Source organism: Luteimonas salinilitoris, from assembly GCF_041300785.1.
GTDB classification, from domain to species: Bacteria; Pseudomonadota; Gammaproteobacteria; order Xanthomonadales; family Xanthomonadaceae; genus Luteimonas; species Luteimonas salinilitoris.
Window position 1 is genome coordinate 288358 of record NZ_JBFWIB010000001.1, and the last position, 115343, is coordinate 403700.

General features: G+C 69.4%; 90 protein-coding genes, 1 tRNA gene and 1 pseudogene (2 of these 92 only partly in view). 48 read left to right on the top strand and 44 right to left on the bottom strand.

Annotated features, from left to right (window positions below; translation table 11 throughout):
* Window positions 1–192, bottom strand: the 5' portion of a protein-coding gene (locus AB5T46_RS01120; protein ID WP_370561969.1) for a DciA family protein. The gene continues 258 nt to the left of window position 1, outside the view; the window shows 192 of its 450 coding nt (coding positions 1–192); its start codon is at window positions 190–192; the stop codon falls past the left edge of the window.
* A gap of 7 nt (window positions 193–199) precedes the next feature.
* On the opposite strand from AB5T46_RS01120, the gene AB5T46_RS01125 reads away from it, so the two are divergent.
* From AB5T46_RS01125 to AB5T46_RS01140, 4 genes are all read left to right on the top strand, one after another.
* A complete protein-coding gene (locus AB5T46_RS01125) occupies window positions 200–1111 on the top strand; it encodes a M23 family metallopeptidase (protein WP_370561970.1) in 912 nt (303 codons plus the stop codon).
* A gap of 458 nt (window positions 1112–1569) precedes the next feature.
* Window positions 1570–4308 carry a preprotein translocase subunit SecA gene (gene secA / locus AB5T46_RS01130; protein ID WP_370561971.1) on the top strand — a complete coding sequence of 913 codons (2739 nt, stop codon included), beginning with the start codon at window positions 1570–1572 and terminating at the stop codon, window positions 4306–4308.
* 428 nt (window positions 4309–4736) lie between these two features.
* On the top strand, window positions 4737–5684 hold the full coding sequence (locus AB5T46_RS01135) for a Nudix family hydrolase (protein WP_370561972.1): 948 nt from the start codon (window positions 4737–4739) through the stop codon (window positions 5682–5684).
* Window positions 5685–5925: 241 nt separating this feature from the next.
* The gene (locus tag AB5T46_RS01140) at window positions 5926–6429 is read left to right on the top strand and encodes an REP-associated tyrosine transposase (RefSeq protein WP_370561973.1); all 504 of its coding nucleotides are present in this window, start codon (window positions 5926–5928) and stop codon (window positions 6427–6429) included.
* A gap of 301 nt (window positions 6430–6730) precedes the next feature.
* On the opposite strand, the gene coaE is transcribed toward AB5T46_RS01140, so the two are convergent.
* From coaE to AB5T46_RS01170, 6 genes are all read right to left on the bottom strand, one after another.
* Entirely contained in the window at window positions 6731–7348 is a 618-nt protein-coding gene (gene coaE, locus AB5T46_RS01145) for a dephospho-CoA kinase (protein WP_370561974.1), read from the bottom strand.
* A gap of 303 nt (window positions 7349–7651) precedes the next feature.
* Entirely contained in the window at window positions 7652–8521 is an 870-nt protein-coding gene (locus AB5T46_RS01150) for a prepilin peptidase (RefSeq protein ID WP_370561975.1), read from the bottom strand.
* Window positions 8522–8532: 11 nt separating this feature from the next.
* On the bottom strand, window positions 8533–9810 hold the full coding sequence (locus AB5T46_RS01155) for a type II secretion system F family protein (protein WP_370561976.1): 1278 nt from the start codon (window positions 9808–9810) through the stop codon (window positions 8533–8535).
* Between the two features lie 256 nt (window positions 9811–10066).
* Window positions 10067–11788 (bottom strand): type IV-A pilus assembly ATPase PilB, encoded by a 1722-nt coding sequence (gene pilB, locus AB5T46_RS01160; protein ID WP_370561977.1) that lies wholly within the window; start codon window positions 11786–11788, stop codon window positions 10067–10069.
* A 94-nt stretch (window positions 11789–11882) separates the two neighbouring features.
* Window positions 11883–13823, bottom strand: coding sequence for a hypothetical protein (locus AB5T46_RS01165; RefSeq protein WP_370561978.1), 1941 nt, complete (start codon window positions 13821–13823; stop codon window positions 11883–11885).
* Window positions 13824–13898: 75 nt separating this feature from the next.
* The gene (locus AB5T46_RS01170) at window positions 13899–14336 is read right to left on the bottom strand and encodes a pilin (protein ID WP_370561979.1); all 438 of its coding nucleotides are present in this window, start codon (window positions 14334–14336) and stop codon (window positions 13899–13901) included.
* 426 nt (window positions 14337–14762) lie between these two features.
* Between AB5T46_RS01170 and AB5T46_RS01175 the strand changes: the two genes are divergently transcribed.
* From AB5T46_RS01175 to AB5T46_RS01190, 4 genes are read left to right on the top strand one after another with little or no spacing between them, the layout of a single operon-like run.
* Complete coding sequence (locus tag AB5T46_RS01175) at window positions 14763–15125, top strand: DMT family transporter (RefSeq protein WP_370561980.1); 363 nt, start codon at window positions 14763–14765, stop codon at window positions 15123–15125.
* Window positions 15126–15159: 34 nt separating this feature from the next.
* Window positions 15160–15954, top strand: a complete 795-nt coding sequence (locus AB5T46_RS01180; protein ID WP_370561981.1) for a glycosyltransferase family 2 protein — start codon at window positions 15160–15162, stop codon at window positions 15952–15954.
* Complete coding sequence (locus AB5T46_RS01185; protein WP_370561982.1) at window positions 15951–17003, top strand: glycosyltransferase family 2 protein; 1053 nt, start codon at window positions 15951–15953, stop codon at window positions 17001–17003. The genes AB5T46_RS01180 and AB5T46_RS01185 overlap by 4 nt, the downstream gene beginning before the upstream one ends.
* Window positions 17000–17608 (top strand): methionine biosynthesis protein MetW, encoded by a 609-nt coding sequence (locus AB5T46_RS01190; RefSeq protein ID WP_370561983.1) that lies wholly within the window; start codon window positions 17000–17002, stop codon window positions 17606–17608. The genes AB5T46_RS01185 and AB5T46_RS01190 overlap by 4 nt, the downstream gene beginning before the upstream one ends.
* Here the strand turns inward: AB5T46_RS01190 and AB5T46_RS01195 are convergent.
* The 6 genes from AB5T46_RS01195 to AB5T46_RS01220 all read right to left on the bottom strand — a co-directional run bounded on the left by AB5T46_RS01195 (window position 17605) and on the right by AB5T46_RS01220 (window position 23337).
* Window positions 17605–18330 carry a hypothetical protein gene (locus tag AB5T46_RS01195; protein ID WP_370561984.1) on the bottom strand — a complete coding sequence of 242 codons (726 nt, stop codon included), beginning with the start codon at window positions 18328–18330 and terminating at the stop codon, window positions 17605–17607. The two genes, AB5T46_RS01190 and AB5T46_RS01195, sit on opposite strands and share 4 nt — an antisense overlap.
* Before the next feature lie 242 nt (window positions 18331–18572).
* The gene (gene nadS / locus AB5T46_RS01200) at window positions 18573–18860 is read right to left on the bottom strand and encodes a NadS family protein (protein ID WP_370561985.1); all 288 of its coding nucleotides are present in this window, start codon (window positions 18858–18860) and stop codon (window positions 18573–18575) included.
* A 100-nt stretch (window positions 18861–18960) separates the two neighbouring features.
* Window positions 18961–19368 carry a nucleotidyl transferase AbiEii/AbiGii toxin family protein gene (locus AB5T46_RS01205; RefSeq protein ID WP_370562427.1) on the bottom strand — a complete coding sequence of 136 codons (408 nt, stop codon included), beginning with the start codon at window positions 19366–19368 and terminating at the stop codon, window positions 18961–18963.
* Window positions 19369–19428: 60 nt separating this feature from the next.
* A complete protein-coding gene (locus tag AB5T46_RS01210; RefSeq protein ID WP_370561986.1) occupies window positions 19429–19869 on the bottom strand; it encodes a helix-turn-helix transcriptional regulator in 441 nt (146 codons plus the stop codon).
* A gap of 162 nt (window positions 19870–20031) precedes the next feature.
* Window positions 20032–21405 carry a sigma-54-dependent transcriptional regulator gene (locus tag AB5T46_RS01215; RefSeq protein WP_370561987.1) on the bottom strand — a complete coding sequence of 458 codons (1374 nt, stop codon included), beginning with the start codon at window positions 21403–21405 and terminating at the stop codon, window positions 20032–20034.
* 324 nt (window positions 21406–21729) lie between these two features.
* Window positions 21730–23337 (bottom strand): sensor histidine kinase, encoded by a 1608-nt coding sequence (locus AB5T46_RS01220; protein ID WP_412753979.1) that lies wholly within the window; start codon window positions 23335–23337, stop codon window positions 21730–21732.
* A gap of 385 nt (window positions 23338–23722) precedes the next feature.
* Between AB5T46_RS01220 and sucC the strand changes: the two genes are divergently transcribed.
* Both sucC and sucD read left to right on the top strand, forming a co-directional pair.
* Window positions 23723–24889 carry an ADP-forming succinate--CoA ligase subunit beta gene (gene sucC, locus AB5T46_RS01225; protein WP_370561989.1) on the top strand — a complete coding sequence of 389 codons (1167 nt, stop codon included), beginning with the start codon at window positions 23723–23725 and terminating at the stop codon, window positions 24887–24889.
* Window positions 24890–24978: 89 nt separating this feature from the next.
* Window positions 24979–25854, top strand: coding sequence for a succinate--CoA ligase subunit alpha (gene sucD / locus AB5T46_RS01230; RefSeq protein ID WP_370561991.1), 876 nt, complete (start codon window positions 24979–24981; stop codon window positions 25852–25854).
* Between the two features lie 64 nt (window positions 25855–25918).
* On the opposite strand, the gene AB5T46_RS01235 is transcribed toward sucD, so the two are convergent.
* Entirely contained in the window at window positions 25919–26779 is an 861-nt protein-coding gene (locus AB5T46_RS01235; protein ID WP_370561992.1) for a right-handed parallel beta-helix repeat-containing protein, read from the bottom strand.
* A gap of 125 nt (window positions 26780–26904) precedes the next feature.
* Between AB5T46_RS01235 and AB5T46_RS01240 the strand changes: the two genes are divergently transcribed.
* Together AB5T46_RS01240 and AB5T46_RS01245 are read left to right on the top strand one after the other, a co-directional pair.
* Window positions 26905–28542, top strand: coding sequence for an NAD+ synthase (locus AB5T46_RS01240; protein ID WP_370561993.1), 1638 nt, complete (start codon window positions 26905–26907; stop codon window positions 28540–28542).
* A gap of 69 nt (window positions 28543–28611) precedes the next feature.
* Complete coding sequence (locus tag AB5T46_RS01245; RefSeq protein ID WP_370561994.1) at window positions 28612–29508, top strand: vitamin K epoxide reductase family protein; 897 nt, start codon at window positions 28612–28614, stop codon at window positions 29506–29508.
* A gap of 286 nt (window positions 29509–29794) precedes the next feature.
* On the opposite strand, the gene AB5T46_RS01250 is transcribed toward AB5T46_RS01245, so the two are convergent.
* Entirely contained in the window at window positions 29795–30649 is an 855-nt protein-coding gene (locus AB5T46_RS01250) for an outer membrane protein assembly factor BamD (RefSeq protein WP_370561995.1), read from the bottom strand.
* Between the two features lie 86 nt (window positions 30650–30735).
* On the opposite strand from AB5T46_RS01250, the gene rluD reads away from it, so the two are divergent.
* The gene (rluD, locus tag AB5T46_RS01255) at window positions 30736–31728 is read left to right on the top strand and encodes a 23S rRNA pseudouridine(1911/1915/1917) synthase RluD (RefSeq protein ID WP_370561996.1); all 993 of its coding nucleotides are present in this window, start codon (window positions 30736–30738) and stop codon (window positions 31726–31728) included.
* A gap of 100 nt (window positions 31729–31828) precedes the next feature.
* The gene (gene pgeF / locus AB5T46_RS01260) at window positions 31829–32617 is read left to right on the top strand and encodes a peptidoglycan editing factor PgeF (RefSeq protein WP_370561997.1); all 789 of its coding nucleotides are present in this window, start codon (window positions 31829–31831) and stop codon (window positions 32615–32617) included.
* Between the two features lie 11 nt (window positions 32618–32628).
* Here pgeF and otsA read toward each other — a convergent pair whose 3' ends face one another.
* Genes otsA through otsB form a run of 3 tightly spaced genes read right to left on the bottom strand, consistent with a single transcriptional unit; the run spans window position 32629 to window position 36529 of the window.
* Window positions 32629–33996, bottom strand: a complete 1368-nt coding sequence (gene otsA / locus AB5T46_RS01265; protein WP_370561998.1) for an alpha,alpha-trehalose-phosphate synthase (UDP-forming) — start codon at window positions 33994–33996, stop codon at window positions 32629–32631.
* A complete protein-coding gene (locus AB5T46_RS01270; RefSeq protein ID WP_370561999.1) occupies window positions 33993–35774 on the bottom strand; it encodes a glycoside hydrolase family 15 protein in 1782 nt (593 codons plus the stop codon). The genes otsA and AB5T46_RS01270 overlap by 4 nt, the downstream gene beginning before the upstream one ends.
* Entirely contained in the window at window positions 35771–36529 is a 759-nt protein-coding gene (gene otsB, locus AB5T46_RS01275) for a trehalose-phosphatase (RefSeq protein WP_370562000.1), read from the bottom strand. The genes AB5T46_RS01270 and otsB overlap by 4 nt, the downstream gene beginning before the upstream one ends.
* A gap of 573 nt (window positions 36530–37102) precedes the next feature.
* On the opposite strand from otsB, the gene AB5T46_RS01280 reads away from it, so the two are divergent.
* From AB5T46_RS01280 to AB5T46_RS01295, 4 genes are all read left to right on the top strand, one after another.
* Entirely contained in the window at window positions 37103–39376 is a 2274-nt protein-coding gene (locus AB5T46_RS01280; RefSeq protein WP_370562001.1) for a TonB-dependent receptor, read from the top strand.
* Between the two features lie 145 nt (window positions 39377–39521).
* Window positions 39522–41132 carry a SulP family inorganic anion transporter gene (locus AB5T46_RS01285; protein ID WP_370562002.1) on the top strand — a complete coding sequence of 537 codons (1611 nt, stop codon included), beginning with the start codon at window positions 39522–39524 and terminating at the stop codon, window positions 41130–41132.
* A 286-nt stretch (window positions 41133–41418) separates the two neighbouring features.
* Window positions 41419–41949, top strand: coding sequence for a DUF4166 domain-containing protein (locus AB5T46_RS01290; protein WP_370562003.1), 531 nt, complete (start codon window positions 41419–41421; stop codon window positions 41947–41949).
* A gap of 4 nt (window positions 41950–41953) precedes the next feature.
* Window positions 41954–42355: a thiol-disulfide oxidoreductase DCC family protein gene (locus tag AB5T46_RS01295; protein WP_370562004.1), complete on the top strand. Its 402-nt coding sequence runs from the start codon at window positions 41954–41956 to the stop codon at window positions 42353–42355.
* Here AB5T46_RS01295 and AB5T46_RS01300 read toward each other — a convergent pair.
* On the bottom strand, window positions 42340–42507 hold the full coding sequence (locus tag AB5T46_RS01300) for a hypothetical protein (protein ID WP_370562005.1): 168 nt from the start codon (window positions 42505–42507) through the stop codon (window positions 42340–42342). The two genes, AB5T46_RS01295 and AB5T46_RS01300, sit on opposite strands and share 16 nt — an antisense overlap.
* A gap of 92 nt (window positions 42508–42599) precedes the next feature.
* Here AB5T46_RS01300 and clpB point away from each other — a divergent pair, with 92 nt between their 5' ends.
* On the top strand, window positions 42600–45185 hold the full coding sequence (clpB, locus tag AB5T46_RS01305; RefSeq protein ID WP_370562006.1) for an ATP-dependent chaperone ClpB: 2586 nt from the start codon (window positions 42600–42602) through the stop codon (window positions 45183–45185).
* 178 nt (window positions 45186–45363) lie between these two features.
* Here the strand turns inward: clpB and AB5T46_RS01310 are convergent, their stop codons facing one another.
* The gene (locus AB5T46_RS01310) at window positions 45364–45819 is read right to left on the bottom strand and encodes a DUF2127 domain-containing protein (protein ID WP_370562007.1); all 456 of its coding nucleotides are present in this window, start codon (window positions 45817–45819) and stop codon (window positions 45364–45366) included.
* A 175-nt stretch (window positions 45820–45994) separates the two neighbouring features.
* Window positions 45995–47266, bottom strand: coding sequence for an MFS transporter (locus AB5T46_RS01315; protein ID WP_370562008.1), 1272 nt, complete (start codon window positions 47264–47266; stop codon window positions 45995–45997).
* A gap of 152 nt (window positions 47267–47418) precedes the next feature.
* Here AB5T46_RS01315 and AB5T46_RS01320 point away from each other — a divergent pair, with 152 nt between their 5' ends.
* The gene (locus AB5T46_RS01320) at window positions 47419–48348 is read left to right on the top strand and encodes a TIGR01777 family oxidoreductase (RefSeq protein ID WP_370562009.1); all 930 of its coding nucleotides are present in this window, start codon (window positions 47419–47421) and stop codon (window positions 48346–48348) included.
* A gap of 97 nt (window positions 48349–48445) precedes the next feature.
* On the opposite strand, the gene AB5T46_RS01325 is transcribed toward AB5T46_RS01320, so the two are convergent.
* From AB5T46_RS01325 to AB5T46_RS01335, 3 genes are all read right to left on the bottom strand, one after another.
* Window positions 48446–49222: an SIR2 family NAD-dependent protein deacylase gene (locus AB5T46_RS01325; RefSeq protein ID WP_370562010.1), complete on the bottom strand. Its 777-nt coding sequence runs from the start codon at window positions 49220–49222 to the stop codon at window positions 48446–48448.
* 13 nt (window positions 49223–49235) lie between these two features.
* Window positions 49236–50936: a YbaL family putative K(+) efflux transporter gene (gene ybaL, locus AB5T46_RS01330; RefSeq protein ID WP_370562011.1), complete on the bottom strand. Its 1701-nt coding sequence runs from the start codon at window positions 50934–50936 to the stop codon at window positions 49236–49238.
* 143 nt (window positions 50937–51079) lie between these two features.
* Entirely contained in the window at window positions 51080–53488 is a 2409-nt protein-coding gene (locus tag AB5T46_RS01335) for a TonB-dependent receptor plug domain-containing protein (RefSeq protein ID WP_370562012.1), read from the bottom strand.
* A gap of 368 nt (window positions 53489–53856) precedes the next feature.
* Here AB5T46_RS01335 and AB5T46_RS01340 point away from each other — a divergent pair, with 368 nt between their 5' ends.
* Window positions 53857–55839 (top strand): ABC-F family ATP-binding cassette domain-containing protein, encoded by a 1983-nt coding sequence (locus AB5T46_RS01340; protein WP_370562013.1) that lies wholly within the window; start codon window positions 53857–53859, stop codon window positions 55837–55839.
* A gap of 260 nt (window positions 55840–56099) precedes the next feature.
* The gene (locus tag AB5T46_RS01345) at window positions 56100–57401 is read left to right on the top strand and encodes a S41 family peptidase (protein ID WP_370562014.1); all 1302 of its coding nucleotides are present in this window, start codon (window positions 56100–56102) and stop codon (window positions 57399–57401) included.
* A gap of 287 nt (window positions 57402–57688) precedes the next feature.
* Here the strand turns inward: AB5T46_RS01345 and AB5T46_RS01350 are convergent, their stop codons facing one another.
* From AB5T46_RS01350 to AB5T46_RS01405, 12 genes are all read right to left on the bottom strand, one after another.
* Window positions 57689–58615: a PhzF family phenazine biosynthesis isomerase gene (locus AB5T46_RS01350; RefSeq protein WP_370562015.1), complete on the bottom strand. Its 927-nt coding sequence runs from the start codon at window positions 58613–58615 to the stop codon at window positions 57689–57691.
* Window positions 58616–58701: 86 nt separating this feature from the next.
* Complete coding sequence (locus AB5T46_RS01355; protein WP_370562016.1) at window positions 58702–60009, bottom strand: gluzincin family metallopeptidase; 1308 nt, start codon at window positions 60007–60009, stop codon at window positions 58702–58704.
* Window positions 60010–60017: 8 nt separating this feature from the next.
* A complete protein-coding gene (locus AB5T46_RS01360) occupies window positions 60018–61337 on the bottom strand; it encodes a metal-dependent hydrolase family protein (RefSeq protein ID WP_370562017.1) in 1320 nt (439 codons plus the stop codon).
* Window positions 61334–62773: a M28 family peptidase gene (locus tag AB5T46_RS01365; RefSeq protein ID WP_370562018.1), complete on the bottom strand. Its 1440-nt coding sequence runs from the start codon at window positions 62771–62773 to the stop codon at window positions 61334–61336. The genes AB5T46_RS01360 and AB5T46_RS01365 overlap by 4 nt, the downstream gene beginning before the upstream one ends.
* Entirely contained in the window at window positions 62770–64602 is a 1833-nt protein-coding gene (locus AB5T46_RS01370; protein ID WP_370562019.1) for a DUF885 domain-containing protein, read from the bottom strand. The genes AB5T46_RS01365 and AB5T46_RS01370 overlap by 4 nt, the downstream gene beginning before the upstream one ends.
* A complete protein-coding gene (locus AB5T46_RS01375; protein WP_370562020.1) occupies window positions 64599–66425 on the bottom strand; it encodes a DUF885 domain-containing protein in 1827 nt (608 codons plus the stop codon). Before AB5T46_RS01375 ends, AB5T46_RS01370 begins: the two co-directional genes overlap by 4 nt.
* Window positions 66422–68395: a S9 family peptidase gene (locus AB5T46_RS01380; protein ID WP_370562021.1), complete on the bottom strand. Its 1974-nt coding sequence runs from the start codon at window positions 68393–68395 to the stop codon at window positions 66422–66424. Before AB5T46_RS01380 ends, AB5T46_RS01375 begins: the two co-directional genes overlap by 4 nt.
* 98 nt (window positions 68396–68493) lie before the next feature.
* Window positions 68494–71826, bottom strand: coding sequence for a TonB-dependent receptor domain-containing protein (locus AB5T46_RS01385; RefSeq protein WP_370562022.1), 3333 nt, complete (start codon window positions 71824–71826; stop codon window positions 68494–68496).
* A gap of 75 nt (window positions 71827–71901) precedes the next feature.
* Window positions 71902–72879, bottom strand: coding sequence for a FecR family protein (locus tag AB5T46_RS01390; protein WP_370562023.1), 978 nt, complete (start codon window positions 72877–72879; stop codon window positions 71902–71904).
* A complete protein-coding gene (locus tag AB5T46_RS01395) occupies window positions 72854–73423 on the bottom strand; it encodes an RNA polymerase sigma factor (protein ID WP_370562024.1) in 570 nt (189 codons plus the stop codon). The genes AB5T46_RS01390 and AB5T46_RS01395 overlap by 26 nt, the downstream gene beginning before the upstream one ends.
* A gap of 94 nt (window positions 73424–73517) precedes the next feature.
* Complete coding sequence (locus AB5T46_RS01400; protein WP_370562025.1) at window positions 73518–74267, bottom strand: hypothetical protein; 750 nt, start codon at window positions 74265–74267, stop codon at window positions 73518–73520.
* A gap of 24 nt (window positions 74268–74291) precedes the next feature.
* Window positions 74292–75920: an alpha/beta hydrolase-fold protein gene (locus tag AB5T46_RS01405; protein ID WP_370562026.1), complete on the bottom strand. Its 1629-nt coding sequence runs from the start codon at window positions 75918–75920 to the stop codon at window positions 74292–74294.
* A gap of 202 nt (window positions 75921–76122) precedes the next feature.
* Here AB5T46_RS01405 and AB5T46_RS01410 point away from each other — a divergent pair, with 202 nt between their 5' ends.
* Together AB5T46_RS01410 and AB5T46_RS01415 are read left to right on the top strand one after the other, a co-directional pair.
* Window positions 76123–76812, top strand: coding sequence for a hypothetical protein (locus tag AB5T46_RS01410; RefSeq protein ID WP_370562027.1), 690 nt, complete (start codon window positions 76123–76125; stop codon window positions 76810–76812).
* A 227-nt stretch (window positions 76813–77039) separates the two neighbouring features.
* Entirely contained in the window at window positions 77040–77393 is a 354-nt protein-coding gene (locus tag AB5T46_RS01415) for an FmdB family zinc ribbon protein (RefSeq protein ID WP_370562028.1), read from the top strand.
* Between the two features lie 22 nt (window positions 77394–77415).
* On the opposite strand, the gene AB5T46_RS01420 is transcribed toward AB5T46_RS01415, so the two are convergent.
* Window positions 77416–78333, bottom strand: coding sequence for a DUF3011 domain-containing protein (locus AB5T46_RS01420; RefSeq protein ID WP_370562029.1), 918 nt, complete (start codon window positions 78331–78333; stop codon window positions 77416–77418).
* A 120-nt stretch (window positions 78334–78453) separates the two neighbouring features.
* Here AB5T46_RS01420 and aspS point away from each other — a divergent pair, with 120 nt between their 5' ends.
* On the top strand, window positions 78454–80214 hold the full coding sequence (aspS, locus tag AB5T46_RS01425; RefSeq protein ID WP_370562030.1) for an aspartate--tRNA ligase: 1761 nt from the start codon (window positions 78454–78456) through the stop codon (window positions 80212–80214).
* A gap of 56 nt (window positions 80215–80270) precedes the next feature.
* Here the strand turns inward: aspS and AB5T46_RS01430 are convergent, their stop codons facing one another.
* Window positions 80271–80903, bottom strand: coding sequence for a glutathione S-transferase family protein (locus tag AB5T46_RS01430; RefSeq protein ID WP_370562031.1), 633 nt, complete (start codon window positions 80901–80903; stop codon window positions 80271–80273).
* A gap of 186 nt (window positions 80904–81089) precedes the next feature.
* Between AB5T46_RS01430 and AB5T46_RS01435 the strand changes: the two genes are divergently transcribed.
* The 6 genes from AB5T46_RS01435 (at window position 81090) to AB5T46_RS01460 (ending at window position 86219) form a co-directional block, all read left to right on the top strand.
* Window positions 81090–81326, top strand: a complete 237-nt coding sequence (locus AB5T46_RS01435) for a DUF6289 family protein (RefSeq protein ID WP_370562032.1) — start codon at window positions 81090–81092, stop codon at window positions 81324–81326.
* Window positions 81327–81400: 74 nt separating this feature from the next.
* Entirely contained in the window at window positions 81401–82066 is a 666-nt protein-coding gene (locus AB5T46_RS01440) for a lipase family alpha/beta hydrolase (protein ID WP_370562033.1), read from the top strand.
* 57 nt (window positions 82067–82123) lie between these two features.
* A complete protein-coding gene (locus AB5T46_RS01445; RefSeq protein WP_370562034.1) occupies window positions 82124–82879 on the top strand; it encodes a YebC/PmpR family DNA-binding transcriptional regulator in 756 nt (251 codons plus the stop codon).
* 87 nt (window positions 82880–82966) lie between these two features.
* On the top strand, window positions 82967–83527 hold the full coding sequence (gene ruvC, locus AB5T46_RS01450) for a crossover junction endodeoxyribonuclease RuvC (RefSeq protein WP_370562035.1): 561 nt from the start codon (window positions 82967–82969) through the stop codon (window positions 83525–83527).
* A gap of 160 nt (window positions 83528–83687) precedes the next feature.
* Window positions 83688–84278, top strand: coding sequence for a Holliday junction branch migration protein RuvA (ruvA, locus tag AB5T46_RS01455; protein ID WP_370562036.1), 591 nt, complete (start codon window positions 83688–83690; stop codon window positions 84276–84278).
* 27 nt (window positions 84279–84305) lie between these two features.
* The gene (locus tag AB5T46_RS01460; RefSeq protein WP_370562037.1) at window positions 84306–86219 is read left to right on the top strand and encodes a potassium transporter Kup; all 1914 of its coding nucleotides are present in this window, start codon (window positions 84306–84308) and stop codon (window positions 86217–86219) included.
* Window positions 86220–86308: 89 nt separating this feature from the next.
* Here AB5T46_RS01460 and AB5T46_RS01465 read toward each other — a convergent pair whose 3' ends face one another.
* Complete coding sequence (locus AB5T46_RS01465) at window positions 86309–86980, bottom strand: potassium channel family protein (protein WP_370562038.1); 672 nt, start codon at window positions 86978–86980, stop codon at window positions 86309–86311.
* Window positions 86973–88271: a TrkH family potassium uptake protein gene (locus AB5T46_RS01470; protein WP_370562039.1), complete on the bottom strand. Its 1299-nt coding sequence runs from the start codon at window positions 88269–88271 to the stop codon at window positions 86973–86975. The genes AB5T46_RS01465 and AB5T46_RS01470 overlap by 8 nt, the downstream gene beginning before the upstream one ends.
* Window positions 88272–88461: 190 nt before the next feature.
* Between AB5T46_RS01470 and AB5T46_RS01475 the strand changes: the two genes are divergently transcribed.
* The 12 genes and pseudogenes from AB5T46_RS01475 to AB5T46_RS01530 all read left to right on the top strand — a co-directional run bounded on the left by AB5T46_RS01475 (window position 88462) and on the right by AB5T46_RS01530 (window position 98371).
* Window positions 88462–89475, top strand: coding sequence for an LLM class flavin-dependent oxidoreductase (locus AB5T46_RS01475; protein WP_370562040.1), 1014 nt, complete (start codon window positions 88462–88464; stop codon window positions 89473–89475).
* 136 nt (window positions 89476–89611) lie between these two features.
* Window positions 89612–90655, top strand: coding sequence for a Holliday junction branch migration DNA helicase RuvB (gene ruvB, locus AB5T46_RS01480; RefSeq protein ID WP_370562041.1), 1044 nt, complete (start codon window positions 89612–89614; stop codon window positions 90653–90655).
* A 61-nt stretch (window positions 90656–90716) separates the two neighbouring features.
* Window positions 90717–91163: a tol-pal system-associated acyl-CoA thioesterase gene (ybgC, locus tag AB5T46_RS01485; protein WP_370562042.1), complete on the top strand. Its 447-nt coding sequence runs from the start codon at window positions 90717–90719 to the stop codon at window positions 91161–91163.
* Between the two features lie 254 nt (window positions 91164–91417).
* A complete protein-coding gene (gene tolQ / locus AB5T46_RS01490; protein WP_370562428.1) occupies window positions 91418–92080 on the top strand; it encodes a protein TolQ in 663 nt (220 codons plus the stop codon).
* A 50-nt stretch (window positions 92081–92130) separates the two neighbouring features.
* Window positions 92131–92568, top strand: coding sequence for a protein TolR (gene tolR, locus AB5T46_RS01495; protein WP_370562043.1), 438 nt, complete (start codon window positions 92131–92133; stop codon window positions 92566–92568).
* Window positions 92568–93524, top strand: coding sequence for a cell envelope integrity protein TolA (gene tolA / locus AB5T46_RS01500; protein ID WP_370562044.1), 957 nt, complete (start codon window positions 92568–92570; stop codon window positions 93522–93524). The genes tolR and tolA overlap by 1 nt, the downstream gene beginning before the upstream one ends.
* Window positions 93525–93709: 185 nt before the next feature.
* Window positions 93710–95029: a Tol-Pal system beta propeller repeat protein TolB gene (gene tolB / locus AB5T46_RS01505; protein WP_370562045.1), complete on the top strand. Its 1320-nt coding sequence runs from the start codon at window positions 93710–93712 to the stop codon at window positions 95027–95029.
* A 62-nt stretch (window positions 95030–95091) separates the two neighbouring features.
* Window positions 95092–95604, top strand: coding sequence for a peptidoglycan-associated lipoprotein Pal (pal, locus tag AB5T46_RS01510; protein ID WP_370562046.1), 513 nt, complete (start codon window positions 95092–95094; stop codon window positions 95602–95604).
* A gap of 9 nt (window positions 95605–95613) precedes the next feature.
* Window positions 95614–96402 carry a tol-pal system protein YbgF gene (ybgF, locus tag AB5T46_RS01515; RefSeq protein ID WP_370562048.1) on the top strand — a complete coding sequence of 263 codons (789 nt, stop codon included), beginning with the start codon at window positions 95614–95616 and terminating at the stop codon, window positions 96400–96402.
* A 187-nt stretch (window positions 96403–96589) separates the two neighbouring features.
* A complete protein-coding gene (queE, locus tag AB5T46_RS01520) occupies window positions 96590–97270 on the top strand; it encodes a 7-carboxy-7-deazaguanine synthase QueE (protein ID WP_370562049.1) in 681 nt (226 codons plus the stop codon).
* A gap of 177 nt (window positions 97271–97447) precedes the next feature.
* Window positions 97448–98131: pseudogene (gene queC, locus AB5T46_RS01525) on the top strand (7-cyano-7-deazaguanine synthase QueC); the annotation flags it as partial.
* A 167-nt stretch (window positions 98132–98298) separates the two neighbouring features.
* Window positions 98299–98371, top strand: a tRNA-Lys gene (locus AB5T46_RS01530).
* 22 nt (window positions 98372–98393) lie between these two features.
* On the opposite strand, the gene AB5T46_RS01535 is transcribed toward AB5T46_RS01530, so the two are convergent.
* The gene (locus tag AB5T46_RS01535) at window positions 98394–98969 is read right to left on the bottom strand and encodes a CGNR zinc finger domain-containing protein (RefSeq protein WP_370562050.1); all 576 of its coding nucleotides are present in this window, start codon (window positions 98967–98969) and stop codon (window positions 98394–98396) included.
* 65 nt (window positions 98970–99034) lie between these two features.
* On the opposite strand from AB5T46_RS01535, the gene AB5T46_RS01540 reads away from it, so the two are divergent.
* From AB5T46_RS01540 to AB5T46_RS01550, 3 genes are all read left to right on the top strand, one after another.
* On the top strand, window positions 99035–99919 hold the full coding sequence (locus AB5T46_RS01540; RefSeq protein WP_370562051.1) for an EamA family transporter: 885 nt from the start codon (window positions 99035–99037) through the stop codon (window positions 99917–99919).
* 45 nt (window positions 99920–99964) lie between these two features.
* Window positions 99965–100942 carry an aldo/keto reductase gene (locus AB5T46_RS01545; protein WP_370562052.1) on the top strand — a complete coding sequence of 326 codons (978 nt, stop codon included), beginning with the start codon at window positions 99965–99967 and terminating at the stop codon, window positions 100940–100942.
* A 198-nt stretch (window positions 100943–101140) separates the two neighbouring features.
* The gene (locus AB5T46_RS01550) at window positions 101141–106021 is read left to right on the top strand and encodes a DEAD/DEAH box helicase (RefSeq protein WP_370562053.1); all 4881 of its coding nucleotides are present in this window, start codon (window positions 101141–101143) and stop codon (window positions 106019–106021) included.
* Between the two features lie 316 nt (window positions 106022–106337).
* On the opposite strand, the gene recQ is transcribed toward AB5T46_RS01550, so the two are convergent.
* Both recQ and AB5T46_RS01560 read right to left on the bottom strand, forming a co-directional pair.
* Window positions 106338–108182 carry a DNA helicase RecQ gene (gene recQ, locus AB5T46_RS01555; RefSeq protein WP_370562054.1) on the bottom strand — a complete coding sequence of 615 codons (1845 nt, stop codon included), beginning with the start codon at window positions 108180–108182 and terminating at the stop codon, window positions 106338–106340.
* Window positions 108183–108497: 315 nt separating this feature from the next.
* Entirely contained in the window at window positions 108498–109076 is a 579-nt protein-coding gene (locus tag AB5T46_RS01560; RefSeq protein WP_370562055.1) for a Dps family protein, read from the bottom strand.
* 86 nt (window positions 109077–109162) lie between these two features.
* Here AB5T46_RS01560 and AB5T46_RS01565 point away from each other — a divergent pair, with 86 nt between their 5' ends.
* Complete coding sequence (locus AB5T46_RS01565) at window positions 109163–113371, top strand: DUF3418 domain-containing protein (protein WP_370562056.1); 4209 nt, start codon at window positions 109163–109165, stop codon at window positions 113369–113371.
* A gap of 198 nt (window positions 113372–113569) precedes the next feature.
* Here AB5T46_RS01565 and AB5T46_RS01570 read toward each other — a convergent pair whose 3' ends face one another.
* Window positions 113570–114076, bottom strand: a complete 507-nt coding sequence (locus AB5T46_RS01570; RefSeq protein WP_370562058.1) for a hypothetical protein — start codon at window positions 114074–114076, stop codon at window positions 113570–113572.
* A 63-nt stretch (window positions 114077–114139) separates the two neighbouring features.
* Between AB5T46_RS01570 and AB5T46_RS01575 the strand changes: the two genes are divergently transcribed.
* Window positions 114140–115343, top strand: the 5' portion of a protein-coding gene (locus AB5T46_RS01575; RefSeq protein WP_370562059.1) for a bifunctional (p)ppGpp synthetase/guanosine-3',5'-bis(diphosphate) 3'-pyrophosphohydrolase. Its footprint extends 938 nt past the window's final position; only the first 1204 of its 2142 coding nucleotides appear in the window; its start codon is at window positions 114140–114142; its stop codon lies beyond the right edge, outside the window.

Sequence of the window (115343 nt, forward strand, 5' to 3'; positions counted from 1 at the left end):
GACATTGCCCAGCCGCGCATGCGCGGCGAGCGGCGGCGGTAGCAGGGGGCGCAATTGCTGATCCAGCGCGTCGAGCCAGAGGGCGCGGCGGAGCGGGTCGCCGGCGGCACCTTTCAGCAGCGCGTCCAGCGCCGGCTGGGCGGGAGCGGCGCGGGCGGTCCCCGCAGGCGGCTTGGATCGTGAACCAGACATTGGAAGCATGACTCTACACAGCATCACCCATCAGGCGCGGATCCGCATCATGCACTGGTTGCAGCAGATCCGGGCGGCCGCGCTGCTCAAGCCGTTCGCCGCCGCCGCCGTGATCGCGGTGGCCGGCATGCTGTTCGGCGCCAGCATGGGCGCCAGCGAGATCTCGCGGCTGCACGCCAAGACCCTCGAGCAGCGGGCCAGCATCGAGCAGACCCGCCGCGAGGCGCAGCGCGAGGTCAATGCGCTGTCCGCGCGCATGGGCGAGCTGCAGGCGCAGGCCAACCGGCTGAACGCGCTCGGCGAGCGGTTGACCCGGGTCGGCAAGCTCGGAGACGGCGAATTCGATTTCACCGCCCCGGTCGGCCTTGGCGGTCCCGGTCCGGTGCAGGACATGCCGGCGCGCGGCCTGCACGAGGGCATGGACGCGGTGGACGCGGAACTGCGCGAATCCGGCCGCCAGCTGTCGGTGCTCGAGGCGCTGCTGTTCGACCAGCAGCTCGAGCGCGCCGCGCTGCCCTCGCGCTCGCCGGTCGCCAGCAGCTACATCACCTCCGGCTACGGCAGCCGCGCCGATCCGTTCGGCGGCGGCCGCGCCTTCCACAAGGGCATCGATTTCGACGCCCGCAGCGGGGACCCGGTAATGACGGTCGCCGACGGCGTGGTCAGCTACTCCGGCTACCGCAGCGGCTACGGCAACGTGGTCGAGGTCGATCACGGCAACGGCTATGTCACCCGCTACGCGCACAACTCGCGCATCACGGTGAAGGTGGGCGACCTGGTCCGGGTCGGCCAGCAGATCGCCAAGGCGGGCTCCACCGGCCGCTCGACCGGCGCGCACGTCCATTTCGAGGTCTGGGAGAACGGCCGCGTGGTCAACCCGCGCAAGTTCCTCGGCGACATGGGCGTGACCCGCGGCTGATCCGTCTCGCAATCCCGTAGGAGCGCGCCATGCGCGCGATGCCGCGGGCATTCCGCCGCCAGGGGATTCCTTCCGGCCACGGGCGCGCCTTCCGGCTCGCGACGGGACCGCCGATGACCGGGGCGTGACCCGCACCTGCCGTAGGAGCGCGCCATGCGCGCGATACCGCGGGCATCTCACCGCCAGGGGATTCCGGTCACCGGCGCGCCTTCCGGCTCGCGACGGGACCGCCGATGGCCGAGATCGGACACGTCGCCGGCATCGCGCGCATGGCGCGCTCCTACGAAGCCGCTCGGCTGCGCACGCCACCACGGGCCCGGGCCCTCCCGGCCGCGCTTGAAAGGCACCCGGGCCATCCCCACGCTACAATGCGCGTTGCCAAAAAGGGCGCCTGGCGCCCTTTTTCGTTGCCGGGGCCAGGCGTCCCGCGCTCCCGATCTCCGACTTCCGGTAAACCCATGCTCAATCGCCTGCTCACCAGCGTCTTCGGCAGCCGCAACGAACGCCTCGTCAAACAGCTCGAAAAGATCGCCGCCAAGGTCAACGTCCTGGAAGCGCAGATGCAGGCCCTGTCGGACGCCGAGCTGCAGGCCAAGACCCCCGAATTCAAGCAGCGCGTCGCCGACGGCGAGTCGCTCGACAAGCTGCTGCCCGAGGCCTTCGCCGTCTGCCGCGAGGCCTCGCAGCGCGTGCTCGGCATGCGCCACTACGACGTGCAGCTGATCGGCGGCATGGTGTTGCACATGGGCAAGATCGCCGAGATGCGCACCGGCGAGGGCAAGACCCTGGTCGCGACGCTGCCGGTGTACCTCAACGCGCTGGAAGGCAAGGGCGTGCATGTGGTCACCGTCAACGACTACCTCGCGCGCCGCGACGCGGCCTGGATGGGCAAGCTGTACGAGTGGCTCGGCCTGTCGGTCGGGGTGGTGTTCCCCGGCATGCCGCATTCGGACAAGCACGCCGCCTACGGCGCCGACATCACCTACGGCACCAACAACGAGTTCGGCTTCGACTACCTGCGCGACAACATGGCGCTGTCCAAGGGCGACCGCTACCAGCGCGGGCTGAACTACGCGATCGTCGACGAGGTCGACTCGATCCTGATCGACGAGGCGCGCACCCCGCTGATCATCTCCGGCCCGGCCGACGAGTCGCCGGAGCTGTACATCAAGGTCAACCGCATCGTGCCCTCGCTCAAGCGGCAGGAGGTCGAGGACGGCGTCGGCGATTTCTGGGTCGACGAGAAGGGCAAGCAGGTGCACCTGTCCGAGGCCGGGCAGGAGCACGCCGAGGAGCTGCTGCGCAAGGCCGGCATCCTCGATGCGGACGAGAGCCTGTACGATCCGCAGAACATCCACGTCGTGCATCACCTCAACGCGGCGATGCGCGCGCACGCGATCTACCAGCGCGACGTCGACTACATCGTGCGCGACGGCGAGGTGATCATCGTCGACGAGTTCACCGGCCGCACCCTGGCCGGGCGCCGCTGGTCCGACGGCCTGCACCAGGCGGTCGAGGCCAAGGAGGGCGTGCCGGTGCAGCGCGAGAACCAGACGCTGGCCAGCATCACCTTCCAGAACCTGTTCCGCATGTACGGCAAGCTCGCCGGCATGACCGGCACCGCCGACACCGAGGCCTTCGAGTTCCAGAGCATCTACAGCCTGGAGGTGGTGGTCATCCCCACCCACCGGCCGATGGTGCGCAAGGACCATCCCGACGCCGTGTTCCTCAACCGCGCCGGCAAGTACCGCGCCGTCGCCCGCGAGATCCGCGAGTGCCACGAGAAGGGCCAGCCGGTGCTGGTCGGCACCACCTCGATCGAGGTTTCCGAGCTGCTGTCCGACCAGCTGCGCGAGGAGGGCATCCCGCACGAGGTGCTCAACGCCAAGCAGCACGAGCGCGAGGCGCAGATCATCGCCAATGCCGGCCGCCCCAAGGCGGTCACCATCGCCACCAACATGGCCGGCCGCGGCACCGACATCGTGCTCGGCGGCGCGGTCGAGTCCGAGCTGGCGGAGCTGGGCGAGGACGCCGCCGAGGAGCAGAAGGCGAAGGTGCGCGCCGACTGGCAGGAGCGCCACGACCAGGTCAAGGCCGCGGGCGGCCTGCACATCATCGGCACCGAGCGCCACGAGTCGCGGCGCATCGACAACCAGCTGCGCGGCCGTTCCGGCCGCCAGGGCGATCCCGGTTCCTCGCGCTTCTACCTGTCGCTCGAGGACAACCTGATGCGCATCTTCGCCGCCGACTGGGTGCAGCGGGTGATGGCGCGGATGGGCCTGCAGGAAGACGACATCATCGAGAGCCCGCTGGTGACCAAGCAGATCGCCAACGCGCAGCGCAAGGTGGAGGCGCACAACTTCGACATCCGCAAGAACCTGCTCGACTTCGACGACGTCAACAACGACCAGCGCAAGGTGATCTACGGCCAGCGCGACGAGCTGCTCGACGCCGAAAGCGTGCAGGAGAACATCGACGGCATCCGCGGCGACGTGGTCGCCGAGCTGGTCGCGCGCCACGTGCCGCCCGAGTCGGTCGACGAGCAGTGGGACCTGCCGGCGCTGGAGGCGGCGCTGGAGCAGGAGTTCGGCCTGCGCCTGGAGCTGCAGCGGATGGTGCAGGAGAAGAAGGAACTCGATGCCGAAGGCATCGCCGCGCACGTGCAGGAATCGGCCGACCGCCTTTTCGCCGACAAGGAGACGCAGGTCGGCCCCGAGACCATGCGCATGCTGGAAAAGCACATCATGCTCAACGTGCTCGACCAGAACTGGAAGGAGCACCTGGGGCGCATGGACTACCTGCGTCAGGGCATCCACCTGCGCGGCTACGCGCAGAAGCAGCCGAAGCAGGAATACAAGCGCGAGGCGTTTACGCTGTTCTCGGACATGCTCGACAAGGTCAAGCACGAGGTCGTGACCCTGCTGGCGCGCGTGCGCATCCGCAGCGAAGCCGAGGTCGCCGCGCTGGAGGCCGAGGAGCGGCGCCAGATCGAGGCCAGGCTCAACCAGGCGCAGTTCCAGCACGCCGACGCCGGCGGCTACGGCGCCGACGAGGAAGCCGCCGAGCCGGACTACCAGCGCGACGGCCCGCGCCCGCAAATGCCGATCGTGCGCGACGGCGCCAAGGTCGGCCGCAACGACCCGTGCCCCTGCGGCAGCGGCAAGAAGTACAAGCACTGCCATGGGCAGCTGTCCTGACGACGGCCTCGGCTCGCCGACAATGCCCCGTAGAGCGGAGCTTGCTCCGCTGCTCCTGGCACCGGCGCCGGCACAGCCGAGCAAGCTCGGCTCTACGGCGGAGCCGCCGGCGACCGGCAAAAATCATGCCCCCTGTAGCAGCGCCCCATGGCACGAAACCCGCACCCGGCCTTTCCCTTCTCCCGCTTGCGGGAGAAGGTACCCGGAGGGCGAATGAGGGCAGCTTTTGCAGCTCGTAGAAGCGCTCCATGGGCGCTAAACCCGCACTCCGCATTTCCCTTCTCCCGCTTGCGGGAGAAGGGGCCCGAAGAGCTTGTTCCGCACTTGATAGGGGGGCGGATGAGGGCAGCTTTCGCAGCGTCCCCCGGGGCGCGCCCGGCACCTGGACGGCACGCGTGCGCGCGCCTGACGCGCCGATGGGGCAGGGCATGAGCGACGACGTCGTCGAAGTCATCGCCGCCGTCATCACCGATCCCGGCGGCCGCGTACTGCTCGCGCGGCGGACCGAAGGCCGCGATCTCGCCGGCCTGTGGGAATTCCCCGGCGGCAAGCGCGAGCCCGGCGAGTCGCCAGAACAGGCGCTGGTGCGCGAACTGGACGAGGAGCTGGGCATCCAGGTCGAAGTCGGGCCGCCGCTGATCGCCGTGCCCCAGGCCTATCCGCACAGGCGCCTGTGCCTGGACGTCCGCCATGTCACCGCCTGGCGCGGCACGCCGCGGGGCCACGAAGGCCAGGCCCTGGCCTGGGTGCCGCAGCACAGGCTCGCCAGCTATGCCATGCCGCCGGCCGACCGCCCGGTGGTCGCGGCGCTCACGCGCCCCGACCGCTATCTCGTCACCCCGGAACCGGGTGCGGACGACGGCGCCTGGCTGCAAGGCATCGAGAACGCCCTGGCCTCCGGCATCCGCCGCATGCACCTGCGCCTGCCCGGCATCGAACGCAGCCGCCGCGAACGCCTGGTCGCCGGCGCCGTGAAGCGCTGCCGCGCCGCCGGCGCCGAAGCGCTGGTCGGCGCCGATCCCGAGCTCGCCCGCGCCACCGGCGCCGGCCTGCACCTGCGCGCCGCGCAGCTCGCCGCGCTCGGCGAACGCCCGCTGCCCGTGGACCGGCCGCTGGCGGCGTCCTGCCACGACCTGGACGAGTTGCGCCACGCCGAGCGCCTGGGCTGCGACTTCGCCCTGCTCGGCCCGCTCGCGCCCACGCCGACCCATCCCGGCGCGCCCGGCCTCGGCTGGACGCGGTTCGCCACTCTGCGTGAAGCCGTCTCGCTGCCGATCTACGCCATCGGCGGCCTCGGCCCAGACGACATCCTCGAGGCCCGCCGCCACGGCGCCCAGGGCATCGCCGCCATCCGCGCCCTCTGGCCTGCGCCCTGACCGCGGTACCTCCACACCCGCCGCGGCCCGCACCTCCGTAGGAGCGCGCCATGCGCGCGATACCGCGGGCGTTTCGCCGCCCGCGAATTCCGGTGACCGGCGCGCTTGCCGGTCCGGAATCGCTGCATCCGCCGGATCCTACCGGCCCCCGCGGCATCGCGCGCATGGCGCGCTCCTACGGCAGGACCGGGCGTTCTCCGACAGACCGGTGGGGGAACGTCGGATTCCGCAGGGCGACGTCGTGTTCGACGATGTGCCCATGCCGACATCCTCTTCGCTCTCGCAAACCCCTCGTCGCGGTCATGCGGCGCTCCGCATCGGCCGCGTATCCGCCCCCGGACGGGCCTATCACCTGACCCTGGCCACGCAGCAGCGAACACCGCTGTTCCAGGAATTCGATGCCGCCTGCGCGGCGGCGGCCTGCCTTCACGATCCGGTCCTGACCAAGGGCGCGCGGATGCTCGCCTGGGTCGTCATGCCCGATCACGTGCATTGCCTGCTGCAACTGGACGGGCAACGCTCGCTGGGCGCCATCATCGCGACGTTGAAATCAGGCAGCGCACGCAGGATCAATCGCGCCCTCGGCCGCACTGGACCGATATGGAGCCGGGCATACCATGACCACGCCCTGCGCGGCGACGAGGACCTGCGCGCGACGGCACGCTACATCGTCGCCAATCCGATCCGTGCCGGGCTGGCGCGCAAGGCCGGCGACTATCCCTTCTGGAACGCGATCTGGCTGTAGAAGCGGCCGCAAACCATGCGGGCCGCTGCCGTGTCTGTATCGCCACACAGCCGCCGCCTCCGTAGGAGCGCGCCATGCGCGCGATGCCGCGGGCATGGTGCCGCCAGAGGATTCCGGCCACCGATGCACCTTCCGGTTCGCGTTGGGGCCGCTGACGGCCGGGAGCGGGTAGGCCGCCGGCATCGCGCGCATGGCACGCTCCTACGAAAGCGGACGCATCGCTCGTACGACGCTGGCGCGACCATACGCCGGTGCAATCCGGCTGCGGGCCTCGCCGTGCAGCATCGAGGCATGGTGGCGCCTACGCATGCACGATCGCAAGCACGCGGTAACGTCGATCCAGCGCCGCCACGTGCGTGTCCAGCATCTCCAAAGGGCCGTCGTTGAAGATGGCGTCGTCGGCCAGCGCCAGCCGTTCGCGCCGGGTCGCCTGCACCTCGATCATCCGCGTCGCCAGCGCATCGTCGATGCCGTCGCGCCGCAACAGCCGTTCGCGCTGCATCTCCACCGGCACGTCCACCACCAGGATCCGCTGCAGCCAGGGATAGGCCGCTCGTCCACCGCCCTCGGCCAGCAGCGGGATCGCGGCGATCGCGTACGGCCCCGGAGCCGCCTCGCAGGTCGCGCGCAGGGCGGCGCGCACGCGCGGGTGCACGATCGCCTCCAGCCTGCGGCGTTCGGTGTCGTCCATGAACACCCGGCGCCGCATCGCGGCGCGGTCGAGCGCGCCGCTCGCATCGAGCACGTCCGGCCCGAACGCCGCCGCCACCTCCGCCAACCCCTCGCTGCCGACCGCCACCGCCTCGCGCGCGGCGATGTCGGCGTCCGCCACCGTCACCCCACGCGCCTCGAAACGCCGCGTGACCTCACTCTTGCCGGAAGCCACGCCCCCAGTCAGCCCGATGATGTAGTCGCTCATGGCCCTTTGTAACCGGCATCGCCGCGCGACGGAAGGCTGTCGGCTCGCCGCCGCTCGTCGTAGGAGCGCGCCATGCGCGCGATACCGCGGACATTTCGCCGCCACGGGAACCCGGCCACCGGCGTGGTTTCCGGCTCGTGACGGGACCGCCGATGGCCGGGACCGGGACGTCGCCGGCATCGCGCGCATGGCGCGCTCCTACGAACGGCACCGTTCGTTACACGTGCGATGCCCCGGTGGTCGCGCTCCGCTGCGAATCGGGCCCGCAATTCCAGCCACGCCGGCATCGCGCGCATGGCGCTCCTACGTAACGGAGAGCCCGCTATATCGCAAGTACAGCGCGATCAGATCGCCGCCCCACATGAAGACCACCCAGCCGGCGATCGCCAGGAACGGCCCGAACGGGATCGGCGTGGCACGGTCGCGGCCCTTCATCGCCAGCCAGATCGAGCCGAGGATCGCCCCGCTCACCGCCGACAGCAGGATGATTGGCAGGATCCCGGTCAGCCCGCACCAGGCCCCCAGCGCCGCCAGCAGCTTGAAATCACCGTGGCCCATGCCCTCCTTGCCGGTGATCTGCTTGAACAGCCACCACACCGACCACAGGCTCACGTAGCCGGCCACCGCGCCCAGCAGCGCCGGCTTGGCCGGCATGTACAGGTTGTCGGCCGCGGCGATCAGGCCCAGCCACATGAGCGGCAGGGTCAACTGATCCGGCAGCAGCTGTGTCCGCAGGTCGATGCCCGACAGCGCGATCAAGAAGCACGTCAGCACGATCGCCCCGAACCCCTGCCAGCCGAACCCGAACCGCCACACGCATGCCACCACCAGCAGCATCGTCAGCAGCTCGACCAGCGGGTACTGGATCGAGATCGGCGCCTTGCAATGGCGGCACTTGCCGCGCAGCGCCAGCCAGCTGAACACCGGGATGTTCTCGTACCAGGACAGCTGGTGGCCGCAGTGCGGGCAGTGCGAGCGCTCCACCACGATTCCCGGCGGCGGAGGGTCGTAGAGCTCCGGCTCCTCCAGGATCTCGCGCGAGTCGCGCTTCCACTCCCACTCCAGCCGCCTGGGCAGGCGCAGGATCACCACGTTGAGGAAGCTGCCCACGAGCAGCCCGAGTCCGGCCGCGGCCGGAAAACCGAGGCCGGGGTGCTGGTCGAGGAATGCCATCTATGCGGCGGTCAGATCGTGGCCGCCAGCTTGAAGATCGGCAGGTACATGCCGACCACCATGGCACCCACCACGATGCCGATGAAGATCATGATCATCGGTTCGATCAAACTCGACAGCGCATCTACAGCGTTGTTCACCTCTTCCTCGTAGAACTCGGCGACCTTGAACAGCATCGTGTCCAACGCGCCGGCCTCCTCGCCGATGGCGGTCATCTGCACCACCATGTGCGGGAAAAGATTCACCTGCTTCATCGCCATGTTCATCTGGTAGCCCACGGCCACGTCGTCGCGGATTCGGTAGGTCGCCTTCTCGTACACAGTGTTGCCGGTGGCGCCGGCCACCGATTCCAGCGCCTCCACCAGCGGCACGCCGGCCTTGAAGGTGGTCGCCAGGGTGCGCGCGAAACGCGCGATCGAGGCATTGTGCAGGATCTGCCCGATCACCGGAATCTTCAGCATCATGCGATCCATGAAGTGCTGCATGCCCGGCGAGCGCTTGTATGCATAGAGAAAGCCGAAGATGGCGATGATGGCGATGCCCAGCATCGCCCACCAATACGACACCAGGAAGCGGCTGGCCCCGACGATCAGCTGGGTGAAGGCCGGCAGTTCGGCGCCGAAGCTTCTGAACACCTGTTCGAACTGCGGCACCACGAAGATCAGCAGGATGGCGCTGACCAGGATCGCCACCACGATCACGGTGGCCGGATAGAACAGCGCCTTCTTGATCTTGCCCTTCAGGCTTTCCAGGTTCTCCTTGTAGGTGGCGATGGTGTCGAGCACCGTCTCCAGCACGCCGGCCGCCTCGCCCACTTTCACCAGGTTGCGGGTCAGTTCGTCGAACTGCACCGGGTACTTGCCCAGCGATTCCGAGAAGGAAGTGCCGTTCTCGATCTCCACCCGCAGGTCGTTGACCATCGACGCCATCTTCGGGTTCTTGTGGCCGCTGCCGATGATCTCCAGCGCCTGCACGATCGGGACGCCTGACTTGATCATGGTCGCGATCTGGCGGCTGAAGACCGCGATCTCCTTCGGCGTGATCTTGCGCCCGGTGCTGCCGAACAGCGGCTTGGGCTTGGTCTTGACCAATGTAGGGTTGATGCCCTGCTTGCGCAGTTCGGCGCGCAGCATGTTGGCGCTCTTCGCCTGCTGCTCCCCTTTCATCCTGGTGCCGCGCTTGTCGGTGCCCTCCCAGACGAAGGTGTCGAGGGTCACACCCCTGCGCGCAGTGGCGGGCCTCGCCCCCTTACGCGTGGCGGTCTTGGCGGCGGTACGAGTCACGGCCATCTCTGAGCTCCCCTGGCCCGGCCTCCCCGGCCGGTGATGATCCCGCATGGTAGCCGGTTGCGGGCGAATGTGAAATTTGCGTTTGTGACGGCCCGCAGGGTTTGGGCTACCCATCCCCGGCTGCCTCCCCCGTAGGAGCGCCCCATGGGCGCGATACCGGCGCGGCTGGGTCTCACATCGGAGGCTGAGGTTCCGGAAGTCGGGGGTTTTTGAGGATGCGGGCATCGCGCGCATGGCGCGCTCCTACGAGGTCGGGTCAGTCCTTGGTCACCCGGTTGATCTCCGCCAGGCTGGTCACCCCCTTCTTCGCTTTCAGCAGCGCCGACTTGCGCAGGTCGTTGATCCCGGCCCGCTCCGCCACTTCGGCGATCTGCATCGCGTTGCCGCCCTGCAGCACGATCTCCTGGATCGCATCGCTCATCGGCATCACCTGGTAGATGCCGGTGCGCCCCTTGTAGCCGTTGGTGCACTCGTCGCAGCCCACTGCCTCGTAGATCTTGATTCCTGCGTGCACCTCGTCGGCAGTAAAGCCCTCCGCCAGCAGCGCCACGTCCGGCAATTCCACCGACTTCTTGCAGCGGTCGCACAGGCGCCGCGCCAGGCGCTGGGCGATCACCAGCGTTACCGAACTGGTGATGTTGTACGGCGCGATGCCCATGTTCATCAGGCGCGAGATGGTCTGCGGCGCATCGTTGGTGTGCAGCGTCGACAGCACCATATGGCCGGTTTGCGCCGCCTTGATCGCGATCTCGGCGGTCTCCAGGTCGCGGATCTCGCCGACCATGATCACGTCCGGATCCTGGCGCAGGAAGCTGCGCAGCGCCGCGGCGAAGGTCATGCCGCGCTTGACGTTCATCTGTACCTGGTTGATCCCGCTCATGCGGATCTCCACCGGGTCCTCCACCGTGGAGATGTTGCGTAGATCGTCGTTGAGGATGTTCAGCGCGGTGTACAGCGATACCGTCTTGCCCGAACCGGTGGGGCCGGTCACCAGCACCATCCCGTATGGTTTCTGGATGGCCTCCACGAACAGCGCCTTCTGGCCCTCCTCGTAGCCCAGCTTGTCGATCCCCAGCTTGGCCGCGCCGGCGTCCAGGATACGCAGCACCACCTTCTCGCCGAACAGCGTGGGCAGGGTGCTGACGCGAAAGTCGATCTGCTTGGTCTTGGACAGGTTCAGCTTGATGCGCCCGTCCTGCGGCACCCGCTTCTCGGCGATGTCCAGCTGCGCCATCACCTTCAGCCGCGCGGTGATGCGCTGGTTCAGCTTGACCGGCATCCTGGCGGTCGGCTTGAGTAGGCCGTCGATCCGCAGCCGCACCCGGTAGTCGTTTTCGTACGGCTCGAAGTGGATGTCCGAGGCGCCTTTCTTGATCGCCTCCACCAGTACCTTGTTGACGAACTTCACCACCGGGGTGTCGTCGCCCTTGGCGTCGCTGCCGCTGTCGGTGGCGATCTCGTCGGCGCCCACGTCCAGCCCTTCCAGGCCGTCGGAATCCTCCAGGGCGTCGGCGAAGCTGTCGTGGACCTCCAGCCAGATCTCCAGCGTGCGCTTCAGCGTGTCCTCGTCCACCAGGATCGGTTCCACCACCAGGTTGGTATGGAACTTCACCTCGTCCAAGGCATGCGTATTGGTCGGATCGGCGGTGCCCACGAAGAGCTTGCCGCCGCGCTTGAACAGCGGCAGCACGTTGTGCTTGCGCAGCAGGTCTTCCTTGACCAGTTTCACGGCACACTGGGCCGCATCCATCACCGCAGGATCGAACGCCGGCATGCCGAACTCGATGGAGTTGGCCGCAGCCAGCTGCGCTGCGCTGACCAGCCGGTGCTCACGAAGGTAAATGGCGACCTGCTTGCGTTCGGCCGTGGCCTTGTCCAGAGCTTCGCGTGCGGCTGGTTCGTCGAGCGCGCCGTCCAGTACGAGCCGACGGGTGATGCCGGTGATGCCGACAAGATTAGCAGATGGAACGGCATTCATCTTCGATGCTCCCCTCAGATCATCCCGACTTTACCGCAGTCTACGTCGATTGGTGGATAAACAGGTCAGCTTGAAATTGCTGGTTATGCAGTGCTCAACGTTTGTGATCCAACCCATCTGAGGCCGATTGGTCTTCGACAAACTCCCGCGCGAGTCTGATCTCCCTCCGCCAATGATCATCGTAGATTCGTGGCATTTCATCTAGACGGGCGAGGACATCTATAGCAAGGCTATGCTTTCCATTAATGGCATATGCGCGCGCCAAGACAAGACCTAATGGCATGGTTGGATTTGCGCGCCAGCCGATTTCCGCCTGTTCTTCGGCTAGATCCCAGCGACCACCACGAGCATAAAGCTGGCTCGCGATTCTGCGCATCGTTGATTTATTCTGCGTTGCCTCCGGATGACTAGTTGCAGCGTCTGCAAGCATTGCCAAGCTCCGGGCAAAGACGTCGGGAGGTATCTGGCTGCATTCACCGTTTCTCGTTACTGCTTCCTGCAGAATCGCGAGGTGAATTTCATGAACCGTGATGAGTGGCGTCGCGTCTTTGAGCGCAATATCAAGTTCGTTTGTGTCCACGGAGGCCCCGCTGATACATCGAACTACTAGGCGGTCTATTCGGCCGATCAGCCTTTGCCGGGAATCAGGGTGTGTAAGCATCGGCTCCAAGGTCGCGAGGGCATCAGCATAGTTCTTGGTACGCAAGGAGAGGGCTACCCTGTCAAGCCGTACTCGAATCGAATCAGGATGGTGGCGTATGCCTTGCTCGGTCATCGCGTATTCGTCTTGCCAGACAAGCACGCGCGCATATGTAGATAAGGCGAGAGCGCCGATTAAGAGAAAAACGGATAGCCACAGCAAGCGTGGACGTATAGAAAGACGTATAAGAGGTGTCGATGTTAAACGTCTAACAACAGAGCAGGCCATGAGAAGTAGGCCAAACGCCGGAAGATAGTTCCTGTGTTCATAGTACATTTCGAGCGGGAGAAAACTGGCTTCAACGCTATGGGCCGCCAAGAAGAAAAACCAGCCAGCGAACAGCGTAGGCATTTGTCTACGTTGAAAAATGGTAAGAAGGCTGATCGCAACAAGGGCGATAACGGCCCCGATGGTCGACATGGGCGTGAAGAAATTTGTGGAGACGATATAATCGTCAGTGTATAGGCCCATGGCAGAACTGCGTGGGAGAAGCCACATGCCAATGTAATCTAATAAAACGCGCGGCTGCGTAATGATCCTTTGTAAAAGGCTGAAGTCCCAGTTTGAATATTCAGCCAATAATCTTCCAGGGAACGATATAAGAAGGACAGCTATTCCTGCTATTGGCAGCAAAGCAAATAGTAAGAAGAAAATATTGATAATCGAAGAGCGGGAACGTTTTTGGAAGTAGGCAAATTCGAGTGCTAGGCAAATAAGGGGCGTAACGGCTGCATTTTGTTTGCTCAATAACCCCAATGCAAAAAGCAGGGGGAAAGCAACAAACAAAGATAATATTCCCTGTCGCACAAGGCCTTTTTCAATCTGTTGTCTGCCAACAACGTAGAGCAATGTGGCTGCGAGCGAGAATAGAGTCGCGAGTTGTGCCATCCGTTGGACGGCGTACAGGACAGTGCTGACCTGTAAAGGGTGAACTAGCCATACAACCGCCGCCAGTGCAGCGGCCAAATTGGCATACGGTGCAATCTTGGAGTCGAGCTGCATCAACCGGCGAAGCAGCAACGCTCCAATCAGCCCGCAGCAAAGGTGGATGACCAAATTGCCAAGCTTGAGCGCGAATGCCCCGGTGCCCCCTAGCCAGGTCGTAAGCATAAAGCTTGCCATTGCGACCGGACGTGAAAAGATGAATGACTCAGGGTTAGGGAGCAGCGTAGGCTGCCAACCCTGATCGCCATTTTGCCAACGGGTTAGGGGGGCAAGATTCCAGTAGTCATCGAATATCAATGGGCCGGATAGTCCCGGCAAATATATCATCGCAGCAATAGTGCACCCGATAAGCAAGATAATTCGGTTGCGTTGGATATTAGATGCATTCATGAAGTCGCCGGAAGTTAGGCGGTGACCAAAAAAAACCCGGCCATTGGCCGGGTTTTTTTTGTTGGGAGTACGTAATTACGGCGTTTTGCGGCATTCGGCCGGGACGTACTTGTGCTGGGCGGCCGGGGTGGTGCATGTCCAATTGATGGGGGCGGTATTGGAAACCTGACTCGGAGTAAAAGTCATGGCCGGCTCGACATCAGCGCCCGTGCTGCGGGTGGTAGTGACGATCGCACCTCCGTCGGCAACGGAGATAGAGGCGACATAGTCGGTAGCATTAGTGCTAAACGTGAAGCCGCTATTGGCGGTAGTCACGAGGCTCAGAGCGCCGAGCGAAGAAGCGGTTTCAGCTACGGCCAGTTTGGCTGGTGCGGTTTGGGCGACGCCTTCCGAGACACGTGAACGGACGGTGTAGTCCTGATAGGCCGGCAGTGCGATGGCGATCAGGATGCCGAGGATCGCAATGACGATCATCAGTTCGATCAAGGTGAAGCCTTTCTGGAACTTCTTCATGGTGTATCCCCTAGGAGTGGATTTGAACTTCACGTGCCGTGTGGCCGGCCGGCGCCGGGTCCGTTGGGCAGCCGTGCGACACCGCACGTGCGTAGGTTTGTAAGCAGGATGCGTGCCAAATTGGACAGTGGGGGCGCGATCACCTTCGCTACAAGTGAGGAGTCACAAAAGTCGGCAGCATCGTAGGATAAGGACTTAGGTAGGCTGACCTTTTACGTCACTTCGTTGCCCGATGTGACAGTTTGCGCAACGAAAATTCCCTTGTATGTTGCCAAAAGAGTGAGCTGGTTCGCGCTCTGGTGGCGGCCTATTGCCGGCATCCTGGCGCTCGGCTGCCCGACCGGATATGGGCAGGTGAGCAATTCAGGGCGTGCGATGATAGGCAGCATTCACAATGGGTAACTAGGCGTGATTCGTGATCTCTTGATGATCCTGTTCGTGACTTGTTCTACGCTTGGGAGTCAGTTGCTGATCAAGGATGCGGTTGTCCGCATCGCAGCTCGAAATCCGGCTCCGGCTGGATTCGACTGGTTGCTAGCCGTTGTCGGGTCGCCGAAAATCTGGGTGGCGGTGACGATCCAAGGAATCGGGTTCCTGGTTTGGATCGTCGTGGTGAGTCGCGTCAAGCTCGGGCCGGCTTTCGCGATGTCGGGTGCGTTCTTCTACCTATTGCTCGCCGGTGCCAGCTGGTACCTGTATGGCGAGCGGCTGGCACCATTGCAATGGGCGGGCATCGTGGTGGTATCTGTAGGCGTGCTCATGATTTCGATGCTTGGCCACAGAGCCTGATCGAAGAGAAAAGAGGGGAAGGTCTTCAGTGGTGATGAAGAACGAACTGCACAGCTTCGTGGTCCCTGTCTATGGGCAGTCCCCTTATTTGCGAGAATGCCTGGAGTCGCTGCGTGCGCAGACATTGCGCTCGCCCATTGTGATTTCCTCGTCGACTCCCTACGAAGGGCTTCGGGCCTTGGCGGAGGAGTTCGACGCACGGCTGGTGCTGCATTCGCCCAACGCAGGCATTGGCCGGGACTGGAACTTTGCGCTCTCTCAGTCGACGACGCCCTGGGCCACGGTAGCGCATCAGGATGATCTCTATCTCCCGACCTTCGCCGAACGCACCGTTGCACAGATCAAGGCATCTTCATCGGCCGTTCTGGTGTTGACCGGCTACGCAGAGCTGTTCGATGGACAACGTCGGGCAAACTCCCCGATGCTGCTGATCAAGCGGATACTGCTTGAGCTCGGATTCCTAGGGCGCGAACGCGCTGAAACTGTAAAAGCCAAGCGTCGGACCCTGTGGTTCGGGAGCCCGATTCCATGTCCTTCGGTGACCTTAAGTGTAAGTCGGGCCGCCGCACGATTTCGCGAAGACCTAAAAGTCAATCTGGACTGGGAGGCATGGTTGCGCCTGGCGAGCGAGGAAGGCGCATTCGCCTATGATCGCGAGATATTGATGTTGCACCGAATCCATGCCTCCAGTCAGACCAGTGCGGCCATTCATGATGGAGTTCGGTCGCGCGAAGACCTGATGATGTTCGAGTCGATATGGCCGCCGCCGATCGCGCGAATCCTGGCACGAGCCTATACATTTTCATATGAAACAGGCCAGGCTTCGTGACGCATCGCAGCGAGAATACTGCCGGTACAGCGACACCGAGTGAGTTGGTTGCGGAGAAGGCTTTGCCGCGTGTTGCGGTTGTCATTCCCAGCTATCGGGTTCGTAGTGCCCTGCTGGGTGTGATTGATCGGATTCCGTCGCTGGTCGAGCAGATCCACGTGGTTGATGACGCCTGTCCGGAAGGTTCGGGCCGACATGTACAGACGCATTGCACGGATCCCCGGGTGAGCGTGCATTTCAATGCGAAGAATCTCGGCGTCGGCGGTGCAACGATCGAAGGCTATCGCGCGGCGATGGCGAGTGGCGCGGATATCGTCATAAAGATGGACGGTGACGGTCAAATGGATGCGAAGGCGCTACCGCAGTTGATCGGACCAATCGTGCGTGGCCAGGCAGATTATACCAAGGGAAATCGCTTCTATGATCTGACGCAGATCGGAAGAATGCCGTGGTTACGCATCCTGGGCAACGCGGTGCTGTCGTTCATGACGAAGTTGTCATCGGGGTACTGGGATCTGTTCGATCCGACCAACGGCTATACAGCAATCCATACGCGGGTGCTGGCCGGACTTCCGTTGGAGAAGTTGAGTCGCCGCTACTTCTTTGAGACGGATATGCTGTTCCGGCTCAACATCATTCGCGCGGTAGTAGCCGATGTACCGATGGAGGCGAGATACGGCACCGAGACCAGCAACCTGCGGATATCCAGGGTTCTGCTTGATTTTGGCTTCAAGCATGTGCGCAACTGCTGCAAGCGGCTGTTCTACAACTATTTCCTTCGCGACATGTCGCTGGCATCGGTTGAGTTGCTGTTCGGGGCGGTTTTCCTGGGCTTGGGCTTTGCGATGGGGCTGTGGTTCTGGGTGGAATCGGCGCGAACCGGTATTACCGCCTCGGCAGGTAGCGTGACGTTGGTTGCGTTGCAGATCATCGTCGGTCTGCAGTTGATCCTCGGCTTTCTTGCCTATGACATCGCATCGGTGCCGCGCCGGGTTCTGCATCAGTTGCTCCCGTGGCAGGCGCCGGAATCAGGTAGGGAGTCCAGATGACTGGCCAATTTGATGATGGCTACACTCGTTATCAGACCGGTCGCAGTCCGCTTCGTAAGCTGATACGAGGCTTCTATCTGCGTAGCGCACGCTCCCTGCTACGCGGCGCAACGGTTGACTTCGGGTGCGGCGTCGGAGAGCTGCTGAAGACGCTGCCAGCTGGATCCCGTGGGTTGGAATACAATCAAGCGACTGTGAAGCACTGCCGCGGCCGAGGGCTCGAGGTCGATTGGTACGACGGCGAGCAGGATGACTGGCAGCTTTCGATTCTGAGCGAGTTCAGCTTTCAGTCGATGGTGATCAGCCATGTCCTGGAGCATCTGGAGGCTCCAGTCAAGATTCTGAACAGCCTACTGTCAGCTAGTGCACGACTCGGCATCGAGAGAGTGCTCATAGTAGTGCCCGGGCGAGCCGGGTTTCGCATCGATGCGACTCACCGCATTTTTGTTGATCGCGCGATGCTCGCGAAGCAGGAGGTGGTGGACGGAACCGGATATTCCTTGCGTATGACGCGGTACTTTCCAGGGAATTCAAGAAAGATCGGCGACTGGTTTCCGCATCACGAGCTGCAGGCGTTATACCTTCGCTCCAGCGACGAGCGCTAACGTTCCGCGCGCTCGGCCACCACGCGCAGTGGTCGGCCGGTGGCCTTGTCCATCAGCATGACGGCTTCGCCGCGTCTGGAGATCACGGGAAGCCAGCCTAGATCCGAAGCGACCTTGCCTGTCCTGTTGATGTCGTGATCGTCGATATCTATGGCTTTGGCCGGTTTTGCGGCTTTAGCCAACTCAGATGCCATCTGTTCATAGCGCATGTAGTATTTCGGCGAGCGCTCGATACCTGCGCCGCCTGCCATGAACTCCTCGATGATCTTCCGACGCTCATCGGCAGCTTCTGGCATGCGCGTTGCCACCAGGATAGGCCCTGCCCAAGAGAGCTTTCGCCATTTTGGATCGGCCGCGCGCGCAAGATCTTGATCGTCGATCTCGTTAGCGAAGACGACAGTAAATGTCTCCGGTGTTCCCACCAGGAAAACCGGCCGGGAAGACCATAAGGTGTGTAAGCCGTAGGCTAGAAAGGCGAGCTGAGCAATCGCCACAACGGCGAGGTCGAACTTTAGTCCGCGCTTGCCCGGCCGGTAAAGAATTAGTGTCAACAATGGGCCTGCGGTGAGGTCAATGCCAAGCATGACCAGAAGGATGCGGTCCAGGCTTGCCACCCGGTACAGCGCATAGGGGTACCACAGCAGGAAGGCGGTGATGGCGATGCCGCCGATCACCAGCAGGCTGAGGCCGAAGTGGGAGGCGGAGGCTTTCCAGCGATTCATGGCGCGGGATTGTTTCCATTGCGCCGGGTCTTGGCAAGAGTTGAGGTGAGAGAAGGTCAGGCAAGGTCAGGGCAGATGGCGCAATTTGGCAAGGCTATGCCGTGCCCGTGAGGGGCGGTGCAGTGGCGCGTGCGGCCAGAGTGTGCGGGCTTCGCGCGCATGGCGCGCTCCTACAAGTCCGAGCCTCTTCAGCTTGTAGCGCAGCGCGCGGAGGGTGATGCCCAAGGCGGTCGCACTGGACATCAGCGCAGGGCGCGGATGGCGGCTTCGGGCTCGCGCTCGATCACGCCCAAGAGGGCCTTGGCCGGGCCGGTCGGTTCGCGCCGGCCCTGCTCCCAGTTGCGCAGAGTGCCGACTTCGACGGCGATCAGGCGGGCGAACTTGACCTGCGAGAGATTGGTTGCGGCACGAATGCGCTTCACGTCGGTGGAATCGACGTGGAATTCGCGGCTGGGCGCACGTTCGCCGCGGGCGATTTCGCCCATTTCGGTCATGCTTTCGACCAGTTCGGCAAACAGCTTCTTGTCCATTGCTACCTTGCGTCGCGCTGACCGTATAGGGGATGCGGGTGCCCAAGGGGTGGGGCGGTCCTGGCCTCCTGCGGCGCCCGCTGGAGGGCGATTCGGCGGGTTACGCCGGTTTGCCGGCTGGGTGTGCCTCGAGGGTGCGGAGAATGTCGTCGCCCGATTCGGGTGGCATGGCCAGGGCCATGAGGCATTCGCTTCGATATGCGGGGTCGCGGAGCATGTCGACGCCCATGGCGTAGTAGCGGCCGATCGCGTTGCCGTAGGCGCGGGTGGCTTTATCGGTGGCGGCGGTGGGGATGGGCCCCCAGTGGCGGATCATGAAAGCGAGGTCGATCAGGTCGCGGCTGCGCTGAGAGCGGTCCAGCGCCCGGTCGGCGTTGGCGAGCAGCTTTTCGGCATAGAGGTCTTCGCGCGTCAGCACCGGTACGCCCAGGCGGTCGTCGCGCCGCCCCTCGATGGGGATACGGCCTTCGAGCACGAATTCGATGCGGATTGGGGTTTCGTCGCCGATGCGAGGAAGTCGGCATTCATGGCGGCGAGCGCGCGTGCGATGCGCCGATGGTGGGCGCGTTCAAACATGCAGGATGCCGTGGCCGTGGATCCGGACCAGACGGTCGAGCAGGGCGCGCTCGTGGGGCGGCATGCGATCGGCGTCGACCATGTCCCAGTGGCGCTCGTACAGGGCGAGCGCATCGCGTTCGTCCAGGGTCTCGATGCCCGGCTGGTTCCAGAGCAGGCGCTTGAGCTGTGGATAGTCGGCCGGATCGACCCGCGCGGGCCGGAGTTCGGGCTCCAGCCCGAGCGCCTGCATGGCGGCCGCATAGGCGGCGATCGCCACGCCGGGCGCTCCCTGCTCGATCTGGATGATCTTCTGCCGCCGGAGGCGTGCGCGGCGGGCGACGTCGGCCTGGGTCAGTCCCAGGCGTTTGCGTTCGGCGCGCAGGGCGTTGCCGATGCGATGGGGCAGGAGCAGGGGTTCGGGAGCGTTGTGCATGTCCGAAATATAGGACACTTCGCGGCATTTGTCCTGAATCCGTGACATCAGGCGCTGGCGATGGCTGCCGGAATGGCGTGGATCGGGGATGGTGATGGGGGTGGGGTTGCACCGGTCCCAAGGGTTTGCGGGTATCGCGCGCATGGCGCGCTCCTACGAGGGGCGGGGCCGGCTTGGGTGCTACTCGATCCCGAGCTTCTTCAGCTTGTAGCGCAGCGCGCGGAAGGTGATGCCCAGGGCGCTGGCGGTCTTGGTCTTGTTGAAGCGGTTATCCTGCAGCGCCTGCTGGATGGCGGCGCGTTCGATCTCCTCGATGTACGAGGGCAGGGCGCTGGAGGCGGTGTCGTAGGGACTCATGGTGCGCGGGTCCGGCGGCGGCTTGGGGGTGCCTTGGGTGTGGGTGCCCGCGCCGCGGGGGAGTTGCAGGTCGTCGGCCTCGATGTTGTCGCCGTCGGCCATCGCCAACGCGCGCTCGAGGATGTTTTCCAGCTCGCGCACGTTGCCGGGGAAGGCGTAGGCCTCCAGCGTGTCCAGGGCGTCGGTGGACAGTTCCGGCGGCGGCCGGTGCATGGCTTGGGCCAGGCGCTTCAGGATCGCGGTGGAGAGCAGCGGCAGGTCGCCGGTGCGCTCGCGCAGCGGCGGCACGTGCAGGCCGATGACGTTGATGCGGTAGTACAGGTCGTGACGGAAGCTGCCCAGGTCGACCAGCTGCCCCAGGTCCTTGTGGGTGGCGGAGAGGATGCGCACGTCGACGGTCACCTCGGCCGAGGCGCCCACCGGGCGCACGGTCTTCTCCTGGATGGCGCGCAGCAGCTTGACCTGCATCGCCAGCGGCAGCTCGGCCACTTCGTCCAGGAACAGGGTGCCGCCGTCGGCGGCCTGGAACAGGCCCGGCTTGTCGGCGTGGGCGCCGGTGAAGCTGCCCTTCTTGTGGCCGAAGAACTCGCTTTCCATCAGCTCGGTGGGAATCGCGCCGCAGTTGACCGGGATGAACGGTCCGCCGGCGCGCGAGCCCTGGGCATGGATGGTGCGGGCCACCAGCTCCTTGCCAGTGCCGGACTCGCCGCTGATGTGCACCGGTGCCTGGCTGCGCGCGACCTTGGCGATGGTGCGGCGCAGGCCGACCATGGCTTCGGACTCGCCGAACAGGCGGCCGGCGTCATCTGTCTGTGTGCGGCCGCGTTCGTTGAGCTCCAGCGCCTGCTTGACCAGGCCGCGCAGCATGTGGATGTCGACCGGCTTGCTGACGAAATCGAAGGCGCCGGCCTTGAGCGCCTCCACCGCGGCCTCGACGTTGCCGTAGGCGGTGATCACCGCCACCGGGGTGTTGGGGAAGCGGGTGGAGATCTCGCTCACCAGCTCCAGGCCGGAGCCGTCGGGCAGGCGCATGTCGGTCAGGCACAGGTCGTAGGCGACGGTGCCGAGCATCTGCCGGGCGGCGTTGAGATTGGCGGCGGTATCGGTGCGCAGGCCCATGCGGCCCAGGGTCAGCACCAGCAATTCCCGGATGTCGTGCTCGTCGTCGACGATCAGGACGCTGCGATTGTCGCTCATGGGCAGGCTCTTGCGGACTGCGGCTATTGTGCCTCAGAGCACGCGTTCGGTGGCAAAAAACGGCCAGTTCGGGCGGTTTTGGGCAGTGGCGGCTGGGAGGGCGGCGTTTTCCGGCATGTTATCGGCGGGCCGGGGCGTCCCAGGCAGGGGCGATAGGCGACCGGGCGGCGAGTTGCGGCGCGACGGCCGGGATCGGGGGCATCGCGCGCATGGCGCGCTCCTACGTAGGAGCGCCTCATAGGCGCGATGCCGGCGTGGTGCCGGGTCGCGGGTGTTCGGGGTGCCGGCGATGGGTTGTTGTGATGCGGATCGGGCGCCCGGCACTCAGGCGGAGAGCAGGGGGTTGCGGCCGGACAGTACGATGCGGAAGCAGGCGCCGCCGGCGGGGACCGGCACGTAGTCGAGGCTGGCGCCGTTGGCGCGGCACAGCTCGCGGGCGATGTACAGGCCCAGGCCGGTGCCGTGTTCGGAGGTGGTGAAGAAGGGGCGCCCGAGCTGCGGCGCCACGGCGTCGGGGACGCCCGGGCCGCGGTCGCTGACCTCGATCGCCGCCCGCCCGTCGCGTTGCACCACCGCCAGGGTGATCCGCGCCGACTCGCCCGGCATGCGGCCGTAGTTGATCGCGTTCTGCACCAGCACCGTCAGCACCTGGTGCAGGTGCTTGCGGTCGAACAGGCCCGGTAGCGGACGCTCGCGCCCGCCGCCGCGCAGAACGCCGTTCTCGTCCGGCATGATCTGGCGGTATTCGTCGATGAAGCGGCGCACGAAGTCCACCAGGTCGAACTGCTCGGTGATGGCGCGCTCGCGCCGTGCCAGCCCCAGCACGCTCTCGACGATGCCGTTGGTGCGCTGGCACTGCTGGTGGATGATCTGCACCAGGCGACGGTCGCTGTCGGGCAGGTCCCTGGACTCCTCCAGCAACTGCACCGAGTAGCTGATCGCCGCCAGCGGGTTGCGGATCTCGTGCGCGAGGCTGGCCGAGAACCGGCCCATCGCCGACAGGGTCAGCGACTCGGCGCGGCGCGAGACCAGCGAGGCGTCGTCGAGGAACACCAGCACGGTGTTGCCCTCGGCCAGCAGGCGGGCGAAGCGCGGCTGGATCTCGAGTTGCTCGGCGCCGTACAGCAGCGGGGCCTCGTCGTCGTCGCCGCTGCGCAGCCAGTGCTCCAGGCGCGTGGCCAGTTCCGGCGACAGTTCCGACAGCGCGTGGCCCTCGGGGCGGTCGGCGTGGCCGAACAGCTGCAGCGCGGCCTCGTTGGCCAGGCGGATGTGGCGGGTGCCGTCGACCATCAGCACCCCGGTGCGCATGCGGCGGATGATCAGCTCGTTGACGCCGGCCAGGCTCTCAGCCTCCTGGCCGCGGCGTTCGGCCAGCGCCTGGCTCTCGCGCAGGCGCTGGCTGAGCAGGTGGGTCAGGGTGACGATGGCGAAGAAGCTGACGGTGAACATCAGCACTTCCGCCAGCGGGCCCTGGGCGCTGCTTTCGTCCAGGTACGACCAGACGTACTCGGCCAGCATCGCCAGCGCCGCGACCGCGGCAGTGAACAGCCCCAGCCGCAGCCGCAGAAAGAGCGCGGCGGCGCCCAGATTGACCAGCAGCATCAGCGCCACGCCGGGCCCGGCGGTGGGCAGCGCGTGCACCGCCAGCGCCGCGACCACGATGTCGAGCAGGGCGCCGATCAGCGCCTGTTCCGACATGCTGGTGTCCGAGCGCCGCGTCCAGTGGAACAGCGCCAGCGAGGCCGGCAGGTAACCGATGCAGACCGCCCGCGCCAGCATGGCGTTGTGGGGCTCGCCGATCAGCGCCCCGACCGGGCTGAACACCATCAGCGCCAGCATGCTGGCTTCGAGGATGCGGTACAGCGCGAACAGGTGCAGCTCGCGGCGCAGGACGCGGTTGGTGTAGACGGGGCGGGTGGGGGTCGCGAACAAGCGGCGGACCGGCGGAAGCGGTTGCCGTGAGTATAGGCTCGCGACACCGTCGTCCGTAGGAGCGCGCCATGCGCGCGATGCCGCGGGCATTTCGCCGCCACGGGATTCCGGCCACTGGCGCGTCTTCCGGCTCGCGGCGGGGTCGCCGATGGCAGGACCGGATACACCCGCGGCATCGCGCGCATGGCGCGCTCCTACGGACTGGCGGGTCGCCGTCGGCCGCGACCGGGGGCGGTTTTGCCCGGGATGGCCGCATGGGCGAGAATAGCGGGCCGTCCGCGCCCTTCGCCGGCCTCGTGCCGCGATCGACCGTGCGCGGCGAGGCATTCCGGCCGCCCCAGGGCCGCGCCGGTGTGCTCACGACCCTCCCACGCATGGACCCCACATGAATTTCCACGAATATCAGGCGAAACAGCTTTTTGCCGACTACGGCATCGCGGTACCCGCCGGGCGCGTCGCGCGCACCGCGGACGAGGCGGTCGACGTCGCCAAGACGATCGGCGGCGACTTCTGGGTGGTCAAGGCGCAGATCCATGCCGGCGGCCGCGGCAAGGCCGGCGGCGTGAAGCTGTGCAAGACCCTCGACGACGTCCGCGCCGCTGCCAAGACGATGCTGGGCACGAAGATGGAGACCTACCAGTCGGCCGGCGTGGCGCTGCCGGTGGATACGGTACTGGTCACCCAGGCCACCGACATCGCCCAGGAGCTGTACCTGTCGGTGCTGGTCGACCGCGGCACCCAGTCGGTCACCTTCATCGCCTCCAGCGAGGGCGGCGTGGAGATCGAGAAGACCGCCGAGGAGAATCCGGACGCGATCCAGACCCTCAACATCAACTTCGTGCAGAGCCTGCAGCCCTACCAGTGCCGCGAACTCGGTTTCGCGCTGGGCCTGACCGGCAAGCAGGTCAACCAGCTGACGAAGATCATGATGGGCCTGTTCAAGCTGTTCAACGAGAAGGACCTGTCGCTGGTCGAGCTGAACCCGCTGGCGATCCTGAAGTCCGGCGAGCTGGCCGTGCTCGACGGCAAGATGAACTCCGACGACAACGCCGCCTTCCGCCACGCCGACCTGGTGGCGATGCGCGACATCCGCCAGGAGGACGCGACCGAGGTCGCCGCCAGCCAGCACGACCTGAACTACGTGACCATGGACGGCAACATCGGCTGCATGGTCAACGGCGCCGGCCTGGCGATGGCGACCATGGACGTGATCAAGCTGGAAGGCGGCGAGCCGGCGAACTTCCTCGACGTCGGCGGCGGCGCCAACAAGGAGCGCGTGACCGAGGCGTTCAAGCTGATCCTGAGCGACGCCGACGTCAGGGCGATCTTCGTCAACATCTTCGGCGGCATCGTCCGCTGCGACATGATCGCCGAGGGCATCATCGCCGCGGTCAAGGAAGTCGACGTCAAGGTGCCGGTGGTCGTGCGCTTGGAGGGGACCAACGTGGAGGCCGGCAAGGCGCTGCTGAAGAACTCCGGCCTGGCCATCACCCCGGCCGACGACATCAACGACGGCGCGAAGAAGGCGGTCCAAGCCGCCAAGGCCGCCTGACCCCCATTCGCAATTGTAGGAGGGGCTTCAGCCCCGACCCCGGTCGCGGCTGAAGCCGCTCCTACAGGACATTAGGATTCGGAAACCGCATGAGCGTTCTCGTCAACAAGAACACCAAGGTCATCGTGCAGGGCTTCACAGGCCAGCAGGGCACCTTCCACGCCGAGCAGATGCTCGACTACGGCACCAAGGTGGTCGGCGGCGTGACCCCGGGCAAGGGCGGCAGCGAGCACCTGGGCCTGCCGGTCTTCAACACCGTGGCAGAGGCCGTCACCGAGACCGGCGCCGACGCGTCGGTGATCTACGTGCCGCCGCCGTTCGCGGCCGACGCGATCCTGGAGGCGGCCGACGCCGGCATCAGGGTGATCGTATGCATCACCGAGGGCATCCCGGTGCTCGACATGCTGCGGGTCAAGAACGTGCTCAACGGCTACGACGACGTCGTGCTGGTGGGCCCGAACTGCCCCGGCATCATCACCCCGGGCGAGTGCAAGATCGGCATCATGCCGGGCCACATCCACCAGCCGGGCAAGGTCGCGATCGTGTCGCGCTCGGGCACGCTGACCTACGAGGCCGTGAAGCAGACCACCGACGCCGGCCTCGGCCAGTCGACGGTGATCGGCATCGGCGGCGACCCGATCAACGGCCTGAGCTTCATCGACTGCCTGAAGCTGTTCCAGGACGACGCGCAGACCGAGGGCATCATCCTGGTCGGCGAGATCGGCGGCAGCGCCGAGGAGGAAGCGGCCGAGTTCATCAGCGAGTACGTGACCAAGCCGGTGGTCGGCTTCATCGCCGGTGCCAGTGCCCCGAAGGGCAAGCGCATGGGCCATGCCGGCGCGATCGCCTCCGGCGGCGCGGGCACGGCCGAGGGCAAGTTCGAGGCGCTGGAGAAGGCCGGCGTGACCACGGTGAAGTCCCCGGGCGACCTGGGCGCGGCGATCGCCAAGCGTCTGAACGGCTGACCCGCGGCGCGGCGCGGACGGAGCCGCCGGAAGGCGGCCCCGTCCGTGCCAACCGGCCTTCGGGCTAGAAGTTGATCGTATTGTCGACCGAGGTGCAGCCGTTGATCGTCAAGGCCGGCGCGCCGTAGCCGATGATGATGTTCTCGCGCGCGACCGCGGCGCTGCTGTTGCAGGCGATGCCGTAGTCGTTGGCGTCAGGGGCGATGTTGCTGATGAGGGTGTTGTAGCGGATCACCGGCCGACCGCCGTTGGCCCAGATCCCGCGCTTGCTGCCGGCGCCGTCCTCGATCAGCCCGGAGACGCGGTTGCGCGATACCTCGCCGCCCTCGTTGCTGCTGGAGATGATGCCGACGGCGCCGCCGTTCTGGCCGGGGGTGGCGTATACGCCGGAGACCGCGTTGTCGATGACGTCGGCGTTGTCCCAGGCATCGATGCCGTACGCATAGGCCACGATCGTCGAGCCGCCGGTGTCGTAGACCCGGTTGCCGCGGATGGTGGTGCCGTCGCCGCGGGTCTGGATCCCGTAGCTGGTGTTGAGGTCGAAGCGGTTGTTCTCGATCAGGTGGTAGCCGCCCTCGGATCCGGGAAACCAGAGGCCGCGCCGGAAGCCGCGGATGCCGCAGTTGCGGATGGTGATGTTGCTCCTGGCATTGGCGTAGACGCCGTTGGCGTCGGTGTCGGCGCCGGCCGCCAGCCCGCCGATCTTCCAGTCGTTGCAGTCGATGGTGACGTTGCTGGTGTTGATCGTGATGGCCGCCCCGGCGTTGATGCCCGTGGACAGGTTCTGCTTGAGGCAGTACACGCCCTGGGTGGAGATGGTGACGGGCAAGCTGTTGATATTGGTGCAATTGGTGGTCTCGGCCGACGCCGGCATCGCATGGAGCGCGAGCGAAAGCAGCAGGCAGATGAGGACTGGGCGCAGCATTGTCGGGTTCTCCTTTGTGTTGGGCAGTACCGACAGCGAACGTGAAACGGGGCCGGAAAGAGACAGGCCGGGAGGCGGTCGAGTTAACATCTGCCGGCCGATCTACTTCACCGCCCGAATCCCCGATGACCAAGCCCCTGCGCATCGCCCTCGCCCAGTTCGACTTCCCGGTCGGCGCCATCGCCCGCAACGCCGAGCGGATCGGGCTGATGATCGTCGAGGCGCGCGAGGAGTACGGCGCCGACGTCGTGCTGTTCCCGGAACTGGCGGTGAGCGGTTACCCGCCCGAGGACCTGCTGATGCGGCCGTCGTTCCTGGCCGACTGCGAGCAGGCGCTGCGCACGATCGCCGCGCAGGCGCAGGGCATCGTGGCGGTGGTGGGCTGGCCGGAGTCGGCCGGCAGCGTGCTGTACAACTCGGCCAGCGTGCTGCGCGATGGCAAGGTCGCCACCACCTACCGCAAGCGCGAGCTGCCGAACTACAACGTGTTCGACGAACGCCGCTATTTCCACGTCGATCCGGACGGCGAATCGTGCGTGTTCGAGGTCGGCGGCGTGCAGGTCGGACTGGTGATCTGCGAGGACCTGTGGTTCCCCGAACCGCTGGCCGATACCGCCCAGGCGGGCGCGGAGCTGGTGCTGGTGCCGAACGCATCGCCGTTCGAGCGCGGCAAGCACGCGCAGCGCGACGCGCTGCTGGCCGAGCGCGTGCGCGAGAACGGCGTGGCGCTGGCCTATCTCAACGTGGTCGGCGGCCAGGACGCGCTGGTGTTCGACGGCAGCTCGGTGCTGGCCGATGCCGACGGCAAGGTGCATCACGCCGCGCGCGCCTTCGAGGAGCACTGGCTGGTGGCCGACTACCATCCGCAGTCGCGCGAACTCACCGCGGTGCAGTGGCCGCTGGAGACCGACGGCGGCCGCGATGCGCTGGCCTGGCGGGCGGTGGTGCGCGGCGTGCGCGACTACTGCTTCAAGAACGGGTTCTCGAAGACATGGCTGGGCCTGTCCGGCGGCATCGACTCGTCGGTGGTGCTGGCGCTCGCGGTCGACGCGCTGGGCGCGGAGAACGTGACCGCGGTGCGGATGCCGTCGCGCTACACCGCGGACCTGAGCAACGACCTGGCCGACGAGCAGTGCCGGGCGCTGGGCGTGCGATTGCTGACGCTGCCGATCGAGGCGCCGTTCCAGGGCTTCCTCGACACCCTGTCGGAGACCTTCGGCGACGTCCCGGTCGACGCCACCGAGGAGAACCTGCAGTCGCGCACCCGCGGCACGCTGCTGATGGCGCTGTCCAACAAGTTCGGCGGCCTGCTGCTGACCACCGGCAACAAGAGCGAGTACGCAGTCGGCTACGCCACGATCTACGGCGACATGTGCGGCGGCTACGCGCCGATCAAGGACCTGTACAAGACCGAGGTGTTCGCGATGGCGAAATGGCGCAACACCGTGGCCGGCGCGCCGGTGATCCCGCCGGCGGTGATCGCGCGGCCGCCGTCGGCGGAGCTGCGCGCCAACCAGAAGGACGAGGATTCGCTGCCGCCGTACGACGTGCTCGATGGCATCCTGGCGCGCTATGTCGACGGCGAGCAGTCGCGCGAGGAGATCGTCGCCGCCGGCTTCGCCGCCGACACCGTCGATCACGTGCTGCGGCTGGTGTGCATCAGCGAGTGGAAACGGCACCAGGCCGCGCCCGGGCCGAAGGTGTCGCGGCGCGCGTTCGGGCGCGAGCGGCGCTATCCGATCAGCAATGGCTACGCCGGCTGAGCGGTTGCCGCGACGCCGCGGATAGCCGCCGCGGGTAGAATCGGCGGCTCACGATCCCGCGGACACGACATGGCGAAGAAGAAGCGCAGGCAACCCCAGCAACGGCCGGCGGCGGTCACCGCCGCGGCATCGGGCGCCCAGTCACGGGCGCGCCCGCCGCGGTTGAAGCCGGAGGCATGGGTGCTCGCACTCGCCGTGTTCGGGCTGTTGCTGACCGGCTATCTGACCGTCGCCGCCTGGAGCAGCGCGGCGCCGGCGTTCTGCGCCGAGGGCGGCGGCTGCGACGTGATCGCCGAGAGCCGCTGGTCGACGCTGTTCGGCCTGCCGATGGCGCTGTGGGGGTTTGCGATGTACGCGCTGATTGCGCTGGTCGCCGCGACCGGGCGCTCGCTGTCGCGACGCTGGCGCCGGCTCTCCCGGCTGTCGCTGCTGGGCTTGGCGGTGAGCGTGTACCTGACCGTCGCCGCGCTGGTTTCGCTGCAGGCGACCTGCGGCTGGTGCCTGGCCTCGCTGGCGACGATGGCTGCGATATTTGCGCGGGTGCACCTGCGCAGGCCGGCGATGCCGGAGCAGGACTGGCGCAGCTGGTGGCTCGGCGGCGGGCTGCTGGCGCTCGGGCTGATCGCGGTGCTGGAGGTGGCGGCCAGCGGCGTGCTCGACCGGCGTCCGGAAAATCCGCGCGTCGCCGCGCTGGTGACCCACCTGGAGGCGATCGACGCGAAGTACTACGGCGCCTCGTGGTGCGGCAACTGCCGCCGCCAGACCCGCCTGTTCGGCGTCTCGGCCGACCGCCTGCCGTATGTCGAGTGCAGCCCGCACGGGCGCGGCGGCGCGGTCGCACGCGAGTGCGCCGCCGCCGGGGTGTCGTCCTATCCGACCTGGGTCATCCATGGTCTGCAGCACACGGGCGTGCTGGAGCCGGAGGAATTGGCGCAGCTGTCGGGGTTCGACTGGGAGGGGCGCTAGCGGCGCCTGTTGCCGCCGATGCGCGCGGGATTCGCGCACGCCGCCCGAGCTTGCCGAACCGAACCGCTTCGTCCCGCCGCTCGCCGTCTCGCTCTTCGTAGGAGCGCGCCATGCGCGCGATGCCGGTATTGCGGGACGCGCGGTGAGCCGTCGCCGCGCCGGCTTCGCGCCTATGAGGCGCTCCTACGGTCGGGGTGGCCATCCTGCTTCGTAGGAGCGTGCCATGCACGCGATGCCCGCGGATTCGGAACCGACGGTTTCGCGCGAATCCCGCGCCCCGGCCGGGTCAGTCCTCGCGCAGCGGGGACTTCTCGCCGGCGAACGGGTTCAGCTTGCGGATTGCCCACGGGTAGTCGGGCCAGTCGCCGCTCAGCCACGGGTGGTCGGGCTCGTTGAGCTCCAGTACGCGGCGGGCGTCGGCGGCGAGGGTCTCGTTACCCAGCCGCGAGTACGACTCGGCCATCACCGCCACCGCGTCGTTCTGGTACATGCTTTGCGGATAGGTCTCGAGCACGTAGGTCGCACGCTTGCTGGCCGCCACCCAGGCGCCGCGGCGCAGGTAGTACAGGGCGGTTTCCATTTCGTGGCGGGCGAACATGTTGCGCAGCGCCGCCATGCGCAGGCGCGCGTCCTCGGCGTAGCTGCTGTTGGGGAAGCGTTCGGCGACGATGTTGAAGTCGGCGTAGGCTTGGTTGGGCGTGGCCAGGTCGCGGCGGCTGGCGTCGAGCGACCACACCCGCTGCAGGAACACGGTGTCGCGGTTGGAGTTCACCAGGCCGCGCAGGTAGTACATGTAGGGGGTGTTGCGATGGGTGGGGTAAGTGCGCAGGAAGCGGTCGATGCTGGAGATCGCCTCCTCGTTGTTGCCGGACTTGTAATGCGCGTAGGCGGTCTCGATCAACGCCTGCTCGGTGTAGGGGCCGTACGGGTACTGCGCCACCAGGCGGCGGAAGGTGGTGGCCGCGCTGCTCCAGTTGCCGTAGCGCATGGACTGGTGGCCCTTCTCGTACAGCTCCTCGACCGGAACGCCCTCGTCGACGTCGGTCTTGTCGCCGCGCAGGCGCGAGCAGCCGGACGCGACGAAGGCGGCCAGCAGCGACAGGATCAGCGCGTTGCGCAGCAGGAAGCGGGCTTGGGTCATGGGGCGTTGGGCGTGAGCGGCACGAAGGGCCGATAATAGCAGTCCGGGTCGCCGGCCCGACGACCGCGCCTGAACCGAAGCCATCCATGACCGATTCCGATCCCGACGACAGCATCCCGCGCAGCCTGCGCGTGCCGGAAACGCTGGCCGGACGCCGCTTCGATGCGGCGCTGGCCGAGCTGTTCCCGGAGTTCTCCCGCTCGCGGCTGTCCGGATGGATCAAGGCCGGCGACGCCCTGCTCGACGGTCGCCAGGTGCGGCCGCGCGATCCGGTGGCCGGCGGCGAGACCGTCACCCTGGACGTGGTGCTGGAGGAGCAGACCCACGACGCCCCCGAAGACATCCCGCTGACCGTGCTGCACGAGGACGCCGAGGTGCTGGTGATCGACAAGCCCGCCGGCATGGTGGTGCACCCGGGCGCCGGCAACCGCAGCGGCACCCTGGTCAATGCGCTGCTGCATCGCGATCCGGCCCTGTCGGCGCTGCCGCGCGCCGGCATCGTGCACCGGCTCGACAAGGACACCTCGGGCGTGATGGTGGTGGCGCGCACGGTGCAGGCGCACGCCGCGCTGGTCGCGCAGCTGTCCGCGCGCAAGGTGCATCGCCAGTACCTCGCGATCGTGGTCGGTGCGCTGGTCAGCGGCGGGACCGCCGACGCCCCGATCGACCGCCACCCGCGCGACCGCCTGCGGATGGCGGTGCGCGACGGCGGCCGCGACGCCGTCACCCATTTCCGCGTGCGCGAACGGTTTCGCGCGCATACCGCGCTCGAGTGCCGGCTCGAGACCGGCCGCACCCACCAGATCCGCGTGCACATGCAGCACCTGCGCCACCCGATCGTCGGCGATCCAATGTACGGCGGCGCGCTGAAGCTGCCGAAGGCGGCCACCGCGGAACTGGCGGCCGCGCTGCGCGGGTTCCGCCGCCAGGCGCTGCATGCCGAGACGCTGGAGTTCGTGCATCCGCGCAGCGGCGAACCGCTGCGCGTCGGCGCGCCGGTACCGGAGGACATGCAGACGCTGATGCGGCAGCTGCGCGAAGACACGAAGGCACACGCCGGAACCGGAACCGGGCGGTGATGCAGGACCGGCCGCGTCGGGACGGTCGCTGCCGGACGCAAGCACGTCGCGGTGCCGTCCGGCACCAGCGGGTACGCCATTCGCCGCCGGTGGCGCGCGGATGAGCGGCGCACTGCACGCGGACTGGCCGGCGCCGCCGGGCGTGGTCGCGTTCACCACGCTGCGCCATGGCGCCGGCGTGTCGCGGCCGCCGTTCGACAGCTTCAATCTCGGCGTGCGCTGCGGCGACGATGCCGAAGCGGTGCGGCGCAATCGCGACGCGCTGGCGGCGCGCTTCGGCCTGCCGTCGGCGCCGCTTTGGTTGCGCCAGGTGCATGGCACGGCCGTCCGCCGCTTCGATGCTGCTGCGTCGGAAGATTCCGTCACCGTCGGAACCGGACCAGGGACCGCAGCCGGAGACGAGCCGGAGGCCGACGCGTCCGTCACCGCGGAGTCCGGCGTGGTGCTGGCGGTCCTGACCGCCGACTGCCTGCCGGTGGTCCTTGCCGTGAAGGACGGCAGCGAGGTCGCCGCGGCCCATGCCGGGTGGCGCGGCCTGGCCGCCGGCGTGCTGGAGCGCACGGTGGCCGCGATGCACGCCCGCCCCGGCGACCTCGTCGCCTGGCTGGGCCCGGCCGCGGGGCCGCAGGCATACGAGGTCGACGCCGGGGTGCGCGAGGCGTTCGTCGCGCGCGATGCGCCTGCCGGAGCCGCCTTCACGCCGACGCGGCCCGGCCATTGGCGTGCGGACCTGTACGCGCTGGCGCGGGTACGCCTGGCCGCCGCCGGCCTCGCGGGCGGCGATGTCCATGGCGGCGGCCTGTGCACGATCTCGGACCCGGACCGGTTCTTCTCGTATCGCAGGGATACCCGCACCGGGCGCATGGCGACGGTGGTGTACCGGGCCTGATTCGCCCGGCGTCAGGCCGTTTCCAGCGCTTCCAGGTAGCTGCGCCGCCAGTAGCCGATGTCGTGCTTGCGCAGGTGCTTCATCATCGCGTGCCAGCGCTCCTTGCGCTTGTCCAGCGACATGGTCGCGGCGATGGCGATCGCGTCGGCGACGCCGTCGTAGTCGTGCGGGTTGACCAGCAGCGCTTCCTTCAATTCGTAGGCGGCGCCGGCCAGCAGCGACAGCACCAGCACGCCGGGGTCCTCCGGGTCCTGCGCCGCCACGAACTCCTTCGCCACCAGGTTCATGCCGTCGCGCAGCGGCGTGACCAGGCCGACCCGCGCCATGCGGTAGAAGCCGGTCAGCGTGCCGTGGGCGAAGTTGCGGTTGACGTAGCGCAACGGGGTCCAGTCCGGCTGCGCGTGCGCGCCGTTGATGTGCCCGGAGATCTGCTCGAGCTCGCTGCGCAGCTTGCGGTATTCGCTGACGTCGCCGCGCGAGACCGGCGCGATCTGCAGGTAGGTCAGGCTGCCCTTCTGGTCGCGGTGGCGGTCGAGGTAACGCTCGAAACCGTGGAAGCGCTCCGGGAGTCCCTTGGAGTAATCGAGCCGGTCGACGCCGATCGCCAGGTCGCGGCGATCGAGGCTGGCGCGCAGGCCGCGGATGCCGGTCTTGTTGACCGCCGCCGCCGACTGCCTGGCGATCCCGGCGGTGTCGATGCTGATCGGGAACGCCGCCGCGCGGAACCGGCGCCCGCCCGGCGCCTGCAGCATGCCGTCGCGGAGCACCTTGCCGCCGCCGAACAGGCGCACGTAGTCCTGGAAGCGCTCGACGTCGCGCCGGGTCTGAAAGCCGACCAGGTCGTAGGCGTACAGCGACGAGAACAGCCGCGAATGGTTGGGCATCGCCGCCAGCAGGTCCGAGGACGGCATCGGCACGTGCAGGAAGAAACCGATGCGGCAGCCGATCCCGCGTTCGCGCAGCATCGAGGCGAGTGGGATCAGGTGGTAGTCGTGGATCCAGACGAGGTCGTCGTCCTTCAGCAGTGGCGCCAGCTTCTCGGCGAACAGCGCGTTGACCCGGGCGTAGCCTTCGCGGGTCTTGCGGTCGTAGTCGACCAGGTCGAGGCGGAAATGCAGCAGCGGCCACAACGTGCGGTTGGCGAAGCCGTTGTAGTACGCGTCCAGGTCGGTGCGGCTGAGATCCACGGTGAGATAGCGGATGTCGCCCTCGCGCCGTTCGTGCAGCTGGCCGCTGCCCTCGCGCGAGGTCTTGCCGCTCCAGCCGAACCAGAGCCCGCCGTGCTCTTCGAGCGCCGCTTCCAGTGCCACCGCCAACCCACCGGCGCGGCTTTCGCCCGGCACCGCGACGCGGTTGGAGACGACCACCAGCCGGCTCATGAGGCGTCCTGCCAGCTGCGCGACAGCCGCATCGCGGCGATGATCAGGCCGACGTGCGAATAGGTCTGCGGGAAGTTGCCCCAGGCCTCGCCGTCCTCGAACGACAGGTCCTCCGACAGCAGTCCGAGCGGGTTGCGGCGCGCGAGGATGCGCTCGAACATCTCGCGCGCCTCGTCGTGGCGGCCGATCGCCGCCAGCGCATCGATGTACCAGAACGTGCAGATGGTGAAGCTGGTCTCGGGCGAGCCGAAGTCGTCCGGTGCGATGTAGCGGAACAGGCCGTCGCCGCGCTTGAGGTCACGGCCGATGGCTTCCACGGTGGCGACGAAGCGCGGATCGTCGGCGTCGACGAAGCCGATGTCCGACAGCAGCAGCAGCGAGGCGTCGAGCCGGCGGCCGCCGAAGGTGTCGGTGAAGTGGTTGAGCTCGCTGTTCCACGATTCGGCCAGCACGCGTTCGCGGATGGTGTCGGCGCGCCCGCGCCAGTAGGCATCGCGGTCCTGCAGGCCGACATGGCCGGCGATCTTGGCCAGCCGGTCGCAGGCCGCCCAGCACATCGCGCCGGTGTAGGTGTGCACGTCGGCGCGGCCGCGGAACTCCCACAGGCCGGAGTCCGGTTCGTCGTGCAGCGCGAACGCGTGTTCGCCTAATGGCTCCAGCTTGCGGAACGTATCGGCATCGCCGGGATCGGCCAGGCGCAGGTCGAAGAACAGCTGCGTGGAGGCCAGCACCACGCTGCCGTAGATGTCGTGCTGCTTCTGCACCCAGGCCAGGTTGCCGCGCCGCACCGGCCCCATCTCGCGATAGCCGCGCAGGCTCTCGACCTCGTGCTCCTCGAGCTTTTCGGCGAAATCGATCCCGTACAGCGGCTGCAGGCTGCCGTCGTGCGTGGCGATGTTGAAGATGTAGCGCAAGAACTCCTCCATGCTGCGGGTCGCGCCGAGGCGGTTGAGCGCGCGCACCACGAACGCCGCATCGCGCAACCAGCAGTAGCGGTAGTCCCAGTTGCGTGGCGTGTGCGGCGCCTCCGGGATCGAGCTGGTCATCGCGGCGATGATCGCGCCGCTGTCCTCGTACTGGCACAGCTTCAGCGTGATCGCGCTGCGGATCACCGCCTCCTGCCACTCCAGCGGGATCGACAGGTAGCGCACCCATTCACGCCAGTAGTGCGTGGTGCGTTCCTGTGCCTCGTGCATGAACAGTGCCAGCGGCCGCGTCAAGGACTCGTCTGCGCTCAGCAGCAGGTGCATGGGGTGGCTGAGCACGAACGGGATCTCCTCGCGTACGAAGCGCACCGGCGCGTCGGTGGTCAGGCGCAGGGTGAAGCCGGGCAGCAGGTAGCGGATGTGGTTGCTGCCCCAGGTGACCTCGGGCAAGCGCGCGCCCCAGTCGGCCAGCGGCCGCAGGCGCACGCAGATGCGCGGATTGCCCGACAGCGGCGAGACCTTGCGCATGATCGAAACCGGCCGGTAGAAGCGGTCGTTCTGGCGCCAGCGCGGGGCGAAGTCGATGATCTCCACCGCGCCGCCGTGGCGGTCGTACAGCACCGTGCGCAGGATCGCGGTGTTGGTGAGATAGGCCTGTTCGCTGCGTTCGAAGTCCTCCAGCTCGATCTCGAAGTCGCCGGCGTCGTGGTCGCGCGGCGAGAGCAGGGCGCAGAACGCGGGATCGCCGTCGAAGGCGGGCAGGCAACTCCAGACCACGCGCGCGCGGTCGTCGATGAGCGCGCCGAAGCTGCCGTTGCCGATCACGCCGAGGTCGAGCGTCGCTTGCGTCATTCCGTCAGGGTCCTGTGGTTGGATTCGAGCCAGGCGTAGACCGCGGTGGTATCGGGCAGCCGGTAGTGCGCCGCGCTCGGTTCGCGCGCGCCGACCAGCACGCTGATGCCGTCGCGGGCGTTGACGACGGCGAAACCGTGCTCGTCGGTGAGGTCGTCGCCGACGAACACCGGGCGGCGGCCGCGGAACGGCGCCTCGCCGAGGAAGGCGGCGATGGCGTCGCCCTTGTCGGCGCCGCCGGGGCGCAGCTCCACCACGTGGTCGCCGTGCTGCAGCCGGTAGCCGGGCAGCCGTGGCAGCGCGGCCTCGGCGAAGGCGCGCATCGCCGGCGCGTGCTGCGGGGCACGGCGCCAGTGCAGGCCGATCGCGGTGCCCTTGTCCTCGACCATGGTGCCGGGGTGGCGGTCGGACAGGCTTTCGGCCTCGCCGCGCACGCGGTGCAGGGCCTCGGGCGGGCGTGGCGATTTCGCCTGGCGCCCGCCGTTGCGGCGCTCGAGCCCGTGCATGCCGGCGACGGGGAGCTTCAGCGGCGCGAACAGCGCGTCGAGCGTGGCCAGCGGCCGCCCGCTGACCAGCGCCACCGCGCCGTCCAGGCGGCCGGCCAGTGCCTGCAGGATGTCGCGCAGCGGCGGCGGCACCGCGACCTCTGCGGGGTCGGGTGCGAAGTCGAGCAGGGTGCCGTCGACGTCCAGGAACAATGCGCAATCGTCCTCGAGCATCGGCGGCGGCGGACGGGTGGGGGTCGCTGCAGCCATGCGGCCCATTGTGCCGAAGTCGGGTGAAGGCTTTCGAGTTGGGGTCCGCAGGTTCGGATTCGGCGTTCGGTGGTTCGGCTTGCTCACCCCTCTTTGAAAAAGGGGGGCAGGGGGGATTTGCTCGGCACCCGGCCAAGCAACAGCAACAGCAAATCCCCCTCAATCCCCCTTTTTCAAAGGGGGAAGACAAGCGTCAGGAAATGTGGGGGACTATTCGATCCGGACCCGGACCCGGATCGAAGGAGTCCGTGCGCTCTTGCTCGTCATCCCAGCGCAAGCTGGGATCCACTTTGACTTTGACTCTATGGCCTTGCCTCCGAATTCGAGTTCGCCGCAAACATGGATCCCAGCTTGCGCTGGGATGACGAACCGGGATGGTCCGGCGCCCCCGCGCCGGGCCCTTGTCTTCCGTTCCCGAGTCCCGAGTCCCGAGTCCCGAGTCCCGAGTCCCAGGCCCGGCCCCCGATAGACTTCGCCCGGCCGACCCCCGCTGTCATCAACATTTGCCCAGACTGTTGCTGTGCTGCAACATGCCTGTGCTTCGTCCCTTCACGCCACCGGATGACCACCGTCATGCCCACGCCCGAGCCGTGCAATGCCGCCCTTCCCCTGTCACGCCTGCTGACCGCCGTGGTCGCGCTCGCGCTGGCGTCGCCGGTCCTGGCGCAGTCGCCCCAGGACGATCCCGCGCAACCGCCGTCGGCGACCACGCTCGATGCCGTCGAGGTCACCGCGCAGCGCCGCGTGGAGAACATCCAGGACGTGCCGGTGTCGATCACCGCGGTGTCCGGCGAGAAGCTCGACGTGTTCGGCTCGGGCGGCGGCGACATCCGCTTCCTGTCCGGGCGCGTGCCCAGCCTCAACATCGAATCCTCGTACGGACGCGCGTTCCCGCGCTTCTACATCCGCGGCCTGGGCAATACCGACTTCGACCTCAACGCTTCGCAGCCGGTCTCGCTGGTCTACGACGAGGTGGTGCAGGAAAGCCCGCTGCTGAAGGGCTTCCCGGTGTTCGACCTGGAGCGGGTGGAGGTGCTGCGCGGGCCGCAGGGCACGCTGTTCGGCCGCAACACCCCGGCCGGCGTGGTCAAGTTCGAGTCGGCCAAGCCGTCGCAGGAGGCCAACGGCTACGCGCAGGTCTCGGTCGGCAACGACGGCATGTTCAATTTCGAAGGCGCCTACGGGGCGCCGCTGACCGATCGCTGGTCGGCGCGCGCCTCGGCGCTGTACCAGCGCCGAGAGGACTGGGTGGACAATGCCTTCGACGGCCCCAACGACGGTTTCGAGGGCTACGACGAGTCGGCGGCGCGGGTGCAGTTCCTGTACGAGGGCGACGGCTTCGAGGGCCTGTTCAACCTGCACAAGCGGCACATGAACGGCACTGCGCGGCTGTTCCGCGCCAACATCATCGCGCCGGGCAGCAACAATCTGGTGCCGGGCTTCGATCGCGACGTGGTGACCAACGACGGCGTCAACTTCTCCGACCTGGAGACCTGGGGCGGCAGCGCGCGCCTGCGCTGGGACCTGGACCGGGTGACGCTGCATTCGATCACCGGGTACGAGAGTGCCGAGTCGCTGAATCGCGGCGACATCGACGGCGGCTACGGTGCGGCCTTCCTGCCCGATTCCGGGCCCGGTTTCATCCCGTTCCCGTCCGAATCCGCCGACGGCCTGCCCGATCATCGCCAGATCACCCAGGAGTTCCGCGTCGAGTCCAACGAGTGGGGCCGCTTCGACTGGCAGGCCGGCCTGTTCTGGTTCGACGAGGACATCACCATCGACAGCTTCAACTATGACACCCTGGCCGGCGGCGTGCGCAACGGCTGGGCGCAGCAGACCCAGCGCAACAAGGCCTGGGCGGTGTTCGCTTCCGGCGATTTCGACCTCACCGAGCGCTTCAAGCTGCGCGGCGGCGTGCGCTACACCGACGACGAGAAGGACTTCAGCGCGCGCATCATCGAGGGCGCGTTCGGCGCGCCGCCGGCGGGGCCGTTCCCGGTCCGCACCGACGCCAGCGACGTCAGCTGGGACCTGAGCGGCGTGTTCGCGATGAACGACGACGTCAACTTCTACGGGCGCGTGGCCAAGGGCTTCCGCGCGCCGTCGATCCAGGCGCGGCTGCTGTTCCAGGCGGTGCCGCAGCCCTCGGTGGCCGACTCCGAGGAGGCCCTGTCGTTCGAGGCCGGCGTCAAGGCCGACCTGTGGGACCGGCGCGCGCGGATCGGCTTCAACGTGTTCCGCTACGACGTCGACGACCAGCAGATCATCGCCGTGGGCGGCGCCCGCAACGAGGCGATCCTGCTCAACGCCGACAAGACCCGCGGCCAGGGCTTCGAACTCGACCTGGAGGCCTATCTCACCGACAGCCTGCTGGTCACCTTCGGCAGCAGCTACAACGACACCGAGATCGACGATCCGGACCTGGCGGTCGCGCCCTGCGGCGGCGGCTGCACGGTGCTCGACCCGGCCAGTCCCGATCCGGACCGCCCCGGCACGGTGCTGATCGACGGCAACCCGCTGCCGCAGGCGCCCGAGTGGGTGCATACGCTCACCGCGCGCTACGGCGTGCCGGTGGGCGAGGGCGAGTTCTTCGTCTACACCGACTGGGCCTACCGCAGCGCGGTGAACTTCTTCCTGTACGAGTCGGTGGAGTTCCGCAGCAAGTCGCTGCTCGAGGGCGGCCTGCGCGTGGGCTACAACTGGAACTACGGCGACTACGAGGTGGCGTTGTTCGGGCGCAACATCACCGACACCACGCGCGTGGTCGGGGCGATCGACTTCAACAATCTCACGGGGTTCCTCAACGAGCCGCGCACGTACGGGGTGGAGTTCACCGCGCGGTTTTGAGGTGGTGATCGGTGATTCGTGATTGGTGATTCGGAAAGGCGCCGAGCGCGGCGGCGCCGTCCGGATCGCCGCGATTCCTCAAGGCAAATCCCCGGCCCTGCCGGGGATACTTACATCGCGATACGTACTCCCGGAGCCCGCGTCGATGCCGCCATCCACCGAATCACCAATAGCGAATCACAAATCACGGCTCTTCGTCCCCGGCGACCTCAACGGCTTCTTCGGCCTGGTGGTCGACAACCTGTCGATCCTCGGCTTCATCGCCGCGGCGCTGGTCGGCCTGTTTGGCGTGCCGGCGGAGATCGTGTTCGGCCGCATGTTCCCCGGCACCGCGCTCGGGGTGCTGGTCGGCAACCTGCTGTACACGTGGATGGCGCGGCGGCTGGCGGCGCGCAGCGGACGCGACGACGTGACCGCGATGCCGCTCGGCCTCGATGCGCCGACCAGCATCGGCATGGCGCTGCTGGTGCTCGGACCGGCGTTCGCCGGAATGCGCGCGCGGGGGCTCGATCCGCAGGCGGCCGGCATCGCCACCTGGCAGCTGGGCATGGCCTCGCTGGTGATCATGGGCGCGCTGAAGCTCGTCCTGTCCTTCGCCGGCGACGCGATCACCCGCTGGGTGCCGCGCGCCGCGCTGCTGGGCTCGATCGGCGGCGCGGCGCTGGTGCTGCTGGGCTTCCTGCCGCTGGTCGAGACCTTGCGCTCGCCGGTGGTCGGCCTGGTCACACTGGGCCTGCTGCTGTACGCGCTGGTGGCGAAGGGGCGGCTGCCGCTGCGGATCCCCGGCGTGCTGTTCGCGTTCCTGGTCGGCCTCGCGCTGTACTACGGGCTCGGGCTGGCCGGCGCGCTGCCGGGGTTCGCGCTGCCGCGGACGGTGCCGCTGGCGCCGGTGCTGCCGTGGCCGAGCCTGGGTTTCCTCGAAGGCCTGCCGGCCGCCGTGCCCTACCTGTCGCTGCTGCTGCCGTTCGGGCTGCTGATGGTGGTCGGCGGCATCAACGTCAGCGAAAGCGCGCGCGCGGCCGGAGACGACTACCGCACCCGCGACGTGCTGCTGGTCGAGGCGGTGTCGACGCTGGTGGCCGGCGTCTGCGGCGGCGTGGCGCAGACCACGCCCTACATCGGCCAGCCGGCCTACAAGCACATGGGCGCGCGCAGCGGCTACACGCTGCTGACCGGCTTGTTCATCGGCCTGGGCGGCATGCTCGGCATCGTCTCGGGGCTGGTGCAGTGGCTGCCGCTGGCGGTGCTGGCGCCGATCATCGTCTACGTCGGCGTCGACATCTCGGTGCAGGCCTTCCACAGCACCCGCCGCGAGCACGCGATCGCGGTGGCGTTGGCGTTCCTGCCGGCGGTGGCCTACCTGCTGACGATCAAGTTCGGAAATCCGGCCTGGATCGCGCCGGAGCGCTTCGCCGAACTGTATGCCTCGGTCGACGGCCACGGCCTGCCGGAACTGGCGACGATCGTGGTGCTCGGCAACGGTTTCATCATCACCGCGATGCTGTGGGCGACGATCCTGGTGGCGATGATCGATGCGCGCCCGCGGCGCGCGGTCGGCTGCCTGCTGCTGGCCGCCGCGCTGACCGCGTTCGGCATCATCCATTCGGTGCATCCGCAGGGCGCGATCTACCTGCCGTGGGAGCTGGAGGGGCTGCGCCGGACCATCGCCTGGCAGTTCGCCGGGGCCTATGCCGCGCTGGCGGTCGTGCTGGCGCTGCTGTCCCTGCAGGGCGAAGCGAAGCGCGCGGCGCAATAGGCGCCGCCCTCCGTAGGAGCGCGCCATGCGCGCGATGCCGCGGGCACTTCGCCGCCACGGGATTCCGGACACCGACGCGCCTTCCGGCTCGCGCGCGAGCCGCCGATGGCTGATACCGGAAGCGCCCGCGGCATCGCGCGCTCCTACGAAAAGCGGCTTGCGGATCGCCGGTGCCGGGCGGCCGGCCTTCCGCATCAGCGGCGCTCGTTCTGTGCCGTAGTCGTCCCGCCGCGACGGCCGCAGGCGCTATGCTTCGCCCGGCTTCCGGCCGACGACAGGATGTGCGATGCCCCCGACCCTGTTCCAGAAACTGCTTGGCGCGCCGTTCTTCACGTTGCCGCCGACGCTGCGTGCGCTGCACGCGGGCCACGGCCGGAGCCGTTACGCCGGCAGGGCGACGATCGTCCGCGGCCGCAATCCGCTCGCCCGCCTGTGCGCGGTCATCGCCGGCCTGCCGCGCAGCGCGGACGACGCGCCGACCACGGTCGAGTTCGTGACCGACGAACGCGGCGAGGTCTGGCATCGCGATTTCGGCGGCGCGCGGATGTCGTCGCGGTTGTGGTTCGACGGCGACAGGCTCGTCGAGCGCCTCGGACCGGTGCGGTTCCGTTTCGCGCTGCACGTCAACGGCGGCGTGCTCTACTGGAACACGGTCGGCGTGCGCCTGTTCGGCGTGCTGCCGTTGCCGGTGTCGTGGTTCGGCGACGTGCGTTGCCGCGAGCGCGAGCACGAGGGGCGCTACGAATTCCTGGTCGAGGCCTCGCTGCCGCTGGTCGGCCCGCTGATCCGCTACGAAGGTTGGCTCGAGCCGGCCTGAGCGCATGCCCGGCGATCCGGCCATCATCGTCTTCGACGGCGTCTGCGTGCTGTGCAGCGGTTGGGTCCGGTTCCTGCTCGGGCGCGATCGCGGGCAGCGCTTCCGGTTCGCGGCGATGCAGAACGAATCCGGGCGAGCGCTGCTGGCGCAGCATGGGCTGGATCCCGACGATCCGCTGACGTTCCTGCTGCTGGACGGCCAGGGCGCACATACCGACAGCGACGCGATCATCCGGGTGCTGGCCGGGCTCGGCGGCCCCTGGCGGACGGCGGCGGTGCTGCGCCTGATCCCGCGCGCGCTGCGCGATGCAGGCTATCGCGGTCTGGCGCGCAACCGGTATCGCTGGTTCGGCCGCAAGCCGTCGTGCATGCCGCCGGCGCCGGAGCATCGTCACCGTTTTCTGTAGCCGTGCGGCCCGTGCATTGGTGCGACGGCGTCGAGCCGGGTGCGGATCGCGTATCCGTCCGGCGCCGCCAGGGATTTTTCGAGCGTGAACGGGCCCAGGCAGGCCCGTGCGCCGCTGCCGGAAAATTTGCCGCGGGCGAGTTTCTTCGCCACAGCGGCGCTTGTATCCGAGCGGTCCGGCCGCATCTACGAGGCGTGCGCCGGCCCGGCCGGCGATGCCTTTTCTCAATTGCGGAGACAGGTCCATGCGCATGGACAAGCTCACCTCGCGCTTCCAGCAGGCGATCGCCGACGCGCAGTCGCTGGCGGTCGGGCGCGACCATAACCTGATCGAACCGGTGCACCTGCTGGTGGCGCTGCTGGACCAGTCCGGCGGCGGCACCCGGCCGCTGCTGTCGCAGGCCGGGGTCAACGTGCCGCTGCTGCGCGAGCGCCTGGGCGAGATCCTGGAGAAGCTGCCGAAGGTGTCCGGCCAGGCCGGCAACATCTCGGTCGGCAACGATCTGGGCCGCCTGCTCAACGTCACCGACAAGCTGGCGCAGCAGCGCGGCGACGCCTACATCGCCTCGGAGCTGTTCCTGCTGGCCGCGCTCGAGGATCGCGGCGAGGCGGGCCGGGCGCTGCAGGCGGCCGGCGCCGACAAGGCCCGGCTGAACGCCGCGATCGACGCCATGCGCGGCGGCGAGAAGGTGCAGGACGAGAACGCCGAGGAAGCGCGACAGGCGCTGGAGAAGTACACCATCGACCTCACCGCGCGCGCCGAGAGCGGCAAGCTCGACCCGGTGATCGGCCGCGACGAGGAGATCCGCCGCACCGTGCAGGTGCTGCAGCGGCGGACCAAGAACAACCCGGTGCTGATCGGCGAGCCCGGCGTCGGCAAGACCGCGATCGTGGAGGGCCTGGCGCAGCGCATCGTCAACGGCGAGGTGCCCGAAGGCCTGCGCGGCAAGCGCGTGCTGTCGCTGGACATGGGCGCGCTGATCGCCGGCGCCAAGTTCCGCGGCGAGTTCGAGGAGCGTCTGAAGGCGGTGCTCAACGACCTGGGCAAGAACGAGGGCCAGATCATCCTGTTCATCGACGAGCTGCACACCGTGGTCGGCGCCGGCAAGGCCGAAGGCTCGATGGACGCCGGCAACATGCTCAAGCCGGCGCTCGCCCGCGGCGAGCTGCACTGCATCGGCGCTACCACCTTGGACGAGTACCGCAAGTACGTCGAGAAGGACGCGGCGCTGGAGCGTCGCTTCCAGAAGGTGTACGTCGGCGAGCCGAGCGTCGAGGACACCATCGCCATCCTGCGCGGGCTCAAGGAACGGTATGCCGTGCACCACGGCGTCGAGATCACCGACCCGGCGATCGTCGCCGCGGCCACGCTCAGCCACCGCTACATCGCCGACCGCCAGCTGCCGGACAAGGCCATCGACCTGATGGACGAGGCCGCCAGCCGCATCCGCATGGAGATCGACTCCAAGCCCGAGGAGCTCGACCGCAAGGAGCGCCGCCTGATCCAGCTCAAGATCCAGCGCGAGGCGCTGAAGAAGGAGAAGGACGCCGAGTCGAAGCAGCGCCTGGCGGACCTGGAGGCGGAGATCGGCGTGCTGGAGCGCGAGTACAACGACCTCGAGGAGGTGTGGAAGGCCGAGAAGGCTACGGTGCAGGGGGCGACGAAGCTCAAGGAGCAGATCGAGCAGGCGCGGCTGGAACTCGAGGCCGCGCAGCGCAAGCAGGACTACACGAAGATGAGCGAGATCCAGTACGGCCGCCTGCCGGCACTGGAGAAGCAGCTGGCCGCCGCGCAGGAGGCCGAGACCCAGGGTTTCACCTTGCTGCAGGACAAGGTCACCGCCGAGGAGATCGCCGAGGTGGTCGCGCGCTGGACCGGCATCCCGGTTTCGAAAATGCTTGAAGGCGAGCGCGACAAGCTGCTGAAGATGGAAGATGCCCTGCACGGGCGCGTGGTCGGCCAGGACGAGGCGATCAAGGCCGTCTCGGACGCGGTGCGGCGTTCGCGCGCCGGACTGTCGGATCCGGACCGTCCCAGCGGCTCGTTCCTGTTCCTGGGCCCGACCGGCGTCGGCAAGACCGAGCTGTGCAAGGCGCTGGCGGAGTTCCTGTTCGACAGCAACGACGCCATGGTGCGCATCGACATGAGCGAGTTCATGGAGAAGCACGCCGTGAGCCGCCTGGTCGGCGCGCCGCCGGGCTACGTCGGCTACGAGGAGGGCGGCTACCTGACCGAGGCGGTGCGCCGCCGGCCGTACAGCGTGATCCTGCTCGACGAGGTGGAGAAGGCGCACCCGGACGTGTTCAACATCCTGCTGCAGGTGCTCGACGACGGCCGCCTGACCGACGGCCAGGGCCGCACAGTCGATTTCCGCAACACCGTGATCGTGATGACCTCCAACCTCGGCAGCCAGATGATCCAGGAGATCGGCGGCGACGACAGTCCGGAGGCGTACACGCAGATGAAAGCCTCGGTGATGGGCGTGGTGCAGTCGCATTTCCGCCCGGAGTTCATCAACCGGCTCGACGATATCGTGGTGTTCCACCCGCTCGACAAGCCGCAGATCAAGGCGATCGCGCGGATCCAGATGCGCGGCCTGGAAAAGCGCCTGGGCGAGCGCGGCATCCGCATCGAAATCTCGGAGCAGGCCCTGGAGCTGCTCGGCAACGTCGGTTTCGACCCGGTCTACGGCGCCCGGCCGCTCAAGCGCGCGATCCAGCAGCAGTTGGAGAACCCGTTGGCCTCGAAGATCCTGTCCGGCGAATTCGGCAGCGGCGACGCGATCGCGGTCGAGGCGGAGGGTGGACGGCTGGTATTCCGCAAGGCTTGAGATCGTTGCCCCTTGATCTGCGCGACATCCTGCGCCGAAGTCGCACTACGGCGATGGGTATCGAAGCGCCGCAGGCGCATCGTGCTGTGTGCATGGCATCGCGGTGCACAGATGCGAGCCGCCGGCTTCATCCCGATGGCGTCATTTCGGTTTCCCGTACACGGGTTCAGTTGTCCGGTCACGTGCCCGGCCGATGGATATTCAGCCTGGCCGCCAGTATTGCGGCAACCGCCAGGTTGAACACGAGCAGGGCGGAACTCGAAATACCGGGATGCCTGATGGCCGCCAGGACATCGAGCGGCAGATAGGCCGCGACCGAGATCAGGCCCAGCCAGATCGCCCAGTCCATGTTCCGCCAGAGGCCCCAACCCTCGACCAGGCGGAAGGCCGCGTACAGGCCGCACAGCATGGCGACGATATCCAGATCCCGGTGATCGACATGCCGATCGACCCATGCGAACGGGCCATCGGTACGTCCGATGTGAAGCCTGGCCGCGAGATGTTCGAGGGCGTGGTGCAGTCTATCCGGACCGAGCGCGAGGAGCCCGGACGCCAGCAGCAGGGCGGCGCCTCCCTTGGTCCATTCGAAAATCGCGATCGTGCGCAATGAAGCGGATGCAGCGGAGGCGGGCATGGCTTCTTCCTGTAGGCGTGTTCCTGGAATGCCTGGTGCACTCGGAACGTCGTGTGGAGTCCTAATCGTCGATTCGCCCGGTTGCTGTGCAGTATTGCCGGTGAAGGAGATGTCAATTTTTTGTGCGCCACCCGTAGCGCAGCGGGCGAAATCCGGACCGATGGTTCACCGTTCGCTATCGTTCCGGCCGCTGCGCGGACGATGCGTCGTTGCCGGTGCCGAGCGCGGCGTCCGGCTGCTCCGCCAGCATCTCCAGAGAGGCTGGCGTCGTGCGCAGCATCGCGAAGAACGGCGCGCCCGGCACGTGGCTGCGGCGGTGCGCCTGATAGCGGTAGCCGGCGTAGACCGCCAGGCTCCCCTGCAGCAGTGCGAACCAGCCGAACAGCGCGGCCGGCGCCAGCGTCGACATCAGCAGGCCGGCCAGCAGCGGCCCGATCGCCGCGCCGATGCCGTTGACCAGCAGCACGCTGCTGCTGGCCGCGAGCACGTCCTCCGGCGGCAGCTGGTCGAGCAGGTGCGCGACCACGATCGGATAGGCCGAGAACGCCATGCCGCCGTAGAGAAAGAGCAGTCCCCAGGACATGCCCGCGAACGGCATCGGCATCGGGATCAGCACGGCGAACATGCAGGCCGCCGCGCACGCCAGCGCCAGCGCGAAACGACGATCATGGCGGTCGGAAAGCCGGCCCAACGGCCACTGCAGCGCGGCGCCGCCCAGGATCACCACGCTCATCGACATGCCGACCTCGGAGGCATCCATGCCCTGGCGGCTGAAGTACACCGGCAGCAGCCCCCATAGCGAACCCATCGCCAGCCCTGAGAACAGCGCGCCGACGCTGGCGGTGGGCGCCGCGGCAAGCAGCCGCCGCAGTTGCAGACGCGGCGTTGGCTGCAGCTGCGGCTGCGCCTGCCGGGTCAGCAGTACCGGCAGGCTGGCGGTACAGACCAGCAGCGCCGCCAACACGAACAGCATGAAGTCCGCGCCGCCCTCGACGTGCAACAGCTGCTGCGCCAGCGCCAGCGCCCCCAGGTTGACCGCCATGTAGACCGCGAACACCTGCCCGCGCTGCTGCGGTTCGGTCTGTGCGTTGAGCCAGCTCTCGATCACCGTGTACAGACCGACCAGGGCGGTCCCGAGCCCCAGCCGCGCGAGCAGCCACAGGACGGGGTCCGCGCTCAGCGTGTGCAGCAGCACCACGCAGGCGCAGCATGCGGTGTAGAACGCGAACGCGCGGATGTGGCCGATGCGACGAACCAGCGACGGCGCGACGAAGGTGCCGAGGAAGAAGCCGGCGAAGTAGGCCGAAGTGAGCCCGCCGATCAGCGCGTCGGAGTAACCCATCTGGCTGCCGCGCAGCGGGATCAGCGTGTTGAGCAGGCCGCTGCCCAGCAGCAGCAGGGCGACGCCGGACAGCAGGGACAGGATGGGCCGCAACAGGCTCAGCATGGTGCCCGAGCCTAGCGCGACGATGGCTGGCGGTTTGTGATCGATGTGGAAAGCGGCCGTAACGGCAGGTTGACCGGCGATCTGCTGCAATGTGCTCCCGGCAGGCGATCCTGGCGAGCGGGATTCGACCCGGCCGGCGCGGGAGGTGACGCATGCGGGTATTGATCGCGGGCGGTAGCGGCTTCCTCGGCTCGGCGCTGAGTGAACGGCTCGTGCACGACGGCGCCGCGGTGACCTGGCTGTCGCGCACGCCGGGTGGGACGCGCGCGCCGGACACCATCGAGGTGTGCGGATACGGCGCGCTCGCCCCCGAGGATGCCTGGGACGCGGTGGTCAATCTGGCCGGCGCCGGCATCACCGACCGGCGCTGGAGCGAGGCGCGCAAGCGCGAACTGATCGACAGTCGGCTCGGGCCGACGCGGACGCTGCTGGACTGGATGCGCACCTGTACCGACAAGCCGCGGGTGCTGCTCAGCGGTTCCGCGGTCGGCTGGTACGGCAACCGCGGCGACACGCCGCTGACCGAGGACGGCGACTTCCACGACGAGTTCGCGCACCGGCTGTGCGCGCAATGGGAGGCCGCCGCGCTCGAGGCGGAGGCGCTGGACGTGCCGGTGGTGCTGTTGCGCACCGGCATCGCCCTGCATCCCGACGGCGGCATGCTCAAGCGCCTGCTGCCGCCGTTCCGGCTGGGGTTGGGCGGGCGCCTGGGCGACGGCACGCAGGTCCTGAGCTGGATCGCGCGCGAGGACTGGGTGGAGGCCGTGCGTTTCCTGATCGGGCTGCACCTGGGCGACGCGGCGTCCGCGGGGCCGCGCGGCGTCTTCAACCTGACCGCGCCCGCACCGGTCACCAACGCGGAATTCACGGCCGCGCTCGCGCATGCTGTCGGCAGGTCGGTGTTCTTGCCGGTGCCGGCACCGGCGTTGAAGCTGGCCCTGGGGGAGATGTCGACGCTGTTGCTGGGAGGGCAGCGCGTGCTGCCGCAACGGTTGACGGAGGTCGGATTCGGCTTCCGGCATCCGCGGCTGGCCCCGTACCTGCAGGCACAGCGGCCGGCCGCGAAGCATCCACGCACGTAGAGCCGAGCTTGCTCGGCTGCTCCCGCCTCCGGAACCAGAACCGGCTCCGGAACCGGAGCAGCGGAGCAAGCTCCGCTCTACGCTGCAGGCTGCGCTTCTATCGGCGAGGACAGTGCCCGATGAGCATCCGCGGACCCGCTTCGGGCGATGTTTCCAGTCGCGCCAGCAGCCGTTCGATGCCGGCGGCGGCCGGAACCTGCCAAGCGGCATCGGCCTGCGCCGATAGCGCCGTCCTTGCCGGATTGATCTCCAGCACCGGCGTCCCCCGCGCCAGTGCGTGCAACGGCAGGGCGGCGGCGGGGTGCACCAGCCCCGAGGTGCCGACCACAAGCAATAGATCGCAAGCTGCGATGGCCTCCTGCGCTGCACGCCATGCGTCCTCCGGCAACGGCTCGCCGAACCACACCACGTCCGGGCGGAAGCGGCCGCCGTCGCAGGCTCGGCAGGCGGGCGGGTCCTCGCGTGCACCCTCGCTGACGCCCTCGGGCAAGTCATGCGCGATCGGATCGGGCGCCATGCGGGCGCCGCAGCTGGTGCAGCGCGAGGACAGCAGCCGCCCGTGCAGGTGCAGTACGCGTGACGAGCCGGCGCGTTCGTGCAGGTCGTCGACGTTCTGGGTGACCACGGTGACCGCGTGCCCGAGCGTTTCGAGTGCGGCGACGCCATGGTGGCCGGCGTGGGGGCGCGCGTTCCGAACGCGCGCCGCGCGCCAGCGATACCAGCCCCAGACCAGCGCCGGGTCTTCCCGGAAGGCTTCCGGCGTCGCCAGCCGCTGCGGATCGAAGCGCGCCCACAAGCCGGTGAGCGCATCGCGGAACGTCGGAATGCCGCTTTCCGCGGACATGCCGGCGCCGGTGAGCAGGGCGATGCGCATCTTTCGCCCGTGCTCAGCCCGGTGCCGCCGGCTTCGGTGCCGCGCCCGTGCGAGCGGGGCGGTACGGCGGCGTCGACATCACCATCTCCGACAGCGAATAGGCCAGTTCGCGTTCGGCCAGCACCGCGGCGTCGGCGCCGTGCGCGAGCAGGTGCTTCACCTCGCCGTCGCTATGGGCGCGGGCGAGGATGCTCAGTTCCGGATTGATCTCGCGCAGCCGGGCGATGGTCTCGCCGGCCTCGAGCGCGCGCGGAATGGCGAAGATCGCCATCTTTGCCCGTTCCGGCAGCGCCTCGGCGAGGACCTTCTCCGAAGCGACGTTGCCGCGGACTGCGAGCAGACCGGCCTCGCGCGCCCTGGCCACCAGATCGGGATCTTCCTCCACGACCACCAGCGGCACCCCGCGCGCCTGCAGCAAGCCGGCGAGCTGACTGCCGACACGGCCGTAGCCAACCAGAATCGCATGGCCTTCGATGTCCAGCGGCGGCGCCTCGGGCTCGGGCGGGCGCAACGCCGCGGCTCGCGCGTCCTCGCGCGCCTGCCAACGGTCGAGCAGGGTGAAGATGAAGGGGTTGACCACGATCGACAGCAGCGCGCCGGCGATGATCAGGGCGTGGCCGTCCGCCGGCAGGATCTCCAGCGACAGCCCGAGCCCGGCAAGGATGAAGGAGAACTCGCCGATCTGCGCCAGGCTCGCGGAGATGGTCAGCGCGGTGGAGTTGGGCTTGCCGAACAGGCGCACGATCGCCCACGCCGCCGCCGACTTGCCGAACACGATGATGAAGAAGGTCGCCAGCACCTCCAGCGGGCGCTCAAGGACGATGGCCGGATCGAACAGCATGCCGACCGAGACGAAGAACAGCACCGCGAACGCGTCGCGCAGCGGCAGAGAATCGGCGGCGGCCTTGTGGCTGAACTCCGACTCGTTGAGCAGCATGCCGGCGAAGAACGCGCCGAGCGCGAACGACACGCCGAACAGCTCGGCCGCGCCGAACGCCACGCCCATCGCGATCGCCAGCACGCCGAGAGTGAACAGTTCGCGCGAGCCGGTGCCGGCGACGCGCTCGAGGATCCACGGGATCACCCGGCGCCCGACCAGCAGCATCAGCGCGACGAAGGCGCCGACCTTCAGCAGGGTGACGAGCAGGGTGCCGGAGAGGCTGCGGCCACCATCGGCGTCCTGGCCGCCGAGTGCACCCGACAGCGCCGGGATCAGCACGAGTGCCAGCACCATCGCCAGGTCCTCGACGATCAGCCAGCCGACCGTGATCCGCCCGCGCTCGCTCTCGATCAGGCGCCGGTCCTCGAGCGCGCGCAGCAGCACCACGGTGCTCGCCACCGACAGCGCCAGGCCGAACATCAGCGACGCGCCGTGCGTCCAGCCCAGGTATTCGCCCAGGCCCAGGCCGAGCAGGGTGGCGACCGCGATCTGCGCGATGGCGCCGGGCAGCGCGATCGCCTTCACCGACATCAGGTCGCGCAACGAGAAATGCAGGCCGACGCCGAACATCAGCAGGATCACGCCGATCTCCGCGAGCTGCGACGCCAGCGCCTGATCGGCGACGAAACCGGGCGTGTACGGGCCGGCGACGATGCCGGCGACCAGGTAGCCGACCAGCGGCGACAGCCGCAGGCGCTGGGCGATCAGTCCGAGCACGAACGCGAGCACGAAACCGACGCACAGCATGGAGATCAGTGAGATGTCGTGCGGCATCGGGTCTCCCGGTGGATGCGGCGCCGCTGGCGCCGGCGGCGCGCGATCGCCACGGAAAGCACTGGGAAAACATGTTGGCACGGAAACGATAACGCCCGGGTGCAGGCCCGGGCGTCATCGCGTGCGCGCCGTCCGTACCGCCGTTACCAGCGGTAGCCGATCCTGCCGTAGGCGAAGGCGCCGTTGAAGCCGAACGGCGAGGCCGCGCTGTAGGGCAGCTGGCCCGAGTTCGAGTTCACGAAGATCACCTCGTCCGGATAGGCGTCGAACACGTTGTCGGCGCCGACCGTGAAATCCCAGCCGCCGATGGCGTAGGCGGCGGAGACGTCGAGCGTCCACTCGGCGCCGAAGGTCTGGTCGCGGGCCGGATCGCCGTTGAGTACCTCGAACTCGCCGTAGCGCGTAGCCGCGGCGGAGAGCGTCCAGGATCCGCTGTTCCAGACCCCCGACAGGAACAGCTTGTCCGACGGTGCACCGACCGTCACCCGGCCTTGCTCGACACGGCCGATGCGCTCCAGATCGAGATCGCCGGTTTCCAGCTCCGGCGGATTGGGGGCGATGCGCCGGATGTCGGTGTCGTTGTAGTTGAAGCCGGCGGTGAAATCGAGGTTCCCCGCACCCAGCGCCCAGCGGTAGGTGCCGATCAGGTCGACGCCGCGGGTGCGGGTGTCGATGGCGTTGGTGAAATAGCGGCCGCCGTTGACGCCAAAGATCCCGATTTCCGGCCTTTCCAGGAAATCACGGACCGCATCGCCGACCAGGTTTTCCGACAGGATGATGCGATCGTCGATGTCGATCTGGTAGGCGTCGATGGTGACGTACAGTGCATCCACCGGTTGCAGCACCAGGCCGAGACTGACGTTGGTCGATTCCTCGGCCTTGAGCGGTTCGGCGCCGAGCGCGACCGCGACCGGATCGTCGACCGCGAAGGTGCGGACCTCGAACGGCACGCCGCCGATGAAGTTGGTCGAGGTGGACTGGAAGTGCTGCTGCTGCAGCGAGGGCGCGCGGAAGCCGGTGGAGACGGTGCCGCGCAGCGCCACCGCGTCGCTGATGGCGTAGCGCGCCGACAGCTTGCCCGAGGTAGTGCTGCCGAAGTCGCTGTAGTTCTCGTAGCGCGCCGCCAGCCCGGCGCTGAAGCGGTCGCCCAGATCGGCCTCGGCGTCGAGGTAGAACGAGTAGCTGTGGCGGTCGTGCTGGCCGGCATTCGAGGGCTGGAATCCGGGGAACACCTGCGCACCGGGCGGGGCGCGGCTGCCGTCGGGCAGGATCAGGTTGGCATCGGCGTAGGAGGCCGGCTCGCCCGGGCTCTGGTTGAACTTCTCGCCGCGCCATTCGGCGCCCCAAGCGACGGCGACCGGATATTCGAGGCCGACGTCCAGGATCTTGTTGAAGTCGAGGTTGAGCACGTTCTGGCTGACTTCCAGCGCGCCGGCGTGGAAGTTGGTGGGAGAGGTCGGGCCGAGCGTGCGATTGAGGCTGTTCTCGACGTCGAAGGTCAGGTGGTTGATGCCGTGGTTGAAGCTGATGTCGATCCCGGTGCCGCCCGCCGTGGTGCCGCGCAGGCCGATGACGCCTGCGCGGTCGTCGGCGATGTTGCGGATGTTGGGCAGGAAGCCGTCCGGATAGATCTCGGGAATGTTGCGGTTGTCGCCCGCGGGTCGAAAGAAACCGTTGGAGAGCGCATCGCGCTTGCTGTAGGTGCCGAAGGAATAGAACACCACGCCTTCGGCCGGGCTGATCTCGGCGTTGTAGGAGACGGCGCGGCTGTCGACCTCGGGATCGCCGTAGCGCTGTACCACCGCGCCCAGCGGCGGCGAACTGGCCGTGGGCGTGCCCTGGAACGGCCTGGCGCGATCGGTCTGGTCCTGGTGCCCGGCCTGCGCGGCCAGGTGCAGGAAGCCGGCTTCGCCCAGCGCGATGCCGCCGTCGCCGGAGACCTGGTACTGCTCGCCGTCGCCGGCGCTGTACTGGCCGTAGCGCGCCGCGATGCTGCCGCCGGCGTCGCTGCCCTTGAGCACGATGTTGATGACGCCGGCGATGGCGTCGGAGCCGTACTGCGCCGAGGCGCCGTCGCGCAGCACCTCCACGCGCTCGATCGCGGCGATCGGGATCGCGTTGAGGTCGACCGGCGAGGAGCCGCGGCCCTGGCTGCCGTTGAGGTTGATCAGCGCGGTGGTGTGGCGGCGCTTGCCGTTGACCAGCACCAGCACCTGGTCGGGGGCCAGGCCGCGCAGCTGCGCCGGGCGCACCGCGTCGGTGCCGTCGGTGATTGCCGGGCGCGGGAAGTTGAGCGAGGGCAGCGCGCGCGACAGCGCCGTGGCCAGTTCCACCGTGCCGGTGGACTCCAGCGTTTCCGGGGAGATGATGTCGATCGGCGACGCGGATTCGGCGACCGTGCGGTCGGCGACGCGGGTGCCGGTGACGATCAGGGTGTCGAGGGTGGTGGCGCGATCGCGCGGCGCGGGTTCGTCCGCGGTCGGCGACTGCGCCAGTGCGGCGGGGGAGGCGAGCGCCAAGGCGAGGGCAAGCGCGAGGGGGCGGCGTTGCATGAGGGGGGAGACTCCTTTGCTTATCGTGGTGTTTCGGAGGATGTCACCTCGCTGTAACACCTCACCCTGAATGGGTCAACGGTTACATCCTCAACCGCCCGGCGGATGGTCCGCAGCGCGAAATGGCGCACGTTTCGACGGATGGGTGACGGCTGCGCCGGAGACGGCGATGCCTGGTTACCGAATCGATTCGGACGAGGCCGCTGACATTCCAGCACTCGATCTTTCCAGGCTCTACTGACAGCATCCGGCTCCGTCGCCCCCTCACCCCAGCCCTCTCCCCCGCGAGCGGGGGAGAGGGAGCAGGGCGCGGCCGCCGCACCGTGAGTGAAGTGCCGCCGCGCCGGACGTAATAGAATGGTCGGTCCATGATCGCCTTCCGTAATTTCGCCCTGCGCCGCGGCGAACGCCTGCTGCTGTCCGACGTCGACCTGGCCCTGCACGCGGGCTGGCGGCTCGGCGTGGTCGGCCGCAACGGCACCGGCAAGTCGTCGCTGTTCGCGGCGATCCGCGGCGAGGTCGAGGCCGACCGCGGCGACCTGGACGTGCCGAACCGGGTGCGCATCGCCAGCGTCGCGCAGGAGACGCCCTCGCTGCCCGACGCGGCGATCGACTTCGTGCTGTCCGGCGATGTCGAGGTGGCCGCGGCGCTGCGGGCCGAGTCCGAGGCCACCGCCGCCGAGGATTGGGAGGCGGTGGCGGAGGCCCACCACCGCCTGGCCGAGCTCAACGGCTACGACGCCACCGCGCGCGCCGGCAGGCTGCTGCACGGCCTCGGCTTCGCGGCCGAGGCCCACCAGCGGCCGGTGAGCGCGTTCTCCGGCGGCTGGCGGGTGCGCCTGAACCTGGCGCGGGCATTGATGATGCCCAGCGACCTGCTGCTGCTCGACGAGCCGACGAACCATCTCGACCTCGATGCGGTGCTGTGGCTGGAGCAGTGGCTGCTGAAGTATCCGGGCACGCTGCTGCTGATCTCGCACGACCGCGAGTTCCTCGACAACGTCGCCACCCATACCCTGCACCTGCACGACGGCAAGGCCAAGCTCTACGTCGGCGACTACACCGCCTTCGAGCGCCAGCGCTCCGAACACCTGCGCCAGCAGCAGATCGCGCACGAGAAGGAGCAGGCCGAGCGCGCGCACCTGCAGAGCTTCATCGACCGCTTCCGTGCCCAGGCCACCAAGGCCAGGCAGGCGCAGTCGCGGATCAAGCGGCTGGCCAAGCTGGCCGGGACCGAGGCGGTGCGCGCCGAGCGCGAGCTGCGCATCGAACTGCCCGTCCCGCAGAAGCTGCCGCACGCGCTGCTGCGGCTGAACGATGCCGATTGCGGCTATGCAAGTCGAGGAACGAGTGAAGAGGAACGAGAAACGAGTGTGCAGGCCGTGCCCGCGGCGGATGCGGCGACGAAGAACACTCGTTCCTCGTTCCTCGTTCCTCGTTCCTCGGCTGAAACCCCTCCCGTGGCCGTACTACGCGGCGTCGGCTTCGGCCTCGAGCCCGGCGACCGCATCGGCCTGCTCGGCGCCAACGGCGCCGGCAAGTCGACCCTGGTCAAGTCGCTGGTCGGCGAACTGCCGCTGCTGGCCGGCGAGCGCGCCGCGCACCCGGACCTGTGCATCGGCTACTTCGCCCAGCACACGGTCGAAGCGCTGAAGGCGGGTACCTCGCCGATCGATCATCTGCGCGAGCTGGCGCCGGACGCCGCCATCCAGGCGTTCCGCGACTTCCTCGGCAAGTGGAACTTCCCCGGCGACCGCGCGTTCGAGTGCATCGACAACTTCTCGGGTGGCGAGCGCGCACGGCTGGCGCTGGCGCTGATCGCCTGGCGAAAACCCAACGTGCTGCTGCTCGACGAGCCCACCAATCACCTCGACCTCGACATGCGCGAGGCGCTGGCCGAGGCGCTCAGCGACTACGACGGCGCCATCGTGCTGGTCTCGCACGACCGGCACCTGATCGGCCTGGTCTGCGACAGCTTCTGGCGCGTGGCCGACGGCGTGGTGCAACCGTTCGACGGCGACCTCGACGCCTACGCGGCCTGGCTGCGCAGCCGTCCCGGCGAGGACCGCGGCGCGAAATCCACCGCGGCGGCCACGCCCGCCGCCGTGCCGGCGAAGCCGGCCGCGACGAAGCCGAAGATCAATCCACACCGGCTGGCGCGGACCGAGGCGCGCGTCGCCGAGCTGGAGGCGGAAATCGCCACGGTGGAGGCCGGACTGGCCGACCCGGCGGCCTATGCCGGCGACGCTCCGCGTGCGGCCAGGCTGGGCCAGCGCCAGCGCGAACTGCGCGCGGCGCTGGAGAAGGCGGAAGCCGAACTGCTGGCGCTGTACGAGGCCGACGTCGCCTAGCCGCCCGGCCGCGTGAGCGGTAGTCGGCGGATATCGCCGCCAACAATGGCCAACCCGACGCCTGCCGCCGTTCCCCTGCGGCACGGCCAGCCGCCGTGGGTCGAGTCGCGACGGTTTGCGTCGCTGCCGCATCTTTCTCGAAAAGCCCCGACGGAACCGCCGGCTCCGCTGCACGACGACGGCCCGGCGGCCCTCTCGACGGCGTCCGCGCCCGGTCTCCAATCCGCCGGGTCCGACGATCCCATCCCGGAGTCATCGCCATGCCGAATGCCGCACGCCTTGCAGGACGCCTCATCGCCTTTTGCCTGGTCGCCGCGACTGCGACTGCCGCCGCCGCCGATCCGCGCGGCCATGTGGCCGGCGTGGCGCAGGTGGTGGAGGCGCGCTATTACGATCCCGCCCGCGGCAAGGAGATCGCCGATCGTCTGCGCGCCGACGCGGCGCAGGGGACGTTCGACGCGTTGCGCGATCCACGCGATCTGGCCACGGCGCTCACCGGCCATCTGCGACCGATCGACCGCCATTTCTCGGTGCGCTGGTCGCCGGAGCCGGCGTCCGTGCCGGAACACCGAGGGGACTCGCCCGCTTCGTCCGCGCCGCCGCTGGACCGGGATCGCCGCGGCAACTACGGCGTCCGCCGCGTCGAGGTGCTGCCCGGCAACGTCGGCTACATCGACCTGCGGCAGTTCGCCCATTTCGACTTCGAGGCGCCGGCGCCGCCGGCCCGCCGCGCCATCGAGGCCGCCCTGCAGCTGGTCGCGCACGCCGATGCGCTGGTCATTGACCTGCGCGGCAACGGCGGCGGCTCGCCGGCGATGGTCGGCTACCTGGCCAGTGCGTTCACGCCCCGCGGCGCGGACATCTACAACGTCTTCCATGCCCGCGAAGGCACCACCAGCGAGGCGCCGGGCGACTGGTACCCCACGCCGCGGCTGGACACGCCGCTCTACCTGCTGACCAGCGCCCGCACCGGTTCGGCGGCCGAAGCCTTCGCCTACACCCTGCAGAATGCCGGGCGCGCCACCGTGGTCGGCGAGGCGACCGCGGGCGCCGCCAATCCCGGCGCGGAGTTCGAGGCCGGCCATGGTTTCCGTGTGTTCGTCTCCACCGGCTCGCCGGTGAGCCCCGTCACCGGACGCAACTGGGAAGGCGACGGCGTGCAGCCGGACGTGGCCGTGGCTCCCGCCGATGCCCTGTCGACCGCCAGGGTGCTGGCGCTGGAAGCGATGCTCGAACGCGACCTGCCGGATGCCGATGCCGTCGATGCGCGCTGGGTGCTGGAGACGCTGCGCGCGCAAGCCGCGCCGTTCGGGTCGGCGCCGTTTGAGGATTACACCGGCGACTACGGACCTGTCGCCGTCGGCACGCTGGACGAGCGCCTGTTCCTGCGCAATGGCCGGCGCCCGCCGCAGTACCTGGTGCCGCTCGGCGAAGACCTGTTCGCGGTGGCCGACGATCCGGGCCTGCGCGTCCGCTTCGAGCGCGACGCGCAGGGACGGGTGGCCGCGCTGGAAACCCTGGGCTCCGACGGTCGCTCCAGCCGCTTCCGCCGTGGTGGATAGTGCTGGCGGCCGGCCGGGGCAGCAGATGGCTTCGCTGCGATCCGGCAGCTGTCGGCGGTATGCGCGGCCGGGTTGATGCGCCGCCAGCGCGAACTGCGCGAGGCGCTGGCCGGGGAGTCGAAGCGGAATCGCCGGCCCTGGGCGAGGCCGATGCCGCCTGAAGTGTCGATCGGCCCCGATGCGTCCGCAGCCGGGCTCTGGACAACGCGGCTGCGCCTGGGCTGATCGTAGAGCGGAGCTTGCTCCGCTGTCGGCTCCGGAGCCCGTGCAGCCGAGCAAGCTCGGCTCTACGAGAGCGTGCCGATCGGCGCGTAGCGCTGGCCGAGCACGGCCCGGCCCTCGATCGTCACGGCGACGGGTGCGCCGCCGTCGACCCGCACCGTGACATCGACATGGCCGTGGCGTCCGTCGCCCGCGCGCTGGCGGGCGCGGAAGCGCGCCTCGCCATCGCGCGCGGCCAGCAGGCCGTAGCGCACCAGGTAGGCGCCGAGCGGTCCGTTGGCATTGCCGGTGACCGGGTCCTCGTCGATCCCGATCGCCGGCGCGAACATGCGGCCGTGGCTGCCGGCATCGTCATCGTCGGCGGTGTCGAGCGTGAACACGAAATAGCCGTTGCTGCCCACCTGCGGGCTCAGCGCCGCCAGTCGCGCCAGGTCCGGCTGCAGCGCGCGCAGGCGCGCATGGCGTTCCAGCCCGATCATCAGTTTCCCGTGACCGGTGGAGACGACCTGCAAGGGACAGCGGAAGTCGAGATCGCCGGTCTCCACGCCCAGCGCCGCCAGCACCTGCCGGACCAGGTCCGGGGCGAGCGGCGGCGCGAATTCCGGCGGGCTCTGGGCGATCCGGACGACGGTGTCGTCGCCGTCGCGCAGGGTTTCGACGATCTGCACGCCGGCGCCTGTCAGCTGGCGCCGGATCCCGGGCGGCGCGCCCTCCAGCGCCAGCGCGTAGTGCGCGGCGACGGTGGCGTGGCCGCAGACCGGGACTTCGTGGCTCGGGGTGAAGAAGCGCAGGTACAGATCGTGATCGTCGCCCGGCGGCGGCAGCACGAATGCGGTCTCGGAATGACCGAGGGCATGCGCGATCGCCTGCATGCCGGCCTCGTCCAGGCCCGAGGCGTCGGTGACCACGCCGGCGCGATTGCCCTGTCCGGGTTCGGTGGTGAAGGCGTCGATCCTGTAGATCTTCGGGTCATCCATGTTGTCGACGGCCATGTTGTCAGCTGTCCGTACGTAGAGGGGGTGTCTATCGTAAGCGGGTCTTGTCGCCGGCCGCATCGTCGCCAAGGGGCCGGCGTCCGCTACGGGGCGTCCGCGCCCGCTTCGCCATCCGCGGTGAGCGGCCCGTCGCTGCGCAGCGCCGCGTCGAAGCCGGCCGCCGCGTCCGCGCCCGCCTCGGCGGCCAGCGCCTGCAGGAACTGCGCGGTCTCGCGCGGTGGGTTGCGACCGAGGGTCGCCAGCACCCGATCCAGGGCGGCGCGGCCGACCGCCTCCTCGAGTTCGAACAGCAGCAGCGGGCCGCGCCGGTACAGCTGGTCGGCGCTCGGGCGGCCGTGGCCGATGACCGGGCCGGCGGCCTCGCCGCGCTCGCGGATGCGCTCGATCAGCCGCTGCGCGTCGGCGATGCCGAAGGTCGCCTCGACGTAGCGGATCGCGGCGTACTCGGCCACCGATTCGGACAGCCAGTAGTGCTCGGTCAGCGCATCGGCTGGCGACCACCAGGCGTGGGCGAACTCGTGGGCGATGTGCCGGGCCGGGTTGGCCTCGGGAAAGTCCTGCTTGGCCGCTTCGCGTGCGGCGGCGCCGCCGTCGGAGAGCACCATGTATCCGGAACGCACGTAGCTCATGGTCTGTTCGCGCGAGACCACCACAATGCGAAACGGCTCGCGCAGCGGGCCGAACCACGCCTGGAAGAACTCGCCCGCCTGCGCCGCGTGCTTGCGGAACAGCGAGGTCAGCACCCCGTCCGGATCGACGGCGTGGAACTCGGCGCCGGAGAGGATCTCGCGCTGCAGCCCGCGCGCGGCGATCAGCGGCAGGTCGATGTCCGGCCGGGTGCGGACCATGCGCACCGCGCCGTCGTCGGTCCGCGCCAGTTCGCCCTGCGAGACCGACACGTAGTCCGCCGGAATGCCCTGGAAGGTGGCGTCGACGGTGAACTGCAGGCCGATGTCCTCGCGCACCGGGAACCACATGTTGTCGACGGAAAGCTCGATCCGGTCTTCCGCGAACGCCGCCACGCTGTTCGCCCCTCCGGTCAGCGGCCCGGAATAGTCCAGCTCCAGGCGCGCCGGCCCCGGCGCGGCGAACTGGGCGGTGATCTTCTGCAGGCCGGCGAACGGCTTGTCGGTGGCGGCGATCGCCACGTTGCCGCCGGCACCGGCATCGGCGCGATCGATCGCGAAGCGCTCGCCGAGCAGGAATGACACCGGCGCGGCGGCGGCCTCGGCCGTCAGCTCGATCGCCACGCGCGCGTGCAGCGTGCCGTCGGCATCGATCCGCGCCTGCAGCGTGTAGTGCGCCGGCGCGGTCTCCGGCGCGGTGGTGTCCGCGCGCGCGGGCCCGGCGACCAGCGCCAACGCCGCCAACACGACTCCCCAGACTTGCATGTGACCTCCTATTGATCCTTGTGGATGACGCCGGCCTTCATCACGAACCGCACCCGCCGCAGCACGTCCACGTCCTGCAGCGGATCGCCGTCGACCGCGATCAGGTCGGCGGCCATGCCCGGGGCGAGGCGGCCGACCTCATCCGCCAGGCCGAGATGCGCTGCGGCGTTGACCGTGGCGGTGCGGACCGCCTCCAGCGGCGTCAGCCCGGCCGCCACCAGCAGGCCGAACTCGCGGGCGTTGTCGCCGTGACGGCTGACCCCGGAATCGGTGCCGAAGGCGATCGGCACGCCGCCAGCGTGGGCGCGACGCGCCATCTCCAGCATCGCCGGGCCGACCGATGCGGCCTTGGCCTTCGCCGCCGGACTCAGGAACGAATCGGGGTCGGCTGCCCAGCCGGCCACGGTGTCGCCGGCCAATAGCGTGGGCACGAGCCAGGCGCCGTTGTGCTTGAACAGCGCCACCGAGTCCTGGTCCAGCCAGGTGCCGTGCTCGATCGCGTCGCCGCTGGCGCGCAAGAACGCGTTGACGCCGGCGGTGCCATGCGCGTGCGCGGTGACGCGGCGACCGAGTGCGTGCGCGGTGTCGACGATGGCCTGCAGCTCGGCGTCGGTGAACTGCTGGTCGACGCCGGCATCCGCGTCCGAGAGCACCGCGCCGGTGGCGACGATCTTGATCAGGTCGGCGCCGCGCTGGACCTGCTGGCGCACCAGGCGCCTGCAGTCGTCGGCGCCGGAGCACAGGTTGGGCCGCTGCAGCGCGCGGGTGACGTCGCCGCGGTAGCCGAACAGGTCGCCCTCGCCGCCGTGCGGGCTGAGCACGTTGCCGGCGGCGAGGATCCGCGGCCCGGGCAGCTTGCCCGCGGCGATGCCGTCGCGCAGGGCGAAGATCGCCTCGTTCTCGGCGCCGAGGTCGGCGACCGTGGTGAACCCGGCCTCGAGGGTCAGGCGCGCGAACGCCACCCCGTTGATGGCGAGGTCGGCGGCGCTGCGCACCGTGCGCAGCAGCTTGTCGTCAGGCCCGTTCTCGTGGCCCAGGTGCACGTGGCTGTCGATCAGGCCGGGCAGCACGAAGCGGTCGGACAGGTCGATGGTCTGGCCTGGCGTACCGACGTAGCCCTCGCGCAGATCGACGACCCGCCCGCCCTCGACCACCACGGTCATCCGCGACAGCACCTGGCCGCCGGCCGGATCGGCCAGCAGCCGGCCGACGTGGATGTATCGAGGTCCGTCCTGCTTCGGCGGGGAGGCGAGCGCGGGGACCAGCGCCAGCCAGGCCGCCAGCGCCAGCCACGCAGCGCGCGCGCGGGCGGGCCGGCGCGGGCTCATTCGGCCGCCTGCGCAGCGGAGAGGGCGCGGAAGTCCGCCCCGGTCTCGGCCGCCAGCCACATCAGCGCGGCCCAGGCGGCGACGTTCTGGTCCAGGTTCGCCGGGTCGATCTTGTCCAGGGTGTCGTCGGCGGTGTGATGGAGATCGAAGTAGCCGCTGCCGTCCTGGCGCAGCACGAACGCCGGCACCCCGGCCTCGACCAGCGGCGCGATGTCGACGCCGCCGCGCCCCGGCGGCTCGCGCGAGGGCACGATCGCCATCGGCGTGAGCACCCGGTACAGGGCGCGGCCGAAGCCGCTGTCCGCGACCCCGGGCGGCAGCGAGAGCGCCTGCGCCGCGCCGGCGCCGAAGTCGCTCTTCATCGCCAGCACGTGGTCCTGAACCTCGGCGGCGTGGCGCTCGAGGTAGGCGGCGCCGCCGGTCTCGGGCGTATGCGGCTGGGCGACCTCCTCGGCGCCGTACAGCACCACCCGCAGGCTGCGCCGCGGCCGCTGCGGCAGGCGTGCGATCAGTTCCGCCGCGGCGACCACGACCGCCACGCCGGCGCCGTCGTCGATCGCGCCGGTCCCGGCATCCCAGCTGTCCAGGTGCGCCGCCAGCACGATCGTCTGGTCCGGGGTCTCGCGGCCGCGCAGCTCGGCGACCACGTTCTGGGAATGGGTGTGCACGTGCCGGGCCTGCGAATGCAGCCGCACGCGGACCGGCTCCCCCAGCGCCAGCAGGCGCTCGATCTGGTCGGCGTCGGCGCCGGCCAGCGCGAAGCTCGGCAGCGGCACCCGGCCGTCGCGGTAGCGGGTGGAACCGACATGGGCGAAGCGCGCCGTGCCGGTGCCGATCGAACGCAGCAGCAGGGCGACCGCGCCGCGGTCGGCGGCCTCGCCGGGCGCGAACAGGCGTCCGGGCACCAGCGCGCCGTAGGCGCCGGCGATGCGCGGCATCCGCTGGTTGACCAGGGCGATGCGGCCCTCGAGCGCGCCGGCGGGCGCGGCGCGCAGGGCGTCCAGGCTATCGAACAGCACCACCTCGCCCTCGATGCCGCCGGTGGGCGTGGCCGGCGAGCCGCCGAGCGCTGCCGCCACCAGGCGCTGCGGGTGCGCGCCGACGATCTCCACCGATTCCTCGCCGCGGACCCAGCCCACCAGCGGGAAACGCTGGACCTCGACGCGGTCGAACCCGAGCGCGCGCAGCCGTGCGGCGGCCCAGTCCGCGGCCGCGTGCTCGGCGGCCGATCCGGCCGGGCGCGGGCCGAAGCGCGTGGTCAGCTCGCTGACGAAGTCGTAGGCGATGGTCTCGCCGGCCAGGGCGCGATCGCGCAGCTGCGCGGCGGTCCGCTCGATGTCGTCGGCGGCCATCGCCGGCCGGGCGAGTGCGAGCAGTGCGGCCAGGCAGCACAGCAACGAAAGCGCGGAGCGCAGCCGGAGACGGGATCGCATCATTCTGGATCTCCCTGCTGCAGTTGTTGCCCGATCCACGCATCGACCACCTGGTCCAGCAGCGGCAGCGGTAGCGGCCCGCTGCCGAGCACCGTGTCGTGGAAACCGCGCAGGTCGAAGTACGCGCCGCGCGTGCGTTCGGCACGCTCGCGCAGCGCCTGGATGTGGAGCATGCCGACGTAGTAGGCCGTCGCCTGTCCGGGCAGGACGACGTAGCGCTCGACCTCGCGGCGGTTGTCGTAGTGCGAGGCCGGCGTGTTCGCGTCCAGCCAGGCGATCGCGCGGTCGCGGCTCCAGCGCCTGGCGTGCAGCCCGGTATCCACCACCAGCCGCGCCGCGCGCATCAGCGCCAGCGACAGGCGGCCGAAGTCGGCGTACGGGTCCTGGTAGAGGCCCAGCTCCTTCGGCAGCGCTTCGGCGTACAGCGACCAGCCCTCGCTGAAGGCCGCGATCGAGGCGTAGCGGCGGAACGCCGGCACGCCCTCGAGCTGATGCGCGATCATCGTCTCGGTGTGATGGCCGGGCACTGCCTCGTGGTAGAGCTGTACCGGCAGTTGGTAGCGCGGCGCGGCGCCCATGTCGTGTAGGTTGATGTAGAACACGCCGGGATCGCTGCTGCCGGGCTGCGGACTGCGGTAGAACGCCTTGGGCGCGGTCGCCTCGCGCCAGGGCTCCACGGCGCGCACCACCACCGGCGTCGCGGGGATCCGGGTGATCAGCTCGTCCTGGCGCGCGAGAATTTCCTTCAGCAGGGTATCGGCGTCGGCGAGGTACGCATCGCGGCCGGCCTGGCTGTCGGGATAGCGGAACCGGGAGTCGGTGCGTACGTGGGCGAAGAAGGCCTGCAGGTCGCCCTCGAAGCCGACCGCCTGCTTGATCGCGCGCATCTGCGCGTGGATCGCCGCGACCTCGCGCAGGCCGGTGTCGTGCAGCGTATCGGCATCGACGCTCAGGGTGGTGTAGTGACGCAGCAGCGAGGCGTAGTACTCGGCGCCATCGGGCAGGCGCCAGACGCCGTCCTCTTCGCCGGCCAGTTCGGCGGCGGCCTCCAGGTGCGCGATGAGCCTGCCGTAGCCCGCCCGGAAGCCGCCGGTCAGGGCCTCGGTGGCGCGCTGCAGCAACGCCCGCTTCTCGTCGTCGGGCCAGCCGAGCTGTTCGAGCTTGGTGCTGAAATCCGCATACAGCGGGCTGTCCTGCGCCGAGTCGTCGAACGGCCTGCCGCGCAGCTGGTTGCCGGCCGCATCCAGCACCAGGGCATGGACGAAGCGCGGCGGCCGCACCCCGGCCGCCTCCTGGAGCTGCAGCGCGGCGACCACCTCGGCCATCAGCCCGTCGACGCGCTGCAGCCGGGCGATGTAGGCCTCGGCATCGGCGCGACTGCGGACCGGGTGGTGACTGATGAGGGTATCGGGGACGCGGGAGTGCAGCCCGCCCATCTGGGTCAGCAGGTAGTCGTGCCGCTGCCAGCGCAGGCGCTGCAGGCGATCCTCGGCGAACGCGACGTACAGGCGCCGGCTGAGCGCCGCCTGCGTGCCGAGTTTCGCGTTGTCGAATCCCTCGAGCGCCGCCAGGTCCCGGCGCAGCGCGGCGGCTTCCGCCTCGCGGCGGCCATCGCCGACCTCGTCCCAGCGGTCCTGCGCGTCGCGCAGACCGAGCCGCGACTGGCGGATCGGGCTGCGCTGCAGCTCGCGCTGCCAGGCCTGTGCGAAAAACGCATCCAGGCGCGCTTCCTCCGACGGCGGCGCCGGCGTAGCCGCGCCCCCGGTACCGGCCCATGCGCAGGCGAGCAGGATCACGGCCCAGCGTTTCGCGGCGCTTCCCGGTGGAATCATGCGGATCGGCCCTCGGCCCCGTTGGTGATCCACTGTCCGGTCCGTTCTTCGAGCAGCGGCAACGGCAGTGGACCCTCGCCCAGCAGCGCATCGTTGAAATCGCGCAGCCGGAAGGCCGTCCCGAGTTCGCGCCGAGCCCGCGCCTGCAGTTCGACCAGGCTGCGCTTGCCGAGCTGGTAGGCGGTGGCCTGGCCTGGGGTCACCAGATAGCGCCGGACCGCGATGGCGTTGGCGGGTGCCGCGTCGAAGGTGTTGTCGTCCAGCCAGCGCAGCGCCCGTTGCGGACTCCAGCGGCGCGCGTGCAGGCCGGTGTCGACCACCAGCCGGCCGGCACGCATCAGTTCGCTCGACAGCCGCCCGAGGTCCTGCCACGGGTCCTCGTACAGGCCGAGGTCGACCGGAAGCTGTTCGGCGTACAGGGCCCAGCCCTCGCTGAAGGCGGTATAGCCGCCGTGGCGACGGAAGTCCGGCAGGTTCTGCAGCGAGGCGGAGACCGAACGCTCGAGGTGGTGGCCGGGCACGCCTTCGTGGCAGGCGAGGGCGGTGAGCTCGTGGCGGGGCAGGTTGCCCATGTCGCGCAGGTTGTAGCGCACGATCCCCGGACGCGAGCCGTCCTGCGACGGTGGGAAATAGCCGGCAATGCCGGCCGAGACTTCCAGCCACGGTTCCACCCGCCTCACCCCGACCCGGGCGGGTGGTCGGAACCCGGTCAGCGCGTCGAGCCGCGCCGACACCGCCTCGATGACCGCTTCGGCGGCGGCCAGGTAATCGCTGCGCCCGGCATCGGTATCGGGATAGCGGGCGTCGGGGTCCGAGCGCGCCCGCTCGATCAGCTCGCGCAGCGTGTCGCGATGGCCGAGGCGCGGCGCCAGCGTGCGGATCTCGTCGTGCAGGCGCGCGGTCTCCTCCAGACCGATCGCGTGCACGCGGTCCGGATCCAGCGTCAGGGTCGATTCGGTGCGCAGCATCGCCGCGTAGTAGGCATCGCCTTGCGGCAGGGACCAGACGCCGGCGGTCGACGGCGCATCGCCCTGCGCCGCCTGCAGCCAGGCGATCAGCCGGCGGAACCCGGGAGCGAAGCCGTCTTGCATCGCGGCGACGGCGTCGCGCCGCAGCGCATCCGCGCCCTCCAGTCCTGCGGCGGCGAGTTTGGCGTCGAAGTCGACGAGGATGGCGTTGTCGCCCTCGCCATCGAAGGGAGTGCCGCGCAGCAGACGGGTGCAGGTGTCGACCACCGGCGCCAGCGTGGAGGCGGGCGGGCAGATCCCCGCCGCTTGCTGCTCGCGCAGGCCGTCCACCACCTGTCGCATGTAGCCATCCACGCCGCGCAGGCGCTCGATGTAGGCCTGGGCGTCCGCGCGGCTGGCGATGGGGTGCCGGTCGATCAGGGTCTGCGGCACGGTCCGCTGCGGTCCGCGCATCTGGCAGACCGGGTAGTGGTGGCTGCGCCAGTGCAGCCGGCGCAGCGCCTGCTCGGTGTCGTAGCGGAACAGGCAATGATCGAGCCGCGCGGCCTGCGGCAGGGGGCTGGGGTCTATGGCGCGCAATTCGGCGAGGTCGCCGCGCAGCAGGTCGATGTCCTCTTGCCGGTGCTGTGCACCGACATCGTCCCAGCGGTGGTGATCGGTGTTCAGCCCCAGCGTCGCCTGCAGCAGCGGACTCCGGCGCAAGCGCCGCGCGAAGCTGCGCTCGAACAGTTCGGCCAGTCGCCGGGACTGCTCGGCCCCGCCGACGCCAAGCGCGGGCAGAGCCGCGAGCGCGGCGCCCGCGGCGGCCCCGGCAAGGAAGCCGCGGCGGCTGAGGTTGGGGCCCGACGTGATCACTGCCGTCCCGAGGTCTCGCCGTCCGTCATGGCCGGTTGCGGATCCGGGGCCGGCGGGGGCGCCGCATCGCGCACATGGCGGTCGAGGAACTCGCGGATGGTGCGATAGGCCACGACCTGGTTGGCCTTCTTGCGGAAGCCGTGGCCTTCGTCGGGAAACACGACGTATTCGACCGGCACGCCGTTGGCCCGCACCCGCTCGACGATGTCCTCCGACTCCACCGGCAGCACCCGCGGATCGTTGGCGCCCTGCAGCACCAGCAGCGGCCTGCGGATGTTGCCGGCGTGGAAGGCCGGCGAGATCGCCTCGAAGCGCTCGGGGTCGGCTTCCCAGTCTCCCATCTCGCTCTTGAGCAGGCGGCGCAGGTCCTCCCACCACTCCGGCGTGTTGGCCAGCAGCCGCGTCCAGTTGGAGACGCCGTAGATGTTCACCCCGGCGGCGAACACGTCGGGCCGGAACGCCAGCGCCGCCAGCGCCATGAAGCCGCCGTAGGAGCCGCCCATCACCGCGATGCGGTCCGGATCGACCAGTCCGGTGTCGATCAGCATCTGCCGGGAGGCGACCACGTCGTCGAGATCGGCCTCGCCGTGGCGGCCGTCGTCGAGATGGTAGAAGGTCTTGCCGGACCCGGAGGAGCCGCGGTTGTTGATCTCGTAGACCACGTAGCCGTGGTTGACCAGGTACTGGACCATCGGCTTGAAGCCGATCCTGCTCTCGCCGCCCGGGCCGCCGTGTACCCAGATCGCGGCCGGTCGCGTCTCGCCCTCGACAATGCCCTTGGGCACGTAGAGGATGCCGGGCACGATCACCCCGTCGTGGGAATGGAAGCGCACCACCCGTCCCGGCACCAGGTCGCCGGCCGGGATGCCGGGCGGCAGTGAATCGACCAGGCGGACCGGCGCGTCCGCGCCGGCCGGGTACAGGCGCAGATCGCCGGGCATGTCGCCCGCGCTCTCGACCGTGGCGATCGCGCCGGTGGGGGACAGCGCGAAATTGGCGACCGTCGCCGGCGCCGCATCCAGCACCCGCTGCCGCTCGAGGGTACCGGGGTCGAACAGGTGGACCACGGTGCGCGCGTCGTGGTTGACGAACGCGGCCAGACGGGTGCCGTCGGCGGACAGCCGCGCGCCGGTGACGTCCCAGTCGACGGCAAGGACCGTGGTGCGTTCGCCGCTCTCGAGGTCGAGGCGCTCCAGGCGGCTGAACTCGCCGCCGGCGTCGCTGGTGAGAAACAGCTGCCGGCCGTCGCGGGAGAATTCCTGCGGCACGCAGGCGATCCTGCGGCCCTGTTCGGTGAGCCGGCGCATGCGGCGGCTCTCGACCTCGTAGACGAAGCAGTCGGTGTGGGCGTTGTCGTGGATCCGGCTCAGCGCCACCAGGCGGCGGTCGCCGCTGACCGCATGCATCTGGTAGGCGGCGTCGTTGGTGAACAGCCGCCGGCGTGAGTAGTCCGTGGTCGAGTACTCGTACAGGTCGAAGTGGCGCGGATCGCGCTCGTTGGTGGCGGCGAAGAACGACGCTCCGTCCGGGGCCCAGGCGACGAACCGCGCCTTGAGGCGTTCGCCGGGGGTCAGGTCGCGGCTTTCGCCGTCGGGCTCGCGGACGTAGAGGTGATGGAGTTCGTTGCCGCCGTGGTCGCTGGCGTAGAGCACGCGCTCCCCATCGGGGAACCAGCCGATCGCCAGTACCGTCTCGTCCGAGTCGGTCAGCGCTTCGGCGGCGCCGCCGGCCGCCGGCATCACGTACAGGTTGGCCACGCCGCTGCGCTTGCTGGTGAACTGCAGCAGCTCGCCGTCGGGCGAGAAGTCCAGCCCGGCGATCTCGTCGAACGCCATCAGCTGCTCGATGTCGTGGCGCGGCGGCGGCGGCGCGATGGCATCTGCGGTGGCGGCGACCTCAGCGGAGGGCGATGGCGAACACGCCGGCAGCAGCGTCAGCGACAGCAGGATGATGGATAGCAGATGTTTCAACAGGCGATTCCTCGATGCACGGAGGCGGCCGGCCATGGACGGCGCGCCGGGTGGTCGCGCGCAGCCGCCGGGACCGGTCCCGGCGGCGCGCGGGCCGTTCAGAAGCTCGCGCTCAGGCGCAGCAGGTAGGTGCGGCCGATCGGGTCGTAGGCGCCAAAATTGCGGCCCACCTGCGCGGCATATGGGATCTTGCGGTCGAACAGGTTGTGGACTGACAGCTGCGCCTTGACGTGGTTGCCGAGCCAATAGCCGACGGTGGCGTTGAAACGCCAGTAGTCACCGATGTCATTGACCTCGCGCGGAAGGTCCTCTTCGGTCGCGTCCAGGTCGCGGACGACCGAACTGGTCCACAGCGCCTGCAGGTCCAGCTCGAGTTTGTCGAGGCTGTAGCCGGTGGACAGGTTCACCCGGTACTCGGGCGTGCCGACGCTGCCGACGGCATCCTGGGCCGGCACGCCGGGCTGCGCCACGAGTTCGTACTTGTGGGTGTACGACAGCTTGCTGCCGATGCGCATGCTGCCGACGCCGAGGTCGAAACGGTACTCGGCGGCGCCGATCAGCCCGGAGAAGTCCAGCGTCGAGGTGTTGACGAAGCCGGTACGGTAGCCGTTGGCGATGTCGCCGGCGGTGCGCACGGCCCCCGGCTGCGCCGCCGCCTGTTCGGCGGTCAGCCGCTCGAAGGTCGCGCAGGCCGGCTCGTTGGGGAAGTTGGCGCTGTCGTAGCAGGCCGACAGCAGCGCGCCGATGCCGAGATTCTGGATGCCGTTCTCCAGCGAGATGTCGGACCAGTCCATCGCCAGGCGGAAATCGGGCAGGGCGACCGGCTGGTACACGAATCCGAGCGACCAGGAGTCGGCGGTCTCGTTCATCAGGTCGACGTTGCCGGAGCGGGTGCCGTACGCCGAGACCGCGCCGGTGGTGGACTCGAAGGCGGCCGGATCGTCGACGCCGACCGCCGCCAGGGCGGCCCGGCAGTTGGCCTCGCGCACGGCCGGGTTGGCGCCGCGGTTGTAGTTCTGCGCGTTGCACACGTCGTTGATCGAGCCCGCGACCGGGGCCGAACCCAGGAACAGCTCGGTGATCGCCGGCGAGCGGATCGCATGCGTATAGACCCCGCGGAAGACCAGGCCGTCGCCCCAGCCGGGCAGGCGCGGGGCGAAGCGCGCGCCGACCGACCAGGTCAGGTCGCTGCCGGCGAGGGAGTTGTCGACGTGGCGGGCGGCCGCCTCCAGGCTCAGCGCCTTGGCGAAGCGCAGCTCCTGCGACTCCGCGATCAGCGGGGCGACCAGTTCGCCGTAGAACTCGGTGGTGCGGTAGCTGCCCTCGATCCCGGCGAAACTGCCGGAACCGCTGCCGATCAGCACGTTGCCCGCCTCGAGGGTGGCGTCGGGCTCGAACGCGCCGCTCTCGGTGCGGCGCTCCGCGCCGACGTTGAACTGCAGCGGCTCGGCCAGCCCGACCGGCAGCGCGCCGGTCAGGTTGCCGGTCAGGACCTTCTGGGTGTTGAGGCTGGCGGCGCGGCCGCGGTCGGTGAGGTAGTCGATCGCCTCCAAGCTGGCGTTGCCGGCGCCGAACAGGTTGATCGGCACGCAATCGCCACCGGAGGCGCAGACGATGTTGCCGCTGCCGTCGCGCACCGCGTCGATGGCGCGCAGCAGCCGTGCCGGGTCGATATAGGTCAGGGACGAGATGCTTTCGCTGCGACCGTAGTTGTAGGAAAGATCCCAGGACCAGGTCTCGTCGAAGGCCGCGAAGTCGCCCTTCAGGCCGCCGACGAAACGATACAGATCCAGCGTGGTTTCGCCTGGGGTGCGGTCGACGATGTCGTTGAGGTTGCGACTGAGGTTGAAGCCGTCCAGCCCGTTGTCGGCCAGGATCGCCCGCGAGCGATCGCTCAGGTAGGGATTGTCCGCGGAGAATCGGAGCGTCGGCCCGCCCACCACCGGCGCCGCGAACTGGTAGAGCTCGCTCTGCTCGACGCCTTCGGTGCGCACATAGGTCGTCTCGGCGAAAGCCCGCACCGACGGCGTGATGTCGAAATGGCCCAGCGCATTGAAGATGGTGCGCTCGCTCGGGGTCAGCAGCCCGAAATGGTCGGCCGGATCCAGGCCGTCGCCGCCGTCGGCCAGGATCGGCGCGCCGAGCGCTTCCTGGACCGCCCGACCCGGCACGTAGGACACCAGTTCGCCGTCGGCGCCGAACTGGAGCGGCGTGCCGCTCGAGTCGTAGATGTAGTTGCCGCGCGTATAGAACGGCGGCAGCACCGCGCCAGGCAGGTCGAAGCCCAGGATCGGCGCCAGCTGGTTGTCGTATGGCAGCCCACCTTCGGTCAAGAGGGCGTAGCGCAGGTTGTCGGCCGCCACCCACGCGGCGATGCCGTCGGCGGGGCCGGTATCGTCGGGGTTCGGCAGCAGGTAACGGAACGGCATCCGGTCGGACAGGCGCAGGCCATGCTGGCGGTGGTACTCGGTGCTGATCACCGCGTTGCCGCGGCCGTCGGCGAAGTTGCCGCCGAACAGGCCGCGCACGCTGTAGCTCTCGGCGTCGCCGCGGTCGGTGATGCCGTACTGCACCGACGCCTGGGCGCCCTCGAAATCCTCCTTGAGGATCACGTTGACGGTGCCGGCGATCGCATCCGAGCCGTATACCGGCGCGCCGCCGATGGCGACTGTCTCGACCCGGTCGACCAGGCCCGCGGGGATGACGTTGAGGTCCACCTGCGAGCCGGACGAGGCCGCCCCGCCGACGCCGGCGACGGTGTTGGAAGAGACGAACCGCCTGCCGTTGACCAGGGTCAGGGTACGCTGCGATCCCAGGCCGAAGAAATTGACGAAGGTCTGGGCGATCCCGAGGGGTGCCTGTGCGGCGCCCACCGGGCTCGACGCCGAGGGACCGAACCCGGGCGTGTCCTCGAGTGCCCGGCCGATGTTGGTATAGCCGCGCCGGTCGATCTCCTCGGCGCTGGTCACCAGCGCCGCCTGCAGGGTATCGAAGCCGGCGCGGTTGATGCGGGTGCCGGTGACCTGGATGCGCTCGAGCTCCACGGTCTGGCCGGTCGGCGGCGGGACCTCTGCGGTCGGCACGGGCTGCGGCGCGGGAGCGCGCGGACGCCGCACGGTGACGGTGTCCTCGCCGCTGGCCACCACCTCCAGTCCGGTGCCCTCGAACATCCGCCGCACCGCTTCGATGGTCTCGAAATTGCCGTGGACCGCGCGGGTGCGAACCCCGCGCAGATCGCCTTCCGGCGCCATGATCTGCAGGCCCGACTGCTCCGCGGCCGTGCGGATCGCCTGGGCGGCCTCCTGCGGCGGCAGGTCGAACTCCCTGCGCTCCTGCGCCTGCGCCGGCGCGGCGGCGAGCGCACAGCCCAGGCCGATGGCGAGCCACAGCCGGCTGCGCCGCGGAATCCTGCATGATCCGATGCTGTTCACGGTCCCCGTTCTCCCCGGTATCGCATGCGCGATGCATGCCCTCCCTGTGTACGAGGGGCGTGCGTCGCGAATCCTCTATTGCCGGCGCGGCGTGGAAGCGCGGGTCAGGACGATCGCTCCGGGCTCCTCGACCACCCGGGCGTCGAAGGTCGCCGCCGCGGAACGCGCGAAGGCGCGGGTGTCGCCGATCCGGAACACCCCGACGAAGTGCTCGGCCGCAAGGTCCGGATCGGCGATGCGGATCGGGACCTGGGCGTAGCGGTTCATCTCGGCGATGGCGGCCTCCAAGGGTTCGCCGTCGAAGGCCAGGTAGCCTTCGCGCCAGGAATGGCGACGCGATACCTCCTCGGCGGTGAGTGCGTTCTCGATCATCGGCAGGGCGCGCGCGGCCACCACCTGCTCGTTGCGGGCCGCGCGCCGCGGCCGCTCCAGGCCCCTGGAATCGGGGCGTTCGACCTCGACCACGCCCTCGAGTACCGTCACCGCCACGGCATCGCCCAGGCGGCGCACCGCGAACTCGGTGCCCACCGCGCGCGCGGCCACGTCGCCGGCCTCGACCACGAACGGCCGCGCCGGGTCGCTGACGACCTGAAAGGTGGCTTCGCCGCGCTGCAGGCGGATGCGGCGCTGCGCCTCGCCATAGCGCACCCGGATCACCGAATCGGTGTTGAGCACGACGATGGAGCCGTCGTCCAGCGCCAGCCTCACGATCTGGCCGACGCCGGCAGCGTGGCGGCCGGCATAGTGCTCGTAGCCGATGCCGCCGGCCAGCACGGCCAGCAGCAGCGAGGCGGCGACGGCGAATGCGCGCATGCGCACGCGGCGCTGCGGCACGACTGGCTCCTCGCCACCACCCTTCGCCATCGCGGCGATGCGGTCGAGGTCGTGCCAGATCGCCTGCGCGCGCACGAACGCGCCGCGGTGGCGCGGATCGCGCGCCAGCCAGGCGTCGAGCTCGCCGCGGTCGCGCTCGCCCAGCGCGCCCTCGGACGCCCGGACCGCCCAGCCGGCGGCGATGCCGTCGATATCAGCGCTGTCGTTGCCTGCGCTCATCCGCTCCACTGCTCCGTGCCGGCAGGGCCGGCATCTTGCTCATTTCCCGCATGATCGTTCTCAGGGCCTTGGCCAGGTGCTTCTCCACGGTGCTCTCGGAGATGTTCATCCGCTCCGAGATCTCGCGCTGCGACAGCGACTCGAATTTCTTCATCACGAACGCCTGCCTGCACTTGGCCGGCAGCGCCGCGATCGCCGCGTGCAGCCGCTCGACTTCCTCGCGGCCGCTCAGGCGCCGTTCCGGGTTGGGTCCGGCGTCCGCCACGTGCAGCGCGTCGATGTCCGCCACCGTCTCGATCGGCACGATCCGCGACCTCCTGACGGTCTCGCCGACCACGCGCCTGGCGATGACGAACAGATAGGCGCGCGCGTCGTTGATGCCGTCCGTGTTCACCGCCCACAGCCGGGCGTAGGTTTCCTGGACGACCTCGTCGAGGTCGCACATCGCGAGGCCGCGGATGCGCGAGGACAGCCAGCGGCGCACGTCGCTTTCGTGCGGCAACACTTCCCGCGCGAACCAGCGGATGCGGCTCTCATGTTCCACGGACAGAATCCCTGACGCTGCGCTTGCCCATCACTCGCCATGCTTCATATCACGTCCTGCCGTGCTGCCCGCTCGCGCGGCGGATCGTAGTGGCTCACTGCGCGGTGATGCTGCGCAGCACGGTGCCGTCCGCGGCCAGGAAATCCAGCCGCGGCTCGCCCTCGGCGTCGACCGTCAGCTGCAGCCGTGGCCGGCCCTCCGGGTCGGCCAGGCGCACCACCGCGTCCTCCAGCGCCTTGCCGGCGAACAGGCGTTCGGCGCCGGCGCCGCCGCGCGCCATCGCGTAGTCCATCATCTCCTTGCGGATGGCCTCGCGCTCGGCGTCGGATTCCGCCCCTGCGGCGCGGTCGCTCATTTCCATCAGCGGCCCGATCGAATAGTCCGGGCGGTCCCAGACCCGCAGCCCGGCGACGCGGCGGCCGTCCTGGTCGTTGTAGACCATGCCGACGGTCTGGTCCTGCTTGTACTGGTCGAAGAACAGCCCGGCCGAGGCCGCGTGGGCGCCGTCCTGTTTCGCGCTGGCGAAGGTCATGCCGCCGGATTCGTCGCCCTCGTCGTTGAAGAACAGCATCCCGCCGCCCTTGCGGCTGTGATGGCGGTATTCGGTGCCTTCCATGAACAGCCCCGGGAAACGCGCGCTGTTGGCGATCACCAGGCGGTTGAGGCCGTTGGGCTCGACCACGTTGAGCCGCTGCACGGTGAGTTCCTCGAACTCGCCGGTCGCGGCGGTTTCGGCCTGGTCGGCCGGACGGGTGGTGATCCGGTCCCAGGCGGTCCAGCCGGAGAGTGCGGTCACGGCGACCAGCCAGGCGGTCAGCAGCCGGTCGCGGGGCGTCATCGTCATGTCAGGGGTCCTTTGCTGGAGTCGTCAGGGGCGGGCGGGCGCATTGGCGTCGACGTGGGCGGCCATCTCGCGCACCACTCCGGCCCAGTCGGTGTGGTGCCAGTTGTGGCCCTTCATCGGCCGGCCGTACTCGAATCGCGCCGGATAGCCGTCGCCGGCCACCTCGCGCAGCATCCGCTCGAAGCGGTAGACCGCGAGGTTGAGGTAGAAATCGTCCATCTCGCCGGCGAACAGGTGCAGCTTGCCGCGCAGGCGCGGTGCCAGCTGGTCCCAGTGGTCGCGCGCGTACGCGCTCAGGTCGTAGCCGTTGTCGCGCATCCACGTGGCGACCTCGCGGTCGATCGCGCCGCTGCGCTTGTCGAACAGCAGCCGCGGGTAGCCGTCCTCGCCGGCCGGGCCGTGGGTGGCCTGCCAGATGTCCAGCTGGTAGCCGGAGCGGCCGCGCGAGCCCAGCACCGCTTCGAACGCCGCCAGGTGGCGCATGTCCAGCAGCGGCTGGCCGTCGCGGGTCCGGCGGAACGGACGTTCGGTCTGCAGCCAGTCGTTGGCCGGCACGCTGAACATGTTGTCGTCGGCGTAGATGTCGCTGAGCAGGTAGTTGCGGAAATCGATCGGGTCGGGGTTGAACACCCACGCGCCGCCGAAGAAATCCGGGTAGTGGAGCTGCAGCGCCAGCGCCTCCCAGCCGCCGGTCGAGGCGCCCTCGACGATGCGCGCGTGCGGCTGGCCGATGCCGCGGAAGCGCCGCTCCAGCTCGGGCATGATCTCGCTGGTCAGCGCTTCCCCGTACGGGCCGTTGTTGGGGGAATCGACCGCGTAGGACTCGACGAAGTACGGGCTGGGATGCTCGAAGGTGATCGCGACCACGCGCGGAAAATCCTCGCCCTGCCAGGCCTGGGAGAACTCGTAGCCGGTCTCGACGTTGGCGTCGCGGGCCCTGGCCACCGCTGCCTCGTCGTGGCTGGCCGGATCGGGATCGAAGCCGAACGGCGCGTTGCCATGGCCGAAGACGTAGACCAGCGGGTAGCGTGCGTCGGGGTTCTCGTCGAAGCCGCGCGGCAGCAGCACGCTGGCGCCGATGTGGATCGGTACGCCCCAGAAGTCGCTGAGGATCTCGCTGCGGATGCGTACCCGGCGGATCCACGGCGTGTCCTCGAGTTCGGGCAACTCCGGCACGGTCGCCGCCAGGCGCAGCGGCACCGGCGCCACATCCGGCCCCAGCGTGGCCGACTGGACCGCGCTGTACAGATTGCCGGGCTTGGCGTGGAAGGGCACCCGGCGATCGGTCAGCGGCAGCCACAGGCGGTGTCCGTCGGCGCGGTCCAGCTGCGTATAGCGGACCAGCACCGCCTGGACGTGATAGTCGCCGGGCGGCAGCGCGTCGAGGCTCTCCAGCGGGTAGGCGGCGGCGTCCGCGCCGACCGCGACTTCCGCGCCCGGCGCCAGCCCTTCGACATCGACCCCGAACACGGCCGGGCCGTTCAGCCCGATCGCCAGCCGCGGCTCGGGCTGGCCAGCGCGGGCCACGGCCACGATCAGGCGCCCGGTGACCGGCCCGTCCGCGACCGCGGGGTCCAGCACCACCCTGAAGTCTGTCGCCGCCGCCGCGGGCGCCAGCATCGCCAGCAGCAGCGCCAGCAACCACCGGGGCACGGAAGGCCGCCGGGCGTTCCGGACGGATGACGGCTCGGGCATCTGCGCTCCCTGTCGTGGCGGCCGGTGTGGCCGTCCCCTCCCGAACTACGAGGGCCGTCGGCGGAAAATCCGCCATTCCGCCGCCGCCAGCCAGATCAGGGACGTTCTCCGCTCGCGACCCGCCCTTGCCGCATCGGCACCGTGCGGCTACGGTGGCGTGATGAACGCGATCCCGGCCCGTCTGTCCCTGCCCTTGTTGTTGCTCGCCCTTTCCGCCTGCACGGTGGTCACCGGCTCCGGCGACGATGCCGCCGCGCGCGCCGACGCCGCTGCCGAAGAAGCCGCTCCCGACGAGACCGTCGCCCGTGCCGCGGACGGTCTGGCCCCGCCCGACGCGTTCCTCGCGCGCCTGGCGCAGCACTGCGGGCAGGCCTTCGCCGGCCGCATCGTCGCCAACGAGCCGGCGCCCGCCGGGCCGGACGACTTCGAGGGCAAGCCGCTGATCATGCACGTGCGCGGCTGCGACGATCCCGCGCGCGAACTGCAGGTGCCGTTCCATGTCGGCGACGACCGCTCGCGGACCTGGCTGCTGACCCGCACCGACACCGGCCTGCGGCTCAAGCACGACCACCGCCACGAGGACGGCAGCGACGACGCGGTCACGATGTACGGCGGCGATACCGCCGGCGCCGGCACCGCGCAGCGGCAGGAATTCCCGGTCGATGCCGAGTCGATCGCGCTGTTCGAGCGCGAGGGCCTGGATGCCTCGGTCACCAACACCTGGGCGATGGAGATCGAGCCGGAGCGGCGTTTCCTGTACGAGCTCAGCCGTCCGGGCGGGCGCCTGTTCCAGGTCGAGTTCGACCTGACCGCGCCGGTCGACCTGCCGGCCGCGCCCTGGGGCCATTGAGCCGACCTGCAAGCGCCTCGTAGGAGCGCGCCATGCGCGCGATGCCCGCATCGTCGGCCCGGTCCGCACGGTTTCGGCAACCGCAGCATGTCCGAAGCAACTGCCGCATCGTCATACGGCGCCGGCATCGCGCGCATGGCGCGCTCCTACGCAGGAATCGGCGGCCGATCGCTTGATTCGCCGGCCGCTGGCCCCACAATGTGCGCAGACTCCGCGAGTGCACCGCCATGCCGATCTACGCCTATCGCTGCGCCGCTTGCGGCCATGACTTCGACCGATTGCAGAGGCTGGCCGATCCCGATCCCGATGCCTGTCCCGCCTGCGCCGCCGATGCGGTGAAGCGGCAGCTGACCGCGCCGGCGTTCCGCCTGTCCGGCAGCGGCTGGTACGAGACCGACTTCAAGAAGGACGGCGAGAAGAAGCGCAACCTGGTCGAAGGCGGGGAGGGCGCGGCCAAGCCGGAAGCGGCCCCGGCGGCGGAGACCAAGGCGCTCGCGGCGAAGCCCGACGCCGCCGCCGCGAAGCCCGCGCCGGGCCCCGCCAAACCGGCGCCGAAGCAGGCACCCACGACCACGCCCTGACGCCGGACGAAGCGTTCGCGCCTCAGCGCACGCCGAACCGGGCCCGGCACCCGCCGCTGACCCACAGCGATGCACCGCCGTCATAGCCCCAGGACCGGCCCTCGACGCAGGGCAGGTTAGACAATTGCTCGATCAGGCGGGGCCGTCCGTGCGAGGCCTGCCAGGCGCAGGTGACGCGCTGGTAGTGGTTGCTGGCGCAGGTCACGCTGTAGGCATTCGCGGGCGGACGAGGCCCCGGGCCGCCGCTGCCGAACTCGGCCCGGCAGCCGTTGTCGACCCACAGTCCGCGCCGGTCGTAGCCCCAGGTGCGGTCCTGCACGCAGGCCTGGCCGGAAAGCTGGCGTAGCAGCCGCGGCCGGCCGACCGCCGCATTCCAGGGGCAGGTCCGGAAGCGTCCGCCCTCGCTGGCGCAGGTGACGCGGTCGCCGGCGACCGGCGGCCGGACTTGCGCACCGGCGACGAACTCCGCGCGGCAGCCGTTGTCGACCTGGACGCGGCCGGCCTGCGACTGCCAGGTGCGGCCCTCGATGCAGGGCGCCGAGGACAGCTGCCGGACAAGCCGCGACGGACCGCGCCAGGGCGTCGGGCAGGTGCGCGAGCGGCCATCGTCGCTTTCGCAGCGGATGGTGTTGCCCGGCCGGACGGGCGGCCGCGGGCCGGACGTGCCGGCCAGCGAACGGGCGATGTCCTGCTTGATCCGGCTGAAGGTCCAGTTGGAGCGGTTGACCTGGTCGAGGTAGAACTGCAGCTGGTCGTCGGGAATGCGGCGGCCGCCGGACTGGTCGGAATACTCGAGCGCGATCACGCGCTCCTGGTCGCGGACCGACAGCTCGCGCAGGTTCTCGGGCGCGTAGGCGCGGGTCTGCGGCTGGGCGTGCAGCGGCGAACCGCCGAACGCGACCAGGACCAGGAGCAGGAGACATCCGGACAAACGGTGCATGGCGATTCCCTCCGATGGCGGGGACCGGCGCAGCGGCGGCGACGCGTCCCGGCGGCCTGCCGCTAAAATAGCGCGTTTCCCGCCGCCAAAGCGGGACCGCCCTCGCTCCCTGGAGTTTCCATGCGTACCCATTACTGCGGCCTCGTCGACGAGGCGCTGGTCGGACAGACCGTCACCCTGTGCGGCTGGGCCGATGTCGCCCGCGACCTCGGCGGCCTGTGTTTCATCGACCTGCGCGACCACGAGGGCATCGTCCAGATCGTCGCTGAACCTGAGGCCGGCGCCGAAGGCAATGCCGAGGTGATCGCCGCCGCGGCCGCCGTGGGCTACGAGGACTGCCTGCGCGTGACCGGCGAGGTGCGGCTGCGCGAGTCGCCCAACCCGAAGCTGCCGAACGGCCGCGTCGAGGTGGTGGCGCGCGGCATCGAAGTGCTCAACAAGGCCGAGCCGCTGCCCTTCCACGCCCACGAGAACCCGGGCGAGGACATCCGCCTGCAGTACCGCTACCTCGACCTGCGCACCCCGCAGATGCAGGCCAAGCTGCGCATCCGCACCCGCCTGGTGCAGGCGCTGCGGCGCTGGCTGGACGCGCGCGGCTTCCAGGACATCGAGACGCCGATCCTGACCAAGGCCACCCCCGAGGGCGCGCGCGACTTCCTGGTGCCGGCGCGCATGCATCCGGGCGAGTTCTATGCGCTGCCGCAGTCGCCGCAGCTGTTCAAGCAGATCCTGATGATGGCCGGCTTCGACCGCTACTACCAGATCGCGCGCTGCTTCCGCGACGAGGCGCTGCGCGCCGACCGCCAGCTCGAGTTCACCCAGCTCGACATGGAATTCGCCTGGGTCTCCGAGCGCGACGTGCAGGACACGGTCGAGGCGATGCTGTGCGACGTGTTCCGCGAGGTGATGGAGGTCGAGCTCGGCGTCTTCCCGCGGATGACCTGGGCCGAGGCGATGCGCCGCTACGGTTCCGACAAGCCGGACCTGCGCATCGCGCTGGAGCTGGTCGATGTCGACCCCGAGGTGAAGGATTCGGAGTTCAAGGTGTTCGCCGACTGGGCCGGCGTCGAGGGTGGCCGCGTCTGCGCCTTGCGGGTGCCGGGCGGCGCGGCGCTGTCGCGCAAGCAGATCGACGAGTACGCCGCGCACGCGGCCAAGTTCGGCGCCAAGGGCCTGGCCTACGCCAAGCTGGCGGAGAGCGGCGAAGTGTCGTCGCCGATCGCCAAGTTCTTCCCCGACGAGGCGTTCGCCGCGCTGCTCGCGCGCGTTGGCGCCGGCAACGGCGACATCGTGTTCTTCGGTGCCGGCAGGTACGCGACCGTCAGTGACTTCATGGGCGCGGTGCGGCTCAAGGCCGGCCGCGACTTCGGCCTGGTCGAGGCCGGTTGGAGGCCGCTATGGGTCACCGACTTCCCGATGTTCGAATGGGACGAGGAGGCGGGCCGCCACGTCGCGCTGCATCACCCGTTCACCGCGCCCGCGGTCGATGACGAGGCCGAGCTCCGCGCGAATGCGCGCACCGCGGTCTCGCGCGGCTACGACATGGTGCTCAACGGCAACGAGATCGGCGGCGGTTCGATCCGCATCCATCGCTCGAGCATGCAGTCGGCGGTGTTCGAACTGCTCGGCATCGGCGCGGAGGAGGCGCGGGCCAAGTTCGGCTTCCTGCTCGACGCGCTGAAGTACGGAGCGCCGCCGCACGGCGGCATCGCCTTCGGCATCGACCGCATCGCCGCGCTGATGGCCGGCACCGACTCGATCCGCGACGTCATCGCCTTCCCCAAGACCACCGGCGGCCAGTGCCTGATGACCGGCGCGCCGTCGCCGATCCCCGAGGCGCAGCTGGCGGAAGTGCACATCGCGGTGCGGCCCAAGGCCTGAGCGCCCGCCCGCCGGCGCCTACGGACGATCTCGCAGGCGCCGGCCGCGGAACGGTATCAGGCGGATGCGGCCTGGATCTCCGCGAACGCCTGCGCGATGCGTGGCGCCGCCGTCGGGCGTGCGTACATGCGGTCCATGTAGGCGCGCAGCCGCGGGAAATCGGCGAGCAGGTCCTCCTCGTTGGCCCAGTCCATCAGGTAGGCGGTCACGCAGTCGGCGGCGGTGACGGTGTCGCCGACGATGTAGGTGCGGCCTTCCATGTGACGGTCCAGGACGGCTGCCATGTCGCGGAAATCCTCGCGGGCCAGGTCGATGTCGGCGGGCAGGCGCTTGTCTTCCGGGTAGAGGAACGTGTGCCGCGCCATGCGCCAGAGCGGCTGCTCCAGCTCCGTCATCGCGAACAGCGCCCAGCGATAGACCTGCGCGCGCGTCCCGAGATCGGACGGGAGCAGGCCGTGCCCGGGATACTTCTCGGCGAGATAGAAAACGATGGCGGCGGATTCGGTCAGGATCAGGTCGCCGTCGACGAGCACCGGGAGTTTGCCGGCGGGGTTGAGGCGGAGGAATTCGGGCGTCTGCCCCTCGCCAGCGGTCAGGTCGACGGGGATGAATTCGAACTCGGCGCCCAATTCCCGGAGCGCCCACTGCGCGCGCAGGGAGCGGGTTGGACCGAAGCCGTAGAGTTTCATGCGGTTGTCCTGTCTGTGGATGTCACCTTTAGACGAACGAGAGGGACGGGAATCGACACCACGCAAGGGGGCGGCCCGCGCATGCGCCAAACCTTGACCCGGTTCGCCGTTTGCGGCGCCATCGGCGGCGGCGGCTGCGCTAGCCTGACCGCGGGGGGATTATCCGCAGCCAAGGAGGAGCACGCCATGAAGATCCGTTTCCGCAGGACCCTGCTCGCGTTCGCCGCCACCGCTACCGTGCTGTTCGTGATCGGCACCGCGTTCGCGCGGTATCCGATCCTGGGCGAGGAGTGGGGCGAATGGACCAACTACGACAGCAGCGGCAATGCCGTCGGCGGTGGCCGCATCGAATGCGACGGCAACACCTACAGATGGGGCAGTTCGGGCTCGTCGGGCGGCCTCACCATCTATCCTTGCAACTAGGAGGCAGGCGAACGAGGGCGGCCCCGGGGCCGCCCTTCTTCTCTGCGGTGGCTGGAGCGGACGGGAGCCCCGAATTGCCGAAAGACGATGCAATCAAGCGGGGCGGGGCGGCGATCGCGCGGGTGATCCTGCTGCACGGCCTGTGGATGCCGGGCATGGCGATGCGCTGGTTCGCCGCGCGCCTGCGCGGCGCCGGCTTCGCGCCGGAGGTGTTCGGCTACCGCAGCATCGTCGGCGACCCCGGCGCAGCGGTCCGGCGCCTGGCCGCCCGCCTGGGCGACGGCGGGCCTGCGCACCTGGTGGGCCACAGCCTGGGCGGGCTGGTGGCGCTGCAGGCCCTGGCCGAAGCGCCGCAGCCGGCGCTCGGCCGCATCGTCTGCCTGGGCACCCCGCTGTGCGGCAGCGGCGCGGCGACGGCGCTGTCGCGGCGGACGCTGACTGCGCTGTACATGGGGCGCAGCGGCGCGACCCTGCGCCGCGGCTGCGTGATTTGGCCGTCGGACATCGAGGTCGGCATGATCGCCGGCCGGGTGCCGCACGGGCTCGGCGCGCTGTTCGCCGGCTTCGACGGACCGCACGACGGCACCGTGTCGGTGGCCGAGACCCGCGCTCCGCGGCTGAGCGATCACGTGGTGGTGGACGCCAGCCACAGCGGCCTGCTGTTCTCGCGCGAGGCGATGGCGCAGACCGCCTGTTTCCTCCGCACCGGCCGGTTCCGGTGCGACGCCCCGGCGCCTTAGGGCTGCGGCGGCGCAGCGCCTATAATCCGCGCCTGTTTCCAGCAGGCACGGGTTTTCATGGCCGGTCATTCCAAATGGGCCAACATCCAGCACCGCAAGAACGCGCAGGACGCGAAGCGGGGCAAGGTGTTCACCAAGCTGATCCGCGAGATCTCGGTGGCCGCGCGCAGCGGCGGCGGCGATCCCGGCGCCAATCCGCGCCTGCGCACCGCGATCGACAAGGCACTGGGCGCCAACATGACCAAGGACGTGGTCGAGCGCGCGATCAAGAAGGCGACCGGCGAGCTGGAGGGCGTGAGCTACGAGGAGATCCGCTACGAAGGCTATGCGCCGGGCGGGGTTGCGGTGATCGTCGACTGCCTGACCGACAACAAGGTCCGCACCGTGGCCGACGTGCGTCATGCCTTCAGCAAGTTTGGCGGCAATCTGGGCACCGACGGTTCGGTGGCGTTCCTGTTCCGCAAGCTCGGCGTGCTGAGCTTTCCGCCGGGCGCCGACGAGGACGTCGCCTATGAAAGCCGGATCACCGAGGCCGCGATCGAGGCCGGCGCCGACGACGTGGTGGCGTACCCGGAGGACGGCTCGATCGACGTGCTGACGGCGCCGGAAGCCTTTTCTGAAGTCAAGGAGGCGATGACCGCGGCCGGCATGGTCCCCGCGCAGGCCGAGGTGACCTGGCGCGCCGACAACGACGTCGCCGTCGAGGGCGAGACCGCGCAGCAGGTCGCCAAGCTGCTGGACTGGCTGGAGGACCTGGACGACGTGCAGGACGTATATTCGAACGCGGAGCTGGGCCAGGATGCATATGCCTAGGAGCTGTGATTCGGGATTCGTGATTGGTGATTCGCAAGAGCGGTCGCACCGGATGCTGTTCGGGTCGATGGCAGCGCAGCAGTTTCGATGACCAATCACGAATCTCGAATCACCAATCACGGCTCCTCCGTGCGTATCCTCGGCATCGATCCCGGCTCGCAGCGCACCGGCGTCGGCATCATCGATGTCGACGCGGGCGGGAAGATGACGCATGTCTTCCACGCCCCGGTGCAGCTGCTGTCGGCGGCGGATTTTCCCGGGCGGCTGAAACTGCTGTTCGAAGGCCTGGGCGAGCTGATCGAGCGTTACCGTCCGGACGAGGTCGCCGTCGAACAGGTGTTCATGGCGAAGAATCCCGATGCGGCGCTCAAGCTGGGCCACGCCCGCGGCGCGGCGATCTGCGCAGCGGTGATGCGCGACCTGCCGGTGCACGAGTACGCCGCCAAGGAGATCAAGCTGGCCGTGGTCGGCCGCGGCAGCGCCGACAAGGCGCAGATCCAGCACATGGTCGGCATCCTGCTGTGCCTGCAGGGCAAGCTGCAGGCCGACGCTGCCGACGCGCTGGCCGCCGCGATCACCCACGCGCATGTGAGCGCCAGCGCCCGGCGCCTGGGTGTCGGCGCACGAGAAGCCTGGAGCCGCAAGTGACGGGAATGGGGAATCGGGAGTCGGGAATGGGAAATGCAAGAGCCGAAGCGAATCTGCGGGGCGTGCGTGAAGGCGTGGGAAGCGTGAACCGCCCAGCTCCTCCGGACGTGTTCGATTCCCCATTCCCGATTCCCCATTCCCGGACCCAGAGGGTCCACCCATGATCGGACGTCTACGCGGCACCCTGATCCACAAGCAGCCGCCCTGGCTGGTGGTCGACGTCAACGGTGTCGGCTACGAGCTGGAGGCGCCGATGAGCACCTTCTACGATCTTCCTCCGGTTGGGCGCGAGGTGTCGCTGTTCACCCACTACGCACAGAAGGAGGACAGCGTGTCGCTGTACGGCTTCCTGCACGATTCGGAGCGACGGTTGTTTCGCGACGTGCAGCGCGTCAGCGGCATCGGCGCGAAGATCGCGCTGGCGGTGCTGTCGGGGGTATCGGTCGACGAGTTCGCGCGCCTGGTGCAGGCCGGCGACGTGACCGCGCTGACGCGGGTGCCCGGGATCGGCAAGAAGACCGCCGAACGCATGGTGGTGGAGCTGCGCGACCGCGCCGCCGACCTGGCCGGGGCCGGCGGCGCGATGTCCACCGGGACATCGCCGGCCGATCCGCTGTCGGAGGCCACCGTCGCCCTGCAGCAGCTGGGCTACAAGCCGGCCGAAGCGCAGAAGATGGCCAAATCCGCCGCGGCCGAGGGCGATTCGGCTGAAATCATCATCCGAAAAGCGTTAAAGTCCGCGCTTCGCTGACAGCCCCCACCTGTCGCTACGACCGCAATGTCCTCCAGCTCGAGCAAAAGTTCCGTGCGCCAAGACTCGCATGGCCACGGCGGCATCGGGCTGTTCGGCCTGACGGTGGGCGCCGTCGGCGTCGTCTTCGGCGACATCGGCACCAGTCCGCTGTACACCATCCGCGAGGCGTTCTCGCCGCACTACGGCCTGGTCGCCGATCACGACACCGTGCTCGGCGTGCTGTCGATGGTGTTCTGGGCGCTGATGCTGGTGGTGACGGCCAAGTACGTCACCATCATCCTGCGCGCCGACAACGACGGCGAGGGCGGCATCATGGCGCTGATGGCGTTGGCGCAGCGTTCGCTGGCCAAGGGCTCCAGATCGGCGTACCTGGTCGGCATCTTCGGCATCTTCGGCGCCTCGCTGTTCTTCAGCGACGGCGTGATCACGCCGGCGATCTCGGTGCTCTCGGCGATCGAGGGGCTGGAAGTGATCGCGCCGCAGCTGCACGACTGGATCGTGCCGGCCTCGCTGCTGGTGCTGGTGTCGCTGTTCGCCACCCAGCGCTACGGCACCGCCCGCGTCGGGCGCGTGTTCGGACCGGTCACCTCGGTCTGGTTCCTGAGCCTGGCGGCGCTCGGGATCTTCAACATCCTGCACGAGCCGGAAGTGCTGCAGGCGGTCAATCCGATCTGGGCGGCGCGCTTCTTCGTCGACCACGCTTGGGGCGGCATCTTCATTCTCGGCGCGGTGATCCTGGCGGTGACCGGCGGCGAGGCGATCTACACCGACATGGGCCATTTCGGCGCCAAGCCGATCCGCTACGCCTGGTACTTCTTCGTGCTGCCGTCGCTGATGCTGAACTACTTCGGCCAGGGCGCGCTGGTGCTCGAGGACCCGAGCGCGATCCGCAACCCGTTCTACATCGGCGTGCCGGAGTGGGGACGGATCCCGATGCTGTTCCTCGCCACCGCCGCGACGGTGATCGCCTCGCAGGCGGTCATCACCGGCGGTTTCTCGGTGGCGCGGCAGGCGATGCAGCTGGGCTATATCCCGCGCATGAAGATCATGCATACGTCGACGCAGACCATCGGCCAGATCTACATTCCCGCCATCAACTGGACGATGATGCTGATCGTCATCGCGCTGGTGCTGGGCTTCCAGAACTCGTCGGCGCTGGCCACCGCCTACGGCATCTCGGTATCGATGACGATGCTGATCGACACCGTGCTGCTGGTGATCGTGGCGCGCGCGCTGTGGCCGCGCCTGCGGCGCTGGGTGCTGCCGCTGTGCGCGCTGTTTCTGGTGGTCGACGTCGCCTTCGTGATCGCCAACGGCGTCAAGATCCCGCAGGGCGGCTGGTTCCCGGTGGTGCTCGGCATCACCCTGTTCACCTTGCTGCGCACCTGGCGTCGCGGCCGCCAGCTGCTGCACGACGAGGTACAGAAGGAGGGCATCCGCCTGGATACCTTCCTGCCCGGCCTGATGCTGGCGCCGCCGGCGCGCGTGCCGGGTACGGCCGTGTTCCTGACCAGCGACAAGCACGTGGTGCCGCACGCGCTGATGCACAACCTCAAGCACAACAAGGTGCTGCACGAGCGCAACGTGTTCCTCACGGTCGAGACGCTGGGCGTGCCGTACTCGCACAGGCGGCTGAAGATCGAGGGGATCGGCGAAGGCTTCTACCGGGTGCTGATCCGCTTCGGCTTCATGGAGACCCCCGACGTGCCGCTGGCGCTGATGCAGGCCGGCGACATCGAGGGCGGCATCTGCGTCGACCCGATGGATACGACCTATTTCACCAGCCGCGAAACCGTGGTGGCGACGGCGCGTCGCGGCATGCCGCTCTGGCGCGAAAAGCTGTTCGCGCTGATGCACCGCAACGCCGCCCCGGCGTCCGGCTTCTTCCGCATCCCCGGCAACCGGCTGGTGGAGCTGGGGACGCAGGTGGAAATCTAGGAGCGAGGAACGAGAAACGAGGAGTGAGAAACGAGTAAAAGCGGTTTGCCTTTCTCTCGTTTCTCGTTCCTCTCCACTCGTTTCTCGCCTCAAGGCAACGCCGCGAACTTCTCCACCCGCTCCGTGGTGCCGGAGACGATCAGGATGTCGCCGCCCTCGACGATGGTGTCGGCCTTGGCGTAGGTGAAGTCGTTGCGGGTCCGCTTCAGGCCGACGACGGTGACGCCGTATTTCGTGCGCAGTTCCGATTCGCTCAGGGTCTTGCCGATCGCCTCGCGCGGGGCGCCGGTCTTGGCGATGGCGAAGCCGTCGTCGAATTCGAGGAAATCCATCATCTTGCCGGTGACCAGGTGCGCCACGCGTTCGCCCATCGCCGCTTCGGGATAGACCACGTGGTGCGCACCGGTGCGCTCGAGGATGCTGCCGTGCTTGGCACTGGTGGCCTTGGCCCAGATGTCGGTGACGCCGACTTCCTCCAGTGCCAGCACCGTCAGCACGCTGGCCTCGATGTCGCTGCCGATGCCGACCACGGCGCGGCCGAAATCCTTCACCCCGAGTTGGCGCAGGGCCTCGCTGCTGGTGCTGTCGGCCTGGACCACGTGGGTCAAGCGGTCGGACCACCTCTGCACGGTCTCGGCGTTCTCGTCGATGCCGAGCACCTCGTGCCCGAGGCGGATCAGGGATTCGGCGACCGCGGTGCCGAAGCGGCCGAGGCCGATGACGACCACGCTGTCGCCGCGGATCGGGGATTTGCTAGCCAACGATGGGGCGCTCCTCTGGATAACGGTATGGCCGGCGTCGGCTGCGCAACGCCAGGGCGGTGGCCACGGTGATGGTACCGACGCGGCCGACGAACATCAGCACGATCAGGATGCCTTGTCCCGCCGGTGGCAGCTCGGCGGTGATGCCGGTTGACAGTCCGACGGTGGCGAATGCGGAGATGGCCTCGAACATCACGTCGTGCAGCGGCAGCTCGGTCATGGCCAGCAGCGCGAGGGTGGCGAACGCCAGCACGGTGACCGCCAGCAGCACCACGGTCAGCGCCTGGCGCTGGGTCTCGTGGCTGATGCGGCGGTGGAAGGCGGTGGTGTCGCGTCCGCCGCGGACCTCCGCCCACACCACGAAACCAAGCAGGAAGAAGGTGGTGACCTTGATGCCGCCGGCGGTGCCGGCGCTGCCGCCGCCGATGAACATCAGCACGTAGTTCACCGCCAGGCTCTCCAGGCGCATCTGGCCCACGTCCAGGGTGTTGAAGCCGGCGGTGCGGGCGGTCACGGAGTGGAACACGGCGCCGAGCAGCTTGCCGCCGGTGTCCAGCGGGCCGAGCGTGGCGGCGTTGTGCCACTCGGACAGCCCGATCGCCAATGCGCCGCCGGCGATCAGCGCCGCGGTCCCGATCAGGGTGATCTTGGTATGGACCGACCAGCGCGCCCAGCGGGCGGGCTGGCGGCGCAGTTCGTACAGCACCGGAAAGCCGAGCCCGCCCAGGATCACCGCGAGCATGATCGGCATCACGACCCACGGATCGGCCACGAATCCCATCAGGCTGTCGGAATAGGTGGAAAAACCGGCGTTGTTGAACGCCGAGACCGCCTGGAAGACGCCGTTCCACAGCGCCGTGCCCCAAGGCTCGCCGTAGCCGAAGTGCAGGCGCAGCGTCAGCGCCGCGGTGGCCAGCGACTCGACCGCGACGGTCGCCAGCAGCACCAGCCTGAGCACGCCGGTCACGTCGCCGAGGCCGAGGCTACGGGTCTCGGCCTGCGCCACCAGCCGGGTGCCGAGGCCGAGGCGCCCGGCGACCAGCAGGCCGAGCAGGGTGGCGCCGGTCATGATGCCGAAGCCGCCGACCTGGAACAGCCCCAGGATCACCCATTGGCCGAACAGCGACCAGTACAACGGCGTGTCCTCGACGATCAGGCCGGTGACGCAGACCGCGGAGGTCGAGGTGAACAGCGCCGTCAGCAGCGACGCCGAGCCCTCGCCGGCACGCGACACCGGCAGCATGAGCAGGGCCGTGCCGACCAGGATCGCGCCGAGAAAGGCGAGTGGCACGAGCCGCGCCGGATGCTGGATGCCCTGCCGCTGCAATGTGTGCCCTCCACCGGGCGGATGGCGTGAAGCGGCGCGCATTGTGCCACGAGGCCGTGCGCGGCACCCGCGACGGTGCCGACGCCCGGGCATGGACCGCACTGTCCCGCCTGCGCGCGTGACCTGCGGCGGCGGGCGCCCGAGAATGGGCGCCATGCACGCGCCGCGACCCGCCGTCCCCTGTTCGATCCTCGACCTCGCGCCTGTCGTCGAAGGCAGCGGCATCCCCACGGCCTTCGCCAACGCGCTCGATCTCGCGCGCCATGCCGAGCGGCTCGGCTATCGCCGCTACTGGCTGGCCGAGCACCACAACATGCCCGGCATCGCCAGCGCCGCGACCGCGGTGCTGATCGGCCACATCGCCGGCGGCACGCGCACGATCCGGGTCGGCGCCGGCGGCATCATGCTGCCTAACCACGCGCCGCTGCAGGTGGCCGAGCAGTTCGGCACGCTGGCGTCGCTGTACCCGGACCGCATCGACCTCGGGCTCGGCCGCGCGCCCGGCACCGACCAGGCCACGGCACGGGCGCTGCGGCGCTATTTCGACAGCGCCGACGCGTTCCCGGACGACGTCGCCGAGCTGCTGCGCTACTTCGAGCCGGCGCTGCCGGGCCAGCCGGTGCGGGCGGTCCCGGGCGCCGGCATCGACGTGCCGGTCTGGCTGCTGGGGTCGAGCCTGTTCAGCGCGCGCCTGGCGGCGGCGCTGGGCCTGCCGTTCGCGTTCGCCTCGCACTTCGCGCCGGCGGCGATGGACGAGGCGTTGGCGGTCTACCGGCGCGAGTTCCGGCCTTCGGCGCGACAGGCGCAGCCGCATGCCATGCTGGCGCTGAACGTGGTCGCGGCCCCCAGTCACGCGGAGGCGAGGCGACTGTTCACCACCCAGCAGCAGAGCTTCGTGCGCCTGCGCCGCGGCCAGCCGGGCCTGATCCCGCCTCCGATCGACGACATCGAGGCGTTCTGGACGCCCGCGGAGAAGGCCATGGTGGAGCAGTCCCTGGCCTGCGCCGTGGTCGGCGATCCGGACCAGGTGCGCGATGGCATTCGCGCTTTCGTCGCGCGGCATCGCCCCGACGAACTGATGCTCACCGCCAACCTCTTCGACCACGGCGCCCGCTTGCGGAGCTTCGCGCTGGCGGCCGCGGCCTGCGGCCTGGAGCCGGCGGCGTAGGGCGCTCGCCGGAAACTCTCCGGCGGCGGGCGATCCCCGGTCGCGAACCTGGCAGCCGAGCGCATGCTTTCGACTCGCGGGCCCATCCCTAGCGGCCGCGCTCGCCGCGTCCCCCGGCCCGTGCGACCATATCCGGATGAGCGAAGACCGCATCATCGCCGCCGACGCGACCCACGAGGACGAGGCCGTGGAGGCGTCGATCCGGCCCAAGCGCCTCGACGACTACCTCGGCCAGCGGCCGGTGCGCGAGCAGCTCTCGATCTACATCGAGGCGGCCAAGCAGCGCGCCGAGGCGCTCGACCATGTGCTGATCTTCGGTCCGCCCGGCCTGGGCAAGACCACGCTCTCGCACGTCATCGCCAACGAGCTCGGGGTCAGCCTGCGGGTCACCTCCGGCCCGGTGATCGAGAAGGCCGGCGACCTGGCCGCGCTGCTGACCAACCTGCAGCCGCACGACGTGCTGTTCATCGACGAGATCCATCGCCTCTCGCCGGTGGTCGAGGAGGTGCTGTACCCGGCGATGGAGGACTTCCAGATCGACATCATGATCGGCGAGGGCCCGGCCGCGCGCTCGATCAAGCTCGACCTGCCGCCGTTCACGCTGATCGGCGCCACCACCCGCGCCGGGTTGCTGACCGCGCCGCTGCGCGACCGTTTCGGCATCGTGCAGCGGCTGGAGTTCTACAGCACCGAGGAGTTGACCCGGATCGTGCGCCGCTCGGCGAAGATCCTCGGCATCGACTGCGCCGCCGAGGGCGCCGGCGAGATCGCGAAGCGCTCGCGCGGCACCCCGCGCATCGCCAACCGCCTGCTGCGGCGGGTGCGCGACTATGCCCAGGTGCGCGCCGGCGGCCATATCGACCCCGAAGTCGCGCATGCGGCGATGCAGATGCTCAGGGTCGACCCGGAAGGCTTCGACGACCTCGACCGCCGCCTGCTCAACCTGATCATCGAGAACTTCGACGGCGGCCCGGTCGGCGTCGACTCGCTGGCCGCCGCGCTCTCCGAGGAGCGCGGCACCCTGGAGGACGTGATCGAGCCGTACCTGATCCAGCAGGGTTTCCTGGTGCGCACCGCCCGCGGACGCATGGCCTCGCACAAGGCCTATCGGCACCTTGGGCTGGCGCCCAAGGTGCGGGATTCGGGATTGGGGATTGGGGATTCGGAGGGGCTGTTTTGACGGATCCTTCCGGGGCTTGGCGGTCGTACCGCCGCGGCCGTGCACAGGAGCATTGCTGTTGATGCCAGATTCCCCATTCTCCATTCCCGATTCCCGGCTATTCAGTTGGCCGACACGTGTCTATTGGGAAGATACCGACGCCGGTGGCGTGGTGTACCACGCGCAGTACCTGGCGTTCCTCGAACGCGCGCGGACCGAATGGCTGCGCGCGCTGGGGCACGGCCAGGAACTTCTGCGCGGGTCCCACGATCTGGTGTTCGCGGTGCGGGCGATGCGGATCGATTTCCGCAAGCCGGCGCGGCTGGACGATGCGCTGCAGGTCTCGGTGGCGTTGCGGGAGTGCCGGCGCGCCAGCCTGGTGATCGACCAGGCGATCGAGCGCGACGGCGAGCGGCTGCTCGACGCCGAGGTGCGGCTGGCGGCGCTGGACGCCGGCGGGTTCCGTCCGCGCGCGATCCCGGCGACGCTGTACCAGGAGCTGCAGTCGCTGCAGCTCCGGTCGGACTGAGTAAGGATGTCCAGGCCGGAGATTCCATTGGCGCCCGTTCCGCCACGGCGGGGCAGGGCGTTTCGTTGGCGGACGGTGCACGGCACCGGTCGCGATTGTCGAATTCCTGACCCAGGAGCGGATGCATGACCCCACTTTCGATGTTGCTGCAGGCCACGCAGGTCGAGCCTCTGCCCGAGGAGGCCGCGGCCGGCGCGACCGAACTCGTCAACGAGACCGGCGCCGCCGCGGCGGCGGTCGGCAACGACCTCGACATGCTGCAGCTGGTGCTGCACGCGTCGATCCCGGTGCAGCTGGTGATGCTGCTGCTGCTGTTCGCCTCGGTCGCCTCCTGGGTGATCATCTTCCGCAAGAAGCGCATGCTCGACCGCGCCGCGCGCGAGGCGGACCGCTTCGAGGAGCGGTTCTGGTCCGGAGCGGACATGTCCAAGCTCTACGCCGCGGCCACCGAGCGCAACCGCGAGATCGAGGGCCTGGAGGCGATCTTCGAGTCCGGTTTCCGCGAGTACTCGCGCCCGCGTGGGCGCCGCAACCCCGACACTCGCGCCCAGCTCGAGGGCGCGCAGCGCGGCATGCGCGTGGCCAGCGCCCGCGAGCTGGACGGCCTGGAGCACAACCTGGAGTTCCTGGCCAACGTCGGCTCGATCGCGCCCTACGTCGGCCTGCTCGGCACGGTCTGGGGGATCATGATCTCGTTCCACGGCCTGGCCAACGTGCGCGAGGCCACCATCGCCACCGTCGCGCCGGGCATCTCCGAGGCGCTGATCGCCACCGCCATGGGCCTGTTCGCGGCGATCCCTGCGGTCTGGGCCTACAACCGCTACGCCACCAAGGTCGAGCGCATCGCCGGCCGCTACGACGCGTTTTCCGACGAGTTCTCCTCGATCCTGGAGCGCCAGGCGCACGGCGACGAGTGACCCCGCGCCGCCTTTCCGCGCGTTGACCCCGCAGACCCCCGAGGATCGCCATGACCGCCGCCGTCCTGCGCCGCCGCAAGCGCCGCAAGCTCAAGAACGAGATCAACGTCGTCCCCTACATCGACGTGATGCTGGTGCTGCTGATCATCTTCATGGTCACCACGCCGCTGCTCAACCTCGGCACCGACGTCAACCTGCCCGACTCCAACGCGCGTTCACTGGCCACGCCCAAGGACCCGGTGGTGGTGAGCGTCTACCCCGACGGCGCCATGGCGCTCATGATCGAACAGCAGAACCAGTCGATCGGCCGCGAGGACCTGCTGGCGCGCCTGCGCGCGATCCACGCCCAGAATCCGGACGCCACGGTCCTGGTGCGCGGCGACGGCGCCGCCAGCTACCAGCGGATCATGGACGCGATCGGCGTCATCAACGAGGCCGGGGTGACCAAGGTCAGCCTGCTCAGCCGGCCGCTCGAGGCGGGTGATTGATGCAGCAACGCCCTGCCGATACGGTCAGTGCGGTCGTCCTTGCGCTGGGGCTGCACGTCGTCCTGCTGTTGTTGCTGGTGTTCGGGCTGACCTGGACCCGCAGCAACGCGGTGCCGGCGTACGGCTCGCCGGTCAGCGCCGAACTGTTCGATCCCGACGCGTTGTCGGCGGCGCAGCGGCGTGCGCTCGAAGCTCCACCCGAGCCGCTGCCCGAACCGCCGCTGCCGGAGCCCGAGCCCGAGCCGGTGGAGGAAGAGGCCGTCCCGCTGCCGCAGCCGCTGCCCGAGCCGGTGCCGGAGGATGCGCCGGCCGAGCCGCAGCCGCAGGCGCAGGAACAGCTGCCCGAGCCGGACACGATCGACCAGGACGCCGCCCGCCGCGAGGCCGAGTCGGAACTCACCGCCGAGCGCGAGCAGGAAGAGCGCCGGCGCCAGGAGCAGATCGACCTGACCGAGCGCAAGCAGCAGGAGGAGGCCGAGCAGAAGCGCCGCCTGGCCCGACAGCAGCGCGAGGAGGAGTTGAAGAAGCTGCGAGCCGAGCGCGAGAAGATCCGCCGCGAAGCCGAGCTCGCCGAACAGAAGCTCAAGCAGATCGCCGACGCCCGCGCGCGCCAGGCGTCCGACCAGGCTGCCGAGTCCGCGGCGCCGCCGCCCGGCCGGCCGGACGGCGACAGCGACCTCGCAGCGCGCTACGCGGCCGCATTGCAGGAGGCCATCGCCCGCAACTGGGGCCGCCCCGACAACGTGCCGCTGGGCCAGGTCTGCCGGCTGTACATCACCCAGCTGCCGGGCGGGCAGGTGATGAGCGTGGAATTCGATCCGTCCTGTCCGTTCGATGCGCAGGGCCGGCGTTCGGTCGAGGCCGCGGTGCGCAAGGCCGAACCGCTGCCCTATCGCGGTTTCGAGCCGGTTTTCAGCCGCCGGCTGAACCTGAATTTCACGGCCCAGGACCGATAACACGTGGCGCGATCCGCCGTAGAGCGGAGCTTGCTCCGCTGCTCGTGGCTTCGGAGCCCGCGTAGCGGAGCAAGCTCCGCTCTACGGATCCTGCCGCGAGTACGTCTGCGTTCATCCAGCGGGCATGTCGACCCTCCAAGCTTGGCCGTCAACGCCTTCTTCACAATTCCCTTTCCGGTGTCCCCATGAAACGAATCGCCCGTTGCCTGTTCGCCCTGCTCGCGTTGACACTGCCGTTCGTTGCTGCAGCGCAGCAACAAGGGCTCGAGATCGATATCGTCGGCGGCCATGCCTCGGCGCTGCCGATCGCCGTGGTGCCGATGCCCTACCAGGGCTCCGCCGGCGCGCCGGAGACCGACGTGGCCGCGGTGATCCGCGCCGACCTCGACCGTTCCGGCCAGTTCCGCACCCTGCCCGAGCGCGACATCGTCGAGCGCCCCACCCGCGGCAGCGAGGTGCAGTACCCCACCTGGCGCATGCTGCGGCAGGACTTCCTGGTGATCGGCCGCGTGCTCGATGCAGGCGACGGCGCCTACCGGGTGGAGTACGAGCTGTTCGACGTGGCCAAGCAGGAACGGCTGATCGGCATGGCCATGACCGGTCGCGCCAGCGCCATGCGCGACGTTGCCCACCAGATGGCCGACGCCATCTACGAGAAGATCCTCGGCGTGCGCGGCGCGTTCTGGACCCGGATCGCCTACGTCACCCAGACCGGCGTCGGGCAGGGTGCACGCTACGCGCTGATCGTCGCCGATTCCGACGGCTACAACCCGCAGACCGTGGTCCGCTCCAACGAGCCGCTGCTGTCGCCGTCGTGGTCGCCGGACGGCAGCAAGCTGGCCTATGTCAGCTTCGAGCGCGGCAACTCGTCGATCTACATCCAGGACGTCACCACCGGCGGCCGCGAGCTGGTGTCCAGCTTCCGCGGCATCAACAGCGGCCCGGCGTTCTCGCCCGACGGGCGCCGCCTGGCGCTGACCCTGTCGCGCAGCGGCAATCCCGAGATCTACGTGATGGACCTGGGCAGCAAGGCGCTGACCCAGATCACCAACCACTTCGGCATCGACACCGCGCCGACCTGGAGCCCCGACGGCGGCAGCATCTATTTCACCTCGGACCGAGGCGGCCGGCCGCAGATCTACCAGGTGCCCGCCAGCGGCGGCGGCGCCACCCGGGTGAGCTTCCAGGGCAGCTACAACTCCGATCCCAGCGTCTCGTACGACGGCCAGAAGATCGCCGTAGCGCAGGGCGCCGGCAACGTGTACCGTATCGCGGTGCTGGATCGCAGTCTCGGTTCGCCGCGCTGGTCCACGCTGTCGCCGGGCTCACTCGACGAATCGCCGAGTTTCGCGCCCAACGCCAGCATGATCCTGTACGCGGCACGCGAGGGACGACGAGGGGTGTTGTACGCCGTTTCCGCGGATGGCCGGGTGCGTCAGCGCCTCGTGCTTGCCGACGGCGACGTGCGGGAGCCGGCTTGGGGTCCTTATCGGGAACAGCGCTGACGCGATCTGCACATTGTTACCATCAACCTGAACCACCCTTCCATTCATTAGGGATCGACGAGATGAACACCACCACCCGAGTCCTGATCGCCGCCGCGCTGTGCGTGGCCGTCGTCGGCTGCTCCAAGAAGGTCAAGGAAGAGCCGCCGGTGCCGGGCACCGACACCGCACCCGTCACCCAGCCGCAGCAGCCCACTTCGGGCGTGTTCGGTCCCGAGGACCTCGACACCGATGCCTGCCTGCGCCAGCGCGTGGTCTACTTCGACTTCGACCAGGACGCGCTGCGTCCGGAGTTCCAGTCGATCATGGGCTGCCACGCCAAGTACCTGCGCGACCGTCCGTCGTCCCGCATCACCCTGGAAGGCAATGCCGACGAGCGCGGCAGCCGCGAGTACAACCTCGGCCTGGGCGAGCGTCGCGGCAACGCGGTGTCCTCGGCGCTGCAGGCCAACGGCGGCAATGCTGCGCAGTTGACGGTGGTCAGCTACGGCGAAGAGCGCCCGACCTGCACCGAGTCCAGCGAGGACTGCTGGGCGCGCAATCGTCGCGTCGAGATCGTCTACACCGCGCGTTGATCGGGTCGCATGCGTAAATTGATCGTTCCCATCGCGGTTGCGGCGGCCCTGGTGGCCGCCGCACCCGTTTCCGCGCAGCGCGCCAGCCTGGCCGACCGCGTGGCGGCGCTGGAACAGCAGGCGGCAGGCAACCGCGGCAATGTCGACCTGCTCAACCAGCTCGAGCAGCTGCGCCGGGAAGTCACGGCGCTGCGCTCGCAGGTCGAGGAGCTGCAGCAGCAGAACGAACAGCTCAAGGCCGCCGGCCGCGACCAGTACCTGGACATCGACGGCCGGCTCAACCGGCTGGAGCAGGGCGGGCTGCCCGCCGCGGGCCCCGGGGCCGATGCCGGCGCGTCGCTGCCGGTACCGCCGCCGACGGACGATGCGCCGTCGATCCACGGCGATCCCGGCCTGCTCGCCCAGGGCGCCGACGAACGTGGCGCCTACGAAACCGCTTTCGACGCGCTGCGTTCCGGGGAGTACGCCCGGTCGGCGGAGCTGTTCCAGGATTTCCTGCGGCAGTATCCGAGCGGCTCGTACGCGCCCAACGCGCTGTACTGGCTCGGCGAGAGCTACTACGTCACCCAGAACTACGAACTGGCGCAGCAGCAGTTCCAGGCGCTGATCGACCGCTATCCCACCCATGACAAGGCACCGGGCGCCCTGCTCAAGGTCGGCCTGTCGCAGTACGGCCAGCAGGAGCTCGACGCGGCCGAATCCACCCTGTCGCAGGTGGTTTCGAAATTCCCCGGCACCGACGCCGCCCGCACCGCCGACGACCGCCTGCGCGCGATCCAGCTGGGCAGGCTGCGCTGACTCGCACGCCGTAGAGCGGAGCTTGCTCCGCTGCGCATGCATCCGGAGCCAAGGCCGCACGCCGTAGAGCGGAGCTCGCTCCGCTGCGCATGCATCCGGAGCCGAGGCCGCATCGCAAGCTCCTCCCAAGGTGAACGCCGGGCCGGCACCCGCAGCAGCGGAGCAAGCTCCGCTCTACAATTCCCGCATGAACGCCGTCACCACCGATGCGGCCGTCGCCGCGGCGGCGGACCGGCTCAAGCTCACCGAGATCTTCCTGTCGCTGCAGGGCGAGGCGCGCGACGCCGGCTGGCCGACCGTGTTCGTGCGCCTGACTGGCTGCCCGTTGCGCTGCCAGTACTGCGACACCGCCTACGCCTTCCACGGCGGGCAGTGGCGGGAGATCGACGCCATCCTCGACGAGGTCGCCGGCTACGGCGTGCGCCACGTCTGCGTGACCGGCGGCGAGCCGCTGGCGCAGAAGCGCTGCATCGTGCTGTTGCGGCGGCTGTGCGATGCCGGCTACCGGGTGTCGCTGGAAACCTCCGGCGCACTCGACATCGGCAGCGTCGACCCGCGGGTGTCGCGGGTGCTCGACATCAAGACCCCCGGCTCGGCCGAGGCGCACCGCAACCGCTGGGAGAACCTGCCGCTGCTGACCGCGCACGACCAGGTCAAGTTCGTGCTGTGCGGCCGCACGGACTACGAGTGGGCCCGCGACGTGCTGCGCGAGCACGCACTGCCGGCGCGCTGCGAGGTGCTGTTCTCGCCCAGCAACGACGAGCTGGACGCGCGCGAGCTCGCCGACTGGATCGTCGCCGACCGCCTGCCGGTGCGCTTCCAGATGCAATTGCACAAGCTGCTGTGGAACGACGAGCCGGGCCGCTAGCGCGGCGGCACGTTCCCCCGTAGAGCGGAGCTTGCTCCGCTACGCACTTCTCCGGAGCCAAAGCAGCGGAGCAAGCTCCGCTCTACGACAGAGCTGCGGTTGCGCCGGGATAGGCTGCCGAGGGCGCGTTAGCATTACCCGTCTTCCGTCTTCCGTCTTCCGTCTTCCGTCTTCCGTCTCCCTATGAAAAAAGCAGTCGTCCTTCTCTCCGGCGGCATGGATTCCGCCGTCGTCCTCGCTATCGCCCACGAGCAGGGCTTCGCCGCGCATGCGCTGAGCGTCGCCTACGGGCAGCGCCATACTTCCGAGCTCAAGGCGGCCGCGCGCGTCGCGCAGGCGCTGGGTGCGGCGCATAAGACGGTGCAGGTCGACCTGCGCACGATCGGCGGCTCGGCGCTGACCGACGACATCGAGGTGCCGGAACGCACCGACCAGGAGCGGGGTGGCGAAGGCATCCCGGTCACCTACGTGCCGGCGCGCAACACGATCATGCTGTCGGTGGCGCTGGGCTGGGCCGAAGTGCTGGGCGCTGCCGACATCTTCTGCGGTGTCAATGCGGTCGACTACTCCGGCTATCCGGATTGCCGTCCGGAGTTCATCGAGGCGTTCGAGAAGCTCGCCAACCTGGCCACCAAGGCCGGGGTGGAGGGCGCCGGCATCCGCGTGCACGCGCCGCTGCTGCGCCTGGGCAAGGCCGACATCGTGCGCGAGGGCCTGCGCCTGGGCGTGGATTTCGCCACCACCGTGTCCTGCTATCGCGCCGATGCCGACGGCCGCGCCTGCGGCCGCTGCGACGCCTGCCGCCTGCGCGCCGAAGGCTTCGCCGCCGCCGGCGTGGCCGATCCGACGCGCTACGCCTGAACAACGCCGGCGCCGCCCGCCTGTGTGTCGGGCCGGAGCGTTGCGCTAGAATGCGCAGCCTGCGCAGCACGGGCGACGCAACCGGGCCGCCCCTGAGACTGCGCACTCCCGCTCGCGGGAGGAGCAAGACCGCCGCGCTGTGCGCGGCAGCTTGATCGTTCGACAACGGGTCGTTAGCTCAGTCGGTAGAGCATCGGACTTTTAATCCGCTGGTCGTTGGTTCGAATCCAACACGACCCACATTTTTCCCGTCGAAACACGCTCACTGCTGCGTGCGGTGGTAGTAGCGGCGGGCCTTGTCGCGGCTGCCGCAATCGGCCATGTCGCACCAGCGCCGCCGGCCGTTGCGGGTCTGGTCCTCGAACAGCCAGTCGCAGGCCGGGCAGAAGCGCAGGCGCTCGCGGTCGCCGGCGGTGATCAGGTCGGCGGCATCCAGAAGCACCGGTGCGAGGCTGTCGGCCGTGTCCGCTGGCTTCTTCCAGCGCCAGGCCAGGGTGGCGGGATCGATGGTGCGTTGCGCGGCCGCCGCGGCCATCAAGCCGTCGAGGCGCTCGACCGCGCCGCGTGGCGGCGATTCGCCGTGCGCCAGGGGGCGCAATACCGATGTCAGGATCTCGCGAATCTCGATCGCGTCGCGCAGTTCGCAGTTCCTTGCGGGCGGCGACGGCAGGCCGGCGGCTTTCAGCCAGCGCTGCAGATTGGCGGTGGAATCGAGCCAGTCGTGGGCGTGTCCGGTTGCGGGCCAGCTGACGGTATTCACCAGATCCAGCGACGGGCGGCCGCCGACCAGCTTGTAGCTGCCGCGATAGTCGCCGGAATCCAGGGCCAGGGCGTGCATGGCCGAATATTACCACCAAAATAAATTTGACAGGTAAGAAATCGTGGCGCAGGATTCTTACCGTCATGATGAATTTTGATGGTAAGGAAGTCGTCGGCCCCGGTCGCCTTGCGGACCGCGTGCCGGCACACGCGTATTTCGTCGGCAGCGCGATCTTTCATTACCTCGGTCCGTCCTTCGCCGTGCTGCTGTTCGCACGCATGCCGGTGGCCGGCGTCGCCTGGCTGCGTATCGTCTCGGCGGCCGCGGTCTTCGCGCTGTGGCGCAGGCCCTGGCGGTCGTTCTTCGCGGCAGGTCGCGACACCCGGCGCGCGGTAGTGGCGCTCGGGGTGGTGTTCGCGCTGATGAACTACAGCTTCTACGTCGCGATCGACCGGTTGCCGCTCGGGACGGTGGCGGCGATCGAATTCCTCGGCCCGATCGCGCTGGCGCTGGCTGGCAGCCGCTCGGGCCGCAACGTCGCCGCGCTGCTGTTCGCGGTCGCCGGCGTCTGGCTGCTGGCCGACGTGCGGCTCGCGGGCGATCCGCTGGCGTTCGCCTGGGCCTTCGCCAATGCCGCCCTGTTCCTGCTGTACATCGTGCTGGCGCATCGGGTCGCGCGCGCGGATCCGGGCACCAGCCCGATCGATCGCCTCGGTGCCGCCCTGCTGGTCGCCGGCATCGTCATCACGCCGCTCGGGTTCATGGCGGCGACGCCGGCACTGGGCGACCCGGTTGCGCTGGCCGCGGGCATCGGCGTCGGGATCAGTTCGTCGGTCATCCCCTACGTCTTCGATCAACTCGCCATGGTCCGCCTGCCCCGGGCGACCTATGCCCTGTTCGTCGCGCTCCTTCCCGCCACCGCGGTGGTGGTCGGGATCGTCGTGCTGCGCCAGATCCCGACGCCGGTCGAGGCGTTCGGCGTCGCCCTCGTCGTCTTCGGCATCGCGCTCCACCGCCAGCCGCGGTAATGCGGTCGCGCGTGACGACCAGACGTCTTTGACCAGGAGATCATCATGCAATACGTGAATCTGGGACGTACCGGCCTCAAGGTCTCGCGCCTGTGCCTGGGCGTCATGAGCTACGGCTCGCCCGAATCGAAGGACTGGATCCTCACCGAGGAACAGGGCCGGCCGTTCGTCCGGCGGGCGCTCGAACTCGGCATCAACTACTTCGATACCGCCGACATGTACTCGCGCGGCATCAGCGAGGAGGTCCTGGGGCGCGCCATGCGCGACTTCGCCCGTCGCGAGGACGTGGTCATCGCCACCAAGGTCTACTTCCCGATGAGCGACGACCCGAACGATCGCGGGCTGTCGCGCAAGCACATCCTGCATGCGGTCGATGCATCGCTGCGCCGGCTCGATACCGACTACATCGACCTGTACCAGCTGCACCGCTGGGACTACGAAACGCCGATCGAGGAAACGCTCGAGGCCCTGAACGACGTGGTGCGCGCGGGCAAGGTCCGCTACATCGGCGCGTCGAGCATGTACGCCTGGCAGTTCATGAAGGCGCTGGCGCTGTCGGAGCGCAACGGCTGGGCGCGGTTCGTCGCCATGCAGAACCACTACAACCTGGTGTACCGGGAGGAGGAGCGCGAGATGCTGCCGCTGTGCCGCTCGGAAGGGATCGCGGTGGTGCCGTGGAGCCCGCTGGCGCGGGGGTTTCTCGCCGGTGGTCGTGCGCCCGGCGGCGGCGATACCGCCCGCGCGAAAAGCGATCGTCTCGCGCACGGGATGTATTACGCCGACACCGACTTCCAGGTGGCCGAGCGGGCCGCGGCCGTCGCCGCCCGCCGCGGCGTGGCACCGGCGCAGGTGGCCCTGGCCTGGTTGCTGCATCAGCCCGGTGTGACGGCGCCGATCATCGGCGCGACCAAGCTGTCGCACCTGGAACAGGCCGTCGCCGCCGTCTCGCTGTCGCTGGGCGACGACGAACGCGCGGAGCTGGAGGCGCCTTATCAGCCGCACCGGGTTCTCGGCCACGAGTGACGACCGGCGTTGAATCGCGGGACCCGCGGGCGCATATTCGGGTCGGGTGCGGGCCGCCTGTCGCGCTCCACCACGTGCCGTTCAGCGCATGGGTACCGGCCCGGTTTCGCCTATCGCCGGTCAGTCTCATCCCTTGCGACACCCGTTGCGCACGCTCATCTCTTCGATTCTGTCCGGTCGCCCTCTCTCCCGTCCACGATGCCCCTCGACGCCTTCCATCCCGCCGTCGCCGCCTGGTTCCGCGGCGCATTCCCTGCGCCGACCGAAGCGCAGGCGGCGGCGTGGCCGGCGATCCGCGCCGGGCGCAATACGCTGGTGGCGGCGCCGACCGGGTCGGGCAAGACGCTGACCGCGTTCATGACCGCGATCGACGGCCTGGTGCGCCAGGGGTTGCAGGGCGCCGCACCGGGGCTGTTCGGCGACCAGGCGCCGGCAGCGGGGCTGGCAGGGCTTCCGGACGAGACCATGGTGGTCTACGTTTCGCCGCTGAAGGCGCTGTCCAACGACATCCGCGTGAACCTGGAAGCGCCGCTGGCCGGCATCCGTGCCGAGTTGGCCCGGATGGGCCTGCCCGATATCGATATCCGCACCGCGGTGCGCACCGGCGACACGCCGCAGTCCGAACGCGCCGGCATGCGCCGCAGGCCGCCGCACATCCTGGTGACCACGCCGGAATCGCTGTACGTGCTGCTCGGCTCGGAATCGGGCCGGGCGATGCTGGCGCCGGTGCGCACGGTGATCGTGGACGAGATCCACGCCGTCGCCGACGACAAGCGCGGCAGCCACCTGGCGCTGTCGCTGGAGCGGCTGGAGGCGCTGTGCGGCCGGCGCCTGGTGCGGGTCGGGCTGTCAGCGACGCAGAAGCCGATCGACGAGGTGGCGCGGTTCCTGGTCGGCGCGGGAAACCTGCTGCCGAGGGCGGAAAGTGCGGAAGGATCGGATTCCTGCCGGCTGCCGGGCAGCCGCCATTCCGGCCTTCCCCAAGCGGGGGAAGGAGAGTACGGGCCATGCGGAACGGGTTCCGGGCGCAGCGCAGGTGCCGAGGTTCCGGTGGCGGACTGTGCGATCGTGGACATTGGCTATACCCGCCAGCGCGACCTGGCGCTGGAACTGCCGCCCACGCCGCTGTCGGTGGTGATGTCGAACGACCAGTGGGAGCAGGTGTACCGGCGCGTGACCGAACTGGTGGAGGCGCACCGCACCACCCTGGTGTTCGTCAACACGCGGCGCATGGCCGAGCGCGCCGCGCGCCACCTGGGCGAGCTGCTGGGCAAGGAACACGTGGCCGCGCACCACGGCAGCCTGGCGAAGGAACGCCGGCTGGAGGCCGAGCAGCGGCTCAAGCGCGGCGAGCTGAAGGTGCTGGTGGCGACGGCGTCGCTGGAACTGGGCATCGACATCGGCGCCGTCGACCTGGTCTGCCAGCTCGGTTCGCCACGCTCGATCGCGACATTCCTGCAGCGCGCCGGTCGCTCCGGGCACACGGTGGGGGGCGTGCCGAAAGCGCGGTTGTTCCCGGCCACGCGCGACGAACTGGTCGAATGCGCCGCGTTGCTGGACTGCGTGCGCCGCGGCGAGCTCGACGCGCTGCGGATCCCGCCGGCGCCGCTGGACGTGCTGGCGCAGCAGATCGTCGCCGAGGTCGCCAGCCGCGAATGGGACGAGGACGCGCTGTTCGACTGGCTGCGCCGCGCCTGGCCGTATGCGCAGTTGGCGCGGGAGGATTTCGACGCGGTGGTGCGGATGCTGGCGGAAGGCTACAGCAGCCGTCGCGGTCCGCGCGCCGGCTATCTGCACCGCGACGCGGTGAATCGCAAACTGCGCGGGCGCAAGGGCGCGCGCATGACCGCGGTGATGTCCGGCGGCACCATTCCCGACACCGGCGACTATGCCGTGGTACTGGAGCCGGAGGCGCAGAACATCGGCACCGTGAACGAGGATTTCGCGGTCGAGAGCATGGCCGGCGACATCTTCCAGCTCGGCAACGCCAGCTACCGGATCCTGCGGGTGGAGCCGGGGCGGGTGCGGGTGGAGGACGCGCAGGGGCTGCCGCCGAGCATTCCGTTCTGGATCGGCGAGGCGCCGGGGCGGACCGACGAGCTGTCGGCCGGGGTGTCGCGGTTGCGTGAGGAAATCGCTGCGCTGCTCGGGCCTGGCCTTGCAGCGAACGGAAGCAAATCCCCCTCAGCCCCCCTTTTTAAAAGGGGGGGGGCGGGCGCCGGAGCAGAGTTGTCGCCGGCGACGGATGGAGCGGTGCCCTGTGAAGCGCCAATTTCCGGCGAGGTGCAATCTTTGCGGGGACCGGAGGAGTCCTTTGGAGCGCGTGTCGCCCCGCAGGCGGCGGAACCCGCCGAAACCCGTGCCGTTTCCGCTTCGACAGAAGCTGCCCAGTCGCCGGCTGTTCCCCCCTTTGAAAAAGGGGGGCAGGGGGGATTTGCTCCAGCTCACGGCGACGCCATCGCCTGGCTGCGCGACGAACTCGGCCTCGATGCCGACGCCGCGCGCCAGCTGGTCGACTACCTGGCAAGCGCACAGTCCGCGCTCGGTGCGCTGCCGACGCAGTCGCGGATCGTGCTGGAGCGCTTCTTCGACGAGTCCGGCGGCACCCAGCTGGTGATCCACACCCCGTTCGGTAGCCGCATCAACCGTGCTTGGGGGCTGGCGCTGCGCAAGCGCTTCTGCCGCAAGTTCAACTTCGAGCTGCAGGCGGCGGCGACCGAGGACGCGATCGTGCTGTCGCTGTCGACCAGCCACAGCTTTCCGCTGATCGAAGTGTCGCAGTACCTGCATTCTGCCTCCGCGTTGGACATCCTGGTGCAGGCGCTGCTGGACGCGCCGCTGTTCGGCGCGCGCTGGCGCTGGAACGCGACCACCGCGCTGGCGCTGCCGCGCTTCCAGGGCGGGCGCAAGGTGCCGCCGCAGCTGCAGCGGATGAAGTCCGAGGACTTCCTGGCCACCGTGTTCCCGGACCAGGTGGCGTGCCTGGAGAACATCGTCGGCGAGCGCGAGGTGCCGGACCATCCGCTGGTGGCGCAGACGCTGCGCGACTGCCTGGACGAGGCGATGGACGCGCAGGGCTGGCTGCAGCTGCTGCGGCGCATGGAGGCGGGCGAAGTGGAGGTGCGGTCGTGCGACCTGGCCGCGCCGTCGCCATTGGCGGCCGAGGCGATCAACGCGCGGCCCTACGCCTTCCTCGACGACGCGCCGCTGGAGGAGCGCCGCACCCAGGCGGTGCAGACGCGCCGGTACGCCGATCCGGAAAGCGCCGGCGACCTCGGCCGGCTCGACGCCGACGCCATCGCCGAGGTGCGCGCGCAGGCTTGGCCCGAGGTGCGCGGCGCCGACGAGATGCACGATGCGTTGATGGGCCTGGGCGCGGTGACCGCCGACGAAGCCGCCGCGAACGCCGGCTGGAGCGGCTGGCTCGAGATGCTCGCCCGCGGCCATCGTGCGACGCGCCTGCGCCCGGCGCCCGGGCGTGGCGAGTTGTGGGTGGCCGCCGAGCGGCTGCCGCAATTGCATGCGCTGTTCCCGCAGGCGTTCCTGCAACCGTGCATCGAGGCGCCGGCGGAGTACGCGACGCAGCCCTGGGCCGCCGAGGACGCGGCGACCGAACTGCTGCGCGCGCGCCTGTCCGGGCTCGGGCCGGTGCCGGCGGCGGAACTCGCGCGCAGCCTGTCGCTGCCGCCGCTCGACGCCGACGTGGCGCTGCTGCGGCTGCAGAACGAGGGCTATGCGATGCAGGGCCGCTTCACCCCCGGCACCACGGAGACCGAGTGGTGCGAGCGGTACCTGCTGGCGCGCATCCATCGCTATACGCTCGGCCGGTTGCGCCGCGAGATCGAGCCGGTGCCGCCGCGAGATTTCCTGCGCTTCCTGCTCGACTGGCAGCGCGTGTCCGGCGACGCGCGCGCCAGCGGACCGGAGGCGCTGGCCGGCGTGTTGTCGCAGTTGGAAGGCTTCGAGGCGCCGGCGGCCGCCTGGGAGTCGGAGTTGCTGCCGGCGCGCGTGCGCGACTACTCCATCTCCTGGCTCGACGAGCTGTGCACCGCCGGCCGCACCCTGTGGACGCGGCTGCGCGCGAGCGATGCCGAGGCCGGCGCCGGGCGCGGCAGCGGAACGGTGCGAACGACGCCGGTGGTGCTGCTGCCGCGGCGCACGGCCGCGCACTGGATGCGGCTGGCGCCGGATTCCGCCGGCGACGCGGCGCTGTCCTCGCGCGCGCAGCGCGTCGCCGATCACCTGGCCGCCAACGGTGCTTCTTTCTTCGACGAGATCGCGACCGGGACGCGGCTGCTGCAGATCGAGCTGGAGGACGCGCTGGCCGAGCTCGTCGCCCGCGGCCGTGCCCGCTGCGACAGTTTCGCCGGACTGCGCGCGCTGCTGGTGCCGGCATCGAAGCGTTCGTCCGCACGCGGTCGCGGCCGGCGCCGTGCGGCGCTGTTCGGGATCGAGGACGCCGGGCGCTGGGCCCCGTGCGGTCGGCGCGCCGGCGTGGATACGCCCTCCGTGGAAGCCGATGTCCGCGCCGCGTCGCTCGCGACCGCCGAGAGCCTGGAACACGTCGCCCGGGTGCTGCTGCGCCGCTACGGCGTGGTCTGCTGGCGGCTGCTCGAGCGCGAGGCGGCCTGGTTGCCGCCCTGGCGCGAACTGTCGCGCGTCTATCGCCGCCTGGAGGCGCGCGGCGAAATTCGCGGCGGGCGCTTCATCGCCGGCCTGTCCGGCGAACAGTTCGCATTGCCGGAAGCGATCGGACTGCTGCGGCGGATCCGGCGGAAGCCGGGCGCGGGCGAGTTCGTCTGCCTGTCGGCAATGGACCCGCTCAACCTGGTCGGCACGCTGCTGCCCGGCGACAGGATTCCGCGGCTGCCGGGCGCGCGGGTGCTCTACCGCGACGGCTTGCCGGTCGGTTCGCTGGTCGCGGGCCAGGTCGCGCTGCTGACGGAGCTGGCGCCTGCCGAGGAACACGCCGCGCGCAGGATCCTGCTGCGCGAGCTGGCGTCGGATCCTGGCGCATTGCCGGTCGGCACGTGCACCGATGCGCCGGTACCGGTCAAACCGGCCACTAGCCCGTCGTAGAGCGGAGCTTGCTCCGCTGCTCTCGGCTCCGGAGCCAAAAGCAGCCGAGCAAGCTCGGCTCTACGCGTGAGGCCTTCGGGTCGCCGCAGGTTCCCGGTATGCCGCCGGTCGGCATACGCGGATGCACGATACCGGCGAGAATTGAACGGATCACGGACCCGTAGAGCGGAGCTTGCTCCGCTGCTCTCGGCTCCGGAGCCAAAAGCAGCCGAGCAAGCTCGGCTCTACGCATGGAGTTCTGGCTTGCCGTGGTTCGTCGAGTCGCCGGACGGCTGCCGCATTCGCCGCTGCATTCGTGCGAAGCGCCGCCGTCGTATCAGCCCGCCGTCGCCACCGTGGCGATCACCTGGCTGCCGTAGCGGGACAGCTTGCCGGCGCCGATGCCGCCGATGCCGGCGAGCTCGTCCTCGCTCGACGGCCGTCGCGCCGCGATCTCGCGCAGCGTGCTGTCATGGAAGATCACGTAGGCGGGCACGTTCTGGTCGCGCGCCAGCTGCGCGCGCAGCTCGCGCAGGGCCTCGAACAACGGCAGGTCGGCGGGCGCGAGTTCGGCCGCCGCCGATGCGGCGCGCAGCGCGCGCGTGCGCTCGCGGGGGGCGGCCACCTTGCGCAGCATGACCGGCTGCCGGCCCTTGAGCACCGCCCGGCTGGTCTCGGTCAGGCGCAGGCCGCCGTAGCCCTCGGCGTCGACCTCGAGCAGGCCGTGCGCCACCAGCTGGCGAAACACCCCGCGCCAGGTGCGTGCGTCCAGGTCGGTGCCGACGCCGTAGGTGCTGAGCCGGTCGTGGCCGAACTGGCGGATCTTCTCGCTGTCGCTGCCACGCAGGATATCGATGACATGCGCGGCGCCGAAGCGCTGGCCGCTGCGGTAGACGCAGCTCAGGGCTTTCTGCGCGGCCTCGGTCGCGTCCCAGGCTTCCGGCGGCTGCAGGCAGTTGTCGCAGTTGCCGCAGGCCCGTTCGGCGCCATCCGCGCCGCTTTCCCCGGGCGCGTATTCCTCGCCGAAGTTCGCCAGCAGCACCTGGCGACGGCAGCGCATCGACTCGCAGTAGCCGACCAGGGCATCGAGCTTGCGGTGCTCCAGGCGCTTGCGTTCCTCGCCGGACTCGGACTGCTCGATCATCTGCCGCAGCAGCACCAGGTCGCCGAGGCCGTAGCACATCCAGGCGTCGGCCGGCTCGCCGTCGCGGCCGGCGCGGCCGGTTTCCTGGTAGTAGCCCTCGATCGACTTGGGCAGGTCGACATGGGCGACGAAGCGCACGTCCGGCTTGTCGATGCCCATGCCGAAGGCGATGGTGGCGACCACGATCACGCCCTCTTCGCGCAGGAAACGGCGCTGGTTGGCGGCGCGGATGCCGGCGTCGATGCCGGCGTGGTAGGGCAGGGCGGCGTGGCCATGCTCGGCCAGGAAGGCGGCCGTCTGCTCCACCTTGCGCCGCGACAGGCAGTAGACGATGCCGGCATCGCCGCGGTGGCCGTCGACGAAGTCCAGCAGCTGGCGCTTGGCGTTGTCCTTCTGCGTCACCGCGTAGCGGATGTTCGGCCGGTCGAACGAGCTGACGAAGCGGCGCGCCCGGTCCAGCTGCAGGCGCTCGGCGATCTCGCGCTGGGTCGGCGGATCGGCGGTGGCGGTCAGGGCGATCCGCGGCACCTGCGGCCAGCGTTCGTGCAGGATGGTCAGCTCGCGGTATTCGGGGCGGAAGTCGTGGCCCCACTGCGAGACGCAGTGCGCCTCGTCGATCGCGAACAGCGCGACACCCTTTCCCTCGTGCGCGCGCTCGAGCAGCGACAGGAAGCGCGGCGTCAGCAGGCGCTCGGGGGCGACGTACAGCAGGTCGAGATCGCCGGCCAGCAGCTGCCGCTCGACCATCGCCGCGGTCCCGCCGTCGAGGGTGGAGTTGAGGAAGGCGGCGCGCACGCCGAGCTGGCGCAGCGCCTCCACCTGGTCCTGCATCAGCGCGATCAGCGGCGAGACCACGATGCCGACCCCGTCGCGCAGCAGCGCCGGCAGCTGGTAGCACAGCGACTTGCCGCCGCCGGTGGGCATCAGCACCAGGGCATCGGCACCGGCGGCGACATGTTCGACGATGGCGGCCTGCTCGCCGCGGAACGTGGCGTGGCCGAAGACGCGCTGCAGCACGTCCTGCGCGGAAGTTTGCATGGGCACAGGATACCGGAGCCGTCGCCCGGCCCGGGACGGGAAACCACCCATCGCCGTGTCGGCGGAGCGCCCGTGCGAAGGTCGGAATCTACCGCCTCCTGTCGGGTTCGAGGAGAGGCATCGGCCCGTCGGGCGGCGACTCGCGGCCGGATGTCGCAGGATCGCGCCGCTCCCGCAGGAGAGCGGCAAAGGTGTTTGCGGCCCGACTTCCATCGGACCGGCTCCGGTTTCGCGATACGGACCCGTAGAGCGGAGCTTGCTCCGCTGCTGGTGGCTCGTGGCGTTCCGGGACTCCGCAGCGGAGCAAGCTCCGCTCTACTGGAGCAGGGAGCGCAGCATCCAGGCGTACTTCTCGTGGATCTGCAGGCGCTGCGTCAGCAGGTCGACGCTGGGATCGTCGCCGGCGTCGTCGGCGGTCTTGAGCACCTTGCGCGCGGTGCGGCAGACGGCCTCGTTGCCGACCACCAGCTGGCGCACCATCTCGCGCCATTCCGGCGCCTTCTCCAGGCCCGGCTCCTCCTTGATGGAGGACAGCTCGATGAACTCGGCATAGGAGCCCGGCGCGTTGTAGCCCAGGGCGCGGATGCGCTCGGCGGTCTCGTCGAGCGCATTCCACTGCTCGGTGTACTGCTCTTCGAACATCGCATGCAGGGCGTTGAACATCGGCCCGGTGACGTTCCAGTGGAAGTTGTGGGTCTTCAGGTACAGGGTGTAGGCGTCGGCCAGGAACACCGACAGGCCCTGGGCGATGCGCTTGCGATCCTTGTCGCCGATCCCGATATCGATCGCCGGGGCGCTGGATTGCGGGCCGGGCGATGCCACGGCCTGGGGCGCGGCGGATGCGCCGTCGGCGCGGGCGGTCTTCTTCGGCTTGCTGGTCTTGGTTTTGGCCATGTGCGGGACTCCTGTCGGAAAGTTGCCGCCACAATAGGGCGGCTTTCGTTCTGAATATGTGACTTCCGGGAAGATTTGCAAGCGCCATGGCGGATTCCAGCGGCAACGCGGCGAACGCGGCACTGAAACGGGCACGGGGCGCCATCGACGGCGCACTGTCGCGCGACCGCGGGCGCCTGTACGGGCTGTGGTCGCGCTGGCGCGCCGTGCCCGGCGACGTTCGCGCGCAGGCCGCGTTCGAGGTCGCGCTGAAGGCATCGCTGTCCACGCGCGAGGCCCGCGCCGCGGCGTTGCCCGCCGCGCAGGTGGACGCCTCGCTGCCGATCGCGGGCGAGGCCGACCGCATCGTCGAGCTGATCCGCGCGCATCCGGTGCTGGTGATAGCCGGCGAGACCGGCTCCGGCAAGACCACGCAGCTGCCGAAGCTGTGCCTGGCGGCGGGCCGCGGCGCGGCGGGCACCATCGGCTGCACCCAGCCGCGGCGGATCGCCGCGCGCGCGGTAGCGCGGCGCGTGGCCGAGGAACTGCAGGTGCCGTTGGGCGAGGCGGTCGGCTACCAGGTGCGCTTCAGCGACCGGGTCAGCGAACGCACGGTGGTGAAGTTCATGACTGACGGCATCCTGCTGGCCGAGATCGCCTCCGACCGCTGGCTGTCGGCCTACGACACCATCATCATCGACGAGGCGCACGAGCGCAGCCTCAACATCGATTTCCTGCTGGGCTATCTGAAGCGCCTGCTAGAGCGGCGACGCGACCTCAAGGTGCTCGTGACCTCGGCGACGATCGATACCGAGCGGTTCTCGAAACACTTCGGCGACGCGCCAGTGGTGGACGTGGAGGGGCGCGGGTATCCGGTGGAGGTGCGCTATCGGCCGCTGGGTGAGACGGCGCATGCTGGCGGACGGGAAAGGGGGTCAGAGTCACTTTTCCCCTCGGAAACGTCAGGTGGTCAAGCGCGTCGGGAGAAAAGTGACTCTGACCCCCTTTCCCGGGAAGCAGGGACGGGAGCGCTCACCGTGCTCGACGGCATCGTCGCCGCCTGCGACGAGATCATGCGCGAGAAGGGGGCCGGCGACACCCTGGTGTTCCTGCCCGGCGAGCGCGAGATCCGCGACGCCCACCGCGCGCTGGAGCGGCGCAAGTATCGCCACACCGAGGTGCTGCCGCTGTATGCGCGGCTGTCGGCGCGCGACCAGGACCGGGTCTTCAACCCCGGGCCGCAGCGGCGGATCGTGCTGGCTACCAACGTCGCCGAGACCTCGCTCACGGTGCCGCGGATCCATTACGTGGTCGATCCGGGACTGGCGCGGGTCAAGCGCTACAGCCCGCGGCAGAAACTCGACCGGCTGCACATCGAGCCGGTGAACCAGGCCAGCGCCGAGCAGCGCAAGGGCCGCTGCGGGCGCATCGCGCCGGGCACCTGCTACCGGATCTATCCGGAAGAGGACTTCCAGTCGCGCCCGCCCTACACCGACCCGGAGATCCGCCGCGCAGCGCTGGCCGGGGTGATCCTGCGCATGCTCACGCTGGGACTGGGCGAGATCGGCAGCGGCGCCTCGGCCGCGCCGAAACGCGCGCGCGGGCGGCCGCAGGACGGCGACGCGCGGGTCATCGAGAACTTCCCGTTCGTCGAACCGCCGGATCCGCGCGCGATCGCCGACGGCTGGCAGCAGTTGACCGAACTGGGTGCGGTCGACGGCGAGCGCCGGCTCACCGCGACCGGCCGCGCGATGGCGCGGCTGCCGGTCGACGTGAAGCTGGCGCGCATGCTGGTCGCCGCGCAGCAGCACGGTTGCCTGCGCGAGATGTTGACGATCGCGTCGTTCCTCGGCATCCAGGACCCGCGCGAGCGGCCCGCGGACCAGCGCGCCGCCGCCGACAACGCGCACGCCGAATTCGCCGACCCGAAGTCGGAATTCGTCGGCATCCTGAAGCTCTGGGAGGCCTACCGCCAGACCCACGAGGATTCGACCCAGTCGCAGCTGCGGCGTTGGTGCGAACGGCATTTCCTCGGCTTCCTGCGCATGCGCGAATGGCGCGAGCTGCACCGGCAGCTCAAGCTGCAGTGCGACGAACTGGGATGGGCGAGTCATCGCGCCAGCGAACCACCGGCTCGCGCGATGGCGAGCGCCCGGCCAGGGATGGCCGGGCCGGGCGACCCGGAGACGGAGGGCTTGCGCCATGGAGGGCAGCGCGTGAGGTCCCGAGAGCCGGATGCGGATCCCTTTCCGTACGCCATCCTGCATCGCGCGCTGATCGCCGGCCTGCCGACCCAGCTCGGGCAGCGTGCCGACCGCGGTCTCTACGACGGTCCGCGCGGGCGCAAGTTTCAGCTGTTCCCGGGCTCGGTGCTGGCGCGCAAGCCGCCGCCGTGGGTGCTGTCGGCGACCCTGCTCGAGACCGAGCGGGTGTGGGCGCTGACCAATGCCGCGATCGAGCCCGAATGGGCGATCGCCGAGCTGCCGCACCTGCTGGCGCGACGCCACCACGATCCGCGCTGGTCGCGTTCGCAGGGGCGGGTGCTCGGCAGCGAGCAGGTCAGCCTGTTCGGCCTGGTGCTGGCGCCGAAGAAACCGGTCGACTACGGCCGCCTGTATCCGCAGGAAGCGCGCGCGCTGTTCCTGCGCGACGGCCTGGTCGGCGGCGAGATCAACCTGCGCAGCCCGTTCCTGGCGCGCAACCTGGCCACGCTCGAGCGCGCGCGCGAGGAAGAGGCCAAGCAGCGGCGGGTCGGCCTGGTCGTCGACGAGGACTGGATGTTGCGCTGGTACGACGAGTGCATCCCGGCGGAGATCGTCGATGCGCGCTCGCTCGATGCCTGGGTGAAAAAGGCGCCGGAGGCGGCGCGACATGCGCTGGAGTGGTCGCGCGACGACCTGCTGGTCGGCGACGAGAGCGATGCGGTGCGCTTCCCGCCGGTGCTGGCGCTGGGGGAGGCGCGACTGGCGGTGCGCTACCGCTTCGAGCCCGGCGCGCCCGACGACGGCATGACCGTCAGCGTGCCGCTGCACCTGCTCAATGCGCTGGATCCGGCGCGACTCACCTGGCTCGCGCCGGGTTTCTTCGAGGACAAGGCGGCGGCGATGATCCGCTCGCTGCCCAAGGCGCTGCGGCGCAATTTCGTGCCGGCGCCCGATTTCGCCCGCGCCTTCGCCGAAGCGCACCCGCAGCCGGAGGCGGACGCGTTCGCCGGCGCGCTGGCGCGGTTCCTGCAGCGGCTGACCGGGACGGAGGTGACCGCGACCGATTTCGACGAGTCGGCGCTCGATCCGCACCTGCGCATGAACCTGCGGCTGCTCGATGCCGACGGACGCCATGTGCTGGCCGAATCACGCGACCTGGGCGACCTGCGCGCGCGTTTTGGAGACCGCGCCGCGCGCGCCTTCGCCGCGCGCGCGGCCGAAGGCATGGCGCAGCGGGGATTGCGGGAGTTCCCGGACACGCCGATCCCGGTGTCGGTACCGGGCATGGGCGGGGTCGCCGCGTACCCGGCGCTGGACGACGAGGGCGACAGCGCGTCGCTGGCGGTGCACGCCGATCCCGCCGAGGCGCGACACCGCCACCCCGCCGGCGTGCGCCGGCTGCTGCGCATCGCGCTGGACGGCAAGCTGCGGCAGGCGCGCAAGCAGTTGCCGGTGCCGCCGAAGACCGCGCTGCTGTACGTCGCGATCGAGTCCACCGCGCCGCGTGCGACGGCAGCGCGTGAAGGCGACCTGTTGCGTGCCGGCCTGGTCGACGGTGCCTGGGCGGCGTTGACCGCCGAGGGGCTGGAGGCGATCCGCGATGCCGGTGCGTTCGCGCAGCGCCGCGACGCGATCGCCCGGACGCTGTTCGGCGAGGCCACGCGGCGGCTGCGGCTGGCCGAGGAGATTCTGGACCGCATCGCCGAGATCCGTGCGCGGCTCGATTCCGGCCTGATGGGCTGGGCGCGCGCCAACCTCGACGACATGCAGGCGCACCTGGCCGCACTGGCGCCGCCCGGATTCCTGGGCGATACGCCGGAGGCGCTGCTGGCCGAGTATCCGCGCTATCTCAAGGCGCTGGCACTGCGCGCCGAGCGCGCGTTGCGCGATCCGCTGCGCGACCAGCAGCGGATGCTGGAACTCAAGCCGTTCGTCGAGGCGCTGCAGCAGGCCGCCGTGGAGGGTGAGGACGACGGACCGGGCTGGCAGGCGTTCCGGCGCGACCTGGAAGAACTGCGTGTGTCGCTGCACGCACAGGAACTGGGCGCGCGCGGCAACATCTCGCCGAAGAAGCTGGCGCGCCGGCTGGCGGAGCTGCGCAAGGATCCATGATGCCTCGCGGCACCACGAGACCCGTAGAGCAGAGCTTGCTCCGCTGCCTCGGCTCCGGAGCCTGCGCAGCCGAGCAAGCTCGGCTCTACGAAGCCTTGGCTCCGGAGCCTGTGCAGCCGAGCAAGCTCGGCTCTACAAAGCTTCGGCTCCGGGGCCTGCGCAGCCGAGCAAGCTCGGCTCTACGAAACCTCGGGCCCGTCACTCGATCCGTTGCACCTTGGCGCGAGTGTTGTAGCCGTCGATCTGCAGCCACCAGACACCGAGCATGCCCGGCCGGATCGTCACCTTCGGGTTGGCCTTGCGCACGCCGGACAGGCTGGCGGCCGCGGTCTGCTCCCAAACCTGGCCGTTCTCGAGCGTATAGCGCTGGCCCTTGCGGAAACCGCTGAACTCGCCCTGCAGCGTGCTCTCGATCGGCTCCTCGGAGTCGAAATGGAAGAAACCGCGGTTCTTGCTCACCACTTCCTGGCGGCCTTCCTCGCGCGCATGCTCGACGGCTTGCTCCACCGCGACCGCGGTCTCTTCGCCGACCCGGCGCTGCAGCCAGTCGTTCAGCGCCGCGAGTTCGTCGGGGCTGAGCTTGTCCAGGCCGGCCGCGCTGAACTCCTGCGGGGTCATCTGCTGCTGGATCGGCGGTTGCTGGGCGAGCGCCGGCAGCGTGCAGGCAAGTAGCAGGGCGGCGCACAGGAGACGGACGGGACGCATGGGCTGTTCCTCTTGGACGGACGCCATTAGTGTAGACCTTCCCTGTCGATCGCATGATGCATCGTGGCGGCCACCGACCGCACTCCGCTGGACACCCTGCTCGCGCTGCCGGCCACGGCGCTGCTGACGCCCGCGCTGCGCGAGCTGCTCGCGCGTGCCGCCTCGGGCGACGGCGACGCGGCCGTGCCGGATGAGCCGTTGCCGTTGTTGACCGACACGCTGCAGGCGCTGGCGCGGTTGAACGCGGATGCCGAGGTCATCGCCGCCGCGATCCTGTACGCGGCGCCTGCCTGGGCCGGCCGCATCGAGGCGGAACTGTCGCAACGGCACCCGGCGATCGTCGCCCTGCTCGACGGCCAACGCGCCGCCCATCAGGTCTGGGCGCTGCACGCCGAGCGCGGCGGGCGCGGCAACCAGGAGGGCCTGCGGCGCCTGCTGCTGGCGATCGTGCGCGACCTGCGCGTGGTGCCGATCCTGCTGGCACGGCAGCTGGCGCACCTGCGCGCGGCGGCGAAGGCGCCGGACGAGCAGCGGCTCGCGCTGGCGCGGCTGACCCGCGACATCCACGCGCCGCTCGCCAACCGCCTCGGCATCTGGCAGCTGAAGTGGGAACTCGAGGACCTCGCCTTCCGCTACCTCGATCCGGAGACCTATCGCCGCATCGCCGGCCTGCTCGACGACAAGCGCACCGGCCGTGAAAGCTATATCGAGCAGGTGAAGCGCAGCCTCGAGGGCGCGCTGGCGGCGCAGGGAGTGCGGGCCGAGGTCGCCGGCCGGCCCAAGCACATCTACAGCATCTACAGGAAGATGCAGCGCAAGGACGTGCCCTTCGGCGAACTGTACGACCTGCGCGCGGTGCGGGTGCTGGTGGACGACGTGCCCGCCTGCTACGCGGCGCTGGGCGTGGTGCACGCGCTGTGGGCGCCGGTGCCGAGCGAGTTCGACGACTACATCGCGCGGCCCAAGCGCAACGACTACCGCTCGCTGCATACCGCTGTGGTCGGTCCCGAAGGCAAGACCCTGGAAGTGCAGATCCGCACCTGCGAGATGCACGAACAGGCCGAGCTCGGCGTGGCCGCGCACTGGCGCTACAAGGAGGGCGGCAGCGGCGATGCCGCGCTGGAACGCAAGATCGAATGGATGCGCAGGCTGCTGGAGTCGCACCAGGACGGCGGCGACGAGGCGGCGCTGGCCGGCGCGCTGGACACCGAGCTGGTCGAGGACCGCATCTACACGCTCACGCCGATGGGCGAGGTGATCGACCTGC

Bases quoted from the DNA above. Each gene is read 5' to 3' on its own strand.
- AB5T46_RS01270 (WP_370561999.1), bottom strand. From the start codon at position 35,774: ATGACGCAAGCGACGCTCGACCTCGGCGTGATCGGCAACGGCAGCTTC.
- AB5T46_RS01315 (WP_370562008.1), bottom strand. From the start codon at position 47,266: ATGCTGAGCCTGTTGCGGCCCATCCTGTCCCTGCTGTCCGGCGTCGCC.
- ruvC (WP_370562035.1), top strand. From the start codon at position 82,967: ATGACCAATCACGAATCTCGAATCACCAATCACGGCTCCTCCGTGCGT.
- pilB (WP_370561977.1), bottom strand. From the start codon at position 11,788: ATGAATGCCGTTCCATCTGCTAATCTTGTCGGCATCACCGGCATCACC.
- AB5T46_RS01285 (WP_370562002.1), top strand. From the start codon at position 39,522: ATGCCGCCATCCACCGAATCACCAATAGCGAATCACAAATCACGGCTC.
- AB5T46_RS01540 (WP_370562051.1), top strand. From the start codon at position 99,035: ATGATGAATTTTGATGGTAAGGAAGTCGTCGGCCCCGGTCGCCTTGCG.
- AB5T46_RS01180 (WP_370561981.1), top strand. From the start codon at position 15,160: ATGAAGAACGAACTGCACAGCTTCGTGGTCCCTGTCTATGGGCAGTCC.
- AB5T46_RS01345 (WP_370562014.1), top strand. From the start codon at position 56,100: ATGCCGAATGCCGCACGCCTTGCAGGACGCCTCATCGCCTTTTGCCTG.
- AB5T46_RS01125 (WP_370561970.1), top strand. From the start codon at position 200: ATGACTCTACACAGCATCACCCATCAGGCGCGGATCCGCATCATGCAC.
- AB5T46_RS01290 (WP_370562003.1), top strand. From the start codon at position 41,419: ATGCCCCCGACCCTGTTCCAGAAACTGCTTGGCGCGCCGTTCTTCACG.
- AB5T46_RS01350 (WP_370562015.1), bottom strand. From the start codon at position 58,615: ATGGCCGTCGACAACATGGATGACCCGAAGATCTACAGGATCGACGCC.
- AB5T46_RS01235 (WP_370561992.1), bottom strand. From the start codon at position 26,779: ATGCTGCGCCCAGTCCTCATCTGCCTGCTGCTTTCGCTCGCGCTCCAT.
- coaE (WP_370561974.1), bottom strand. From the start codon at position 7,348: ATGAGCGACTACATCATCGGGCTGACTGGGGGCGTGGCTTCCGGCAAG.
- AB5T46_RS01390 (WP_370562023.1), bottom strand. From the start codon at position 72,879: ATGAGCGCAGGCAACGACAGCGCTGATATCGACGGCATCGCCGCCGGC.
- AB5T46_RS01565 (WP_370562056.1), top strand. From the start codon at position 109,163: ATGGCGGATTCCAGCGGCAACGCGGCGAACGCGGCACTGAAACGGGCA.
- ruvA (WP_370562036.1), top strand. From the start codon at position 83,688: ATGATCGGACGTCTACGCGGCACCCTGATCCACAAGCAGCCGCCCTGG.
- AB5T46_RS01445 (WP_370562034.1), top strand. From the start codon at position 82,124: ATGGCCGGTCATTCCAAATGGGCCAACATCCAGCACCGCAAGAACGCG.
- sucD (WP_370561991.1), top strand. From the start codon at position 24,979: ATGAGCGTTCTCGTCAACAAGAACACCAAGGTCATCGTGCAGGGCTTC.
- clpB (WP_370562006.1), top strand. From the start codon at position 42,600: ATGCGCATGGACAAGCTCACCTCGCGCTTCCAGCAGGCGATCGCCGAC.
- rluD (WP_370561996.1), top strand. From the start codon at position 30,736: ATGACCGATTCCGATCCCGACGACAGCATCCCGCGCAGCCTGCGCGTG.
- pgeF (WP_370561997.1), top strand. From the start codon at position 31,829: ATGAGCGGCGCACTGCACGCGGACTGGCCGGCGCCGCCGGGCGTGGTC.
- AB5T46_RS01195 (WP_370561984.1), bottom strand. From the start codon at position 18,330: ATGAATCGCTGGAAAGCCTCCGCCTCCCACTTCGGCCTCAGCCTGCTG.
- AB5T46_RS01460 (WP_370562037.1), top strand. From the start codon at position 84,306: ATGTCCTCCAGCTCGAGCAAAAGTTCCGTGCGCCAAGACTCGCATGGC.
- ybgF (WP_370562048.1), top strand. From the start codon at position 95,614: ATGCGTAAATTGATCGTTCCCATCGCGGTTGCGGCGGCCCTGGTGGCC.
- AB5T46_RS01430 (WP_370562031.1), bottom strand. From the start codon at position 80,903: ATGAAACTCTACGGCTTCGGTCCAACCCGCTCCCTGCGCGCGCAGTGG.
- AB5T46_RS01570 (WP_370562058.1), bottom strand. From the start codon at position 114,076: ATGCGTCCCGTCCGTCTCCTGTGCGCCGCCCTGCTACTTGCCTGCACG.
- AB5T46_RS01250 (WP_370561995.1), bottom strand. From the start codon at position 30,649: ATGACCCAAGCCCGCTTCCTGCTGCGCAACGCGCTGATCCTGTCGCTG.
- AB5T46_RS01545 (WP_370562052.1), top strand. From the start codon at position 99,965: ATGCAATACGTGAATCTGGGACGTACCGGCCTCAAGGTCTCGCGCCTG.
- AB5T46_RS01410 (WP_370562027.1), top strand. From the start codon at position 76,123: ATGAACGCGATCCCGGCCCGTCTGTCCCTGCCCTTGTTGTTGCTCGCC.
- AB5T46_RS01415 (WP_370562028.1), top strand. From the start codon at position 77,040: ATGCCGATCTACGCCTATCGCTGCGCCGCTTGCGGCCATGACTTCGAC.
- AB5T46_RS01435 (WP_370562032.1), top strand. From the start codon at position 81,090: ATGAAGATCCGTTTCCGCAGGACCCTGCTCGCGTTCGCCGCCACCGCT.
- AB5T46_RS01320 (WP_370562009.1), top strand. From the start codon at position 47,419: ATGCGGGTATTGATCGCGGGCGGTAGCGGCTTCCTCGGCTCGGCGCTG.
- otsA (WP_370561998.1), bottom strand. From the start codon at position 33,996: ATGAGCCGGCTGGTGGTCGTCTCCAACCGCGTCGCGGTGCCGGGCGAA.
- pal (WP_370562046.1), top strand. From the start codon at position 95,092: ATGAACACCACCACCCGAGTCCTGATCGCCGCCGCGCTGTGCGTGGCC.
- AB5T46_RS01175 (WP_370561980.1), top strand. From the start codon at position 14,763: ATGATCCTGTTCGTGACTTGTTCTACGCTTGGGAGTCAGTTGCTGATC.
- AB5T46_RS01335 (WP_370562012.1), bottom strand. From the start codon at position 53,488: ATGCAACGCCGCCCCCTCGCGCTTGCCCTCGCCTTGGCGCTCGCCTCC.
- AB5T46_RS01355 (WP_370562016.1), bottom strand. From the start codon at position 60,009: ATGCAAGTCTGGGGAGTCGTGTTGGCGGCGTTGGCGCTGGTCGCCGGG.
- tolQ (WP_370562428.1), top strand. From the start codon at position 91,418: ATGCTGCAGCTGGTGCTGCACGCGTCGATCCCGGTGCAGCTGGTGATG.
- recQ (WP_370562054.1), bottom strand. From the start codon at position 108,182: ATGCAAACTTCCGCGCAGGACGTGCTGCAGCGCGTCTTCGGCCACGCC.
- AB5T46_RS01155 (WP_370561976.1), bottom strand. From the start codon at position 9,810: ATGGCCGTGACTCGTACCGCCGCCAAGACCGCCACGCGTAAGGGGGCG.
- AB5T46_RS01170 (WP_370561979.1), bottom strand. From the start codon at position 14,336: ATGAAGAAGTTCCAGAAAGGCTTCACCTTGATCGAACTGATGATCGTC.
- AB5T46_RS01420 (WP_370562029.1), bottom strand. From the start codon at position 78,333: ATGCACCGTTTGTCCGGATGTCTCCTGCTCCTGGTCCTGGTCGCGTTC.
- tolA (WP_370562044.1), top strand. From the start codon at position 92,568: ATGCAGCAACGCCCTGCCGATACGGTCAGTGCGGTCGTCCTTGCGCTG.
- otsB (WP_370562000.1), bottom strand. From the start codon at position 36,529: ATGGCTGCAGCGACCCCCACCCGTCCGCCGCCGCCGATGCTCGAGGAC.
- ybgC (WP_370562042.1), top strand. From the start codon at position 90,717: ATGCCAGATTCCCCATTCTCCATTCCCGATTCCCGGCTATTCAGTTGG.
- AB5T46_RS01475 (WP_370562040.1), top strand. From the start codon at position 88,462: ATGCACGCGCCGCGACCCGCCGTCCCCTGTTCGATCCTCGACCTCGCG.
- AB5T46_RS01360 (WP_370562017.1), bottom strand. From the start codon at position 61,337: ATGAGCCCGCGCCGGCCCGCCCGCGCGCGCGCTGCGTGGCTGGCGCTG.
- AB5T46_RS01240 (WP_370561993.1), top strand. From the start codon at position 26,905: ATGACCAAGCCCCTGCGCATCGCCCTCGCCCAGTTCGACTTCCCGGTC.
- AB5T46_RS01190 (WP_370561983.1), top strand. From the start codon at position 17,000: ATGACTGGCCAATTTGATGATGGCTACACTCGTTATCAGACCGGTCGC.
- AB5T46_RS01400 (WP_370562025.1), bottom strand. From the start codon at position 74,267: ATGACGATGACGCCCCGCGACCGGCTGCTGACCGCCTGGCTGGTCGCC.
- AB5T46_RS01370 (WP_370562019.1), bottom strand. From the start codon at position 64,602: ATGATTCCACCGGGAAGCGCCGCGAAACGCTGGGCCGTGATCCTGCTC.
- AB5T46_RS01340 (WP_370562013.1), top strand. From the start codon at position 53,857: ATGATCGCCTTCCGTAATTTCGCCCTGCGCCGCGGCGAACGCCTGCTG.
- tolB (WP_370562045.1), top strand. From the start codon at position 93,710: ATGAAACGAATCGCCCGTTGCCTGTTCGCCCTGCTCGCGTTGACACTG.
- aspS (WP_370562030.1), top strand. From the start codon at position 78,454: ATGCGTACCCATTACTGCGGCCTCGTCGACGAGGCGCTGGTCGGACAG.
- AB5T46_RS01550 (WP_370562053.1), top strand. From the start codon at position 101,141: ATGCCCCTCGACGCCTTCCATCCCGCCGTCGCCGCCTGGTTCCGCGGC.
- AB5T46_RS01245 (WP_370561994.1), top strand. From the start codon at position 28,612: ATGGCGAAGAAGAAGCGCAGGCAACCCCAGCAACGGCCGGCGGCGGTC.
- nadS (WP_370561985.1), bottom strand. From the start codon at position 18,860: ATGGACAAGAAGCTGTTTGCCGAACTGGTCGAAAGCATGACCGAAATG.
- AB5T46_RS01280 (WP_370562001.1), top strand. From the start codon at position 37,103: ATGCCCACGCCCGAGCCGTGCAATGCCGCCCTTCCCCTGTCACGCCTG.
- AB5T46_RS01365 (WP_370562018.1), bottom strand. From the start codon at position 62,773: ATGATGCGATCCCGTCTCCGGCTGCGCTCCGCGCTTTCGTTGCTGTGC.
- ybaL (WP_370562011.1), bottom strand. From the start codon at position 50,936: ATGCCGCACGACATCTCACTGATCTCCATGCTGTGCGTCGGTTTCGTG.
- sucC (WP_370561989.1), top strand. From the start codon at position 23,723: ATGAATTTCCACGAATATCAGGCGAAACAGCTTTTTGCCGACTACGGC.
- AB5T46_RS01535 (WP_370562050.1), bottom strand. From the start codon at position 98,969: ATGCACGCCCTGGCCCTGGATTCCGGCGACTATCGCGGCAGCTACAAG.
- secA (WP_370561971.1), top strand. From the start codon at position 1,570: ATGCTCAATCGCCTGCTCACCAGCGTCTTCGGCAGCCGCAACGAACGC.
- AB5T46_RS01215 (WP_370561987.1), bottom strand. From the start codon at position 21,405: ATGAGCGACAATCGCAGCGTCCTGATCGTCGACGACGAGCACGACATC.
- ruvB (WP_370562041.1), top strand. From the start codon at position 89,612: ATGAGCGAAGACCGCATCATCGCCGCCGACGCGACCCACGAGGACGAG.
- AB5T46_RS01310 (WP_370562007.1), bottom strand. From the start codon at position 45,819: ATGCCCGCCTCCGCTGCATCCGCTTCATTGCGCACGATCGCGATTTTC.
- AB5T46_RS01150 (WP_370561975.1), bottom strand. From the start codon at position 8,521: ATGGCATTCCTCGACCAGCACCCCGGCCTCGGTTTTCCGGCCGCGGCC.
- queE (WP_370562049.1), top strand. From the start codon at position 96,590: ATGAACGCCGTCACCACCGATGCGGCCGTCGCCGCGGCGGCGGACCGG.
- AB5T46_RS01295 (WP_370562004.1), top strand. From the start codon at position 41,954: ATGCCCGGCGATCCGGCCATCATCGTCTTCGACGGCGTCTGCGTGCTG.
- AB5T46_RS01135 (WP_370561972.1), top strand. From the start codon at position 4,737: ATGAGCGACGACGTCGTCGAAGTCATCGCCGCCGTCATCACCGATCCC.
- tolR (WP_370562043.1), top strand. From the start codon at position 92,131: ATGACCGCCGCCGTCCTGCGCCGCCGCAAGCGCCGCAAGCTCAAGAAC.
- AB5T46_RS01165 (WP_370561978.1), bottom strand. From the start codon at position 13,823: ATGAATGCATCTAATATCCAACGCAACCGAATTATCTTGCTTATCGGG.
- AB5T46_RS01560 (WP_370562055.1), bottom strand. From the start codon at position 109,076: ATGGCCAAAACCAAGACCAGCAAGCCGAAGAAGACCGCCCGCGCCGAC.
- AB5T46_RS01325 (WP_370562010.1), bottom strand. From the start codon at position 49,222: ATGCGCATCGCCCTGCTCACCGGCGCCGGCATGTCCGCGGAAAGCGGC.